The sequence below is a fragment of the Streptomyces sp. NPDC050085 genome, assembly GCF_044460595.1.
Classification (GTDB): Bacteria; Actinomycetota; Actinomycetes; order Streptomycetales; family Streptomycetaceae; genus Streptomyces.
Genome location: NZ_JBITJZ010000021.1, coordinates 1 through 98,204 on the forward strand (window position 1 = coordinate 1; position 98,204 = coordinate 98,204).

The window sequence follows — 98,204 nt, forward strand, 5'->3', positions numbered from 1 at the left end:
CACCCGCTACGACAAGACCGCCACCTCGTACCAAGCCGTGATCACCCTCGCCGCCACACTGCTCTGGCTGCAACCACTTTGAAGACACGCCCTAGAGACGAGTAGTTCCGAATGTGTTCAGTGATCGAATGCGGTCAGCGACCGCAGGACCGGGGCTCCGGTCTTGTGGTTGTGCCAGATGGCCGAGGCCATGGCGAGGATGCGCTGGGCGACGCGGACGGCGACGCCCTCGAAGGTGCGGCCGCCGTGCTGTTCCAGGTCGAGCTGGCCCTTCAACGTGTCGTTGACCGACTCGATCAGTTGCCGCATCGACTTCAGCAGCGACTCGCCTCTGCGGCGCTTCTCCCGCTTGAACGACGGGCGGAGCAGCTCCGCGCCCTGGAAGGCGAGATCGGCCTCGAACTCCTTGGAAGCGAAGCCCTTGTCGGCGATCAGGAGCAGGCCTGGTCTGTCGGTCGTCAGATCGGGTTCGCGGTCCAGCATGGCTGCCAGTACCTCCCGCTCGTCGATCTTCGGACTGGCCAGGGCCCAGGTGATCGGCATCCCGTTCGGGGTGCAGACCAGGATCAGGCGCAGTACCGGTATCCGGCCCAGCCGGCCATGTCCGACCGCTTCACGGTGGGCCGCGACATGCCGCACGGCACCGGTGTGGAGTCGATGATCCAGTGGTTGTCGAACCAGAAGTCCGTATCCGTCGTAAGGAGACGTATCGCCCTCTTGACCAGCGGCAGCGCGGCCCGCAGCCGCTTGTTGTATCCGGGCCGTTTGGGCAGGTACGGGAACATCGCAGCCAGGTCGCTGCGGGCAAAGCGCAGCCAGCGGGCCTCGGAGGCGAAGCCCAGCAGAGCCTGCGCGACAGCCAGACACACGAGTTCGGAGTCGCTCAACTTCGGTGGCCTGCCCAGCCATCGGGTTCCTCCGATCTCGTCGTCGATCTTCACGTACAGTCCGGTGATGAGGGTGTCCAGGTCTTCGTTCTTCACAAAACGATCTTGGATGCCCTCTCTGTGTCTCCAGGCGAACCGCTGGGCCCCTATGTCGCCGAAACGCCTTGAATGCGGATCGGCTGCGCCGGAAATCTGCTGGTCCCGACGTGAGCGATAGCCGGTCATGCCGTGACGTAATGTGTCCAGCATGTCCGTTATTGCCATGGTTGCGGTTGTCGCGCTCGCCCTCCTGCACGCCTACATCCTGGTTCTGGAGATGTTCCTGTGGACCAGTTCCCGCGCCCGGGCCGCTTTCGGGACAACAGAGGAGTTCGCGGTCTCGACCAAGGCGATGGCCGCCAACCAGGGCCTGTACAACGGATTCCTGGCAGCCGGACTTCTGTGGGGTGCTTTCGCCTCCGATCCGATCGGCTTCCAAGTGCGAGTCTTCTTCCTGGCCTGCGTCGCCGTCGCCGGGCTGTACGGCGCCGCGACAGCGTCCCGCAAGATCCTCTTCGTGCAGACCGTCCCCGCCCTCGCCGTACTCACGCTGGTACTCCTGGCCCGCTGAAACCGGCGGGGGCCGTCACGGCATAGGACGATCACATTCGGAACTACTCGTCTAGTGGCCGATCAGGAGGATGTCGTAGTCCTCCTTGGCGTACCGGATGGCCTCCTTGTGGACCTTGGTCACCAGGGGGCAGGTCGCGTCGATCGTCGCGAGGTTCCGCTGGGCGGCCTCCTCGTGCACGGTCGGGGCCACGCCGTGCGCGGAGAACATCACGATGGAGCCCTCGGGGACCTCCTCCGTCTGCTCGACGAAGATGGCGCCCTTCTTCTCCAGGGTCTGTACGACGTACTTGTTGTGCACGATCTCGTGGCGGACATAGATCGGTGCGCCGTACTGCTCAAGGGCCTTCTCCACAGCCTGGATGGCCCGGTTGACACCCGCGCACGCCCCGCGAGGGGCGGCCAGGAGGGCACGGCGGGTGGTGGGAGGGTTCATGTCCGCCTCCGGACGGCGGTGTCGGCGAGGCGATGCAGGGCATCCTTGACGGCCGGGTCGATGGGGGCGGTGTCCAGGGCGGCCTGGGCTTGCTCGTACCGTTCGGCGATCATGGTCTCGACGGTGCGGACGGCGCCACTGGCGGTGATGATGCGGCGCGCCACCTGGGCCTGCTCCTCGGTGAGGGTGGGGCAACCAAGGAAGAGGCGGAGCTGATCGGCCTGGGCGCGCCGGGCGCGGGTGAGGGCCAGGGCGATGAGGACGGTGGCTTTGCCTTCGCGGAGGTCATCGAGGGCGGGTTTGCCGGTGGTCGCCGGGTCGCCGAACACGCCGAGGAGGTCATCGCGCAGTTGGAAGGCTTCGCCGAGCGGGATCGCGTAGGCGGACAGCGCGGCGAGGAGGGTCGGGGGTGCCCCGGCAAGGGCGGCGCCGAGCTGGAGGGGCCGCTCGATGGTGTATTTGGCGGTCTTGTAGCGGATGACGGTCAGTGCGGCCTGCACGTCGGGCTGCTGGTGACGGCGCCAGTCGAGGTTGAGGTCGAGGTACTGGCCCTGGATGACCTCGGTGCGCATCTTGTTCAGCAGCGGCCGCACGGCGGCCAGTTGCTGGGGGGTCAGGTTGCCGGTGTGCAGGAGTTCGTCGGACCACATCAGCGCCAGGTCCCCGACGAGGATCGCCGCGCCGGTGCCGAACTGCTCCGCGGCAGCGGGCAGTCCAGCGTGCTGCTGGGCGAAGTGGCGGTGGACGGTGGGGTGGCCTCGGCGGGTATCGGAGCGGTCCATGACATCGTCGTGGATGAGGGCGAAGGCATGGAAGAGCTCAAGGGAGGCAGCCAGGTGGTGGGCCGCGCGCACGGTGCCGTTGCAGCCGGCGGCGTGCCAGCCCACGAGGGTGAATAGGGGGCGGATGCGTTTCCCGCCGACCGCTATGAACCGGCGCAACGACGTGGCCAGGTCGGGCAGATCGGGGGTGCGGGCGGCGGCTTTACGGACGAGGAAGCCGTCCAGGACCTCATCCGCGGATGTCTTGAGATGGCTCAGATCGAGGGTAGGAGTAGGAGGAGAGAGAGTCATGAGGGCTCCTCGCGGGTGAGGGTGGCGACCTTGCGGTCCTGGTCGAAGGGCGCAGCCAGGATCTTTGATTCGGGGACCGCCGTGATCACAGGGCCGCGGTGGTTGATCTGACCTTGCCGTTATCCCAGGAGCCGGGGTCGGCTTCGCGGAACGTAGCCGGCTTGTTGATCACATATCCCCTCACCAGGAAGAACGTGGAGGGGGCCGTCGACGACGGTCTCGGCTCACGTCTCAAGACCGGAGCTGACTGAGCAGCGTCTGGTAGAGGGAGCGTTCACCGTCATCGAGAACGGGCTGATCTGCAGAACAGGGCGTGCGGTGGTGGATTGAAGGGCGGGCAGCGAGGTGCTCCACTGCGTGACGTGGGCGGTTGCCTTGCCGACCGGGCCGCGTAGTCGGCCGCTGAAGTAGGTGAGGTCGCCTTTCAGGTTCCCGAAGCCGGTTGCCAGCAAGGGGATGCGTGGGCCGGTGGGGGTACGCCCGCCGAGGCGGATGGCGGCGATGGTGTTGTGGGAGTCGCTGATGTGGACGCCGTCTGGTGACCAGTTGAAGGTGGCAAGCTCTTTCGGGACGCCCCAGATCTCCCGGCCTCCCGACAGTGATTGCGGGTCGTTCACCCAGATGGCGTGTACCCAGAGGGCGGCGTGTCGGCCGTGCCTGGCGAGGGCACCCACCATGAACTCGTCGTAGCAGAGTGTGCCGGTGAGGTATCGGATCAGCATGAAGGCCATCCGGCGGGCGGGGAGGAGCCGGGTGAGTTCGGGTGGCTGCGGAACCGCTTCGCGGGTCCGCAGCAGGCCGAGCCACAGGGTGCCGGTCGAGTGCCAGGGCGGGGGTGGGTAGGTGCTCGTCATGGCCTGGTCCTGGTGTAGTCGTGGCGGGCCTGGCCGCCGAGCGTGGTGAGGTAGCGGAACAGTGCCGGGCTCAAGCAGTAGATGCGGTACATCGCGGGCAGGTAGCCGGGGATGTCCACCACGGTCTTGCGTTTGCGTACCCCGTCGACGACGGCTCCGGCGACTTGGTCGGGGGTGGCGGGTGGGAGGAAGTCGACCAGGCGCGGCATCCGGTCGGAGCGGACGTGGGTCTTGAAAAAGTCGGTGCCCGTGACCACGCCGGGCCGGATCAGGGTCACCGCGACCGGGGTGCTGGCGAGTTCGATCCGCAGGATCTCGGTGTATGCCTCGATCGCTGCCTTGGCTGCCGCGTAGGCAGCGGACGGCCCGACCACGAGCAGCCTGCCGGCCGAGGAGCCCATCGCCACGATGTGGCCGCCGCCTGCCTCGAGCATCAGCGGGAGCACGGCCTTGACGCCGTAGACGAGGCCTTCGTAGCCGGTGCGCATCGACAGTTCGGCATCCTCGACGCTCATGTCGCGGACGTCGGACCAGCGTACGAACGCGGCGTTGTGCACGTACACGTCGGCTTTCCCGATGCCCGTGATCCACTGGTCGACGGCGGTTTTGGAGGTCACGTCCACCTGGTCGAGGACGATCTTGCGTGAGCCGTCGAGTTCGCGTTGAGCGCGGTGCAGATGGGCTGGCGAATGGTCGCAGACGTGTACCTGCGCACCTGCTGCGGCAAACGCCTGGGCCTGGGCCCAGCCGATGCCCTGGGCGCCGCCGGTGATCAGGCAGACCTGTCCGGCGAACGAGTCACCTGCCGAGGCTGGGTTGGAGCGCTTCCTCATGTCCTCTCCCAGTGGCTGTGAGGGGCTGGATCCGGTGCCCGAGGTGGCCGAGTGCGAGCAGCGTGAAGATGTCGGCGAGCGCCGGCACGGTGAACACAAACGGGCGCGGGCCGATCGAGTCGGGCGGCGCGGTGATGCCGCCGTCCTCGCGCTGATGGCCAAGGAGGAATGTCAGGGCGCGGGCTGCGGGCCGCGGGTCGTCCTGCAGGCAGAGGGCGATGAGTCCGTAGGCGGTGGTGATCGCGTCGCTGGGTGTGCCTTCTTGTGCGCCCCAGCCGCCATCGAGGTGCTGCTGCTCGCGGACCAGGCCGAGGGCGCGGCGGGTCATCGCGGCGACGGGCGCGGGCGTCTGGGCGGGGTGCCGCGAGGCGGCGAGCAGGACACGGAACACTGTGTGCAGACGGCTGGAGCTCCAGTCGGGTGGGAAGGACCCGTCGGAGTTCTGCTCCTTGGCCAGGTACTCCAGCCCTGCCGAGATGGTGACGGCGTGTTCGGCGGGGTGGGTCGAGAGTGCGTCGAGCACGGCTGCGGTCATCGACGCTTCCGACGGCGCTCCCGCCAGGTAGGTCGGGAAGCCTCCGTCGGTGCCGCGTGTCGCGAGCATCGAAGAGATGCCACGCCCGATCGTCGCCTGGTGGCTGTGCGGGTCAAGCAGGTGCAGGAACTGGACGGCCACCGAGGTGTCGTCGACGTCGGTCTGATCGGACAGATCGGTGTAGGTCCAGCCGCCGCCGGGCCGCTGCTGGCTCAGCAGGTGTGCGGCCAGCGGCCGCAGCCGCAGGTGGGACATCCCGGCGGCGGCCAGGGCGATCCCGGCGGTGGCGGTGCACCAGGTGTCGGTGTCGGACACGAACGGGAGTCCGCCATCGGCCCGCTGATGGGCCAGGACCTTGCGCACGCCGTCAGCAACGATGTGCTCGGTGCCCGGCAGCCGGGCCAGCGCATGCAGCACCCACAGCGAGATGAGGAGGTTGCCTTCCCATGCGTGTGGGAGCTTCTGGGTGTCGAGCAGGCGCCGCACGTCTTCGTCGGTGATCAGCCCGGGCCGTCCGGCGGTGTCGGCCAGCACGGTCTTGACGGCCGACACCTGAACGCGCGCCCAACTGTGCAGGCCGGTCAGTGGGACATCGCCCGTGAGCAGGGCCGGTGGGGCGCCCCACAGTGCGAACAGGGCCTCCAGTAAGGCCCGTTTCCGCTGCCCGGTGAATTCCGGGGACTGGCCGATCACGCGGTCGGCCACCGCCGCAGCTGAACCTGCGATGCCGTGCAGCGCCACATCCTTCAGCATGCGCTCGGCCGGGTCTTGGGGCGTGCTCTGGTTGAGGTAGCGGCTCAGGGCCGCCCGGCTGCCAGGGGCATGGCCGGTCAGCTCGAGGAGCCGAAGTGTCAGTGCCGACTCCAAGACACGGCTGCGGCACGGGTCGCGGACGGCGCCGTCGGTGTCGACCCGCGCAAGGACCTGGGCGCAGAGCCTGGCCGTGGCGTCCGGCAGGCCAGGGAACAGTTCGTGCGGCCACATAGCTGCACGTCCAGGGATCGGGGTTCGCATCGGTGCTCCTTTCAGCTGCGTCGCAGCGCGGCCAGCAGCCTGCGTGCGGCGTTCTCGCCGGACACCAGGCTGCTGTTGGTCGTGGACTGGGCGAGGAAGTCGCCGCCGGCGAACTGCACGCGGGTCCGCCCATTCAGTGATGCGGCGATCCGGCTGGCCTCCCGGTAGATCCCCGGACGGCGGATGACCGTGCACGGGGAGACTCGGAACACCTCGCTGAGCACGGTGTGCTCGGCGAGCTCGGGCAGGATGCCCAGGCGGGTGGTCTCGGCGAGCGCGTGGTCGACCACCTTGGAGTCGTCGAGGTCCCAGTGCTCAGCCGACCAGGTGCCACGGAAATGGGCCATCACCAGCCCCTTGCCGGCCGGTACGCGGTCGGGGGCCTGGTTGTGTTCCAGGACATAGGCGACCAGATGCGGATGCTCGATCCGGGGAACCTGGACGAGCAGCGACGTCTCACGGGTTGTCCGCTCCAGCCCGAAGGCCACATGGACGCTCCGGGAGTACTCGACCGCGGTGAGGTATGCGCGCTCCAGGTCGTTCAGCTGGCCGAACAGTGCTGCGGCGTGGGGCGGCGGCACGGCCAGGACGCAGGCGTCGCAGGACTCCTGCCGCTCGTCCTGTCCCTCCCGCGTCCAGGTGACGACGGTCTCGCCAGCGCGTTCTTCGACCGAGGTGACCTCCGCGTGGTACTCGACCGGGACCTGCCTGGCCAGCGCCTGCGGCAGGAATCCGACGCCCTGCGGCGTGGTGAACCCGCCGCGGCTGGCGATGATCGTGTTGAACGCGAAGAAGCCGCTGACGATAGAGGCATGTTCCGGCTCGGCCAGCGCGGGACCAGCGGTGAACGGCGCGAGCAGGTATTCGAAGGTGTCGGTGCGCAGGCCGCGACGCAGCGTGTAGTCGTAGACCGTTTCGAAGTCCAGTCCGGCGGTGCGGGTCATGTCGTCCCAGCCCAGGTGGGGCCGGATGCGCAGGAAATCGGCTGCGATTTTGGCCAGGTCCCGTTTGGCGAGACCGCGCAGAAACGTGCTGGTGACCGCCGAGCCGACCGAGTCGCTGCGAAAGCGCTGCACCTCACCGTCGCGGACGAGACCGTACGTGGTGCCCGCAGGCCTGATCAGGTCGGCGGCTCCCGCGTCGGCAGCCAAGGTAAGCATGGCCGTGTAGGAGGACAGGAGAAGCGTGGCGCCCACGTCGATGGGGAACCCGCCGCGCTCCACCGTGGCCATCCGGCCGCCGACCAACTCGGGGCCGGACCGCTCCAGGATCAGGACGGTGCAGCCCGCCTGCTGCAGCCGGAAGGCGGCGGCAAGCCCAGCGATCCCGGCTCCCACCACGATGACGCGGGGTCCCGGGCTCATCGGGTCTGCTCCAGTTCCGGCTGCAGATACCGGCTGGTGCCGATGCTCCAGTCCAGGCTTCCGCGCATGAGGTTCTCCATCCCAGTCGCGTACCGGTCCACAAGTGCCCGTTGCCGAACATGGCTGTCGGACACGAGCGCGCCACGGAGGTTCAGGTAGTCACGGAGTCGACCGGCGGCCCAGTTTTCGGTCCGTTCGATCGCCTCCTGCAAGGTGCACTCCTCCTCCCGCCGAACGATCAGGACCTGGTTGTGGCACTCGCCGGCCTTGATCTCCTTGCCGAGCGACAGCAGATCGTTGACCGCGCAGGCGACGTCTCCGGCGGTTACGCGGAGCTGCCGCACCATGGGGAGGTGGCGCATACTCTGCGGGAGGACGGCATCGTCGGCGAGTTCGGCCAGATCGGTCAGCAGTGTCCAGCCTGAGGTGTGCAGCCGGGCCGAGCGGTAGGCGTCCAAGCTGGGGAAGTCCTGGGCGCGGTGCTCGCGGGCGATGCTGCGGACGACCTCGACCAGATCGGCCACGCAGTTCTGCCACCAGGCGGCCGGAACTGTGGACTCGACCTCTGCACGCCAGCTGGCCAGGCACCTCACGACCGGGTCGGCGCTCCCCCCGGGTCCCGCCTCGGTCAGGGCCTGCTCGGTCGAGCGGACGAACTCGTCGTGGGCGCTGGGTGTTCCGCCGGGGTCGAGGCGATCGTCGTACAGAAAGAGCCAGACAATGATCTGGCCGATCGAACCGAGCAACGGCCAAGGCGCGGTCGGATACATGCGTGCCACGAGCTGATCGAAGCGAGCCTTGGAAGCCAGGCCCCGACGGCGCATGTGCTCCTCGAGCAGGCCGGCTCGAGGATTGAGACGTGCGGGAAACGGCAGGTCGTAGACGGGTGACGAGGTCATTGGCCCGCCTCCGGCCCGCACAGGCGCAGAGCCTCCTCCAGCAGTGTGTCGACGATCTTTGATTCGGGGACGGTCGTGACGACTTTCCCTTTGCGGAAGATCTGGCCCTTGCCGTTGCCGCAGGACACGCCAAGATCGGCTTCGCGGGATTCGCCCGGTCCGTTGACGATGCACCCCATGACGGCGATGCGTAGAGGATGAGGGAAACCGTCGAAGGCGGCCTCCACCTGGGCGGCCAGGCGGTGGATGTCGACCTGCAGCCGGCCGCAGCCGGGACAGGAGACGATCTCAAGTTTGCGGGGGCGCAGGCCCAGGGACTGCAGGATGTGGTTGCCGGCCTTGACCTGTTGCACGGGGTGGTCAGAGATGGAAACGCGGATGGTGTCACCGATGCCCTCGGCAAGGAGGATCGCGAAGGCGGCCGCGGACTTGATCGCGCCCTGCATGGCGGTGCCGGCTTCGGTGACGCCGAGGTGGAGAGGGTAGTCACAGGCTTCGGCGAGCAGACGGTTGGCGGCGATCATCGTTTGGGGGTCGTGGTGCTTGACGGCGATCTTCAGATCGGTGAAGCCGTACTCTTCGAACAGGGAGCACTCCCACAGGGCCGATTCCACCAGGGCCTCGGGCGTGGCGGATCCGTGCTTGGTCAGCAGGCGCGGGTCGAGGGAGCCGGCATTGACGCCGATCCGGATCGGTACCCCCGCCTCAGCAGCGGCCTTGGCGATGTCGCCGACACGGTCGTCGAACTTCTTGATGTTGCCGGGATTCACGCGGACTGCAGCGCAGCCGGCATCGATGGCGGCGAAGACGTAGCGAGGCTGGAAGTGAATGTCGGCGATCACTGGGATCGGTGACTTGGCGGTTATGGCGGGCAGGGCGTCGGCGTCGTCCTGGGAGGGGACGGCGATGCGGATGATGTCGCAGCCGGCGGCGGTGACTTCGGCGATCTGGCGCAGAGTGGCATCCACATCGGCGGTCAGCGTCGTGGTCATGGTCTGCACGCTGATGGGTGCACCGCCGCCGACTGGGACATCGCCGACCTTGAGTTGGCGTGTGGGGCGGCGCACCGGGGTCTTGGCGGGTGCGGTGGGCAGGCCGAGGTCGATGACCGTCATCGGGCCCTCCGGGCAGGCTGGGAGAAGGCGGGGCGTTGCGACGAGAAGGCGACGGGGGGTTGCGTGATCAGCTCTTGCACGGTGCGTGTGATGCCAGGAGCATCCAGTCCCGCCTCGGCCAACAGGTCGGTCCTTGAGCCATGGCCTACGAAGGCGCGGGGCAGGCCGAGCACAGTGACCGGGGTTCGCACTCGGGCATCACGGCACGCCTGGGCGATGGCCGAACCGACTCCTGACGTACGGGAGTTGTCCTCGATGGTGACGGCGAGGCGGTGGCGGGCTGCCAACGCGGGCAATGCTGGATTGACCGGGATGACCCAGCGCGGGTCGACGACCGTGACACCGATCCCTTGAGCCTCCAGCCAGGCGGCGGCCTCGAATGCGGCCTGGGCCATCGGGCCGACCGGAACCAGGAGCGCATCGAGGGGGCGGCCGGCGCTGCGGTGCAGGATGTCCAGGCCGTCCATGCGGGCGATTGCGTCGATGTCGTTTCCGGCGGGGGCTTTGGGCAGGCGCAGCAGGGTGGGTCCGTCCTGCATGTCCAGTGCCGCGCGCAGCAGGCTGCGCAGCCGGGCCGGATCGCGTGCGGCCGCGATCCGCAGCCCAGGCACCGCGGAGAACAGGGACAGGTCCCATATGCCGTGATGACTCGGCCCGTCGGGACCTGTGATGCCCGCCCGGTCCAGGACGAAGGTCACCGGTAGCCGGTGTAGGGCGACGTCCATCAGGACCTGGTCGATGGCCCGGTTGAGGAAGGTGGCGTAGATCGCGACGACGGGGTGGAAGCCCCCCATCGCCAGGCCGGCCGCACTGGTGACGGCGTGCTGCTCGGCGATGCCGACGTCGAAGACCCGCTCCGGAAACTTCTGAGCCATGGGGTGCAGGCCGGTGGGCCGGAGCATCGACGCCGTGATGGCGACGACGTCCTCGCGTTCGCCGGCCACCTGGGCCAGCTCCTGGCCGAACACGCTGGTCCACGACGGTGTGGATGGCTGGGGCGCTGTGCCCGTGGCGGGGTCGATGGTGCCGACCGCGTGCAGGCAGTCCGCCTCATCCGATTCGGCAGGCCGGTAGCCGCGGCCCTTGACCGTCCTCACATGCACCATGACGGGGCGCCTCATCGCCCGCGCCCGGCGCAGGACGGCTTCGATCCCGGTGGTGTCGTGCCCGTCGATCGGGCCGAAGTAGGTGAAGCCGAGGGTGGTGAACAGGTTCTGGCACGCCTGCGCACCCGCGTTCTGCTTCAGCACCTTCAGATGAGCGGCGAGGGCCCCGGTGGTGGGGGCGTAGGAGCGGCCGTTGTCGTTGAGGACCACGATCACCGGCCTCTGGGGTGCGCCGCCGATGTTGTTGAGTGCCTCCCAGGCCATGCCGCCGGTCATCGCGCCGTCGCCGATGACCGCCACCACCGCCCGGTCCGTCTCGCCGTTGAGGGCGCGGGCCTTGGCCAGCCCGTCCGCGTACGACAGCGCTGTGGAGGCGTGCGAGTTCTCCACCAGGTCGTGCACGGACTCCGCGCGGGAGGGGTAGCCGGACAGGCCGCCGGCCTGGCGCAGGGTGTCGAACTCCGCGCCCCGGCCGGTGAGGAGTTTGTGGACGTACGCCTGGTGCCCGGTGTCGAAGACCAGCGCGTCGCGGGGTGAGTCGAACACCCGGTGCAGGGCCAGGGTGAGCTCCACCACCCCCAGGTTCGGGCCCAGATGCCCGCCTGATGCACACACCTTCTCGACCAGGAACTCCCTGATCCGCCCGGCCAGCACCGGGAGTTCTCCCGCCGGGACGGCCCGCACCGCGGCCGGCCCTGTCAGACCGGCCAGATCCGCGACCGCCAAGCGGTCACGCGGGGGAGCACCCATCAGGCTCTTCCTCTCGCCGGAGCGGATGGCGGGTACGGCTGGAACCAACCCAGCGGCCCACGCCCGTCGTTGGAGGCGCATGCCCGCCGGGTACAACCAGTGCACCGCCAAGGTTCCGGGCCGCACAGGGGGCCAAGGCGGTGGATGCGATGCACCCCATGCAACATTGCGCGCTTGTGAATTCGGGCGGGGCGGGCCGGCTGACCGGAACCAAGAGGGGATGGGACGTGCCTAAATCACCCAACACCAACCTGCGGATCCTGCTTCAGGAGGCAGACTGGAGCGGTACCCAACTCGCGATAGCCGTACGGCACATGGCGGCTGAGCGCGGGCAGCAGGTCTCCTGCGGCCAGTCGACGGTGTCGCGCTGGCTGTCCGGCACCACACCCCGGCCGCCCATGCCCGCGCTGCTGCTGGGGGTGCTGTCGCGGCGGCTGCAGCGCCCCGTCACCGCGAGCGAGGCGGGCCTGAGCCGCACCCCGGTGCACGGGTCCGATGTGTTCGATCTGTCTTGGGAGGCTGACCCGTTGCGCCGACTCTCCCTGCTCACCGGATCCGACCTCGACCCCAGCCGCCGCCACTTACTGGGTGCCGGAATGTTCAGCCTGGCCGCCCTTGCCGTGCCCGACGCCTGGCCGACGCCCGAGAAATCGCCCGCCGGGCCGCCTCCGCGGACGGCCCGTGCGCGGGGCCGGGCGGGCGGGGCGGAGGTGGCGCAGATGCAGACCATGGCCCGCATGTTCGCGGAGGCCGCCGAGGCCCACGGGCCCGGCCATGTCCGCACCGCGCTGGCGGCCTACCTCCACCACGACGTGACCGGCTACCTGCACGCCCCCGCCGGCGAGGAGGCCCACCGGCGTCTACTGTCCGGGGCCGCCCAACTGAGCCTGCTGCTGGGCACCATGTGCGCCGGCAGCGGCGCGGACGCCCTCGCCCAGCGCTACCACCACACCGCCGCCCACCTCGCCACCGAAGCCGACGACACCACCACGTTCGCCATCGCGCTGCGCACCATGTCCGCCCACGCACACGACCTGGGCCACCACACCCCCGCCGTCCTGAACCTCGCCCAACGCGCCACGGACGCCACCCGCCATGCCGCACCGATCATCTGCGCCTACGCCCAGGCCCACCTCGCGGTCATGCAGGCCCACCACGACAAACACGCCGCCCTCACCGCCCTGACCGCCTCCGAACACCTCTACGAGCAAGAACGCGCCGCCCCGGGCCCCTTCAGCCACTATCCGGCCGGCGCCCTGCACTACCAGCGCGCCCAGACCCTCGCCGCCCTCGGCGACCGCACCGGCGCCAGTCGTGCGCTGACGACTTCCCTGCGCCTACGCGCCCCCGGCGAACGCCAGGCCCGCACCCTCACCCGCGCCCGGCTCGCCGAAACCCTCCTCGCTCAAGGACACCTCGAGCAAGCCCTCACCCACTGGCAGACATTCCTCGACGACTACCCCACCCTTCACTCCACCCGCACCACCCACCGCCTCCACGCCATGCGACAACTCCTCCACCCCCACCGCCGCCACCACGCCACCGCCCACCTCCTGGCCCAAGCCGCCACCCTGCACTGAGGCGTCGGTCGAGGGGACGCTGCCAGCGTTGCGATCCGCCGACCCCACGGCGGTCTGACCAGGTGTTACAGGAGACAGCGGGCTCGAGGAGCCGCAGACGTGATCGAACGGATCTTGCATAATCGGCAATCTGCCCGCAGAGACGGCCGTGGCACGACAGGCTCGCCGGACCAGGCGGTACGTTCATGCGGAGCGCCGCATACCTGCAAAGCCGGCCCAGGGCCGGCGGCACAGGACGCGCCACGATGGAGACGCAGGCCGGTCGCTTTACCAGGCCGGTCCTCTCTGCCGGGTTGTTTCGCGGATATCCGCGTGCGCCGTACAGCAGCACCCCTACCGTCCAGCCCGAATGCTGATCACGGGGGTGACGGAAGGGGCTGTCGCGTGGGGCGGGATCTGGGTCCGGACGGGGTGGTGGAGCATTTCACCCTGTCCGGTGACGAGGTGGACTGGTTACGGAACAAAACCGGGGCCACGAGGCTGGGCTTCGCCGTCCAGCTCAAGTTTTTGACCTGGCGCGGCCGGTTTCCCAAGATGCGTCTGGAGCTGCCGCCCGACGCGGTCGAGCATGTCGCCAAGCAGGTCGGCGTCGCCGCGTCCGAGCTGGGGTTCTATGACTTCACCTCGCGCGCCGCGAAGCGGCACCGCAGCGAACTGCGGGATCTGACCGGGTGGCACGAGTGCAGCCTGACCGACCAGGTCAAGCTCATCTCGCAGCTGGTGGATGTGATCTGGCATGACGAGCGCCGCGAGGAACAGGTGCGGGCCGAGTTGGGTCGGCAGATGCGCGCGGACCTGATCGAGCCGCCGACCGTGGCCCAGGTCGACGCGATCATCCGGTCCGCGCTGCACCAGGCCGACGAGCGGGCCGTCGCCGGGGTTGCCGCACGGCTCGCCCGGAAAGAGGACTGTCCCCGCCGCCTGGACGCGCTGGTCTTCTCCGATCCGACCGGCGACAGTGCACAGGACACCGGCACCGAGAGCGTGGACGGCGATGGCGGCGGTTCGGACGATGAGGACGATGTGGAGTCGGTGCTGGCCGACGTCAAGTCCCATCCGGGAAACGTCAGCCTCAACTCACTGCTGGACGAGATCTCCAAGCTCAAGCAGGTCCGCGCCGTCGGCATCCCGGCCAAGGCGTTCACCGGCATCGGCGTACAGGTCGTGGGCGCCTGGCGGGCGAGAGCGTCGGCCGCCTCCCCGAGCCACCTGCGGCGCTTCGATGACCCCGTACGGCACGTCCTGCTCGCAGCCCTGCTCTTCCAGCGCCAGCGGGAGATCACCGACACCCTGGTGGAGCTGCTGAACTCCACCGTGCACCGCATCAACGCGCGGGCGGAGAAGAAGGTGACCGAGGCGTTCGTCGCCGAGTTCACCAAGGTCCGCGGCAAGGCCGGGCTGCTCGGGAAGATCGCGGCGGCATCGCTCGCCGCGCCGGAGGGCTCGGTCCGCTCCGTGGTGTACCCGGCGGCCGGCGGCGAGAAGACCCTCAAGGACCTGGTCGCCGAGATGAAGGCGACGAACGCGGAGTTCGCCCGCTCCAAGCGGGGGGTGTTCAAGTCCTCCTACAGCAACCACTACCGCAGCGGCCTGATGAAGCTCCTCGAAGTGCTGGACTTCCGCTCCTCCAACGACCAGCACAAGCCTGTCATGGACGCGCTGAAGTTCATCGAACGACACAAGGTCTCATCTACCACCTACCTGCCGCTCGGCGAGACCATCCCGCTCGACGGCGTCGTACGCAAGGACTGGATGGAATTCGCGATCTTCACCCCCGACAAGGGGCCCAAGCGCATCATGCGCACGGTGTACGAGGCGTGCGTCTTCCAGGCCCTGCGCGACCGGCTGCGCTGCAAGGAGATCTGGGTCGTCGGCGCCGACAAGTGGCGCAGCCCCGACGACGACCTGCCCGACGACTTCGAGATGAGGCGCGCGGAGTACTACGAGAAGCTGAACAAGCCGCGCGACGCGAAGCTGTTCACCGCCCAGCTCCAGTCCGAGATGCGCGCCGAGCTCGGCGCCCCGGACACCAAGCTCCCCAAGCTGCCCTGGGTCACCATCAGCGCCAAGCACCGAGGCGGAGCGATCAAGTTCACCGAGCCCGAGCCGCAGAAGGAACCCAAGAACCTGCGCAAGCTCAAGAAGGCGATCCGCAAGAAGTGGGGCACCGTCGCCCTCATCGACATCCTCAAGGAAGCCGCCCTGCGCACCGGGATGCTCAAGGCCCTCGCACCCGTGGGCACCCGGGGGGGCGATCGACGAGGCCAAGCTCCTGGAACGCCTACTCCTGATCGCCTACGCATACGGCACCAACTCCGGGATCAGCTCCGTCGCCTCCGGCGAGCACAAGCACACCGAAGAGGAACTTCGCTGCACCGCACGGCGCTGCCTGACCGCCGTCGGCCTAAAAGCCGCCGGCGTTGAGATCGCCAACGCCACCTTCGCCGCCCGCTCCGAAGCCGTGTGGGGGCAGGGCACCACCACCGTGGCCTCGGACTCCACGCACTTCAAAGCCTGGGTCCGCAACATCTTCACCGAGTGGCACTTCCGGTATGGGGGCCGCGGAGTTCTGGTGTACTGGCACATCGAGAAAGGTTCGATGGCCATTCACAGCCAGCTTCTGAACTGCACCGCCTCGGAGGTCGCCGCCGCGATCGAGGGCATGATGCGGCACGCCACGACCATGCAGGCCGAGGGCAACTACGTGGACTCGCACGGCCAGTCGGAAATCGGGTTCGGACTGACCAGGCTCCTGGGCTACGATCTGCTGCCGCGCATCAAGCAGATCAACAAGGTCAAGCTGTACCGGCCCGGCCGTGAGGATGAGGACAGCTACGAGCGCCTGGCCGATGCGATGACCCGCCCGATCCGCTGGGACGTCATCGAGAACAACTACGACCAGCTCATCAAGTACGCCACCGCGATCCGGGTCGGCACCGCCTCCACCGAGGCCATCCTGCGGCGCTTCACCCGCACCGCCTCCCACCCCGTCTACCAGGCCATGCTCGAAGTCGGCCGCGCGCAGAAGACCATCTTCGTCGCCCGCCACCTGCGCGACCGCGACCTCCAGCGCGAGATCCAGGAAGGGCTGAACGTCGTCGAGGGCTGGAACGGCGCCAACGACATCATCTTCTTCGGCAAGAGCGGCGAACTCTCTTCCAACCGCCGTGACCAGCAAGAACTGTCCGTCCTCGCGCTCTATCTCCTGCAAACAGCGCTCGTCTTCGTCAATGCACTGATGATCCAGGAAATGCTCGCCGATCCGGAGTGGGCGAACCTCCTGACCGACGAGGACAAACGGGCGCTGACTCCGCTCTTCTGGATGCACATCCAGCCGTATGGCGAGGTACGGCTCAACATGGGCCGACGGCTCCAACTCACCCAGCCCGCACCCCAGGAACCGGACCCCGAGCCGGCCGCCGCGTAATCCGACACCCTTGAACATCAGAGGACCCCGGCCACGGCCGGGGTCCTCTTCCGCGCTGCGCCTTCGATCCGAATGCTACCGGCCGGTTACTTGTCACCTGGTTCGCCGTTCGTTAACGGCACCCCAGCTACCGCGCACCCCCACCGGAAAACTCGCCAAGGGCAGGCTGCGGTCAGACGCCCAGGGCGCGCCCTAGGTACGGCGCCGTGCGGCTCCCGGCGGCGGCCGCGACCTCGCGGGGCGGGCCCGCGGCCACCACGCGCCCGCCCTCGTCGCCGCCGCCGGGACCCATGTCCACGACCCAGTCGGCACCGGCCACCACCGTCATGTCGTGCTCGACGACCACCACCGAGTGGCCCGCGTCGACGAGGCCGTGCAGCTGGCGCAGCAGCACCTCCACGTCGGCCGGGTGCAGTCCCGTCGTCGGCTCGTCGAGGAGGTACAGGGTGTGTCCGCGGCGCAGCCGCTGCAACTCGCTGGCCAGCTTGATGCGTTGGGCCTCGCCGCCGGACAGCTCGGTGGCGGGCTGGCCGAGCCGGAGATAGCCGAGACCGACGTCGAGGAGGGTGTGCAGGCTGCGCAGCACCGGGCGGGCCGTGTCGTCGTCCGCCGCGGCCTCGGTGAAGAAGGCGGCCGCCGCCTCCACGGTCAGCCCGAGCACCTCGGCGATGTTCCGCCCCTGGTACGTCACTTCGAGCGTCTCGGGGTTGTAGCGCGCGCCCGCACAGTCCGGGCACGGCGCGTACGTGCTCGGCAGGAAGAGCAGCTCGACGCTGACGAACCCCTCGCCCTGGCAGGTCTCGCAGCGCCCGCCCGCCACGTTGAACGAGAACCGGCCGACACCGTAGCCGCGCGCCTTCGCCTCGTCCGTGCGCGCGAACACCTTCCGCACGACGTCGAACAGGCCCGTGTACGTCGCCAGGTTGGAGCGCGGAGTGCGCCCGATCGGCTTCTGGTCCACCACCACGAGCCGGCCGACACCGTCGAGCTCCTCGGTGATCTCCCCGATCAGCGTCGACTTGCCGGACCCGGAGACGCCGGTGACGGCCGTGAAGGCGCCGAGCGGGAACTCCGCGCCGACGTCCCGCAGGTTGTGCCGCGTGACCGGACCGACCTTCAACCAGCCCTTCGGCGTACGTACTTCACGTGTGGCGGGCGGGGTGCCGTCGAGGTCGGGGAAGAGGAACCGGGCCGTCGCCGAGTCCTCGATGGCGCGCAGTCCCGCCACCGGGCCGCTGTAGAGCACCTGCCCGCCGTGCTCACCGGCCAACGGCCCGACGTCGACCAGCCAGTCCGCACGCCGCACCACGTCCAGGTGGTGCTCCACCACGAACACCGAGTTGCCCGCGCCGCGCAACCGGTCGAGTACCGCCAGGAGGGACTCGGTGTCGGCCGGATGCAGCCCGGCGGAGGGCTCGTCGAGCACGTACACGACACCGAACAGACCGGACCTCAACTGCGTGGCCAGCCGCAGGCGTTGGAGCTCGCCCGCGGAGAGCGTCGGTGTCGCCCGATCGAGGCTGAGATAGCCGAGACCGAGCTCGGTGACCGTCGCGATCCGGGCCCGCAGGTCGTCCGTGAGGACCCGCGCCGTCTCGGAGGCCGAGCCGTCGAGGAGCCCCGCGAGCTCGGCCAGCGGCAGCCGCGCCAGGTCGGCGATCGTCCGCCCCGCGAACGTCACGGAGAGGGCCTCGGCCCGCAGCCGCGCGCCCCCGCACACCGGACACGGGGCGCTCTCCAGGAACTTCTCCGCCTTGGCGCGCAGCGTCGCGCTCTTGGAGTCGGCGAACGTCTTGAGCACGTACCGGTTCGCGCTCATGTACGTGCCCTGGTAAGGGCGTTGGATCCGGTCCGCGTCCCGCACCGGATGCACCGTCACCACCGGCTGCTCGGCCGTGAACAGGATCCAGTCCCGGTCCTCCTGCCTCAACTCCCGCCAGGGCCGGTCCACTTCGTAGCCGAGCGTGTCGAGGATGTCCCGCAGGTTCTTGCCCTGCCACGCGCCCGGCCAGGCCGCGATCGCGCCGTCGCGCACCGTGAGTGACGGGTCGGGGACGAGCAGCTCCTCGGTCGTGCGGTGCACCCGGCCGAGCCCGTGGCAGCCGGGGCAGGCGCCCGCCGCGGTGTTCGGCGAGAACGCGTCCGAATCGAGCCGCTCCGCGCCCGGCGGATAGTCGCCCGCCCGCGAGAACAGCATCCGCAGCGAGTTCGACAGCGTCGTCACCGTGCCGACCGAGGAACGCGACGTCGGCGCCGACCGGCTCTGCTGCAGCGACACCGCGGGCGGCAGCCCACTGATCCCGCCGACCTTCGGCGCGCCCACCTGGTGAATGAGCCGCCGCGCGTACGGCGCGACCGACTCGAAGTACCGGCGCTGCGCCTCCGCGTAGATCGTCCCGAAGGCGAGCGACGACTTGCCCGAGCCCGACACCCCGGTGAACACGGCCAGCACATCGCGCGGAACGTCGACGTCGACGCCCCGCAGGTTGTGCTCGCGGGCGCCCCGGACCCGGACGAACCCGTCGTGACGGGGATCCTGCGCGGAGAGGGCGGGGCCGGGGGCGTCGGGCATCGGGCGGACTCCAGGTCGTACGGGGGGCAAACCCCACCATCCTAGGCCGGGCTCAGCCGCGCGACCCGGGCCAGCCTGCGCAGCGACTCCAGGAGCCCCTCACGGTCGTACGTACTGGTCGTGACCAGCACCTCCTGCGCACCGCTCTCCTTGATCACGGTCTCCAGCTCGTCCGCGACCTGCTGCTCCGTGCCCACGATGTGGCCGCGCAGCCCGCCCTCGTACAGCTCGCGCTCCTTCGCGCTCATCTCCAGCGCGGCGACGCGCTCGGCGGGCGGCAGCGGCGGGAACGTGCCGTGCGTGCGTGAGTACGCCATCGACCAGGCCTCGGGGACGAGCAGCCGCCGCGCCTCGGGCTCGCTGCCCGCCACGGCGACCGTCCCGGAGACCACGACGTACGGCTCCGCGGCCCAGACCGACGGGCGGAACTCGGCGCGGTAGCGGTCGATGCCGCGCAGCATCTTTTCCCGGGACCGGAAGTCACCGATCACCATCGGCAGGCCCGCACGGGCCGCGATCGACGCGCCCTCGCCCATCGCCAGGACGAACGGCGGCACGCTCAGGCCCTCGCTCGGCCGGGCGTGCACGCGGGTCGGCGACGTGCCCGTGAAGAACGCGAGCAGCTCCGCCAGCTGGCCCGCGAAGTCGTCGGCGACGTCCTTGTCGCGGCCCAGCGCCCTGCGGACCCCGTCGGTGAACCCGACGGACCGGCCGAGGCCCATGTCGATGCGGCCGGGGAACAGGGACTCCAGGACCCCGAACTGCTCGGCCACGACCAGCGGTTGGTGGTTCGGCAGCATGACGCCGCCGGTGCCGACGCGGATCGTGCGGGTCGCCGCCGCGACGGCCGCCGCGAGGACGGTCGGCGCGGACCCCGCGACGCCGGGCACGCCGTGGTGCTCGGACACCCACACGCGGTGGTAGCCGAGGCGCTCCAGGTCCTGGGCGAGGGAGACGGTGTCGCGCAGCGCGTCCGGCGCGGACCGGCCCTCACGGGTGCGGGAGCGGTCCAGGACGGAGAAGCGGGTCGTTTCGATCACGGTGCTCACGTTCCTGTTCAACGCGCGGGAGGCCGCAGGATTCCCGAAGCGGCCCGCCCGGTCCCTCCGACGGTCCCTCGGCGCGGTCTTCCGTAAGCTGGCGCCATGACCCGGGACACCCGCCCACTGGCCGTCTTCGACCTCGACGGAACGCTCGCCGACACCGCGCACCGCCAGCGGTTCCTGGAGGGCAGGCCCCGGGACTGGGACGCGTTCTTCGCCGCGGCCCCCGCCGATCCGCCGCTCCCCGAGGGCGTCGCGCTCGCCCGGGAGGCCGCGCCGGAGTGCGAGGTCGTGTACCTGACCGGGCGGCCCGAGCGCTGCCGGGCGGACACGACGGCGTGGCTCGCCGCGCAGGGCCTGCCGGACGGGCGGCTGCACATGCGGCGCAACGACGACCGCAGGCCCGCACGCCGTACGAAACTGGAGGTCCTGCGGCGCATTGCGCGCGGCCGCGAGGTGCGCATGCTCGTCGACGACGACGAACTGGTCTGCGACGAGGCGGAGCGCGCCGGGTTCACCGTCGTACGTGCCCGCTGGGCGAGCACGTCGACGGCGCTCAAGGACGCGCAGGAGCGCGAAGGCCGTACCTGAGGCCGGTATCAGTGGCCTTCGTTGCCTTCAGCCTTCATTGCCTTCGTCATCGAGCCGGAAGCCCACCTTGAGGCCCACCTGGTAGTGCTCGACCTGCCCGTCGACGATCTGACCACGGACTTGGGTCACTTCGAACCAGTCCAGGTTGCGCAGGGTCTGTGAAGCGCGCTCGATCCCGTTGCGGATCGCCTGGTCGACGCCTTCGTGGGAGGTGCCGACGATCTCGGTGACGCGATACGTGTGATTCGACATGGTTCCACCGTGCCCCAGAGGCCCGCGGTCCGCGAGGGGGCGGACGTCGGGAACGGGACGGAAGCGGGTGTGCGGGTTCCGCAGGCCGGAATTACCGCCTGGTAACTCTTGACCCCTCCGATTGGTACATACCAAAATCCAGCCACACCCGTATGAGCCGAGCGCTCTTCCCCCACGCCGGGCCGAACCTCCCTGTCCGCAGGCAGAAAGTGACCCTCGTGAGATCCCGCCGTGCCGTGCTGTCCCTCGGTTCCCTCGTCGTCGTGACCGGCACGCTGATCAGCGCCTGTGGTGTCCTGCCGGGGGACGGACCGGATCGGCGCACCGTCACGGTGTGGCTGATGCGCAACAGTGCGTCCGACGCGTTCCTCAAGCGCTTCACCAAGGACTTCGAGGCCGAACACACCGACGTACGCCTGGACATACGCATCCAGGAGTGGACCGGGATCGGCGAGAAGGTCTCCACGGCGCTCAAGGGGGCCAAGGGTGCCGAGGGCGCCCCCGACGTGATCGAGGTCGGCAACACCCAGGTGCCGCAGTACGTCGACGAGGGCGGCCTGATGGACCTGTCCCTGGAGTCGGCGCGGGACCTCGGCATGCAGGACTGGCTGCCCGGTCTCGCCGAGCCCGGAGTCGACAACTCCCGCCAGTACGGCATCCCTTGGTACGCCGCCAACCGCGTCGTCATCTACAACAAGGACCTCTTTGAGAAGGCCGGCGTCAAGAACCCGCCGAAGACGCGGGACGAGTGGCTCGACATGACGCGCCGTCTCGACACCGGGGGCACGCAGGGCATCTATCTCGCCGGGCAGGACTGGTACTCGCTGTCCGGGTTCATCTGGGACGAGGGCGGCGAGCTGGCGCACGACTCGGGCAGCACCTGGACCGGGGCGCTCGACACCCCGGCCGCGCTGCGCGGCATGGAGTTCTACCAGAAGCTGCAGGCGCTGGGCTCGGGCCCCAAGGGCGCGGACGAGGAACACCCCTCCCAGGCCGACCAGTTCGCGAAGGGCGACATCGCCCAGATCATCTCGGTGCCCGGAGCGGCCACGCAGATCATCCAGAAGAACCCTTCCCTGAAGGGCAAGTTGGGCTACTTCCCGATCCCCGGCAAGACGGCGGCCCGCGCGGGCTCGGTCTTCACCGGCGGCTCGGACCTCGTGGTCGCGAGCAACACGGACGACCGTACGGGCGCGGTGGCCGTGGTCAAGGCGTTGGCCGGCGAGAAGTGGAACGTGGAGCTGGCCAAGGACATGAACTACGTCCCCAACAAGACGACCCTCGCGTCCGCGGTGGCGGGCGAGCCCGGCGTCGCGGCGATGGCGGTGGGCGCGGCCCACGGCAAGGCGACCCCCGCGTCCCCGCTCTGGGCAACGGTGGAGGCCGCCGACAACCCCATCAAGGCCTACATGACCCAGGTCCTCACAGGCGCCCCGGCCCCCGCCCAGGCAAAGAAGGCCTCCCAGGAGATCACTCGCCGCCTGGACGAGAGCAACGAGTGACACGACCCGGCCGGGGCGGCGCGTCGGCCGCTGCTGACCGGGCATGCTCCGTCGTGCGCCGTGCGCAGTTCGGTCTCGAACGGCGGAGTGAGGCTCCTTCACCGCGGGAAGATCCACTGCGGCGACACCGGGTCGTCCGAGAGGAGGCGCACAGCCATGACCGACAAGGCCCCGCAGAGTGACGCACCGGACGGGGAGAGGCTTTCCCTGGACCAGCCGGCGATGCTCACCTGCACGAATGCCGACGGCGTGGTCGCCTTGACCTGCGGTCCGGGGAACCTGATCCCAGGAACGATCCCCGTGGTGGACGACGAGGGGCGTGTGCTTGCTGTCTACAACGCAGGCCCGGTCGTCACGCCGAAGACGGCCACCTCGGACAACGTGGGTGGTATCGGCGCCCTCGAGGTCATCGCCGAAGGTGGCAGCGGCGGCGGGTCGTTCACCCCGCCCGACTTCGAACAGGGCCCGACGGGCGGCGCATTCCGCATCCGGTGATGCCGCAAGCGTCAGAGCGGCTGCGAGCGAAGCGCGGGAGCGAAGGGCTTGGCGTACGCGGTCTGCACTGCATTCGACCGGGGGGTCGCCCCTCCCCGCTGCACTCGCTCACCGTGCGCCCTCGCACATCGCGCGGCCTGCTCGGCCCCCGGGGGGGCGCGGGGAACTGCGTAGAACGGTCGGCGCAGCCGCACCCGTTCACGGACCCGCAGTCACCCGCGCCCGCACGCCTAGCCCTCCATCGACACCGAGCTCAACGACACCGCGAACCTCCCCGCCGCATCCGTCCACCACCGCTCCAACTCCAGCCCGGCCGCACGCAGTTCACCCCGCACCCCGTCCTGCCGAAACTTGGCCGACACCTCAGTGCGCAGCTCCTCACCCGGCCCGAACTCCACCGCGAGATCAAGCGCCGGCACCTTCACCACCTGCTCCCCGGCGGAGCGCAACCGCATCTCGATCCACTCCCGCTCCCCGTCCCACACCGCGACGTGCTCGAACGCCCCGAGGTCGAAGTCGGCGCCGAGCTCCCGGTTCACCACGGCCAGGACGTTCTTGTTGAACGCGGCCGTGACGCCCGCCGCGTCGTCGTACGCCGCGACCAGAGTCGCCTCGTCCTTGACCAGGTCCGTGCCGAGCAGGAAGAAGTCGCCGGGGGAGAGCATCCCCCGCACGGCCCGCAGGAAATCGGCCCGTTCCGCGGGCAGCAGATTGCCGATCGTGCCCCCGAGGAACGCCACGAGCCGCGGCCCGGGCGTCTCGGGCAGCGCGAGCGGCCGCGTGAAGTCGGCGACGAGGGCGTGGACGGACAGCGCGGGGTGCTCGGCGAGGAGCGTGTCGGCGGCGCCCCGCAGCGCACTCTCGCTCACGTCCACGGGCACGTACGTCGTCAACTCCGTGAAGGCGTCCAGGAGATGACGGGTCTTGTCCGACGACCCCGAGCCCAGCTCGACCAGGGTCCGCACCCCGGTGACGTCGGCGATCTCGGCGGCACGCGCCACGAGGACCTCCCGCTCGGCGCGCGTCGGGTAGTACTCGGGCAGCATCGTGATCTCGTCGAAGAGCACGCTGCCGTGGGCGTCGTAGAACCACTTGGGCGGCAGCGTCTTCGGCGTGGAGGTCAGACCGTGCAGGACGTCGGAGCGCAGCGCGGCGTCCGTCGCGTCCTCGGGCAGGGCGCGGGTCAGCTGGAAAGGGGGGAGGGGGGAGTACGGGCTCACGCGGAAGGCTCCTTGAGCGGGGTCAGCAGGACGTCGGTGCGGCTCGCCGCGAGCAGCGTGCGGTCGGGCACCTCGACCCAGTGCGGATCGTCGTCGTACGGCTCGGAGGCGACGACGGTGCGGCGGCCGGGCTCGGCGAGGTACCAGAGGGTGTCGCCCCAGGCGGTCGCGGCGATCGTCTCGCCGTTGGTCAGAAGGAAGTTGAGGCGGGCGCCGGGTGCCGCCTCGGCGACCTCGACGACGGTGTCGGCCAGCGCCTGCGCCTCGCCGTCGCCCGCCCGCAGCCGCTGCAGCACCAGCGCCCACAGGAACGCGGCGTCACAGCGCGCCTCCAGGGACAGCAGCTCCGCCGCGGGCACCGTGCCCGCCAGGGGCGCGAGCGAGCGCGGCCAGCCCGGCACCGCGCCGTTGTGGCTGAACAGCCAGGGCCCCGACGCGTACGGCGCCGCCGCGGCCTCGCCGTCGGCCCCGGCGAGGGTCGCGTCCCGTACGGCGGCGAGCACGGCGCCCGAGCGCACGACCCGAGCCAGATCGGCATAGGCCTGATCGCCCCAGATGGGCACGGCGCGGCGGTAGCGGGCGGGCACCGGGTCCCCGTCCGCGTACCAACCCACCCCGAAACCATCGGCGTTGACCGTCCCGTGCCGCTGTCTGCGCGGCGCCCACGACTGCCGGAACAGGCTGTGCGGCGGCGCGTCCACCACCTCGCCGAGCGGTACGGGCGGCCCCAGATAGGCCAGGTGACGGCACATCAGGACACCTCCTGCGGCGCGGCGTCACGGGCCGTGCGGAAGCCGGAGAAGATCTGCCGGCGCACCGGGTAGTCCCAGTTGCGGAAGGTGCCCCGGCAGGCCACCGCGTCCACGGCGAACGAACCGCCGCGCAGCACCTTGTGGTCCGGGCCGAAGAACACCTCGGAGTACTCGCGGTACGGGTACGCGACGAACCCGGGATAGGGCAGGAAGTCGCTTGCCGTCCACTCCCACACGTCGCCGATCAACTGCCGTACGCCGAGCGGCGATTCGCCGAGCGCGTACGAGCCCGCGGGGGCCGGGCGCAGATGCCGCTGGCCCAGGTTCGCCCGCTGCGGCGTCGGGTCGGAATCGCCCCACGGGTAGCGCAGCGAGCGGCCGGACGCCGGGTCGAAGCGGGCGGCCTTCTCCCACTCCTCCTCCGTCGGCAGCCTGCGCCCCGCCCACCGGGCATAGGCGTCGGCCTCGTACCAACTCACGTGCAGCACGGGCTCGTCGGGCGGGACGACCTCCGTCACGCCGAAGCGGCGGCGCAGCCACTGACCCGCCTCCCGCCGCCAGAACAGCGGCGCCTCGAGTCCGGCGTCCTGGACCAGGGCCCAGCCCGCGGGCGCCCACCAGCGTGCCTCGCGGTATCCGCCGTCGGCGATGAACTCCATGTACGCGGCGTTCGTCACCGGTGTCGTGTCGATGTGGAAGGGCGGCACGAGCCGGGCGTGCGCCGGACGTTCGTTGTCCAGCGCCCAGGGTTCGGCCGTGGTGCCCATCGTGAACGGCCCGCCGGGGACGAGGACTTCGGCCGGACCGTCGAAGGGCCGCTCCGGCCGGTCGGGGTCGGGCGCGGTGAGCGCGGCCGACCCCTGCCGCAGCTGATGGGTGATCAGCATCGTCTCGTCGTGCTGCTGTTCGTGCTGCGCGATCATGCCGAAGGCGAATCCGGCACGGGTCAGGCGCGCCGCCCCGGCCGCGCCCTCCGTGTCGAACGACGCCTTCTCCAGGACGTCGAGCGCCCGGCCGCGCACCTCGGCCGCATAGCCGCGTGCCTCCTGCGGGGCGAGCAGCGGCAGCCGCGGACGCTCCGCACGCGGATGTTCGAACGCGTCGTAGAGCGGGTCGATCTCCGGCCGCATCGCCTCGCGGCCCGCGACCGCGCGCAGCAGCCACTGCTCCTCCTGGTTGCCGATGTGGGCCAGGTCCCAGACGAGCGGCGACATCAACGGCGAGTGCTGCGCGGTGAGTTCGGGCTCCTCGACGCAGGTCGTCAGGAGGGTCGTACGGCGGCGTGCGGTCTCGAGGGCGTCCGCCGCACGAGCACGCAGCGCCTCCGGGTCCGTGGTGACGTTCTCCTCGATGGTCATGAGCGGACGGTCCTCCCCTGTGCGGGACTTCCCTGTGCCGAGGCGGGAAGCAGGTCGAGTACGTCGTCGGCGGGGCAGCGGCCGCGTACGACGTAACGGTGCGTGAAGTCCGCGACCGCCTGCCGTACGTCCCGGTCCGCGCCGATCCTGGGCAGCGCGTCGAGAGCCGCCGTGAAACAGGCCGTCGCGGCCTCGCGCAGCTCCGGGTCGGTGAGGCCGAGCCGGGCCGCGTCCCGCCACAGCGGGTTGTGCGGAGCGGGCATCGAACCGGCGCGCTCCGCAAGGGGTTTGACGGCCCGGTAGGCGGTCTCCGAGGCCTCCGGATCGTCGAAGAGCGCGGTCGTCACGGCGAGCGGCACGAGCCAGCCGTCGTCGCCCGGCTGCGCGTCGATCATCCGCAGTTCGAGGTGGCCGCGCGGCCGCACCGGCGGGAACAGCGTCGTGAGGTGGTAGTCGAGGTCGGAGCGGGTCGGCGGCCGCGGCGCACCGCCTCGCACCCACTCCCGGAAGGTCAGGTCCTCGGGCACCTGCCACGGACCGCTGTCCGTGCGTACGCACATCACCGGCGCGTCAAGCACGTGCCGCACCCAGGTCTCGCGCGGCTCGCCGTCCAGCGGCGGTGCGCCCGAGCGGCCCACGTCGATGCGCTCCCACAGCAACTGCCGGGTGGACCGCCAGCCGGTCGAACGGCCGTACAGGAGCGGTGAGTTGGCGAACGCGGCGACCAGGACGGCGCCCAGCAGATGAGCCAGGCGCCAGCGCCGCCCGTGCCCCAGCGGACCCGGCTCCTCGTACCCGGCGTCCAGGCACACCTGCACCGAGGCGGAGGAGCACATCATGGACCGGCCGGCGGGTCCCGCACGGTCGAGCGACGCCTCCAGGGCGTCGTACCGGGGCTGGTGGAGGACGCGTCGCGGGGGCCGCCACGGATCGGTGCCGTGGCCGGACAGGACGAATCCGTGGCCGCGGAGCGCGGTGCGGACGGCGGTCAGATCGGCCCGCATGGCCGAGACACAGTCCGTCAGCGTGGCGGCGGGGAGCGAACTGAGCTCCAGCTGGCCGCCGGGTTCCACGGTGAGCGCCGAGCGCAGCGGCAGGGCGCGCAGTGCGGCATAGGCCGCATCGAGTCGTTCGGGGGGTAACGGGACCCGGGGCCGGTGCGGCTCGTGGACGATCCACTCCAGCTCCACACCCACCGCGCGGGGCGGTCCCGTCTTGAAGCAGATGCCCCGTACCAGGGCCTCCACCTCCGGCTCGGTGACCAGGTCACCGAGGGTCGTACAGTCTCCCTCGCTCATCCCGGGATCCTCCTGGTCCTCACGGGTTCCATGGTCCCCGGTGGGGACCACGGCGTCGATTCGGCCGCGCGCAGACCACTGCCGCGGCCCGTTTCGGGCAACGCTCGTCCCACCCAAGACGTTCCCGGCCATTCGCACAAGAGTGCCCCACGCATCGCGTCCGGAGGCGAAAACCTGTTGCCGGGGCGGTCACCGGGCGCACACGATCTGTTCATGAGCACGACGGGGGAGCGGGCGTGAGCGCCCGCCTGCGCGAGATCGCGCAGAGCACGGAGAAGATCGTGGCCGCGGGGCGGTACGTGACGGGGGACGGCCGCGCTGTCACGATCGGCGACGCGGTGGCGCGGGCCAGGGCGGGCACGCGGATGTACGGGCCGGAGCCGGTCGGGACACCGGACGCGCCTGGCGGCGGACCGGCGCACGTCCAGGTCACGGGGGAGAGCAGCCTGGACGCGGCCCGGCGTCTGACGGGGGAGGGGCCGCAGCCGGTGGCCGTGCTGAACTTCGCGTCGGCACGCAACCCCGGCGGCGGCTACCTGAACGGGGCGCAGGCCCAGGAGGAGGCCGTGTGCCGCTCCTCCGCGCTGTACACGTGCCTGATCGAGGCCCCGGAGTTCTATGCGCACCACCGCGCCGACCGCGACGTCTTCTACAGCGACCGCGTCATCCACGCCCCCGGTGTCCCGGTGTTCCGCGACGACCGGGGCCGCCTGCTCGACGAGCCGTACACGGTGGGCTTCTTGACGTCACCGGCGCCGAACGCGGGCGTGATCGCCCGGCACACCCCCGAGCGCGTGCCCGAGATACCCGGTGCCCTGGCGTCCCGCGCCGAGAGAGTCCTGGAAGTGGCCGCCGCGCACGGCTACCGACGGCTGGTGCTCGGGGCGTGGGGCTGCGGCGTGTTCCGCAACGACCCGGCGCAAGTCGCCGAGGCGTTCCGGGCCGCGCTCGACGGCCGCTTCGCCGGGTACTTCGAGCAGGTCGTCTTCGCCGTACTGGACCGGACGAAGGAGGCGACGACCCGCTCGGCATTCACCCGGGTCCTGGGCGCCGCTCAGCTCCAGCCGTAGCGCTCCCGCAGCCGCAGCACCACCGTGTTGAACCGGCCGCGGTCCAGGGCGCACGCCTCGCGCCGCATCCCGCGCTCGTGCACGCGCAGCACCCGGTCCAGGTCCACCCACGAGTCACGGCCGCTGCTGTCCCAGGGCCCCGTGCCGAGCGCGACCCACTCGCGGTCGTGGTCGTGCCGCTTGCTGGACAACTGGACGGCGAGCAGCGTGCCCGCGCTCTCCCGCGCGACGACGAGCACCGGCCGGTCCTTGCCCCGCCCGTCGTTCTCCTCGAAGGGCACCCACGTCCAGACGATCTCGCCCGGATCGGGGTCGCCGTCGTGCGCGGGCGCGTACTCGGTGCGCACGCTTCCCACGTGGTGCGGCTCGGCCTCCACCGTGGCCGTCGCGCCGCTGCGGCCCGGGTACTCGTACGCGTGGTCATCCGTAAAGGCAGTCACGCGGGTCACGTTAGAGCCTGGACGGCCCAATCCGCGCGGCGGGTGCGCCGGATGACCCACAGGCTCGGCACATGCCCCGTCACACGCGCCGAATACGCCGAAGCGTCCTGTCCGTCCTCGCCGTCACGCTGACCCTGAGCGCCGCCGCACCCCTGCGCACCGAGGCGGCGCCGCCGCGCACCGTCTCCGCCTGGCTCCCGTACTGGGACCAGGAGAACGCCTACCGCGACGCCCTCGCGCACGCCGCACAGATCCGCACCATCAGCCCCTTCTGGTACGAGACCAAGTCCGCGACCCGCGTCGACGGACACCCGGGCGCCGGTGACCGCCGCATCATCGACGGCCTGCACGCCAAGGGGATCCAGGTCGTCCCGACCGTCATGGAGCAGATGAAGCCCGGCGGCCTCGCGGGGATCATGACGAGCCCGGCGCAGCGTGCCGCCCACGCCAAGGCCCTCCTCGCGGTCGTCCGCAGCCGCGCCTACGACGGCCTCGACCTCGACTACGAGACCATCGCGCCGACGCCCGAGTCCAAGTACCGCGCCGTGCGCGCCGGTTACGCGGCCTTCGTCACCGACCTGTGCGCGCGCCTGCACGCCCTGCGCAAGCAGTGCTTCGTCACCGTCAGCCCCAAGACCCGTACCACGGGCCGCATTTGGGACTACCGGGCAATCGGCGCCGCCGCCGACCGGATGCGCGTCATGGCGTACAACATGCACCACGCCGAAGGCCCGCCCGGAGCATTGTCGACGCCTCAGTGGTACGACGAGATCCTGGCCCGCGCCACCGCCGAAGTCCCGCGCGCCAAGCTGGAGATGGGCCTGCCCGCCTACGGCTGGGACTGGGCCGTCGACGGCAAGGCCCGCGCGCGGCACGTGACGTCGAACGAGGCCGAGGCGCTGCGCCGCCAGGTCAAGGCGCCCTACGCCCTCGACCCGGACTCCCGCACCCCGCACTTCACGTACCGGGACGGAAAGAAGCGCCGCACCGTCTGGTACCAGGACGCCCGCGGCACCGCCGCCCACCTGCCGGTCCTGCGCAAGTACGGGGTGCCGCACACCGTGCTGTGGGCCTTAGGCTTCGAGCAGCCCGAGCTGTGGCGCACGCTGGCGACGGGTCAGCGCGACCGGATGGCGCACCCGGCTAGACAGTAGGCCACTGCTCGAACCACCTTTGATCCGCCTCCAGTTGGGCCGCGAGCGAGATCAGCAGCGGTTCGCTGTGGGCGGGGCCGAGGAGTTGGGCGCCGACCGGCAGGCCGCCCGCGACGCGGCCCGCGGGCACGTTCACCCCGGGCCAGCCGAGCACGTTCCACGGCCAGGCGTACGGGCACGCGGCGATCATCGCGCGGTCCGTGCGCCAGCCGTTCAGCCGCGCCATGTCCCCGATCCTCGGCGGGGGAGTCGCCGTGGTCGGCGCGAGCAGCACGTCGTACCGGTCGAAGAGCGCGCCGACCCGGTGCTGCAGCGCGGACTCCGCCCGCCTGGCGAGCCGCAGCGGCGCGCCGCCCAACACGCGTCCCATCCGCGCCGCTTCGCGCGTCCGCGGGTCGAGCCGGTCCGGGTCGGGCACCCGGCCGACCCAGTCCGCGACCCCTGCGGTCGCCCGCGGCACGAACGCGAGCCCGATCTGCCCATAGCGCGGATCGGCCTCCTCCACGTCGTGCCCGAGCGCGGCGAGCCGCTCCGCGAGGGCCACCACGCGTGCCCGCACAACAGGGCTGAGCCGCTTGGGAGTTGCCGTGAACGGCATCCGCAGCGACAGCGCGATCCGCAGACGCCCCGGCTCACGACGCGCCGCATCGGCGGCCCGCACGGGCGGCGGCCGGTGCAGATCCCCGCTGTGGCTGCCGCTCGCCGCGTCGAGGAGCAGCGCGGCGTCCTCCACGGTGCGGGCCAGCGTGCCGTTCACCGTGATGCCGTGGAACGCCTCCGCCCACGGCCACGTCGATATCCGGCCCCGCTGCGGCTTGATCCCCACCAGATGCGTCCACGCCGCGGGAATGCGCACGCTGCCCGCTCCGTCCGAACCGAGCGCGGCCGGGACGAGCCCCGCCGCGACGGCCGCCGCCGAGCCGCCGGACGAGCCGCCCGGGGTGTGCGCGGGCGCCCACGGATTGCGCGTGTCGCCGAACGCGGGCCCCTCCGTGAACGGCCACTGCCCCAGCTCGCACGTATTGGTCTTCCCCACGACGATCGCACCCGCCGCGCGCAGCCGCCGCACCGCCTCCGCGTCCTCGCCGCTCACCGGAAAGTCGCCCGCGCACCCGAACGCCGTCACCTCGCCCGCGACATCCATGTCGTCCTTGACCGCGACCGGCACCCCGAGCAGGGGCAGCCGCGTGCCGGCCGCCAACTCCCGGTCCGCCGCGTCCGCCTCCGCCAGGGCCGCCTCGGCCCGCACCCGGCGGAACGCGTTCAGGACCGGCTGCGACCGCTCGATCCGGTCCAGCGCCTGCTCGACGAGGTCGCGCGAGGACACGGTCCCGGCGGCGAGGGCCCGGGCAGCGGCGCCGAGACCGAGCTGTGTGCCCGTGGTCATGGACACCTCCAATTCCCCTGGGGTGAACGCACGTTAGCGCCCCCGCCGGGAGCGGGGTACGCCCGGGGGGCACCGGGCCGAAGCCGTCTGGAAAGATGCCCTACGCCATGGGTCAGACACCTCAGACACCCCAGAATCCTCTGAGCGCTCAAAGCACTCCGAGCGCTCAAAGCACTCCGAGCGCTCAAAGCACTCCGAGCACTCAGAGTCCTCAGGTACCGAAGCAGCAGCCCGCCCGGGGCGCCGTGCCGACGAGCGCGGACGTCGCCCGCCTGGCCGGGGTCTCCCGCGCCACGGTCAGCTACGTCCTGAACAACACCAGCGCCGTCCGGATCAGCGAACCCACCCGGCGCCGTGTCCAGGAGGCCGCGCGGCAACTCGGCTACGTGCCGCACGCCGCCGCCCGCAGCCTGCGCGCCGGACACACGCGCATCGTCCTGATGCCGACCCCCGAAGTCCCCGCGGGCCCGCTCTACAGCGCCCTCCTCAACGAACTCCAGTGGGCACTGAGCCGCCTCGACTACACCGTCGTGCAGTACGGCAGCGTCGGCCTCGCGGGTGACGACGCGGCCCGCGCCTGGGCCGAGCTGCGCCCCGTCGCCGTGCTCGCGCCCATGGGCATGGGCCCCGACGGCATCGCGGTCCTCAAGCGCTCCGGCGCCAAGGCCGTGATCACCCTGGGCCAGGACCCCGTCGACGGCGCGCACGCCCTGCTCATGGACCACCGCGAGGTCGGCCGCGCCGCGGGCCGCCACCTCGTGGAGCGCGGCCACCGCGTCCTCGGCGTCGTCATGCCCCGCGAACCGGGCCTCGAGGTCTTCTCCGTGCCCCGGCTGGAAGGCGTACAGGAGACGCCGGGGACGGAGGTCGTGCGGCTCCCGCTCGCGTACGAGGAGGAGTACGCGGCCCAGGTCGCCGAGCAGGTGCAGGAGCTGGGCCTGGACGCCGTGTTCGCGTACAACGACGAGTACGCGATGCTGCTGATGCGGGCCCTGCAGGACGCGGGCGTCGACATCCCCGGCGAGGTCGCCGTGATCGGCGCCGACGACCTGATGCTCGGCCGGCTGCTGCGGCCCCGTCTCAGCACCGTCCGCATCGACCTGCCCTCGGGCGAGGAGCTCGCCGAACTCGTCGACCGGCTGGTGCGCGACCCTGCGGGACGGTGCGAGGCGCGGGACGTGATGGGCGCGAGCGTGGTGGCACGCGAGTCCACCTGAACGCGCAGGAGGAGGCGGCTGCCCCGGGCAGCCGCCTCCTCTTCACTTGCCTTTGCCGGAGCTCTCTTGCCTCTGCCGGAGCTCGGACCTCGGCCCTCGGTCAGGCCTCGTCGGACTGCTGAGCCTGCGCCTGCTGCTCCGCCACGGACTTGCGGACCTCGTCCATGTCGAGCTTGCGGGCCTGGCCGATCACGTCGTCCAGGGCCTCCTGCGGCAGCGCGCCGGGCTGCGCGAACACGGCCACCTGGTCACGGACGATCATCAGCGTCGGGATCGACTGGATGCCGAACGCGGCGGCCAGCTCCGGCTGCGCCTCCGTGTCGACCTTGCCGAACACCAGGTCCGGGTTGGCCTCTGCGGCCTTCTCGTAGACCGGCGCGAACTGCCGGCACGGCCCGCACCAGGACGCCCAGAAGTCGATCAGGACGAACTCGTTCTCCGAGACCGTCGAGTCGAAGTTCTCCTTGGTCAGCTCCACAGTGGTGCTGCTCATGGTGTGTTCCCTCTTCCTGCTTCCTGGGTTCGGGGCGAAGCCGCAGGGGGCGATGCCGCTGTGCACAACCGTCCGTACACCGGACGTATTCCGCGCACGTACCCATGTGGCTCACGGGCACACCTACGACCACACTGGGCGTCATGACGGATGCCTTGGAGTACGACGTTGTCGTGGTGGGAGCGGGGCCGGTCGGCGAGAACGTCGCGGACCGGGTACGGGCCGGCGGGCTGAGCGCCGCGATCGTGGAGAGCGAGCTCGTCGGCGGCGAATGCTCGTACTGGGCGTGCATGCCGAGCAAGGCGCTGCTGCGCCCGGTGATCGCCCGTGCCGACGCCCGCCGCGTGCCGGGCCTGCGCCAGCTGGTGCAGGGCCCGCTCGACGCCCCCGCCGTGCTCGCCCACCGCGACTACTACACCTCCCACTGGAAGGACGACGGCCAGGTCGGCTGGATCGAGTCCATCGGCGCGGACCTGTACCGCGGCCACGGTCGCCTCGACGGCCCGCGCCGCGTCACCGTCACCGCCGACGACGGCACGCTCACCACGCTCACCGCCCGGCACGCCGTAGCCGTGTGCACGGGTACCCGCGCCGCTCTGCCGGATCTTCCCGGCCTCGCCGACGCCAAGCCCTGGACCAGCCGCGAGGCGACCAGCTCCGACCACGTGCCGGGCCGGCTCGTCGTGGTGGGCGGCGGAGTCGTGGCGACCGAGATGGCCACGGCCTGGCAGGCCCTCGGCTCGCAGGTCACCGTGCTCGTCCGCGGCGACGGACTGCTGAACCGCATGGAACCGTTCGCCGGGGAACTGGTCGCCGACGCCCTGCGCGAGGCGGGAGCGGACGTGCGTACGGGAGTGTCCGTGAAGGCCGTCGAGCGCAACGGCGCCACGGTCACGGTCACCCTCGGCGACGGCTCCGCGATCGAGGCCGACGAGATCCTCATCGCGACCGGGCGCGCCCCGCGCACCGACGACATCGGCCTGGAGACGGTGGGCCTGGAACCCGGGTCCTGGCTGACGGTCGACGACTCGCTGCGCGTCGAGGACAGCGACTGGCTCTACGCGGTCGGCGACGCCAACCACCGTGCCCTCCTTACCCACCAGGGCAAGTACCAGGCCCGTATCGCGGGCGCCGCGATCACCGCGCGGGCCTCGGGGACCCCGCTCCTGGAGACCGACCCCTGGGGCGCCCACGCGGCGACCGCCGACCGCGCGGCCGTCCCCCAGGTCGTCTTCACCGACCCGGAGGCGGCGAGCGCCGGTCTGACCCTGGCCGAGGCCGAGGCGGCGGGCCACCGTGTCCGCGCCGTCGACTACGACATGGCGAACGTGGCCGGATCCGGCCTCTACGCCGACGGCTACACCGGCCGTGCCCGCATGATCGTCGACCTGGACCGGGAGGTCCTGCTCGGCGTCACCTTCGTCGGCCCCGGCGTCGGCGAACTGATCCACTCGGCCACGATCGCGATCGCCGGTGAGGTGCCGATCGACCGGCTCTGGCACGCGGTACCGGCGTACCCCACGGTCAGCGAGGTGTGGCTGCGGCTGCTCGAGACGTATCGCGGCTAGATGCTGAGGGGGCGGTCAACCGGCGCCCTGCCGAGGCCTGTTGGGCTCGGGTCCGTGCAACGCGTTCAACACATGCGAACGGCCGCACCTGCCCAGCGCCTCGGCCGGGGGAAAGAAATCGCCTTGTGATTTCTTTCCCCCGGCCGAGAGGTTCTTCATGGCGATCCGACTCGCGGTACTCGATCTGGACGGCACCCTGCTCGACGGGTTCGTGGCCGCCGCGATGGCCACGACGCTGACCCGGAGCCATTCCCGCGTCCCGGCCGCCGCCCGCGAGGCGCTCGCGGCCATCGACGCGTACAAGAGCGGAACCATCGACCACGACGCGTGCGCCACACGCTTCTATCCCGCCTACGGGCGGGCCGTGCGCGGGCTGCCCACGGCGGTCCTCACCCAGGTCGGGCACCAGGCGTGGCAGCAGGTCTGTGCGCGGCTCTTCCCGTACGCGGCCGAACTGGTCACCCTCCTGAAGCGTCGCGGCTTCGTGACGTGCCTGCTCTCCGGGAGCCCGGAGGAGGCCGTGCTGTGCGCGGCCGACGAACTGGACATGGATCACGCCTGGGGCCTGAAGTTCGCCTTCGACGAGGGCCTGTGCACCGGCCGGCCCCTGCGTGCGCCCGCCCTCCGCGGCGCCAAACGCCCCGTTCTGCTGCACGCGACCTCCCTCCTGGAGGCCGACTCCGGTACGTCCGTGGACTGGGCGGGATCCTTCGCCATGGGCGACTCCTCGGCGGACATCGACGTCCTGGACATGGTCGGGACGCCGCTGGCCTTCGAACCCGACCCGGGTCTGCTGTCGGCGGCGACCAGCCACGACTGGCAGGTGACGGACCGCCGTCGCGTCCTGGAGCACTGCCGTGCGGTCCTGGACGCCGGACCGGTCCCGCGTGCGTGAGCGGGACCGACCGTGCCCGCGACGGATCGCGGCACACGCGACCAGGGGTGATGCTGGGACGAGGAGGGGGCCCGCGAAGGAGTGTGATCCCGGTGGCACGGACCCGCCGTCTCATCCTGTCCCCGCCGTCCGCGGTGTGGGCCCTGCTGGCCGACGGCTACCGCTTCGGGGAGTGGGTGACGGGCACCCGGCAGGTGCTGCACGCGGACCCGGAGTGGCCGCAGGTCGGCGCCGCCCTCAAGGTGCGCGTCGGCCTCGGCCCGCTGACCCTCGACGACACCAGCGTCGTGCGGATCTGCGAGCCGGAACACCGCCTGGAACTGGAGGCGAAGGCCGACCCCTTCGGCGCCGCCCGCATCGCCATGAACCTGATCCCCTGGGCCGAGAACACCCTCTTCGTCCTCGACTGGCACCCCCTGCGGGGGCCCGGCACGCGGATGCACGGGCTCCCGGTGGACTATCTGGTCAAGGTCCGCAACGGCATGATGCTGACCAAACTGGCGCGGATCGCGGTGAACGAACGCGACTGACCAGTGCTGCGTGCCCTTGCCTGTGGGGCTAGTGCTGCTGCGGCTTCTGCGGAGTCGCCTCACTGGGACGTACGACGACGAAGCCCTCGCCCTCCAGCATCAACTGCACCGCCTCGCCCGAACCGCCCCGGATCATCGAGCCGATGGACTGCGAACGGTGCAACGACGTGCGCAGGTCGGCGGTCCAGCCGACCACGGCGTCCGTGTCCACGTACACGGGCTGCTGCGGCGACACGGGCAGCACCAGCGGATTGCCCTCGCAGACGAGCCCGAGCTTCCCGTGCCCGGTGAACACGCTGTTGAACAGGCCGCCCCCCGAAATCCCTGCGCCCTTCACGGTCTTGATGTCGTACGACAGGGTCGCGTCGAAGCACAGCACGTTGCGGCCGTTGACCGTGAAGGCGTCGCCGGGCTCGATGTCGACCACGAACACGTTCTGCGCCTCCTGCGCGAACCAGGCCTCGCCCTGCCCGCGCACCTTCATCAAAGCCAGTCCCTCCCCGGTGACGGCACGCTTCAGCATGCCGCCGACCCCCTGGCCCTTCCGCTCGAACTGCAGATTCCCCCGGTAGGCGATCATCGCCCCCTGCCGAGCCAGCATCTCGCCGTTGACCACGTAGCGGATCGACTTGGCGTTCTGCACGGTCATGCCCGGCGCGACAGCGGCCTGCACCATGTACTCACTTGCGAAAAGATCACCCTTCATGCGGGCATCGTGGCCCGGAGGGAATGGTTCCGACAAGGGGCTGCTCAGGCCCATGTGGGGCGGGAGGAGCCGAGAGGGAGGAGGACGTGGCGGTAGGCGCCCGGGGTCCGGGAGAGGTGGATCTGGTCGGTGACGCCCTGGTAGTCGCCGAGCGGGGTGTGCGCGGTGAAGGTCTCGGGGTCGAGGTAGGCGTGCTCGTCGCCGGTGCCGGCGACGGTGTGGGCATAGGACTGGTCGAAGATGCCCAGCGAGAGGATCCACAGCGCGACCCGGGTGAGCGAGACGTGGACGCGGTAGGAGCCGCCGTCCCGCGCGCGGCGGCGCAGGGCTTCGACGATGCCGGCGGCGAGGAACCAGGCGACCAGGTAGTCGTTGACCACGGTGATCGGGGGGAGGGCGGGGCGGTCGCCGTCGCCTTCGAGATGGAGCAGGCCGGCGACGGAGCCCGCGGTCTGGTCGAAGCCGATCCGGTGCGCCCCGGGGCCGGTGGTGCCGTGCAGCGACACCGTCGCGTACACCAGTCCGGGGCGCAGGGCGGTGGCCTCCTGCTCGGACAGGCCGATGCCGTTGAGGAAGCCGGGGCGCCGGTTGGCGTAGAAGACGTCGGCGTCGACGAGCAGGCTGCGGATGGCGGCCGCGCCCTCGGGAGTGCGGGGCTCGACGGTGGCTGAACGGACGCCCACCTGGGTCGAGTTGTACGTCATGGGGTGTTCCAGCTCGCCCGGCCGCCACAGGTTGAGCACGTCCGCGCCGTGCAGGGCGAGCGCCCGCCCGGCCCCGGCGATGATGTGGCCCATGCCCAGAGCCCGTACGCCGTCCAGTGGAGCGGTGGCCCCGGCGGACAGGGTGGGCAGCGGTTCGGCCTCGCTGTCGCCGACCCGGGTGATCTCCACGAGTGGCATCCCGGCGAGTACGTCGGTGAACTGGGGTTCCTTCAGGAACTCCTGCGGGGTGCGGATCATCGGCAGGACGGCGCCCGCCTGCTGGGCCGACCGCTCCAGTTCCAGCGCCTCGCGACGGGCGATGGCGGCCGCCACCGCCTGAGGGTCCTCGGGGACGCCGAGCAGGCGTTCGGCGGCGATGCGCAGGTTGGGGTAGGGGTTGAGCGGCATCACCCAGCGGTCGTCGGCGGTGCGGTAGAAGCCGTTGACGAAGGCCATGGTGGGGACGGACGGTGCGCCGCCCGGGTAGCCGCCCAGCAGTTCCCACTTCTGGTCGTAGAAGGGGCACAGCCGGTGCGGGGCGACCCGCAGGTCCATCGAGATGTCCTGGCCGGGCCCGCCGCGCTGCCGCCACAGGGCGGCGATCGCGGCGGACTTGGCGGAGAGGGCGAGCGAGGTGGCGGCGCCGAGCCGCAGGGTGCTGGGCACGATCGGGTCCGCGCCGCGGAAGGTGAAGGTGCCGCCGGTGTCCGCGGGGCTCAGGCCGATTCCGCCCAGTACGTCGGCGAGGGCGGCGTGGATGTCGAAGGTGTCGTCGGTGGCGGGGGCCGCGATGGCGGCGGCGATGGAGTCGTGCAGGTTCACGGTGTCCTCTGTTGTCGGAAGGTGGTGCAGCTGTTGTCAGAAGGCGGTGCAGCGCCAGGGGGGAAGCGGTCGGGTTCAGGAGGCTTCGTCGAGCGTGCGCAGCAGCGCGATCTGGCGGCGGTCGCGCTCGGCGGCCAGCTCGCTCACGCTGCCCTCCGCCAGGAACTCCTTGGCCTGCTCGGTGAGTACGGCGAGGGTGGGTTCGTCGAAGGCCGGCGTGCCGAGGGCCGGCCAGGCCTTCTCCATCTCCGGGCCGAGGTGGGCGAGGAAGCCCGGCAGTCCTGCCGGTCCGCCGCCCAGGTCGCCCTGCGTGAGGCGGGCCGCCTCGCCACGCCCGGCCCGTTCGCCGAGACCGTACTCGGGCACCTCGAACTCACGCTCCCCGAAGCCCCGTTGACGGTCGCGCTCGCCGACGGTCTCACCCTCGCGTACGCCCGTCCCGCCCTCACCCGGGTCGGCCCGGTCGGCACCTCGGGCGAGGACGCCGCCCTGCGCGTCTCGGGCACCCTGCCCCGGGTGCCGTACGGCGCCACGTCCACGGTCCTCGTACTGGCACAGGGTCCGGGCGGGCCCGTCCTGTTCCCGGTCGAGACGGCCCGCACCGCCGTCACCGTCGTCTCCGGCACCAACCTCGCCGGTGAGCCCCGCGACACCCTCCACCTGCACGACTACGCGGTGGCCGCCGCCGACGTCCACCCCCTCTCCGAGGCCGAGCTCGCCGAGGCCGAACTCCGCGCCGCTCTCGCCCGCGCCGCGCTCATCGCGGGAGCCGCCGAGCGCTGCGTCGAGCTGACCGTCCAACACACCACCACCCGCGTCCAGTTCGGCCGCCCGCTCAGCCGCTTCCAGGCCGTCAAACAGGAGGAGGCCCGCCTGATCGAGGAGTGTGCGCTGGTCCGTGCCGCGGTGGACGCGGCCGCCCGCGACCTGTCGCCGGTCGGCGTGGCCGCCGCCAAGGCGCAGGCCTCCGCGTCGGTCGCCGAGATCGCCCGCATCGCCCACCAGCTGCACGGCGCGATCGGCTTCACCGAACTCAGCGAGCTGCGCCTCGCCACCACCCGGTTGTGGTCCTGGCGCGACGAGGACGGCGACGAGTCGTACTGGGCCGCACGGCTGGGCCGCGAGGCGCTCGCCGCGGACGACGTCTGGGCGCTGCTCGCCGGGTGACCGGCGCGTCATCCGGGCCCCCGGCCGGCCGGGGGCCCGCGCATCCGCCCCCTACCGCCCACCACTCGATCCAGGCTCACCGCATGGATCTCACGCCGCGCCTGCTGGAACAGTTCACCGTACTGGCCGAGGAGAAGCATTTCGGCCGCGCGGCAAGCCGTCTGATGATGAGTCAGCCCCCGCTCAGCCAGGCCGTCCAGCGCCTGGAGCGGATCATCGGCACTCGCCTGCTCGACCGGAGCAGTCAGGGCGTCAGCCTCACCCCCGCCGGTGAGGCCTTCGCGGCGGACGCCCGGCGGATACTGGAGGCGCAGGAGTCCGCCCTCGCCCGCGCGCGCCGGATCGCCTCCGGCAAGGAGGGCGAAGTGCATGTCGGCTTCGTCACCAGCCTCGGCCACTGGCACCTGCCGCGCGTGCTCGCCGACGCCGCCGAGCAACTGCCGGGCCTGCGTGTGCACTTGCGGCAGGGAACCAGCGGAACGCTGACCGAGCTCGTCCGCAGCGGCACCGTGGACCTCGCGCTGGTACGCCAGCCCGAACTCGACGAGGACGACCTGACCGTCCACCTACTCACCGAAGAACGCCTCGTCGTCGCCGTGCCCGCAACGGACCCCCACGCCAAGGCCGAGCGCCTCGCGCTCGCCGACCTGCGCGGCCGCCACTTCGCCCGCCTCAGCCACGGGCCACTGCAGCAACTGGCACGGCGCGTGCTGGGGGCCTGCGACCGCGCGGGATTCGTCCCCACCTTCCAGGCCCACGTCGACGACCTGCCGGGCCTGCTCAGCTACGTCGCCTCCGGCCTGTGCGTCGCCCTGGTCCCCGAGCACACCGCCGCGCTCTCCTTCCCCGGCGTCCGCTTCCTCCCGCTCACCGACGAGACTCCCGAACTCACCACCACCATCGCGGCCCTGCACCGGCCCCATGCCGACCCGGCCGTACGCTCACTGCTCGCCCTCGCAGCCGCCTCGCTCTCGGGCCAGGGGCCCTCTTAGGGATCACGGGCGGCGGGATCTGATCGCGGGGCCTGCTGGTGTTGACGGACTGAGGCGTACGTGGACGGCATCGCCGACCGTGGCTGACGTGCCCGGTGCGAGGTGAGGAATGCCGGGGATCCGGCCCGCTCGGATGCAGAGACTCGGATGCAGAGACTCGGATGCAAAGAGAGGATTCGCCCGGCCTCGTCCCCGACGCTCAGATGTAGCTCAATCCGCTTCTCTTCGGACCGCTGTGGCGGCCATGATCATGTGGTGACTCGTTCACGACGCGCGATCAGGAGGGAGGGGCTGTGGCCAAAGCGGTGCGGGCTTCGCTCGGGGAGATGTGGATCACCTGCCAGGTCTGCAAGGGGGATCTCTTCCGCGAGCGGGGTGTGAAGCTGAACAGTACGGGCGGGGAGTTCTTCAACCTGGCCTGGGCTGATGAGACGGCGACCGGGCTGATCTGCTGGCGGTGCGGGTTCGTGCACCTCTTCGTCAACCGGGAGATCCAGCTGCACAGCGCGTAGGAGTAGGAGTAGGAGTAGGAGTAGGAGTAGGCGTTTTGCCGGATCGGCAACAAGAGTGGCGTGACCGGGGTGCGACGGGCGACGGTGGGCTCGTGACCGAGAACATCGCAACAGGAACCCCCGCCCCTGCCCCCGCCCCCGAGGCCGCCGACCGTCCCGCGCCCGTCGGCGCGTACGTCGGGGACCCGGCCGTGCGCGCCGAGTGGGACGATCGGTACGCCGATCGGCAGCAGCTGTGGAGCGGGCAGCCGAACGGTGCGCTCGTGGCCGAGACCGACGGGCTCACGCCCGGGCGGGTGCTCGACGTGGGCTGCGGCGAGGGCGCGGACGCCGTCTGGCTCGCGCGCGGCGGCTGGGACGTCACCGCGCTCGAGGTCTCGGGCATCGCGCTGGAGCGCGCGGCCGGGCACGCGCGGGACGCGGACGTCGCCGTGCGCTGGGTGCACGCCACGCTCACCGAGGCCGCGCTCCCGCCGGCCTCCTTCGACCTGGTGACCGCGCAGTACCCCGCCCTGCTGCGCACCCCGGACTCGGCGGCCGAGCGGGCGCTTCTCGCCGCTGTCGCGCCCGGCGGCGTACTGCTGGTCGTCCACCACGCGGGCATGGACACCCAGCACGTGGACGAGGGCGGCTTCGACCCGGCCGACTACGTCTGGCCGTCGATGGTCGCCGAACTCCTCGACGACGACTGGCGGATCGAGGTCGACGAGCAGCGCCCGCGCGTCGCCCCCGACGGCGGTGCCGGCGCCCACCACACCGACGACGTGGTGCTGCGGGTACGCCGACTGCGCTGACGCCGACCGCGCCGAGGCCCGGTGGGCGCTACCCCGTGAACTGGTCGCCGGTGACCGTCACTTGGCGCCCTGCCGACGTGTCGGTCGACGTGCTGCTCAGGCAGCTGCCCGACGCCGGGTCGGTGACCGTGGGCAGGCCTCCTGTGTACGTCGTGCCTGCCTCGGCGCCGCTCGGCCTGCCGTACGTCACCGTGACCCGCTGGGCGCACCCCGCCGTGAGGTACGGCTCGACGAAGCCCGAGTCCGACGCCTTGAAGCGGCCGGACGCCACCGGGAGCCGGAAGCTGCCGATGTGGGCGACGGTGGTGCCGGTGGACGTCTCGACCACGTCGCCGGTCATCAGCTGCGTGGAGCCGTCGTCGCCCGCCCGCTGCAGCACGATGCCGTACATCGTGTTCTTCGTGTAGGTGAAACGGACCGCGCAGCTCACGCCGGCGCCACCGTCCGCACCGTACGAGCAGTGGCTGTCGGTGGTCGTGGCGTTGGCGTTGAACGAGCTGAAGACCGCCTGGAGTTGGGGGTGTCCGTCGCTGCCGACGGGCTTGGGCTGGAAGCCCGCGTACGGGCGCGTGCCGCTCTCCAGCGTCGTGTAGTACGCGAAGTAGATCCCGGAGGCGTCGGGCGCCGCCCCGAACGCCATGGGCAGCGTCAGCTTGGTGACGGGTGTCGGGGCCCCGGCCGACCAGCGGACGGTGGGCGTCGATGCCCAGCTCTGTCCGGTCGCGCCGAGGGTGAGCAGGGCGGTGGCGCCGAGCGTGGTGAGGACGCGGCGGACTCGTGTGGAGGGAAGTCTCATGGGCGGCAGGATGTAAGCGGTTGCCATCAACTCGCAAGAGGTGGCGGGGAGTTACTGCTTTTTACTATGGCGGGAGTGGTGGGGCCCGTAGTAATCGGTTGCCCGGTGCGCTGTTGTCGCTCTCATTGCGAAGAAGTCTTCCCGAAGAACTCTTCCCGAACGAGTCTTCTGGTTCTAGGGTCGCGGGATGACCGACGCCCGCGACTTCCCCCTGGACACCGCCGCCCTGCGCGTCCTCGCCCACCCCGTCCGTCTGGCCCTGCTGAACCGGCTGCGGCAGCAAGGACCCGCCACCGCGCGGCAGTTGGCGCGCCACTTCGACCTGGACTCCGGGGCCGCGAGCTACCACCTGCGGCGGCTCGCGGCGGGCGGGCTCATCGAAGAGGACGCGGCGCGCGGCAACCGGCGCGACCGCTGGTGGCGGGCCCTGCACGACGGTTCGCAGCACGACCCGGGGGAGCAGGGCGGCCCCGACGGACGGGCCTACACGCAGGCCGTCGCCCTCGCCGCCGCGGAGACGCTGCGCCGGGCGGCCGTACAGGCCGTGCCGGGGATGCCCGAGGAGTGGTTCGCCGTGTCGGCGTTCAGTGACTTCACCGTGCACGTCACCCCGGCTGAACTGGCAGCGCTGAAAGGGGAGTTGTACGAGGTCGTGGCGCGCTATCGCGGCAAGGAGGCAGCGGCGGGCGCCGCGGTCGCCACCGTGCAGTTCCAGGCGTTCCCGGTGATTCCGGTGATTCCGGTGGTTCCGGTGGTTCCGGCGCCGGTGATTCCGGCGTCGCCTGCCGAGGGTGCGGAGGGTGCGGAGACGTCGTGACGGTGACGGTGCCCGCCCGGGCCGCCGCGCACCGCGACCCGAACGTCGTGCGCTGGCTCGGCGCCTACACCGCGTCCGTCACCGGCGACGTCGTCTACTTCACCGCGCTGACCTGGGCCGTCGCCGCAGCGGCAGGACCGGCCGCGGCCGGGCTCGTGCTCGCCGCGGGGGCCGTGCCCCGGGCCGTGCTGATGCTCGGCGGCGGTGTGCTCGCGGACCGGTTCGGGCCGCGCCGGGTGCTCATCGGCAGCGATCTCGTGCGCTGTCTGACGGTGCTGGCCGCGGCGGCGGTGACGTACGCGAACGGTCCCGGCATCGCGGTCCTGTGCGTGCTCGCGGTGTGCTTCGGCGTTGCCGACGCGCTGTTCCTGCCCGCCGTCGGCGCGCTGCCCCCGCTGTTGACCGCGCCGGGGCAGCTGACGCGCGTACAAGGTCTGCGTTCGCTCGCGGTGCGCCTCGCCAACACCGCCGGGCCGTTCGCCGCGGGCGCGGCGCTGGCCGCCGGCGGTGCGGCGACGGCGTTCACCGGAGTCGGCGTGCTGTTCGCCGTCTCGCTCGTGCTGCTCGTCGCGCTGCGGGTGCCGGCCGCGCCCACGGCGCGGACCGAGGGGAGCGCGCGGTCCGAACTCCAAGACGGGCTGCGGTACTTGAGGGGCAGGCCCCGGCTGGTCCGGCTCGTCGCCGTGATCGGCCTGGGGGAGATGTGCTTCAGCGGGCCGGTCGGCAGCGCGCTCGTCCTGCTGACCGGCGAACGCGGCTGGGGCCCCGGCACGCTGTCGCTTCTGCTGGGCGCGTTCAGCGTCGCGGGCGCCGCCGTGGGCATCGCCCTCACCGCGCTGCCCCGCGTCCCGAGGGCGGGCACGCTGCTCGCCGCCTGTCTGCTCGTCACCGCCGTCCTCGTCACCGCGCTCGGGCTCACCCGTCCCGCCCCCGGCGTCGCCGTGGCCCTGTGCGCCCTGCTCGGCGCGGCGAGCGGCATCCCGATGATCCTCGGGCACGCCCTGCTCCAGCAGTGGACCGAGCCCGGCTACGTCGGCCGGGTCACCTCCGTCACCTCGCTGTGCACGCTCGGCCTCGGCCCGTTCCTGTTCCCGCTGCTCGGTCTCGTCGCCGACGCGTGGGGGACCGGGGCGTTCCTCGCGGGCTGCGGCGCGGTGTGCCTGCTGGCCGCCGCGCTCGCCGCGTCACCGCTGCTGCGCGCCACGCCCCCGTGACCGCGGCTCCCGCTTCACGGCCTTGAGGACCACGAACTTCGGGTCGGCGGCGACGAGTTCACTCGACCCGAACAGCCGGCGCAGCTTCACGTGGTAGCCGAGGTGCCGGTTGCCGACGACCCACAGCTCGCCACCCGGCCGCAGCGCGGCGTGCGCCTGCGTGAACATCCGCCAGGCCGTGGCGTCCGTCGTCGCCTGGTGCGTGTGGAACGGCGGGTTGTTGAGGACCAGGTCGACACTCCCGTCGGGCACGCCGGCGAGGCCGTCACCGACCCGGAAGACGGCCTTGCCCGGCCGGTCGCCGCAGTTCTGCGCGTACGTGTGCGCGGCCGACGCCACCGCCTGGTGCGACTCGTCGGTGAACAGGACCTCCGCGTCCGGCTCCGCGAGCGCGGCACTCGTCCCCACGACGCCGTTGCCGCACCCCAGGTCCACGATGCGGGCGGCCCCCGTGCTGCGCGGCAGATGCTCCAGGAAGAAACGGGTCCCGATGTCGAGGCGCTCGGCGCAGAACACACCCGCGTGATTGACGACCGTACGGCCCGCCAACAGGCCGATGTCGTCGGGGAGCTGATAGCGGTGCGGCCAGGGGTTCGGGCCGGGTTCCAGGGCCGGGTCCGGCGTGCTGAGGATCAGTCGCGCCTTCTTCTCGGCGAGCGAGGTGCGGGTCGGCCCGATGATCCGCTCGAACAGCTTCAGCGTAGAAGTGTGGATCTCCTTCACCATGCCGGTGCCGACGACCACGGTCCCCTCGTGCACCGCGGGCCGCAGCCGGTGCAGCTGGTCCTCGAGCAGTGCCAGGCTCTTGGGGACGCGCACGAGCAGCACGTCGACCCGGTCAGGCGGGGTGTCCTGCGTGGTGAGCAGCGGCACCGCGCTGCGTCCGGCGCGCGCCAGGTTCTCCTCGGTGGCCCGCTGTCCGAGGTACGAGTCCGAGATCAGCGTCGGCACGCAGCCGTCGACGCCGGTCAGCGCCGTGCCGAGTGCTCCCCACCGGTCGCCCACCACCGCGACGGCGCCGGACAGGTCGGTACCGGACTCCGCGAGATGGTTGAGCAGGTACGTGTCCGCCGCGTCCCAGGCGCGCAGCTGGTCGCGGGGGTCCGCCGGGAAGCGGGTGAGGTCGACATCGCCCCAGGGCGTGTTCATACGGCGGTCCCGGGCGGGCTGGTCGGCCGGCTGGGCGGTGGGCTGATCGGTGCGGTTCATCGTCCGCCAAGGCTAGCGGAGCCCCAGCTCACAGGGTCGGCCACGCCGTACGCAGCCGTACGCAGTCGTCAGCAGCCGTATGCAGTCGTTCGCGGCTCTACGCGCGGCCGCTGTGCGCCCGTGCACGGCGGTGCGGCCGGGTGTCGCGCACCCGGCCGCACCATTGCTTCTCGCGCGGTTCAGCTCTCCGGGAACTCGCCGGAGAGCGCGGCCGCCATCCGCAGGTGCGGCGCCGCCTCCGCGTCCCTGCCCTGCCGCTCCAGGGTCCGCCCGAGCATCAGACGGGCGTAGTGCTCGACCGGGTCGCGCTCGACGATGATGCGCAACTCGCTCTCCGCGCGCCGCAGTTGAGCCGAGTGGTAGTAGGAGCGAGCGAGCAGCAGCCGCGGACCCACCTGCTCCGGGACCTCCTCGACGAGGCCGTTCAGGATGCCGGCGGCGGTCGTGAACTCCTTCGCGTCGAAGAACATCCGCGCCCGCTCCCAGCGCTCCGCGGCCGTCCCGTGCGTGTAGTACTCCTGCTGTGCGAACTCCTGCTCCGCGTACGTCTGCTCCACGTGCTTCTGCTCCACGGTGACCTCCTTGTGCGCCGTCAACGGACGCGGCACCCGGCATATTCCCGGGGCCGTGTGCCGCAGGTCAGCGCAGCTGGGCCCGGAGTGCCGCCTCCAGTTCGAAACGGGCGTCCGGGTCGCCGAGGGCGGGCCCGAACAGGCGCTGCAGATGGTGCAGGCGGCGGCGGGCCGTCTGGGGGTGGATCGCCAGACGCTCGGCCAGCTCGGGCGCGCTGCCGTGCGGGCTCTGCAGATGGGCGAGCAGCGTACGGGCGAGCCGGTCGCGCTGTTTCGGGGTGAGCGCGGACAGCGGGGCGAGCCTGCGCGCGGCCATCAGACGCACCAACGCGGGGTCCGCGAGCAGCAGCAGATCGGCGAGCCGCGGTGTGGCGCCGCCCGGCCCGCGTTCGCGCAGTGTCCGGGCCCAGCGCAGCGAGTCCGCGGCCTGCGCCAGCGGCACCTCGGGCCCGGCGACCCCGGCCCGCTCGTGCAGCAGCCGCCGTACCCGGGGGTCGTCGAGGAGCACGGCAGGATCCGGCACGAGGAGACACGGCGCGGGCCCGTCCAGATCGACGAGCACGACGGAGGGCAGCCGCCGGTGGCCTCCGGCGGACGGGTCGGATGCGCTGCGGGGTGCGCTGCGGCCCGGCCCGCCTGGCGCGTCACCCGGGCGCACGCCCCTGCCCCGAAGTCCGGCCCGGCCACCGCCGGGCCCGACGTCACCCGGCGCTGTGCCGGGGGCGGCGGCTAGGCCCGGTCCAAGCGGGGCCTGCGCCGGGCCGTGCGCGGGGTCCGTGCCGTCTGTGCCGTGCGTGCGGTCCGTCCCGTCAGTCCTGTCCGTCTGGCCCGCGCCGCCCGTGCCGCCCGTGCCGCCCGCGCCGCCCGTGCTGCGCGCGCCGCCCGTGCTGCGCGTGCTGTGCGTCCCGTCCGTGCGGTCCGCCTTGTCCGTGCGGCCCGTCCTGTCCGTGCCGCGCGTCCCGCGCGACCTGTCCGTGCCGTCCGAGCGGCCCGTGCCGTCCGTGCCGTCCGTGCTGTGCGTCCCGTGCGTGGGGTCCGTCTTGTCCGTGCGGTGAGTCTCGTCTGTGCGGCCTGTCCTGTCCGTGCCGCGCGCCCCGTCCGTGCCGCCCGTGCCGCCCGTGCTGTGCGTCCCGTGCGTGCGGTCCGTCTCGTCCGTGCGGCCTGTCCTGTCCGTGCCGCCCGTGCCGCCCGTGCCGCCCGTGCCGCCCGTGCCGCCCGTGCCGTCCGTGCCGCCCGCGCCGTGCGTCCTGTCCGTGCCGTACATCCCGTGCGTCCCGTGCGTGTCGTCCGTCCGGCCCGTGCCGCCCCGGATGCCGTCGACCGCGCCGATCATCACCCCCGCACTCGGGCTCGGATCCGCCCCCGCACTCGGACTTGACCTCGGGCCCGCCGCCGCATGCGCCCTCGGGCCCGCACTGAAACCTGCCCCCAGGCCCGCACTCGGCCCTTGCCCCGCGCTGGGACCCGCCCCCAGATCCGGACTCGGCCCTTGCCCCGCGCTGGGACCCGCCCCCAGATCCGGACTCGGCCCTTGCCCCGCGCTGGGACCCGCCCCCAGATCCGGACTCGGCGGCCCCTGACCCGCCCCCGGGCTCGTACTAGGACCCGCCCCAGCCCTGGGCGCCGACGCAACCCCCCGAGGCGCGAGCGCCACCGCAGCAACCGTCTGCGGCAACCGCCACTCCGCCTCCCCGGCGGCCGCCCGCAGCACGTCCTGAGGAGGCGGTTCCTCGGCGATCAGCAGCGTCAGCAGATGGTGGCGGCGGCGTCCGAGCGTGCCCGCGGCGTCCGCCTGGGCGCGGGCGTACGCGGCGACCGAGGCCGCCGCGATCTCGTCGATGTGGGTGAAGACGGTCTCCGCGAGCCGGGCCACCGCGTCACGGCCGAGCGACAGACGCCGGGCCACGCGGACGTACCGCCGCCACGCCACCCGCGCCCCGAGCCGGTACGCCGCCTGCAGCGCGTCCAGGCTGCGGCCCTCCGCCAATTCGCCCCGGCCGAGCGCCCGATAGACCGGAAGGCGCTCCGCGTCGAGTTCACCGCCGCCTTCCTCGACGCGTTCGACGAATTCGGCCAGTGCCGTTTCCACCCCGTGCTGGATGGATGCCCCGAACTGCCCGGACAACGGCCGGGAGAATTCCGGCACTTGGCCGCGGATCTCATGAATGATCTCGGCAGCGAGCGTGCGGTTCTCCTTGCGCAGCTCGGCCGCGAGACGGGGCGGAAAGACCGCCCACGCGCCTGCGAAACCCGGTGCGCCGGACGTGCCGGAAGCGCTCATCCCGCCACTCCTAGGACCGTCGGTGCCGCCGAGTATGAGCGGAGGTTACTCGCGGGTCAAGATGTTGACGGCAAGTCAACTACCAGTGCTAGTCAGTCTCCACCAGCGCTGATGCCGGGCAAGGAGAGCGGCCTGCCCGCAAAGCGCTCACCTCCGTGACACTTTCGGACTCGCCGCGCCCGCATTCCTGGCACGGGCCTGCGCGCCTCGCACACCGCGCCGCGCACCTTCTTGCCGCGCCCCCGAACCGCCTTCTAGCTTCGCGCCGTTCGAAGCCGCGAATGCCGCGGCTTTCCAGGAATTTCCAGAACAAGGGACGGTACTGGAAATGAGACACAGGATTGTCGGCGCGATCGCCGCAGGCGCCATCGGAATCACCGGACTGGTCGCGGTCGGCGCCCCGAACGCGGGCGCGACGGAAACGCAGCGGCCCGTCGAGTACAACTTCACCGCCGGATTCCTGAAGGGGTTCTTCAAGGCGGGCGAGGCGCCTCCCGGGGCGAACGACTGGAACTGCCGGCCGAGCGCCGAGCACCCCCACCCGGTCGTCCTGATCCACGGCACGCTCGAGAACATGAACGACAACTGGCGTGGGGCCGCGCCCCTGTTGGCCAACAACGGCTACTGCGTCTTCGCCTTCAACTACGGCGCCGACAGCGAGACCGCGCCCGTCCAGGGCACCGCCCGCATCGAGGACGGAGCCGCGAAACTGGGTACGTTCGTCGACAAGGTGCGCGGCGCCACCGGAGCCGCCGAGGTCGACCTGGTCGGCCACTCCCAGGGCGGCGGCCCGATGCCCCGCGCGTACTTGAAGAACGACCCGAGCGCCGCGGGCAAGGTCGACAAGCTCATCGGCATCACCCCGTCGAACCACGGCACCACCCTCGACGGCATCACCGAACTCGGCCGCGCCCTCTACCTGTTGCAGCCCGCGAACGCACTCCTCGACAAGACCGCCCCCGCCCTCGTCGAGCAGGAGATCGGCTCCGACTTCAACAAGGCGCTCGACGCGGGCGGCGACACCGTGCCCGGCGTCGACTACACCGTCATCGCCACCAAGTACGACGAGGTCGTCACGCCGTACTCGAACGGCTTCCTGACCGCGGGCCCGGGCGCCACCGTCAAGAACATCCTGCTCCAGGACTCCTGCGCCAAGGACTTCGCCGACCACCTCGAGGCACCGTACGACCCGATCACCCTCACCCACGTCCTGAACGCGCTCGACCCCGCGCACCCGCGCCCGGTGAAGTGCCAGACGGTCCTCCCGCTGACCGGACCCACCGCACCCGTCCAGTAAGGGAGACGGCCCGGAGGCGATCCGGAGACGGCCCCGCGCGCCGGGATCCGGGGCGGTCGGGAGACAGTAGGCACATGGACACCACGGATACTACGGACACCACGAACAGCACGGACGCCATGGCCGATACGACCGACACGGCTCCCGCTCACCGCCTCGTGCCCGGCGATCCGGCCTCGCCGGTCGTCCTCCATGTGCCGCACGGCTCCCGCACCGTCCCGCCGGACGTCCGCGCGAACCTGCTGCTCGACGACGCCGCCCTGGAACGGGAGTTGGACCTCATCACCGACGCCCGTACGCAGGACGTCGCACGCCGGGCCGCGCGCTCCGCCCCCGTGACACCGTGGCGCTTCGTCAACGAACGCTCCCGGCTCGTCGTCGACCCCGAGCGGTTCCCCGACGAGCGCGAGGAGATGCGTGCCGTCGGCATGGGCGCGGTCTACACCCGCACCACCCAGCGCTCGCCCCTGCGCCCCGAACCACCCGCCGACGAGGGGGAGTTGCTCGCCACGTACTTCCATCCGTACGCGGAGGCGATGACCCGCGCCGTCGAGGACCGCCTCGCGGCGACGGGCCGAGCCGTGATCATCGACGTCCACTCGTACCCGAGCCGCGCCCTGCCCTACGAACTGCACGGCGAGGACCCGCGCCCGCCCGTCTGCCTGGGCACGGACCCCTTCCACACACCGGACGACCTCCTGGCGCTGGCCCGCGAGGCGTTCGCGCCGCTCGGCGAGATCGGCCTGAACACCCCGTTCGCCGGGACGTACGTACCACTGCGGCACTACGGCAAGGACGCCCGGGTCACCGCCCTCATGCTGGAACTGCGCCGGGACGTCTACCTCGACGAACCCGTCACCCCGCACGACGGCCTGGCCGAGGCCGCGGCCTGCCTCGCGCACCTCGTCGAGGCGGTGCACGGTGCCTGACACGATGCCCGAGACGACGCAACCCTTCCTGTACGTCGTGGTGTGCGCGGCCGGAGTCGCCGACGGCGTCGGCACGTTGATCGGCGGCGCACAGGGCGCCGGATGGGACGTCGGCGTGATCGCGACGCCGACCGCGCTCGGCGGCTTCTTCGACCTGGCGGCGGTCGAGGCGCAGACCGGGCGTCCGGTGCGCGCGGCGTGGCGCACGCCCGCGACGCCGCGCCCGTTCCCGCCGGCGGACGCGATCGTCGTCGCGCCCGCCACCTTCAACACCGTCAACAAGTGGGCGGCCGGGATCGCCGACACCCTCGCCGTGGCGACGCTCTGCGAGGCGTACGGCGCGGGCGTCCCGGTCGTCGCCGTGCCCTGCGTCAACGACCAACTCGCCCTGCATCCCGCCTATCAGGACAGCGTGCGGCGCCTGCGCGGGATGGGCGTGCGGTTCGCCGAGGGCCCGTTCCGCTGGGCGGCGGCGACGGAACTCCTGGCCGATCCGCATCCGGCCGGCTAGCCGGCCCGTCGGACAGCCCCTAGCCGCGTACGACAGCCAGCGCCTCCGGCGTCAGATCCGCGAGCGTCGGATACCCGTCCACCGCCATGGTCAGATCCGCCTCGGCGAGCAGCGTGCGCAGGACGTGCACCAGGCCGTCCTCGCCGCCGACCGCGAGCCCGTACGCGTACGGCCGCCCCACGCCCACGGCGGTCGCGCCCAGGGCCAGGGCCTTGACGACGTCGGCGCCCGACCGGATCCCGGAGTCGAAGAGCACGGGCAGGCCGTCGGCCGCCTCGACGACGCCGGGCAGCGCGTCGAGCGCGGGCAGACCGCCGTTGGCCTGGCGGCCGCCGTGGTTGGAGCAGTAGATGCCGTCGACGCCGCCGTCGCGGGCCCGGCGTACGTCCTCCGGGTGGCAGATGCCCTTCAGGATCAGCGGCAGATCGGTGAGCGAGCGCAGCCACGGCAGGTCGTCCCAGGTGAGCGGATTGCCGAAGACGCCGACCCAGGTGGAGACGGTGTCCATCGGGTCACCGCTCGCCGCCAGTTCCTGGAAGCGCGGGTCCGAGGTGTAGTTGCTGAGGCAATGGCCGCGCAGCTGCGGGAAGTTGGAGGTCGACAGGTCGCGCGGGCGCCAGCCCGTCACCCAGGTGTCGAGCGTGACCACGATGCCCCTGAAGCCCGCCGCCTCGGCCCGCTTGACGAGGCTCTCGGCCAGCGCCCGGTCGGTCGGCGTGTACAGCTGGAAGAAGCCGGGGGTCTGTCCGAACGCGGCGGCCACGTCCTCCATCGGGTCGACCGACAGCGTCGAGGCGACCATCGGCACGCCCGTCCGCGCCGCGGCCCGCGCCGTCGCCAGATCCCCGTGCCCGTCCTGCGCGCACAGCCCGATCACGCCGACCGGAGCCATGAACAGGGGCGAGGCGAGGCGATGCCCGAACAGGTCCACGGACAGGTCCCGTTGGGCCGCGCCGACCATCATGCGCGGCACGAGCCCGTACCCCTCGAAGGCCCGCACGTTGGCGCGCTGCGTGTGCTCGTCACCGGCGCCTCCCGCGACGTACGACCACAGCGAGGCGGGCAGCGCGGCCCGCGCCCGCTCCTCCAGTGCGGAGAACTCCATCGGAAGCGTCGGCACCACACCGCGCAGCCCGTCGAGGTAGATCTCGTACTGGTAGTCGCCGAACTGCGGGCTCATCGCACACCTCGTCCTGGGAACGTCCTGGAAACAATGAAGTTGACGCCGGATCCGGATTCCGGCCCGGCGCCCCCAATCTGCCAGCACTTCCGCACCGGGCAAAGAGCCCGGCCCCCGTCGTTCGCGGGTGGCCGTCCGGTGACGGGAACGGTGTCCTGCGGTCCGCGTCGCCGGATGTGCTGGGCCGGCCGCCAGATGTGCGAACAGCGCTCCGGTGAGCACGCGCGCCTCGGTCGTGGTGGAGCACCGGGTGCCGGGCGCCCAGGTCCGACACCGACGTGGACGCGGGTGGCGGACGGCTGCCCTCCGCGCCCGGCGCTCCATCGTGGGGTCTACACGCATCGTCCACGTCTCCTCCCCGGGTAGGACATGCGCCGCTTTCGACTACCACGGGCGCGGGCGGGGAGTCCGGCTCAGAGGCTGACCTGGACGCCCGGGGGACAGGCGAGGATAGAGGAACGATCCTGCCGACCATCCTGACGTGCAACGACGCATGGCGGGCGGTCGCTCCTGCCCACTTCCCCGACGGGAGTCCCTTTCGCCGTGGCTACGTTCCTGTACAAACTCGGGCGGCTGTCCTTCAGGCGCCGCCGTTATGTGGCCCTGCTGTGGGTGCTGCTGCTCGGCGGGATCGGCTTCGCGTCGTCGGCCGCTCCGAGCCCGCCCGCCGACTCGTTCTCGATGCCGGGCACCGAGTCGCAGAAGGCCTTCGACCTGCTCGACCAGAAGTTCCCCGCCGCCAGCGCCGAGGGCGCGACGGCCCGTGTCGTGATCCGCGCGCCCGAGGGCGACAAGCTCACGGACGCGGACCGCAAGGCCGATGTCGAGAAGCTGGTGTCCGCGCTCGGCAAGGGCCCGCAGGTCTCCTCGGTCGCCGACCCGTACAAGGCGAACGCCGTCAGCAAGGACGGCACCACCGCGTACGCCTCCGTCACCTACAAGGTGGCCGGCACCGAGCTGACCAAGGAAGCGCACGAGGCGCAGACCAAGGCCACCGACGACGCCCGCGCCGACGGCTTCACCGTCGAGATGGGCGGCGACGCCGTCGAGGCCGAGCAGGAGATGGGCGGCAGTGCCGAGATGATCGGCATCGCGATCTCCGCGGTCGTCCTGCTCATCACCTTCGGCTCGCTGGTCGCCGCGGGCATGCCGCTGCTCACCGCGATCATCGGCGTCGGCATCGGTGTCTCCGGCATCGCCGCGCTCGGCAGCGTCCTGAACCTCTCCAGCACCACGTCCACGCTGGCCACGATGATCGGCCTCGCGGTCGGCATCGACTACGCCCTGTTCATCGTCTCCCGCTTCCGTGCGGAGATAGCGGAGGGCCGTGAGGGCGAGGAGGCGGCGGGCCGCGCGGTCGGCACGGCCGGTTCCGCGGTCGTCTTCGCCGGTCTGACCGTGGTCGTCGCCCTCTCGGGCCTGGCCGTCGTGAACATCCCGATCCTGACGAAGATGGGTCTGGCCGCCGCGGCGACCGTCGCCATCGCCGTCCTGATCGCGCTCACCATGATCCCGGCGCTGCTCGGCTTCGCCGGCAAGAAGGTGCTGCGCCGCAAGGACCGCAAGGCCGCCGCCTCGGGACAGCCCGCGGTCGCGGGCAAGCCCAACCTCGGTACGCGCTGGTCCCGCTTCGTCCTGCGCCGCCCGGCCGCCGTCCTGCTGGTCGGTGTCCTCGGCCTCGGTGCGATCGCCGTCCCGGCCACCAGCCTCGAGCTGGGTCTGCCCGACGAGGGCACCTCGGCGCCGGACACGACGCAGCGCAAGGCGTACGACATGCTGTCCGAGTCGTTCGGCGCGGGCTTCAACGGACCGCTGATGGTCACCGTCTCCGGCGACGACGCGGCCGGTGCGGCCAAGTCGGTCGGCGACTCGCTCGCCAAGGTCGCGGGTGTCGCGAAGGTCGCCCCCGCGTCGGTCAACAAGGCCGGTGACACCGCCATCATGTCGGTCGTGCCGAGCACGGGCCCGAGCGACCACAAGACCGAGGAACTGGTCAAGACGATCCGTTCCGACGCCAAGCAGTGGGCGGCGGACACCGACTCGGACGTCCTCGTCACCGGTCAGACGGCCATGACGATCGACTTCTCGCAGACCCTGAACGACGCGCTCGTGCCGTACCTCCTGCTGGTCGTCGGCCTGGCGTTCCTGCTCCTGATGCTGGTCTTCCGCTCGATCCTGGTCCCGCTCAAGGCGGCGCTCGGCTTCCTCCTGTCCGTCGCGGCGGCGCTCGGCGCCGTGGTCGCGGTCTTCCAGTGGGGCTGGCTCGCCGACATCGTGGGCGTCGACCAGCCGGGCCCGATCATGTCGATGATGCCGATCTTCATGATCGGCGTGGTCTTCGGTCTGGCCATGGACTACGAGGTCTTCCTCGTGACGCGGATGCGTGAGGCGTACGTCCACGGGGCCCGCCCCGGCGAGGCCATCGTGACCGGGTTCCGGCACGGCGGCCGGGTCGTCGGTGCTGCCGCGATCATCATGATGAGCGTCTTCTCCGGCTTCATCCTGGAGAACAACGACATGATCAAGATGATGGGCTTCGGCCTGGCCGTCGCCGTCCTCTTCGACGCCTTCGTGGTCCGCATGGCGATCGTGCCCGCGGTCATGGCGCTGCTCGGCAAGGCGGCCTGGTGGCTGCCGCGCTGGCTCGACAAGCTGCTGCCGAACGTCGACGTCGAGGGTGAGAAGCTGCAGAAGAACCTGTCGGCCCCGCGCCCTGCCGAGGACGACGAGCGGGAGCTGGAGCCCGTGAGCGGCTGAGTGCCGCACCACTCCACGCAGGCGGGCCCGCTCCGATTCCCGGAGCGGGCCCGCCGCTGTTTCCGTCGCCCCCCGTGATGGCGGCGGTCACGTCGAACACACCCGCACAGTGACGTGACCGCCGCCCGGACGCGCACGCGCAGTCGGTCGCCGGGGCGCATCCACGGACCCCAACTGCCGCCATCCGCCCCGGGTGACGGGCGCCGCGCCCTTCCCCCTCAAACGGTTGTCCGGTCGATCGCGTGTGCCCAGGGCGCCGTTCTCGGCACACGCCCTAGCGGGAGCCGGGCTCCACCAGGGCGCCGCCGAGGACCGACGACACGACCTTGCGCACCTCCGCCCGCTCGGGCCGGCCGTCGAACCGGCCCGCGTACAGCAGGTGTCCGGTGCCGAGCAGGGTCAGGGCGAGCGTGTCGACGTCGGTGCCGGGCGCGAGACGGCCCGCGTCACGCTCGGCGCGAAGGCGGGCGGAGATCGCCGCGCCGCCCTGCGTGAGGATCGGGATGCCGGGCTGTCCGGCGGCGCGCAGCCGCGCCCGCAGCCCGTCCCGGAACGTGATGAGTCCGACCATGGCCACGGCGACCGGCGTGAACAGGCCGACCAGGGCGTCCGTGAGCAGGTCGACGACCGCGCCGGAGTCCCGGGTGGCGAGCAGGGTGTCGGTCCGGGCGACGCGGTCCAGGACGAGTTCCGCCAGGAAGGCGTCGAAGTCGGTGAAGTGCCGGTGCAGCACGCCCTTCGCGCAGCCCGCCTCGGTGGTGACGGCCCGGCTGGTCAGTGCGGCCGCGCCGTCCCGCAGCAGTACGCGCTCGGCGGCGTCGAACAGCTGGGTGCGCACGTCGCGTAGGGCCACACCTGTGGGCACTGCATCGCTCCTCGGAGTCGTCGGGACGAGGCAACCGTAGACGAGTGGGCATGTGCCCACTAGAGTGGGCGCATGCCCACTAAGCCTCTGGAAGAGCCGCGCGGCAACCCCGAGAACGCACCGCACAAGGCCCGGCGGATGGCCGAGTCCTTCGGCGTCGACCCCGAGCGCTACGACCGCACGCGCCCCCGCTACCCCGAGGCCCTGGTCCGGTGGATCGCCGCGTCGGCCCCCGGGTCCGAGGTCCTCGACGTCGGCTGCGGCACCGGAATCGCCGCCCGGCAGCTGCGCGATGCGGGCTGCACGGTCCTCGGCGTCGACGTCGACGCGCGCATGGCCGCGTTCGCACGCACCCGGGGCCTCGACGTCGAGGTGGCGGCGTTCGAGACGTGGGACGCCGCGGGCCGCAGGTTCGACGCGGTCGTCGCCGGGCAGACCTGGCACTGGATCGACCCCGTCGCAGGCGCCGGCAAGGCTGCCGAAGTGCTGCGCCCCGGCGGCCGGATCACCCTGTTCTGGAACGTGTTCCGCCCCGCACCCGAGGTGGCGGAGGCCTTCACCGAGGCCCATGCCCGCGCCCTGCCCGACGCGCCCCGCAACCCCTGGGCGCGGCCCGTCCTCGACGCGTACGGCGGCATCGTCGCCAAGGTCGCCGACGGCCTGCGCGCCACTGGTCGCTTCGACGAGCCCGAGGAGCGGCGCTTCGACTGGGAGTGCACCTACACCCGCGACGTCTGGCTCGAGCAGCTGCGCACGAGCGGCGAGGCCGTCCACTACTCGCCCGAGCAGACCGAGGACCTCCTGGCCCGCACGGGCGCCGCGATCGACGCCCTCGGTGGCTCCTTCACGATGGCGTACGCCGCGACGGCCGTGACCGCGACCAGGACCGAGAACTGACGAAGCGTCAGTCGATGGGTGCCTTGGCCCGCGGGTCGATGGCGTCGAGCTTCGGGTACGGGCGCGGATAGCGGGCGCCCAGCCCGTAGGTGTCGGCCAGCAGATCGGCGAACGCCGCGGCGATGCGCACCTCTCCGTCGGGATTGGGGTGCGTGCCGTCCCAGGTGTGCTCCGGCGCCCGGAACTCCCGTGCCGTCTCGGCGACTTGGGCCTCCTGCTCGGCGGCCACCCGCCGGATCTGTTCGTTGGTCGCCGCGACCTTGGCCGCGAACTCCGGCTCGTCCAGGGCCTTCCGGGTCTCCAGGACGGTGCCGAGCACGATCCGCAGGTCGGGCGCGGGCCTGCGTGCGTTCGCGATGAACTCGCGCAGGTTGTCCGCGAACGCGGGCGGCTCGACGCCGTACCAGAACAGGTCGTTGATGCCGAGCAGGACGAGCAGGTACTCCGGCTCGTACTCGGCGACCTTGGCCTCGATCACGTCCTTCTCGGTGAGATAGGGGCGGCCCCACTGGGCGTCGTGATCGCGGTCGAACTCCGCGTCGGCGTACGTCGCGTCGTCGTCGCCGACCTCGGCGGTGCGGATGTTGTCGAGCGTGGCCTTGGGGCCGACGAGATCCACGCTGACGTCGTGGTTCTTCAGGTGCTTCCAGAAGAAGTAGCGCCAGGTCCAGTCACCGCTGCTGCCGTGGCTGATCGAATCGCCGACGATCATGATGGGGATGTCACCCTCGGGTGGCTTCTTCACGACTCCTCCTTCGTTGTCCTGCTGGTGGACCGCCAGCCCTGTCCGGGCACGTACCGGCGGACGACGCGGGCGGGGACGCCCGCGATGACGCAGTGGTCGGGGAACTCGCCGCGCACGACCGCCCCGCCGGCCACCGCCACGTTCCGGCCGAGCCGGGTGCCCGGCAGCACGATCACACCGGTGCCGAGCCAGCAGCCGTCGCCGATCACCACGGGGTCGTTCGTCGGTATCTGGCGGCCGATGGGCTGTGCCAGGGCGTCGTAGGAATGGTTCTGATCGGTGACGTACACGTACGGCGCGATGAACACGTCGTCGCCCACGACGATCCGCCGGTGGCCGACGATGTGGCTGCCCCGGCCGATCGAGCAGCGGCTGCCGATCGTGACGACGGTGCCGGGGCCGAGGTCCTGGCCCGGCAGGAATCCGGCGGAGATGCTGACCTGCGCCGCCACGAGCGTCCCCGCGCCGATCTCGATGTGCCGCTCACCGAAGATCGCCCCCGGCGGGAAGGCGATGCACACCCCCTCGCCGATCCGGGCGAACCGCAGCCGCCCGGGGCGGTCGGCCGAGACCCGCCCGTACTCCTCGGCCAGGGACCACAGGCGCCGCACCACGTCGCACGCCAGCCGGTGAAACCACTCCGCAGAGCTCGTCGCCATGGCCGCGCCTTTCCTCGACAGAACCCTTCAGCACCTGGAGTCTCCGCAACCCCGCCCGTCGATGCCTGCGGTCGGGGCCATGTGGGGGACGCGCACGGATGTGCTCGGGGCTCGGCGGCGCACGACGGCGCACCGCATGGCCGTCGCGGTTGCGCCTCGCACAGAAATGCGGATCACCGCTCGTTCCGGTCGACAAAGCACAGCGACGGGTGTGACGCCTGCTCAGGAAGGACAGTCGGTTGTCGAATGACCGAGATCATCTTCGGGAAAGGGCAGTTGAGGAGAAGAATGAGTAGCGACACCCCTCAAGAGACGAAGCGTTTCGCCGTGCCGGCGCGGCGGGCCCGCGAGCTGACCGAGTCACGCGGCTTCGGGGTCGCCGTCATGTCCGCCATCCTGGGCAACGCCGTCCTGCTCGGCCTGGAGACCTACGCGGGATTCGCTGCCCGGCAGCACGTGTTCCTGGGCCGCCTGGAGAACGGATTCCTCGCGTTCTTCACCTTCGAAGTCGCCCTGAGGGTGGTGGCGCACCTCGACCGCCCCAAGGAGTTCTTCCGCAACCCGTGGAACCTCTTCGACGCGCTCGTCGTCATCGGCGCGTTCCTGCCGGTCCTCGGCGACAACACCACGCTGCTGCGCCTCCTGCGCCTGTTCCGGGTGCTGCGCACCGCCCGCTACCTGCCCCAACTGCGTGTCATCGTGGTCGCGTTGGGCAAGAGCGCACCGGGCACCGTGAGCTTCCTGATGGTCGGCACCCTGATGCTGTACGTGTACGCGATGATCGGCTGGCTCTGCTTCGGGACCACCGACCCGGAGCACTACGGATCCCTCGGCAGGGCCGCCGTCACCCTGTTCATCCTCATGAGCCTCGACGGCCTCGGCGACGCCATCCACGCGGGCCTCGCGATCTCCCCCTGGTCCCTCACCTTCTACGCCTCCTACGTCCTGCTGAGCTCCTTCATCCTGGTCAACATGCTGATCGGCGTCGTCATCAACTCCATGGAGGAGGCCCGCGAGAGCGAGGGCGACGAGGGCAGCGGCGACCGGCCGGACACGCGTGCCGCGCCTCCGGCCGCCCCCGGCGCGCACGCCGCCCACACCGCCGACGTCCGCGACCGGATCGGCGCGGCACGCCAGGCCCTGGAGGCGGCGGAACGCATCCTGCTCGAGGTCCCGGTCCAGCCCAGGCCCGAGTCAACGGCCGGGCGGACACTCGCTCCCTAGTCGGTGTACACCTCGGCCCGGTCGATGCCGGGTGCCGGGAGCCCAGTCGGCCTCTGGCCTTGTTTGTCGTGAATGCGCGCCTTTGCTGTTACGCGGCTTATGTCTGACCTTGATGTGAAGTGCGTAGCTTCGTGGTCGTGGCCGCCGCGGCACGAGGCGGCCGCCTTCCGACCGACCGCGCCACGGAAAGGCCCTCCCATGCGTCCGATCTCACGCGTCCTGCGCACCGGCATCGTCACGACCACGGCCGCCGTCGCCCTCGCCACGGGGGCGGCTTCGGGGGCGCTGGCCGCGGGGCACCCCGCGGGCGGGCAGGTGCGGACCGTCGCGCTGGCGGCCGAGGGATACAGCGCGACGGTCTCGCGGCTCGGCCCGCACGCCTACCGGGCCGAGATCACTGATCACGGGAAGAAGGCCGCGACGCTGCTCGCCCGCGGCAAGCGCGCCGCGACCGACGTGCACGGGCTGCGGGTCGAGCTGTCACCGGACGGGGCCGTCACCAGTCGGCCGACCGCGTCCAGGCATGGGCATGGGCATGGACATGGACATGGGCAGGGGCACGGGCACTCGCCGGACGCGAAGGCCTCCCCGAGCACGGGATCCGCCGCGGAACCCACCCCGTCCCCGGGCGACACCACGGCCCCGGACGGTCAGGGTTTCGACGACGGCGACATCGTCGGTATCGGCGTCGCACCGTCGGTGCCTTTCGTGCCTCTCGTGCCTTCTGTGCCTTCCGCCTCGTCCGCCGCGCTGCCCGGCGCCTGAGTCGTGGCCGCGCACCACGCCCGGCTGCGGGCCCTGCTGATCGTCGTCGGAGCCCTCGCCGCCACCACCATGCCGACCGTGGCCGCCTTCGCCGAGCCCCCGCCCGTGCCGGTCACCGAGTCGCACACCACGCCCCGCGAGGAGATACAGCCCGCGGCGCACATCGTCGGGGAACTCGCACGCAAGACCGTCCACCGGTTCACCGGCAAACCGCTCGGACTCGTACCGGAGAAGTCCGTGCCGCAGGTGCGCCTGAAGGCACCGCAGCGCACCGGCCCCGATCAGTCGGTGCCGGTGAAGGTGAAGGTGCCGTCGAAGGTGCAGGTCACTGCGCGAGCGGCTGGTTGAAGCGCAGCAGGTTCCCCGCCGGGTCGCGGAAGGAGCAGTCGCGGACGCCGTAGAACTGGTCCATCGGCTCCTGCACCACCTCGGCGCCCGCCTCGCTGAGCCGCTTGAACGTGGCGTCGCAGTCGTCCGTCGTGAAGAGCGCGGCGCGCAGCAGCCCCTTGGCGAGCAGTTCGGCCATGACCTGCCGGTCGGCCTCCGACGCGTTCGGATCGGCCAGCGGCGGCTCGAGGACGATGCTGACGTCCGGCTGCGCGGGCGAGCCGACCGTCACCCAGCGCATCCCCTCGTACCCGACGTCGTTGCGCACCTCGAGGCCCAGAACGTCGCGGTAGAAGGCGATCGCCCTGTCGTGGTCGTCGACGGCGATGAAGCACGTGGAAAGCTTGATGTCGTCCATGTGCAGCAGCCTACGACCGGGCGGCGGGGCCCGCTTCTCCGTTTCTGACGGGCCTCGTGCGGATCTTCACGATGCAGGCGGGGATGGCCGCCGCCTCGTCGTGGTTGCGGGCCCGGTAGGCGCTCGGGGTCTCGCCGACGAGCTCGGTGAAGCGCGAGCTGAACGAGCCGAGCGACGTACACCCCACCGCGAAGCAGACCTCGGTCACCGTCTGGTCGCCGCGCCGCAGCAGCGCCTTGGCGCGCTCGATGCGCCGGGTCATCAGATAGCTGTACGGGGTCTCGCCGTACGCGGCGCGGAAGCTGCGGGAGAAGTGGCCGGGGGACATCAGCGCCTGCTGGGCGAGCGCCGTCACGTCGAGCGGTTCGGCGTAGTCGCGGTCCATGCGGTCGCGCACCCGCCGCAGGCGGACGAGATCGTCGAGATCCTGCCGTTTCACCCCAGGAGTCTCCCACAGCGTCCGATCCGCGGCTCAGCAATCGGCGACCCAGCTGCCGTGGAAGCCGAGCGGCACCCGACCCGGCAGCTGGACGCGGGCCAGCGGGTGGCCCGTGAAGTCCTGCGCGGACAGGATCAGCAGGTCCGTCGCGCCCCGGTCGGGGTCGTGCACGTAGGACAGGACGTAGCCGTCGTCCTCGTCGCGCGCTCCGCGCCTGGGGACGAACACGGGCTCGCTCGCCGCCGCGCCGCGCGCGAAGCGGTGCACCTGTCGGCTGCCGCGCAACAGGTCGTGCTTGACGAGGCAGTTGGTGAACTTGTCGTCCGGCGGGACCCCGTCCACGGTCTCGTACGCGCGCCACATCTCGGCGGCGCTCGCCGCGTACCCGTAGCGGTGCCGCCGCGAGACGAGGGACTCGTTCACGCGGGGGAACTCCTGTGGCAGGCCGTCCAGTCGGGTGCGCGTGACCCGGCCGGCGCGCAGGTCGACGACCCAGCGGTCGAGCGTCGGCGTACCGAGCGTGGAGGGGCCGCCGTTGCCGCGTCCTGCGACGTAGAACGGTGCGGGCATGGACGTGTGGTCGAGGACGACGGTGTCGCCCTGGTCGTAGGCGTTGAGGGTGTGCGAGTAGAAGACCGGGTCGATCTCGAACCAGCGGGTCGCGCCGCCGCCGCGCGGCGTCACGCCGATCCGCATCGGACGGCGGTCGTTCCACGCGTACGGCACCGGGGCGCCCGCCTCGGCCGCCGCCGCGTCGAACGTGACGGGCACGTCCACGAGGACCACGTACTTCTCGGTGAGCGCGAAGTCGTGCATCATCGGGGCGCCCGCGAGCGGGATGCGGTGCACGGCGGCCACCCGGCCGGTCCGGTCGATCACGATGTGCCGGACGTGGTCCCACGTCGGGTAGTAGGCCACCGCGTGCAGCTCGTCCGCCGCCGCGTCGTACTTGGTGTGCGCGGTGAACGCGCCCTCGAGCGTGGAGCGGAAGTCGTAGGGGCGCACCGTGTTCAGCTCGCCGTCCAGTTCGTAGGGGAGCGGTCCGCTCTCCTGGAGCGCGAGGACGCGCCCCTTGTACGGGATCACGTGCGTGTTGCACGCGAAGTCGTCCGGCGGGACCTCGCCCCGGTACGGCTCGCCCAGCTTCTTCGCGACCTGGGACGAGCGCACCCACCGGTTGCGGTACCACTCGGCGCGGCCGCCCCGCAGCCGGACGCCGTGCACCATCCCGTCGCCCAGCATCCAGTGGTGCGCCCGCGGGTCCTCCAGGCCCAGGACGTTGGGGCCCGTCCGCAGATAGCGCCCGTCGAGGTCGCGCGGCACGCGCCCGCTCACCTTCAGGTCGAACGCGGTCAACTCCTCGGTGACCGGCGCGAAGGCCCCCTCCAGGAAGGGCAACGCGTCCTTGCCCCCGGCCGTCGGCCGCCCGGCGGCCACGGCCTGACCTGCGGGTCCGAACCCGCCGACCACGCTGCCCGCCGCCGCGAGCGCCGCACCCTGCAGAACCCTGCGTCGCGTAGGTCCGCTCATCGTCTGTCTCCCTGTAGTTGCGTCCGTCACCTGCCGAGGTCTCAAATCCTGCTCCGGCAAAGGCAGTTGGACAGGAGGCCTGGGACCCGGACCGGGGGTGTCGCCGGCACCACCCCGGGGGTGTGGCAGAGTTCGGGGACGATCGGCGTACGGGGGAGCAGTGACGGACGATACGACCAGGTTCACCTGGGGCCTGATGATGTCGTGTCTGGGCGGCGGGCTCGGCGGGGTGCGGATGACGACCCGCCCGGTCGGACACGTCACCGGGACGCGCGCCGAGGCAAGGGAAGCGCTGCACCGGCACGTGCTCGGCTTCGAACCGCGCCACCCGCTCAATCTGGAGCGACGCACGGTGTACGAGAGCGGCGAGGGGTACCTCGTGATCGCCGAGGGTCTCACCCAGACCTTCGAGTACGAGTTCAAGCTCGCCCGCGTCGTGCACGACACCCGGCCCGCCGCGCCCGTGGTGCCCCCGCAGCCGCTCGCACCCCCGCCTCCCGTCGGGCCGCCTGCACTGGGGTGAGGGGCGACGCGTGGGACGCCAGAGGTCCCGTCGGCCGCGTCGTGCGCCGCTTCGTGCCTCAATCTCCGACCCGGGCGCCGTCGCCCCTCTCTCTGCGCGTGCTGTGCGCCCCCGCCCGGAGGTTCGCGCCGGGCGGGCCCCGGTGATAACGCTGGAGGCACAGGCTCAGCGGACGGGGTGATGAAGGGAATCGGCATGGCACCTCAGGCAGTTCTGGAGTCCGGGCGGCTGTCCGCCATCGCGAAGATCCTCGACCGGGCGGGCGGTCACCTCAGCGCCGCCGTCCACGACGACGCGGAGACGTCGGGGATCCGCTCCCTGCTCGAACTCTCGCGCAGCGCCTCGTACGAGGTGACCTGCGCCGTGCGGCACGCGGGAACCGGCGATCTGCGCCAGGCCCACGCCCATCTGGAGGCGGCGCGCACCGCACCCGACAAACTCGCCGTGCCGACCGCCGGCATGCCGCGCCCGCTGCCCGCGGGGGTGCGCACCGCGCTCCAACTCCTGCGCGGCATCACGGGGTTCTTCAGCGCGGAGACGGAGGACGCGTTCGTGCGCGCGCTGAGCATCGACGTCGGGACGGGGAGCGCGGTGGGCGCGTAGGGGCGGCAGCCCGGGCGGGGTAGCGGCGTCACTCTGCGCATCGCAGGTCGCCGGTGAGCGTCCCGCTGTGATGGGATCGGTCCTCATGGACGCGCCGTACGACCCTTCCGCCGACCCTGCGGGAATTGCCGACCCCACCGACCTTGCCGACCTGATGGCCCGGACGGAGCGGAACCTGGCGGAGCACGCCTGCCACCTCCATCGCCGCCTCGACGGTGCGCGCGTCACCGAGAGCGCCGACCTGCTGATCGCCGACAGCGGCCTGGACGACGACACGTTCAACATCGTCGCCGCGGCCCGCTTCACCGAGGCGACCGCGCCGACCCGGATCGACGCGACCCTGCGGACCCTGACCGCCGCGGGCCGGCCCTTCTCCTGGTGGGTGGGGCCGAGTTCGGCGCCCGCGGACCTCTCGGCCCGACTCGCCCGGGCCGGTGCGCCGCGCGCCGAGACCGAGGCCGCCATGTGGGTCGAGCAGACGGACGCGGTGGCGGCGCCCGCCGCCGACGGACTCGACATCCGGCCCGTCACCACGCCCGGGCAGCTCGCCCACTACGCGGCCGTCCTCGCCGCCAACTGGTCCCCGCCCGCCGCGACCGTCGCCACGTTCTTCGAGCGGGCCGCCCCGCAGGCGCTCGCCGCCGACTGCCCGGCGCGCTACCTGGTCGGATACGCCGAAGGGCGCCCGGTCGCCACGGCCGAGGTCTTCCTGCACGCGGGCGTCGCCGGGATCTACAACATCAGCACCCTGGCCGCGCAGCGCCGCCGCGGATTCGGCGGCGCCCTCACCCGTGCCGCGCTGCTCACGGCCCTGCGCCACGGCCACCGCATCGCCGTCCTGCAGGCCTCGGCCGACGGCGAACCCGTCTACCGGCGCCTCGGGTTCCGGCCCTGCGGCCGCTTCACCGAACACGCCGTCGGCCGTACGTGACCAGGGCCCCGGCCGAGGTCGTGCGTCATCCCGACGGCTGCCACCAGGACACCGAGACCACCGTCGGCTCCATGCTGATCCGGGCCACCGCCGACTCGACGGTGGTGCTGCTCGCCCCGTTCGTCGTGATCTGCGCGCGCAGCCGCACCTGGGCGTCGCCGTCGGCGCGGGTGGACGACACCGCGTGCAGGCGGCTGTCGGGGGTGGTGAGCGACTGGACGAGCAGCGTACGGACATGGGGCTCGTCGGCCCGGCCGACCACCGCCTCCACCTGGTACGGCGTCGGCACCTCGTCGCCGGAACCCGGCTGCCGGTCCATGCGGCCCGCGAGGCCCCGCACCGCCGTGTTCACGACGACTACCGCCCCGGCCCCCGCCAGCGCGTACCCGCCGAGACCGGCCCCTGCCAGGGAGCCCACGGCGGCCGAACACCACAGCGTGGCCGCGGTGTTGATGCCGGTGATGTTGAGCCCGTCGCGCATGATGACGCCCGCGCCGAGGAAGCCGATCCCGGACACGACCTGCGCCGCGACCCGGCTGGGGTCGCCCGAGCCGAACGAACTGGACAGCAGCACGAACAGGGCGGACCCCGTGGCCACCAGCGTGTGCGTGCGCAGCCCGGCCATGCGCTGGCGCCACTGCCGCTCGACGCCGATCAGCGCCCCGCTCAGCAGACCGGCGCCCAGGCCGGTCACGAAGTGTGTCGTCTGCACGGCCTACTCCTCCAGCTGCGCGTCGGTGCCGGTCAGCAGGCGGTACTCCGCGCGGTCCGCGTCGTAGCCGAACAGCTCGGCGTAGCGGCCCCAGTCGGTGGCCGTGTCGAGCTGCCGCTGCACCTGCTCGCTGGTGAAGTGGTGCGCCAGGACGTCGCGGAAGAACCCGGCGCGCTGCCTGCCCCTGGGGTTCTGCCGCAGGCTGCCCGCGATCAGCTTCACCAGCGGCGCGTGCCAGACCGCCGTGCCGAAGATCCGCTTCGACTCCTGCACGTCGGCGCTCGCGAACGCGGTGCCGGCCGGGGTCAACTCCAGCTCCCCGTCGGAGAGTCGGGCGAACCCGAGCAGGTCGAGGGCGTCGACCTGCGGCACCACGTCGTCCACCGCCAGGCCGAGGCCGTCGGCGAGATCGGCCAGGTCGCAGCGTCCGCCGCGGTGCAGCACCAGCTCGGCGAGCCCGGACAGGCCGTCCACGCCGGCCGGCGGGAGCGGGGTGTTGGCGGGGGTGCGCCGTTCGAGCGCCGGGGAACCGCCGGGGGCCCGGGTCTCCTTCTCGCGGCCCGTCATGGTCCGGTAGACGTGGTCGACGATCTGCTCGAACGCGGGGGTCCTGCGGTCCCGGGGCCGGTCGAGATCCACCTCGACGATCTCGCGGACGGTGCCGTAGGGGCGCGAGCCGAGCACGACGATGCGGTCGGCCAGCAGCACCGCCTCCTCGATGTTGTGCGTGACCAGCACGATGGCGCGGGTGGGGAACTGCCCCGACTCCCACAGCTCCATCAGCTCACCGCGCAGGTTTTCCGCGGTGAGCACGTCGAGCGCGGAGAACGGCTCGTCCATCATCAGCACGTCGGGCTCCACGACCAGGGCCCGCGCGAAGCCGACGCGCTGGCGCATCCCGCCGGACAGCTCCTTCGGATACGCCGACTCGAAGCCGTCCAGGCCGATCAGATCGATGGCGCGCCGGGCCGCGTCGGCGCGCTCGGCGGGCCCCAACCCCTTGGCCTCAAGGCCGAGTTCGACGTTCTGGCGGACCGTCAGCCAGGGCAGCAGGGCGAAGGTCTGGAACACCATCGCGGTCCCCGGGTTCGCGCCCTTCAGCGGCTCGCCGCGGTAGCTGACGGTGCCGGAGCTGGCGGGCAGCAGCCCGGCCAGGCAGCGCAGCAGCGTCGACTTGCCGCACCCCGACTTGCCGAGCAGGGCGACGACCTCGCCGTCCCGGATCCGCAGGTCGATGCCGGACAGCACGGGCAGTTCACCGTCGGCGCCCGCATAGCTCTTCGTGAGCCCTTTGGTCCACAACAGGACGCGGTCGGCGGGGCTTTGGGGGACGGGCCGGGGGAGGGGGCGGGGGTGGCGCAGGGCGTAGGGGCCGCGCAGTCCGCGCAGGCTCGCGGTCAGCATCATGGCGTACTCCAAGTGGGGAGAAGGGAAGGGAAGTTCACGGGGGCGCGCGGCTGTGCGTGCCGGTTCACAGGGCGTAGCGGGTCTCGGCGAGCCGGTACAGGCGTCGCCACACCAGCCGGTTGAGCGCCACGACGTACAGGCTCATCACCGCGACACCGGCGAGGAGTTGAGGCGTCTCGCCGCGCTCGGTGGCGTGCGCGATGTACGCGCCGAGGCCGGTCGCGGTGAGCGTGGTGCCGCCGAACGCGACGACCTCGGAGACGATGGAGGCGTTCCAGGCGCCGCCCGACGCGGTGATGCCTCCGGTGACGTACGAGGGGAAGATCCCCGGGAGGATGAGGCGACGCCAGCGCTGCAGGCCGCGCACTCCGAGGTCGTCCATGGCTTCCCGGAGGTCGGACGGGATGGCCATGGCGCCCGCGATCGTGTTGAAGAGGATGTACCACTGCGCGCCGAGCGCCATGAGCAGCGTGCCGCCCACGTCCAGGCTCAGGCCGGTCTTGAGGAAGAACCAGACGGCCAGCGGGAAGAGGAAGTTGGCGGGGAACGAGGCGAGCACCTGCACCACCGGCTGGGCGATGCGCGTGAGCCGCGGCGAGAAGCCGATCCACACCCCGACCGGCACCCAGACCAGCGTCGCGACGACCAGCAGGACGAGGACGCGGACGAGCGTGACGAGCCCGAGCAGCAGGGGCTCGCCGAACACGCCGAGGCCGGTGCGGTCGTCGAGGTAGCGCGCCAGGTCGACCAGACCCCAGCAGATCAGAGCGGCCGCGACGACGCCGAACACGATGTCGCCGGTGCGGCGCGCACGCGCGTTCACGGTCAACTGCCGGTCGTCCGTGCCGAATACGCGGCCCGCCCGGTTCAGTGCGCGGCCGGTGGGGCGCAGGGCGCGGCCGAGCAGCGACGGCCAGCGCGAGCGCCGCACGAAGTCGAGGACCCAGGAGCGCTGGGCGCGGCCGGCCTCCGACTGCTCGTACTTGAAGCGTTCGGCCCAGGCCGTCAGCGGGCGCCAGAACAGGAAGTTCACGCCGATCACGAGCACGGCCATGGTGAGGATCGCCCAGCCGACCTTGCCGAGGTCGCCGTCGGTGATGGCGGCGCCCGCGTACGAGCCGACGCCGGGCAGCGCGTACTCCTGGTGGTTGACGCTGATCGCCTCGGACGCCACGAGGAAGAACCAGCCGCCGCCGAAGCTCATCATCCCGTTCCAGACGAGCCCGATCATGCCCGCGGGCACCTCGACCTTCCAGAACCGCATCCAGCGGGTGAAGCCGAACGACCGTGACAGCTCGTCGAGTTCACGCGGCAGCGTGGTCAGCGAGGAGTAGAAGGCGAACGTCATGTTCCACGCCTGCGACGTGAAGATGGCGAAGATCGCGGCCAGTTCGAGGCCCAGCAGCGATCCCGGGAACAGGGCGATGAATCCGGTGACGGCGACGGTCAGGAAGCCGAGCACCGGGACGGACTGCAGGATGTCGAGCGCGGGCAGCAGCACGCGCTCCAGGCGGCGGCTCTTGGCGGCCGCGTACGCGTAGACGAACGTGAACACGATCGACGCGGCGAGCGCGGCGAACATGCGCAGGAGCGAGCGCGCCGCGTCGTACGGCAGGCGCGCCGGGTCGGTGTCGACCTTGAGCGTCTCGTGCGAGTCGAAGGCGACGGTGGTGCCCTGGCCGACGCGCAGCACGACGAAGAGCAGCACGAGGACGGCGGCGGCGACCGCGGCGTCGATCCAGGAGAAGCGGGCGGACGGGCGGGCAAGGGCGTGCTTGCGGAAAGTCATCGCGAAAACCTCCGGCCACGGCCACGCCGAGGGCAGCCGTCGGCGCGACAGGCGCGCGGGCGCGGCTCAGCCCGGAGGCGTGGGGCGAGGCAGGGAGCGGCCGCCCGGGAAGGGGGCGACGGAAACGATCAGAGAGAAGATCGGAGGGTGCCCGGGAGGCAGTGCGGACTGGGGGGCTCGGAGCGCATGACTGCCTCCTTTCGCGATGGTGCGGCACACGTTCGGTACCGAGTGTGCAGGTAATTGCACTTATGGGCAAATATGGGACAGGGGTGTCACGGCCTCAGGTGGTCAACTGGCCTTCCCCGCAAAGACGTTCCTGAGTTCGTCCAGGGATTCCCGGAAGAAGTCCGCCATGGGGTGCTCCTCCTCGGTATCGGCCCAGCGCTCGAAGCCGACCTTGAAGACGGCCATCGCCGCCTCCGCGGCGAGGCTCGCGGCGTGGGCCGGTACGCCGCGGTCGCGCAGGGTGGTCTCGAGCGCGGCGGACAGCGAGGCGATCTTGATCAGCTCGCGCTCGCGCAGCCCCGGGTGCGCGTTGATGACGTCACGGCGCCGGCGCGCGTAATCGTGGCGGTCGGTGAAGTAGGAGGCGACCGTCTCCAGCGTGGTGGCGATCGCGTCGACCGGCGCGACCGACGCGGGGATCGCGGCCATGGAGTCCACGAACGCCTTCTCCAGCAGTTCCGAGCCGCCGAAGAGCACCTCGCGCTTGTCGGCGTAGTGCCGGAAGAACGTCCGCTCGGTCAGTCCCGCGCGCTCCGCGATCTGTGCGGCGGTCGTCTGCTCGAAGCCGCGCTCGCTGTAGAGGTCCAGCGCTGCCTGCGCGAGGCGGTCGCGTGCGTTCGGTTCCCATCGGCCCATGGCTCGATCCTATGTGATGACGGTGACTGACATCAGTGCTACTGTCGATGTCAGTCACTGACATCGATGGATGCGCGCCCATGCCGAACGCTGCATCCGTCGCATGCATCGCAACCGGAGGTCTTCCCATGCGTGTGTTTCTCACCGGCGCGTCCGGCTGGATCGGTTCGGCCGTCGTCCCGGAGCTCATCGGCGCAGGTCACGAGGTCGTCGGGCTCGCCCGCTCCGACGCCTCGGCCGCCGCTCTCACCGCGGCGGGCGCCCAGGTGCTGCGCGGCACCCTCGACGACCTCGAGACGCTGCGCGGCGCGGCCGCCGCGTCCGACGGCGTGATCCACCTCGCCTTCAAGCACGACCTCGCCTTCACCGGCAGCTTCGACGCGGCCGCCGACGCCGACCGCAGCGCCATCGACGCGATCGGTGAGGCGCTGGCCGGCACCGACAAGCCGTTCGTCATCGCCTCCGGACTCCTCGGCGTGGCGCCCGGGCGGCTCGCCACCGAGCAGGACGGGCAGGCGGGCGGCCCGGCAGGAGCGGTGCCCGGCGGCCCCGCCAAGCGGCAGGCCAACGCGCACGCGGTGACCGCCCTCGCGGAGCGCGGCGTGCGCTCGTCCGTCCTGCGGCTGCCCCCGACCGTGCACGGCGACGGCGACCAGGGCTTCATCCCCACCGTGATCTCCGCCGCGCGGACCAACGGGGTGTCCGCGTACATCGGTGACGGCGCCAACCGGTGGCCCGCCGTGCACCGGGACGACGCCGCGCACTTGTTCCGCCTCGCTCTCGAAAGCGCCCCCGCGGGGTCCACGCTGCACGCCGTCGGGGACGAGGGCGTGCCGATCAAGGCCGTCGCCGAGGTCATCGGGCGCCACCTGGACCTGCCGGTGGTCTCGCTCTCGCCCGAGCAGGCGCCCGCGCACTTCACGTGGATGGCCGGATTCATCGGGCTCGACGGCCCCGCCTCCGGCGCGTACACCCGCGAACTGCTGGGGTGGCAGCCGACGCGGCCCGGACTCCTGGCGGACCTGGAGAAGGGGCACTACTTCAACTAGCTGTTCATGTACGGGAGTTCACGGCCGCCGTTCATACGTGCCGGCGCACCGCCCCCGTGAACCCCACGACGAACAGCGTCGCGAACGCCCACGCCGTGATCTGCAGCGGCCAGCCCAGCGCGACGAGGGCCTGGCCCCACTCGGTGGGCGCCGCCTTGCAGGCCGCGGTCTGGCTCGCCCGCACCAGCGGCAGGCCCATGTCGAGGCCCACGCCGACCTGCTCGACGACCGAGCACCGGGCACCCGGCGTCCCGGACTGCGAGGTGCGGATCAGGGCTCCGTGGGCGCCGAGCGCGAGCGCGGCGGTGACGGACACGACCAGGATGCACAGCAGCCACACCAGGGCCCGCCACGCCTGGTAGCCGTAGCCGATCAGCAGCCCCGACGTCCGGACCCAGGCCCGCTGGGCCACGCCCGCCAGGGCATCGCCCCGCACCTGGTCGCGCCGCTGCGCCATCAGGATCCTGCGGACCTCGCGGTCGTGCCCCGCCGCCCGGTACACGGCCGCCAACTGCTGGTAGGGCTGCGCCGCGTACACCGAGGAGCCGTCCCGGATCAGGGCCAGCATCGCCTGGACGTCCATGCCGCCGGGGATGCCCGAATAGGTCATGCCGTCGAGGCTCACGCGGCCCCGGACGCGGCCGGTGTCCTGGATCCCGCGGACGTCCCACACGAGGTCGCCGTCCACCCGGAAGTTCCCGAAGTCGACCGTGCAGTCACCGTCCTCCTCCGTACGACCGATCGCGCGGAAGTCCCGTGACATGCGCAGGGAGTCGCGGGCCCGCATGTTGAAACAGGACAGTGCGGGCCCGCGGTCGTTCCTGAGCACGGCCTCGCCGAGCAGCAGGCGGGCCTGGATGCGTGCCCCGTAGAGACGGACGGTCGATCGGCGGGAGGAGGACGACAGGATCGAATGGTGCTCGATCCGCACGTTGACCGCGGTCAGGTCGTACGCGGACAGGGCCCCGCCGCGCAGGTTCTCGATGCGGACGCCCTGCAGGTTCAGGTCGCCGCCGAGCTGGGCGCGCTTGAGCTTGACGGCGTCGTCGTCGCTGGAGCAGGTGACGGTCACCTCGTCACCGAGCAGGAAGTCGTTGCCCAGCTGCGCGTTGGCGGCGGAGATCGCGGTGCTGCGCTGCGCCTCGAACGTGGCGCGCTCGAACCGGACGTTGCCGCCGACGCTGATCCCGTCCAGGCGCAGCAGCGGATCGTCGCCCGCGTTGCGCAGGTGCACCTCGCCGAAGACGGAGAGCGAGGCGCCGATCGACGCCTGCAGCAGCGACAGGCAGGTGCCGCCCGTGCTGGACATGGTGACGTGCTCCAGTTGGACGTTGCCCACCACCTGCGAACGGTCCATGTCGATCGACGCGAGCGTGCCCCCGCTGCGCACCTCGGTCCGCGGCCCGATCTTGACGCTGCCGCCCACCTGCGCGTGCGACATCCACACGGCCGAGCCGCCCGGGTTGTTGATCTCCGCGTCGTCCAGGTAGAACCAGCCGCCGACATGGACGCCCGAGAGGTTGACCGCCGCCCGGTCGGTCCTGCCGCTCGCCACGAGCCCGGAGTTGAGGAGCAGCCGCCCCTCGACGTGCATGCCCCGCGCGTGCAGACAGGGCCCCTCCTTGTTCTCGACGGTGGCGGACCGCAGCGACACGTCGATGCCGATGTGCGCGCCCGCCAGGTCGACCAGGGCGCGGGGATCGGCGCCGACCGCCCGGAACCGGCCCTCCATCACGAGGTCCCCACCCACGTCCAGCCCCTGCGCGAACAGCGCCCTCGCCCGCGGACAGGACAGGTACATGTCGCTCAGATTGACGCTGCCCGCGACCTTGGCCGCGGGCATGAAGACCGCCGTGCCCGAACCCGCGAACTTCACCGAGGCATCGGTCAGATCGATCCAGTCCGCGGTGAGCCCGGGAGCGAACAGCGGCGACATGTCCCGGCCCTCGATGCGACAGCCGCGCAGGGTCACGCCGGGGATCGACGCCCCGCGCGCCGACAGGCCGTGCGGGAGATAGCAGTGGTCGAGGTTGAGGGGGTGGGTGGCGCTGATGGAGTCGAGGTTGAGCCGCCCCTCGACGACGGCGCCGCGCACCCGCACGCCGATCGGGTCGACGCTCTGGTCGAGCCGGCCCCGCAGCAGCTCGCGCACGACCTCCGCCCTGATGCGCCGCTGCGGGCCCCACCCGCGCATGGTGGCGACGGTCGCCTCGCCGCCGTCGAGCAGATCGAGGGCCTCGCCGCGGACGGCGCACGTGACGAGCCGCCGTTCGAGGGGCCGCAGCGACCGGAGGCTGCGCAGGTTCACCGGCATGTCTGGAATGTAGGGTGAGGCCCCTGATCCGTCCATAGGGGCCAACCCTCCCGACATCAGGGCGAGTTGGCCCCTATGTGCCCTGGCGGCGCACCAGCTCGGCGATCCAGACGGGCGCGTACGGAGACGTGCAGCCCGGCGACGTCGGGTAGTCCTTGAGCACCCCCAGGCGCTCGCCGATCCCGATCGCCCGCGCGCGGTGCTCGGGATGCTCGATGCCGATCTGCGCGAGGCAGTGGTTCATCGCCCACTGCAGCCGGCCGGGGGCGTCCTTCATCCGCGCCTCGATGACGTCGAGGAGGCCCGTGAGGTCGAGCCCCGCGGGCTTCTTGGCGACCCGCTCGGTGGTCAGGGCCCAGCCGGCGCTCGCGACCACCGGATCGGCGTCGGCGAACCAGGCCGCGCGCAGCTCCTCGGCGTGCGGGCTCTTCTTCACCACGTAGTTCACGAGCCAGTCGTGCACCTTGGGCGTACGTGCCTCGCGCACCATGGCGTCCAACTCGTCCCGCTGGTACGCCTTCGGGCGGCAGATCAGCAGGGCGAGGAGCCGCGCCGCGGAGTCGCCCGTCTCCCACAGGCCGCGCGCCAGGTCCTGCTGCGTCTTCAGCCGCTTCGCGAGCGCGCGCAGCTTGGTGAGGTTCACGCCGTGATCGTCACCGTGCCGCTCGTTCACGGCACGCGCCTTCGGGTCCTCGAGCGCGGCCAGCTCGGCCATCACCTCGGCCACGGTCGTCCCGGCCACCTCTGCCACCTTGGTCTCCTGTTCCGCTGCTCGTCCACGTCTTCGTACGTTCTCGTCTTCGCCGGGTTCGGGAGTCGGCGCTCGGCCGTCAGCCTACGAACGCCCGCTCAGCTCTCCGTGACGGCCGCGCCCGCCGGCCCGTCGGCCTCCGGAGCGGGGTCCGCGGGACCGAGCGGGGCGCCTTCCCACAGCAGGGCCTGCCAGCTTTCGGCGGGAGAGCCGGTGAGCACGACGATGCCGGTGTTGCCCAGGGCGTGGGACGAGGCGTAGGCGACGTCCACGTTGTCGGCCCGCGCCGCGACCCACGTACGGATGGCGGCGCCGTGGCTGACCATGACCACGGTCCCCGCCCCCGACGCCGCGGCCTCGGCGACGACGCCGTCGAAGCGGGCGAGGAACTCGTCGCCGGTCTCACCGCCCGGCATCCGGCGTCCGGTGTCGCCCGCCGACCAGGCGAAGGAGGTCGTGAGGTAGACGGCGACCGCCTCCTCGTCGCCGCGCATCTCCACGTCCCCGGCGGCCACCTCGCGCAGTCCGTCCCTGATCTGTACGTCCAGACCCGTGGCGGCGGCCAGGGGTGCGGCGGTGAGCTGGGTGCGCGTGAGCGTGGACGCGTACAGGGCGTCGATCGTCTCCCGCGCGAGCGCCTGCGGCAGCGCGGCGGCCTGTTCGAGGCCGAGCGGCGTGAGCCCCGGGCCCGGTGCCGCCGTGTCCAGGAGGTGCTTGAGGTTGGACGGGGTCTGGCCGTGACGGACGAGGAGCAGGCGCATGTGCGGAAGCCTTCCGGTGCGGAGTGATCCTTTCCATTGTGCGTTCGGCGAGGACCTGTGCGGCCGAGGGGGTTGTGCCGCTGGGGAGGGGTTGTGCGGCCAAGGGGTCCGTGCGAGCGGGGAGGGGCTGTGCGGCCGAGGGGGCCGTGCGACTGGGGAGGGTCCGTGCGATCGGGGAGGGGTCGTGTGGTCGAGGGGTCTGTGCGATCGGGGAGGGGCCTTGTGGTCGAGGGGGTCGTGCGGCCGGGGACGGGTCCTGTGGTCGAGGGGGCCGTGCGACCGGCGAGGACCCGTGCGGGCGAGGGCTCCGTGCGACTGGGGAGGGGGCGTGTGGTCGAGGGGTCTGTGCGATCGGGGAGGGGCGTTGTGGTCGAGGGGGTCGTGCGGCCGGGGACGAGTCGTGCGGGCAAGCGGGCCGTACGGCCGGGGAGGGGTCGTGTGGTCGAGGGGGCCGTGCGACCGGCGAGGACCCGTGCGGGCGAGGGCTCCGTACGACTGGGGAGGGGTCGTGTGGTCGAGGGGTCTGTGCGGCCGGGGACGAGTCTGCGGGCAAGCGGGCCGTGCGGCCGGGGACGGGCCCTGTGGTCGAGGGGGCCGTGCGACCGGCGAGGACCCGTGCGGCCGAGGGGGCCGTGCGACCGGCGAGGACCCGTGCGGCCGAGGGGTCCGCGCGACCGGGGACGGGCCGTGCGGTCGAGGGCCTGTGCGCCCCGAGCCGGTCCGCGGGCCCGTGCGTAGAGTCCCGGTATGGATCTCACTGTGCTCCGCGGGGCAGTCGACGAGGCGTTCACCGTCACCGGGGCCGACACCCCGCCCTGGCCGGATCCGCACCCCGACGGCGATGTCCGCGACGAGGAGTACTCGCGGTGCCTGGATCCCGCGAAGTACCGCATCATCGCCGCCCGCGCCCAGGCGTGGACGCGGGCGTTGTGCACGCTCGGCCTCGCCGAGGAGGAGCCCGCCGCCGATCCCGTGGGGCTGTGGCGGCGCGCGACCGACGTCACCGTCGAGAGTGCCGTCCGGCTGCGCCCGGTGCGGGCGGACGCGGTGCCGCTGGTGTTCGGGTTCGCGGCCATGGACGGGGTGCCCCGCACGGTCGTCGTGGTGGGGGCGGGCGAGCCGGCCTCGGTGCTCGGGGTGCTCCCGGACTGCGGCTGCGACGCCTGTGACGACGGCTCCGCCAATCTCCTGGAAGCGGTCGACGAGCTCGTGGAAGCCGTGGCCACCGGCACCTTCGTGCACGTCGACGCCGGGCGGGGCCGCGAGATCATCGCCACGGAGGAGGGCTGGTCGGCGAGCAACTGGGACGAGGCGCGCACGCCGGTCGAGGAGGCGGTGGCCGAGGCGCGGGCCGGGCGGTCGCCGCACGGTGTCGTGTCCGGGCCGGCCTGGGAGTGACGCGGGCGGCCCGGGTGCGATCCGGGCGGCCCGCGCAGGGGCGGCGCCGGGAGTGGCCGGATCAGGCCGTTCCCGGCGCCAGCCGCTGCGCCAGGATCCGGGCCCGTGCCTGCTGCACCGCACCCGCCTGGGACGCGGCGAAGCGGAGCAGGCCCGGGGGAGTACGCAGGTGCAGCGCGTCGGTGACGACGCTGCCGGACGGGTCCCGCTCGATGGTGAAGCGGTAGTCCATCCGGACCCGGCCGGGGCTGCGGACCTCGCCGGAGATCTCGGCGGACCGGGGCAGCCCGTCCGCCGCGGCCAGGAGCGTGACCTCGATGAGGTTGTCGTGCCGCAGCACCTTGAGGAACCGGAACCGCTCGACTGCCGTGTAGCGCACGGCCGTTCCCGTCGTACGGACGTCACGCACCGCCACGAGCAACGGTGACAGACCCACGTAGTGGGACGGCTCCGACAGATGGGCGAAGACCTGTTCCGGAGGCGCGGCGACGCGGAACGTGTGCTGCAGGTCGGTCGACGGCACGCGAAGTCCCCTTCTGAACCATGGAATTGAGCCATGGAGAGCGGCCTCCACAGTGACGGACACCCGGCCCTGCCGTCAGCACCCCGTCAGCGCTCAGGAAGCGACAGAATCTGACGTCGATATTGTCTCGGTTGTGTTCTCTTTCTAGGGTGGGCGCGGCTCAACAGGCGTTCCTGGCCTCACCAGTTGCATGTCCGCACTTGAGGAAGGGCACAGTCATGCCGCACCCGCACAGCATGTACGTCAGCCGTCGTCGCCTTCTGGGAGCAGGTGCAGCCGTGCTCGGCGCGCTCGCCCTGCCCGGTGTGCTGCCCGGATCCCGGGCCTTCGCCGCCGCGGATGCCGGGGGAGCCGGGGAGGGCGTCACCGCCACCGGTGACGAGTGGAACGGGCACATCGACGTCTTCCGCCTCGGCACCGAGCCCGCGCACACCACCCTGATGCCGTACGAGAGCGTCCAGCGGGCCCTCGCCGCGGACCGCACCAGATCCGCGTACCGGCAGAGCCTCGACGGCGACTGGAAGTTCGCGTACGTCGAGCGCCCCGCCGACAAGCTCGACGACTTCTACCGCACCGACCTCGACGACTCCGGCTGGGAGACCACCCCGGTCCCGTCGGCCTGGCAGCTGCACGGGCACGACGCCCCCGTCTACGTCAACATCACCTATCCGTGGTGGGGCCCCAACGGGCGCGGCGAGAACGCCCAGCCGCCCGCCGCACCGACCCACCGCAACCCCGTCGGACAGTACCGGCGCAGCTTCACCCTGCCGAAGGGTTGGGCGGGCCGGCGGACCTTCCTGCACTTCGAAGGCGTCAAGTCGGCCCATTACGTCTGGGTCAACGGGCAGTTGGCCGGATACCACGAGGACTCCTACACGCCCGCCGAGTACGACATCACCCCGTATCTGAAGGACGGCACGAACCAGGTGGCCGTCGAGGTCTACCGTTACTCGGACGGGGACTGGCTCGAGGACCAGGACATGATCCGCCTCAGTGGCATCTTCCGGTCGGTGTACCTGTTCTCGACGCCGACGGTCCATCTGCGGGACTTCAAGATCGAGACCCCGCTCGGCGACGGCCACACCTCGGCGGACCTGTCGGTCACGGCGCACGTGCGGGACTACGCGGGCGACGCCGCGGGGACGACGTACACCGTCGAGACGCAGCTGTACGACGCCGGTGGGCACGCCGTCTGGACGCGTCCGCTGACGCAGACCGCCGCGCTCACCGACTCCGAGGTGAGCGTCCAGGGCGCCAAGTCCGTTCCCTCACCGCGTCTTTGGTCCGCCGAGAGCCCCTACCTCTACACCGCCGTCCTCCGGCTCCGTGACCCCTCGGGCAAGGTCGTCGAGACGCTCTCGCACCGCGTCGGACTGCGTGAGTTCGCCCTGCGGGACGGGCTGATGCGGATCAACGGGCAGCCCGTCTCCCTGCGCGGCACCAACCGCCACGAGATGCACCCGGACCGCGGCACGGCCCTCACCCGCGCGGACCTCGTCGAGGACATCACGCTCATCAAGCGGATGAACATCAACTCCGTCCGTACGTCCCACTACCCGAACAACCCGCTCTGGCTCGAACTCGCCGACGAGTACGGCCTGTACCTCGTCGGCGAGACCAACCTGGAGACGCACGGCATCCGCGACAAGTACCCGACCAGCGACGCGGCGTGGACCAAGGCGTGTGTGGACCGCGCACAGAACATGGTCCACCGCGACAAGAACCACGCCAGCGCCGTCATCTGGTCGCTCGGCAACGAGGCGGGCAGCGGCTCCGCGTTCCAGGCCATGCACGACTGGATCCACGGCTACGACCCGACCCGCGTCATCCACTACGAGGGCGACGACCGGCCGGGCGTGAGCGACATCCGCTCCAAGATGTACGAGTCGCCGAGCAGCGTGGAGGCCCGGGCCAAGGACACCTCCGACACCCGGCCGTACGTGATGGTCGAGTACGCCCACTCGATGGGCAACTCGACCGGCAACCTCAAGGAGTACTGGGACGTGGTCCGCCGCCACGACGTCCTGCAGGGCGGCTGGATCTGGGACTTCGTCGACCAGGCGCTGAACTGGCCGACCCCGGCCCGCGCCCTGCTCACCGAGACGGGACCGCTGGGCCTGAAGGGCGAAGTCATCAATCCCTCGGGCTCGTTCAGCCGCGAGAAGGGAGTGGCCGGGGCGACCGTCTTCGCCCGCGACGAGCGCCTCGACCTGCGCGGCTCGCTCACCCTGGAGGCCTGGGTGACCCCGCACGTGCCCTACTCCCACCAGCCGATCCTGGCCAAGGGCGACACCCACTACGCGCTGAAGCAGTCCGGGAACAGCCTGGAGTTCTTCTTCCACTCGGACGGCCAGTGGGTCACCGCGTCCTGGACCACCCCGGACGACGGCTGGACGGGGACCGAGCACCACGTCGCGGGCGTCTTCGACGCGGAAGCGGGGACGCTCACCCTCTACGTGGACGGCGCGGCCAAGGCCACGAAGACGACCACCCGCACGCCGACCCCGAACACCGCGCCCCTGTCGCTCGGCGGCGAAGTCGACAACCAGACAAGGGAGTTCAGCGGCACGATCCGCCGGGCCCGGGTCCACGCCCGCGCGCTGAGCGCCGCCGAACTCGCCGACGAAGGGCGGGGCCCGAAGGACGACGGCGTGCGCTTCTGGTTCGACGCGGAAACGGTCGCCCACGAGGTGAAGAAGCCGGAAGCCAAGACCTTCGAGGCGTACGGAGGTGACTGGGGGGACAACCCCAACGACGGCGCCTTCTGTGCCGACGGCATCATCCTGCCCGACCGTCGTCTCACCGGGAAGGCCGCCGAGGTCAAGCGGATCTACCAGGCGATCGGCGTGACCGCGAAGGACGGCGGCGCTCCCGGCGAGATCACCCTCACCAACGAGAACCTCTTCACCAACCTCCGTGCCTGGGACGGCAGGTGGGAACTCGCCCGGGACGGCAAGGTGGTCGGGCGCGGCAAGCTCGGCCGGGACCAGCTCGACGTGGCACCGCTGAGCAGCAAGGACATCACCGTGCCGGTGCGCCTGCCGGCCGATCCTGCCCCCGGCGCCGAGTACTTCCTCCAGCTCTCCTTCACGACCAGGGAACGCACCCCGTGGGCGGACGCCGGTTTCGAGGTGGCTCGCGTCCAACTGCCCCTCGACGCAGGGAGTCCGGACGTCGTCCCCGTACCGCTGGCGGACGTACCCGTCGTGTCGTACGAGGACGGATCCGCCGCGGTCACCGTCACCGGGAAGGGACTCAAGGCCGTCGTCGACAAGGCGACCGGACTCCTCACCACCTTCGAGTCGGACGGCACCGCGCTGCTCCTGTCGGGCGCCGTCCCCAACTTCTGGCGCGCCCCGACCGACAACGACCGCGGCAACGGCCAGCACACCCGCAACCAGACCTGGCGGGACGCGGGCGCACGGCGCAAGGTCACCGGCGTGACGGTCCGCGCCCTCGGTGACCGCGCCGTCGAGATCACGGTCAAGGGCACCTTGCCGACGGCCACCGAGTCGTCGTACAGCACGGTCTACACCGTCTTCGGCAACGGCGAGATCAAGGTCGACAACACCCTCCACCCGGGCGCCCCGAACCTCCCCTACATCCCGGAGGTCGGCACGATCCTGCACCTCCCGGGGGACTTCGAGCAGCTGCACTACTACGGCCGCGGGCCCGAGGAGAACCACTGGGACCGCAACGACGGTACGGACGTGGGGAGTTGGACCTCCACGGTGCGCGACCAGTGGACCCCGTACCTGCGGCCGCAGGAGAACGGCAACAAGACGGACGTGCGCTGGGCCGCGCTCACCGACCGGCGCGGGCGCGGACTGCTCGTGTGGGGCGACGGCCTCCTGGAGGTCAACGCCTCGCACGTCACGCCGGAGGACCTCTCCGTCGGCGCGCGCCACGACTACCAGCTCACACCGCGCGACGAGGTGGTCCTGCGCGTCAACCACCGGCAGATGGGCATCGGCGGCGACAACAGCTGGGGCGCGCACACCCACGACGCGTACAAGCTGTTCGCCGACCGGGACTACGCGTACACGTACCGGCTGCGGCTGATCACGGACGTGGACCGGGCGACGTGGATGTCCCGGAGGCCGACAGCGGTGCGGTGACCGGAGCGGAGCCGCGTGGTCGGCGGGGCAGGCCGAGCTGTGCGGACAGCAGGCCCGCCACGCCGACCACGGCCCACAGCGCCCACGGGCCGACCGCGTACACGGCGCCGCCGACGAGCGGTCCCGCGCCCGTGCCCGTCGTGTACGCGACGCCGTGCAGCCCCTGATAGCGCCCGACCATCCCGGGCGGGGCCAGACGTCCCAGGTAAGCCTGGGAGAGGGAGCTGGTCAGCATCTCGCCGAGCGTCCAGGCGAGCACGGTCGCGGCGAGTGCCGGCATGCCGGTCGCCCATCCGGTCAGCGCCAGGCCCGCCCCGGTGATCAGATTGCCGACGGCCAGGACGTACTCGGGCCTGAACCGGGCGACCGCGCCGGTGAGGGGCAGTTCCAGGGCCAGGACCAGCAGTCCGTTGAGCCCGATGAGCAGACCGAAGTCGCGCTCGCTCAGCCCCACGTCGGCCACGTGCAGCGGCAGCCCGACGGTGGACTGGACGTAGACGAATTCGGCGAGCACCGTCATCAGCAGGAACCGCGTCAGCGTGCGGTCGGCGAGCGCCTGCCGGTACCCGGCCGCACGCGCCTTCGGGGCGTCCTCGTCGGTCCCCGGCCGAGGCGGCGCGTCCCGCAGCAGCACCCCCACGACCCCGCCGAACAACAGGCACGCGGCGGCGTTGCCGAGGAAGAGGCCCACGTACGACGTGCCGGCCAGGACGCCGCCGACGACCCCGCCCAGGGCCGCGCCCACGTTCATCGCGAACCTGAACACCCCGAAGGCGGCGAGCCGTTGGCGGTCGGTGGCCGCCACGGAGTCCAGCAGCACCGCGGCCGCGGCCGGACGGTAGACCTGCGACGTCACGCCGATCAGCCCGACCACCGTGACGATGAGCGGCAGCGGCCCGAGGAACGGCACGAGCGCCGTCAGGGCGGAGGTGCTCACCGCGGACAGCACGATGGTCCGGCGCCGGCCGATCCGGTCGGCGAGCTGCCCGCCGACCGCGTTGCCGAGCACCTTGCCGACGCCGGTCGCGCCGAGGACGAGCCCCGCGGCACCGGCCGACCAGCCGCGTTCGGTCAGGTAGAGCACGAGGAAGACGGGCAGGAAGTTGCCGACCTGGTTGACCAGGATGCCGAGACTGATGATCCAGACCCGGCCGGGCAGAGCGCGCAACGCGTCACGGAACCGCTGCTCGCCGCCGCCCGGCCGGGCCCGCGCCCCGGTGCTCATCCGGCGGGCTCGGTGTGGATGCGGACCGACGCGGCCAGGCGCCTGCTGTGGGCGACCGCCTCGGCGGCGGTGGCGCCACGCGCGACGACATGACCGACCTTGTCCTCGTTCCACGTCAGCGGCGGCACCTCGCAACCCGGCCCGACCGACAGGCGGAGGTCGACGCACGCCGGGTCCGCGCGCACGGCGTCGACCCCGGTCACCGCCACGACCCTGCCGGGCTCCGGCGTGAGGAACCGGACGGCCGCTCCGCCCCGCGGCAGCGGCGATGCGGCGAGCGGCTCCGGCACACCGAGGGCCGCACCCAGCGCGTACCGTTCCATGTCGACGCCGTACGCGATCTCGGTCAGGTCGTTGATGCGGTCGCCGCCGATGCGGTTGTGCGACTCGATGATGCGCGGGCCGCGCGAGGTCAGCTTGACCTCGGTGTGCCCGGGCCCGCTGCGCAGCCCCACCGCGTCGAGGAAGTCCACCACCAACTGCCGTGCCCCGGCCAGCGTTTCGGGGGAGTGGGCGCTGGGCTGCGCATGCCCGAGCTCGACGAATCCGGAACCGCCCGTCTCCTTGTCGGTGACCGCGACGACGACATGCCGTCCGTCGAAGGTCAGGGTCTCCACGCTGATCTCGGGGCCGTCCAGGAACTCCTCCATGAGGAACGCGTCGAACGAGTCGGCGAAGGCCACGTCACCGAGGGACCAGTCCTGGTCGTGGAGGGAGCGGTACCGTGCGGCGACGGCCTCGACGTCGGCCGGGTCCTGGATGCGGAACACCCCCAGGCTGCCCGACTCGCGGACCGGTTTGACGATGACGGGCAGCCCGTGCGCGGCGACGAACTCCCGTACGTCCTCGGCGGACCGGCCGACCGCGGACGTCACGGGGCTGATGCCCTTCGCGTCCAGGTGCTGCCGCATCCGCCACTTGTCCATCAGCAGCTCGACCGTCCCGACGGACTCGCCGCGCAGCCCGAGCGCCTCGTTGACCCGCGCCGCGGACAGCAGCCCGAGCTCGTACAGCGATACGGCCGCCAGGAAGGGATGGGCCTCGTGCAACACCCGTACAAGAGGCAGGAGTTGGTCCAGATCGCCGTAGTCGAGCAGTAGGGCCTGATCGACGCAGGGCCCGTGCTCGCGGTCGTACGCGTCCGGGTACTGGACGAGCACCACGTCCAGGCCGTGCTCCGTGGCCTTGCGCACGTGCTGGGGAGTGCCGCCGATGAGCAGGATGCGGGGTGCGGTCGTGGTGTTCATGTCCCAACGGTGCGCATGATCGGGTGTGTTGGCCTCCCGATTGGCCAACTCTGCTAATCGGGACGGCGGGTGGCGGCGGCCGCGTGCACCATGGAGGCCATGGGCGTACAGATCGACATCACCGGGCTGCCGCAGGAACGCATCGTCTTCGGACCGTCCCCGCTGGCCGAGCTGTCCGCCGCGCTGCACGTACTCTCGGAACCCGCCCACCACCCGGGCGCGCACGGCTGGGTGACGACGACGGCCGCGGCGCTCAAGCCGGACCTGCAGTCCCGGCTGGTGGAGGCGGAGTTCCTGTGGCGGTCGACGCGCTCCGACATCCTGCTGCCGCGGCGCCCGATGCCGTCGGCCACGCTGGCGCAGGAACTGGACGAGCTGGACCAGCTCGACGACCAGACCTTCGTCGACGCCGCACTGGAGATCAACACCGCCGGGTGCGAGCTGCGCACCGCCGGCGGGCGTTCCCCGCTGGTGGACGCGGCGGCACGGGACGCCGCCCTGGAGCGAGCGTCCGCACGTGGACCACGGCAACGCGACTTCGCCCACCACCTGCTGACGGACCCGGGCGGGGTCCGTGCCTGGATCCGTCGCCTCCTGGAGGACTGCGAGCAGGCGTTCTTCGCCGACGCCTGGGAGCGCGTGCGTCCCCAACTGGCCGCCGACGCACGGGAGAAGACGGATCTGCTGCGCCACAGGAGCCTGGGCGACGCGCTGCGCGCGGTGTCGCCGGCCGTCGCCCTGGAGGAGGACCCGCGGGGCAGGCGCATCACCGTCGACACGCTGGCCCACGCGCGCACGGACGCCGTGCAGCCGGGCGTCGAGCCCGGCCTCACGTTCGTCCCGACCGCGTTCGGCCGGCCCCACCTGATCGTTCGGCACGCGCCGGGCTGGCGACCCGTCGTCGAATACCCGGTCGCCACCGCGGAGTTGAGACCGGGGCCCGGCACGTCGGAGCTGATGGAGAAGCGCCTGACGGCACTCGCCCACCCGGCCCGGATACGCCTGTGCTGGGCCCTGGCCCGCGCCCCGTACACGACGACCGAACTGGCGAAGGGCTTCGGCATGACGGCGGCCGAGGTGTCCCGCCATCTGAAAGCCCTGCGCCAGGCCGAGATGCTCACCACGCGGCGGCACGGGCGGTACGTCCAGTACCAGTTGGACGTCACCGTGGTCGCGCGCCTCGGCAGTGACTTCCTCGAGTCGATCCTGCGGTGACAGGCCCCCGGGAGGGGTGACTCAGCCGCCCGTCGTCGAGGTGAAGCCCGTCGAGCCGATGGAGTAGGACGCCTTCGCCTTGCACGCGCCGAGCGTGACCGCGCTGGTGGTCGTGCCCGAGTACGTGCTGCCGTTGCCCTGCGGATCGGAGAAGTACGCCGAGGCGGGAGCGATGGAGTCGCAGTCCGCGACCGGCAGGAAGTGCTCGACGAACGCCACGCCGGTCGGCTTCAGCAGTCCGGCCGCCGTACTCACCGTCCAGGTCCCGATGTGCTGCGTCGCACCGGTCACCGTGTCGTACACGATGCCCTCCCAGACCCGGGCCGACAACTGCTGGATCTTCAGCCGGTACTGACGTCCCGTCACGTAGTCGTAGGCGATGTTGCAACTCGTGCCCTCGCCGCCGTCGGCGCCCGGATTGCAGTTGGCGTCGCTGTCCGTCGTACCGGCACCGAACACGCTGAAGAACGCCCGGTTGGGCTCGGTGGCGTTGACCCGCGGCTGGAGACCTATGTAGCCGACCTGGCCGTTCTTGAAGTAGAAGGCCTGGGCGAAGAAGTACCCCTTGGCGTCGGGCTGCTTGTTGATCGTGATGTGGTAACTGATGCTGGTCAGGCCGTCGGCGGGGGCCCCGTCGACCCGGGTGTACGCGTTGATCATGTGCCCCGGCGTCACGGCTGCCGCCGCCGGAGCCGGGTTCTGCAGCGTGAGCACGAGCGCGGCGGCCGCCACCCCCGCCAACTGGCCCATCCGCTTGAGTCGTTGAAGACGTACCGTCCGTCCGGCCACGAGGAGGCCTCCCGTCGTGATGACTGGTGTCCTGTCGAGTTGACTGGTGTTCCGTCGCGGTGACTGGTGAATCACCCGAACTGCGGGGCACAGACTGGCAGTAAACGCTTGCTGTGACCAGAGCACGTTCTCGGTGTCCCGTGCATGTGACGTCGAGAGAGGCATGAAAGCGATTACTGGATCGGCGCTTCGCGACCAAGGCCAGAATTGATCGCACCATGTCAAGTCGGGTGGCCGTGTGCCTTGCTGTCTCGGGGCGGGAGTGCCTCAATGGCCGGGCGATCGCTTCTGACTGAACGTCAGAACTGCAGCACCCGCACGGCGTTGGGCGGCCGCACCCGCACCCATCGGAGCGCCCGCCGCAACGCCCGCCAGGGAACGACCTCCCCCCACCTGAAGGGCAACCCCCATGAGACATGGAACGCGTCCCCGTGGCACGACCCGAATCGGCCTGTGCACCGCCATCGGCGCCGGTCTGGCCGCCGTCGGCGTACTCGCGCTCGCCCCCACCGCGGGCGCAGTCACCCCCACCACCGCCACCATCGACTTCGACTGCGGCAGCTTCGGATCCGGCAACGCGACGCTCACTGCCTCGCAGAGCGGCACCTCCGCCACGATCGAACTGTCCACGTCCGCCATCACCGCGCCCGTCAACGTCGGTGCGGGCTCCGTCAATTCGACGCTCAGCCTCACCAACCACGGCACGGGCGAGGTGAAGTTCACCGGCAACTCCAACCCGGCCATCCCCGCCGGGAGCCCGGTGTCGACCGGACCGCTCACCGGGACCGTCGCCCCGGGCGACAGCCTGGAGGCCACGTCGCTCACCGTCGTGGTCTTCGGGATCACCGCCACCTGCACCGCGACCTCCCCCCAGGCGCCGGGCCCCTTCGTTTTCGACTGACCGAGGGTGTTCGGCGCGGGTGACCGCGCGGTACGGACGGGCCGGGCACGCCGACTCCACGGCGTGCCCGGCCTGTTGCGCGTCCGGGGGTCGACCCCGGTCTGATCCTGCAACTCCCTTGTCGTGTACGTAAATTGAGTGCTGCAGTAGATATTTTGCGCTCACCCACCTTGAAACCTTCGCCATGCCCTCGCAAAGTTGTCATGCCCCCGCCCCCCATGGAAGGCGAGAACCCCCATGACCCTGTCGAGGCGCTCCGTCATCAAGTCCGCACTGGCCGGCGGTGTGGCCGTCGCGGGCCTCTCCGCCGCGGGCCGCGCGGTGGCCGCGTCCCCGCCCGGGGACGTCGTCGGGCGGATCACCGTCGGCTACCAGGGCTGGTTCGCCTGCAAGGGCGACGGAGCGCCGATCGACGGCTGGTGGCACTGGGCGGGCAACTGGGGCCAGTCGCCCTCCCCGGCCAACAAGGCCATCCGTGCCTGGCCCGACATGCGCGACTACACCCGCGGATACCCCACGTCGTTCGCGAACCTGGGCAACGGCGCCCCCGCGACCCTCTTCTCCTCGTACGACCAGCAGACGGTCGACACCCACTTCCGGTGGCTGCAGGAGAACGGCATCGACACCGCCGCGCTCCAGCGCTTCAACCCGAACAGCTCCGAGGGCGCGACCCGCGACGCCATGGCCGCCAAGGTGCGCAGCGCGGCCGAGAGCCACGGCCGGAAGTTCTACATCATGTACGACGCCACCGGCTGGGCGAACATGCGCAGCGAGTTGCCGGCCGACTGGACGAACAAGATGCGCGCCCACACCGCGTCCCCCGCCTACGCCGTCCAGAACGGCAGGCCCGTCGTCGGCATCTGGGGCTTCGGCTTCAACGAACCCGACAAGACGTGGCCGGCCGCCGACTGCCTCGAAGTCGTCAACTGGTTCAAGTCCCAGGGCTGTTACGTGATGGGCGGCGTGCCCACCCACTGGCGCACCGGCACCGAGGACTCCCGCGTCGGCTACCAGGACGTCTACCACGCGTTCGACATGCTCTCGCCGTGGATGGTGGGCCGGATCGGGAACATCGCCGACACCGATCGCTTCTACGCGAACGTCAACACCCCGGACCAGGCCGAGTGCAACGCCCACGGCATCGACTACCAGCCGTGCGTGCTGCCCGGCGACGTCCAGTCGCGCCAGCGTGTCCACGGCGACTTCATGTGGCGGCAGTTCTACAACATGGTCCGCGTCGGCGCCCAGGGCATCTACATCTCGATGTTCGACGAGTACAACGAGGGCAACCAGATCGCCAAGACCGCGGAGAGCACGGCCCACGTGCCGACCGACTCGGGCTTCCTCGGCCTGGACGAGGACGGCACCGCGTGCTCCGCGGACTACTACCTGCGGCTCACCGGCGACGGCGGCCGCATGCTGAAGGGCCAACTCCCGCTCACCGAGGTGCGCCCGACGCTCCCCGTACTCGGCGGGACCACGCCGCCGCCGGGCGACCTCGCCCTGCACAGACCGGCGACCGCCTCCAGCACCACCCAGGCCTATGGGCCGGGCAACGCGGTGGACGGTGACCCGCGGACGTACTGGGAGAGCGCCAACAACGCCTTCCCGCAGTGGCTCCAGGTCGACCTCGGCGCCACGACGACGATCCGCCGCCTCGTCCTGTCCCTGCCGCCGGACCCGGCGTGGGCCACGCGGACCCAGACCCTGGCGGTGCTCGGCAGCACCAACGGCAGCGACTTCACCACGCTGCTCGCCTCCGCGGGCCACACCTTCGACCCGGCGAAGGGCAACACGGTGACCCTGGCCCTGCCCGCCCCGACCACCCGCCACCTACGACTGCAGTTCACCGCCAACACGGGCTGGCCCGCAGGCCAGTTGTCCGCCCTGGAGGTTCACTCCGACGCGTGACCGGCGCCCCCGGATGACCCCGGAGGCCGATGTCGGGGTCGCTTCGGGGTCATCCCCGATGTGCCGTCACGCGTGTCGCGCCACCGTGGATCTCGTAGGCAAGCGACGACAAGAGGCCCCACATGACGGGATCCGGCACCTCCCACGACACGGCGCGGACGACCTCACCCCCGACGGGCGACCGGAGCGGGGGACTGCCCGGGCCACGGCAACTCATCGCCACCTGGCCGTGGTTCACGGCGCTGGGCGCCGCCGCGCTCGTCAATCTCGCGGTCGGCGCCGGGCGCCACTTCGACTACCACGGCATCAACGGATTCAGTACGACGAACTACGGCTGGCTCGCCTTCGCCCTCGTGGGCGGGGCCGTGTTCGCCTGGCGACTGGCAGGGCGCCCGCTGTCGCCGACCGGCGTCCTGCGCCCGGTCGTCGCGGCGGGCACGTCGTACGTGCTCTGCTTCGTCGCGGTCACGCTGACGGCTCTGGCGTTCCTCCCCGGCCAGAGCCTGGCCGAGACGCTCCGCACCGACGCGTCGGGCCGCTCGCTTCCGGTCGCCGAGGCGGTCCTCGTCCTCGGGTTCCTCGCGGAGCTGGTCCGGGCCTGTGCCCGGCGCCTGTCGTCCGGCCGCTGAACCCTGGACCGGCCCGGGTTCAAGGGGCCCGGTGGCTCTCCGCCGTCTCCACGTGCGCATGGAGATCGACCACGGCGTGCAGCGCACTCCCGGCCGAGACGGCCAGGCAGCACAGCAGCGCGGCGGCGACCGCCCGCCAGGCGCGCCCGGCGACCAGCCCGCGCGCATCGGCCGCGGGTGACAGCAGGGCGAGGACGCGCTGGGGCACGGGGCCCGAGGTCGCTCCCAGGGCCGGGCCCGGCTGCCTCGGCCGCGTACGGGAGTCGTGCGCGGCGAGGGCGGCTCGGCTGATGGCCCGGGCGGTGAGCACGCGGTCCCCGACGGTCGTCGCCGCCGACTCGTCCGCCCAGCGCTCGAGGTGGAACGCGATCGGGCGGCGCAGCGCACCGAGCACCGGATGCGCGGCCGCCGTCAGTTGCGCCGCGCTCAGGTGGAGGTGGTGCCGCCCGCGCAGGTGCGCGCGTTCGTGGGCGAACAGGGCCTCCTGCTCGGCGGGGGAGAGCGCGCGAAGCATCGCCGAACTCACGACGACGGTCCCGCGACGGCCGAAGCGCCCCGGCAGCGCGTAGGCGTAGGGATGGTCGTGCGCGGCCACGCTCAGATCACCGGCCGCCGGCCCGCTGGATGCCCGGGCCTCGCGCAGCTCACGCCACTGCCGCAGCAGCCGCCGGGCCACGATCCCCGTGCTCGCCGCCAGCGCACCGCCCGCCGCGATCGCGGCGGGCACGGTCCACCAGGACTCGGCTCCCAGCCAGTGCGGCTGAATGTCCTCCAGCGCGGCGACCGAGGCCAGGCGCAGAGCGCCGGCGAGCAGCAACGTGCCGAGCGCCAGCGTGCTGCAGACGGCCAGCGCCGCGGCCGTCAGCGTCAGGGTCCACACCGCGGCCCGCGGCGAGAGCCGTGCCGTGACGCGCTGGGCGACGGGCACGGCCAGCAGCGGCACGACCAGCGGCAACCACACGGCAAAAATCACGCCGGAGATCCTCCCATGCCGGAGAGGAGTGCCCGAAGTGTCTCCTCGTCCTGCTCGTTGAGGTCGGAGACGAAACGGGCCAGGACGCTGCTCCTGTCCTCGCCGCGGTCGAGTTCGGCGTGCATGCGGCGTGCCGTCAGCCCCGGGGCGTCGGACGCGGGCGCGTAGGCGAAACCGCGCCCCGCGGGGGAGCGGACCACGACGCCCTTCTCGTACATGCGGCTCAGGATCGTCGTGACGGTGGTGCGGGCCAGTGCGCCCCCGAGCTGCATGCGCAGCTCTCCCGGAGTCAGCGGACGGCCCGCTCCCCACAGGCACGCCAAAGCCTTTGCTTCCAGCTCGCCGGACGGGCGGCGGCTCGCGGTCTCCTCAGCCATGGAACTCAGTGTGGCAGAAGAACGTCTACAGTGACGTAGACCGACTACTCGGGTGTAGACGTCGAGGTGCTCCGGTGCCTGGCGCGCATCCCCTACGGAAGGACTCGGCGTGCCCATGTGCCTGGATGCGTGCGTCACCGCCGCAGTGCACCCGCTCGCGGTCAATGTCCTGGACGCCCGTTCCCTGCTGTCCGCCTTCGGTGCGGTGGGAGTCGCGGTCGTCCTCTTCGCCGAGACCGGCCTGTTGATCGGCTTCTTCCTGCCGGGCGACTCCCTGCTCTTCACCGCGGGGCTCCTGTGCGTCTCCGGAACCGGCGACATTCACCTCTCCCTGCCGCAGGTGCTGATCGCCTCGGTCGTGGGTGCCCTGGCCGGTGCGCAGGCCGGGTACGGGATCGGGCGGCGCGGCGGCCGTGCCCTGCTGGCCCGCAGCCGGTCCCGGCGGCTCCAGGAAGGAGCGCAGCGCGCGGAAGAACTCCTGACCCGGTACGGGCACGCGAAGGCCGTCGTCCTCGCCCGCTTCGTGCCCGTCGTGCGCACCGTGCTCAACCCGCTGGCGGGCGCCCTGGACGTGCCGGCCCGCACCTTCGCGCTCTGGCAGGTCGTCGGCGGCACCGTGTGGACGGTCGGCCTGGTGCTCGCCGGATACGCACTCGGCTCCTCCGTCCCGAACGTCGACCGCTACCTGCTGCCCCTCGTCGCCGTCATCGTGATCGTCTCCCTGATCCCCCTCGCCCTGGAGATCCTCCGCGGCCGCAAGAACCGGCAGCGCACGATCACGCCGCACGCACCGAACGCAGGAGAGCACCTGTGACCGCCCGCACCGCCACCGCGGCCTTCTTCGACGACTCCCTCTACAGCGGGATCGCCCACCTGACCGATCACACGCCGGACGCCGTGAACACGCTCATCACGCTCTGGTCGGACTGGGGCCTTGTCCTGTTCGCCGCCCTGCTGATCTGGGCCTGGCTGCGTGCGCGCGCCGAGGGGAGGTCCCAACTGCCGTCCCTGGCCGCCCCCTTGGCCGTCGTCGTGGCCTTCGGGGTCAACGATGTCGTCAAGAGCGTCCTGCGTGAGGCACGCCCCTGCCAGGTCCTGCACGTCACGCCGCTGCAGGCGTGCCCGGGCGCCGGCGACTGGTCCTTCCCCAGCAACCACGCGGCGATCGCGGCCGCGGCCGCCGCCGCCCTGTGGTGCGTCGACCGCAGGCTCGCTCTCCTCGCCGTGCCCGCCGCACTGCTCATGGCGTTCTCCCGCGTCTGGGTGGGCGCGCACTATCCGCACGACGCGCTGGCCGGACTCGTCGTCGGCGCGGTCGTCGCCCTCGTCCTGATGCGCGTACTCCTCCACTTCGTCAGCCGCCGCCATGCGAGTGCCACGACCCCCTCCGAGGTCCTGACCCCATGAGTGCGCGGGCCGCTGAGCCATCCGCGCACGGCGTGGGCCATCGCGCGCGGCAGCCGGCGTTCCTGTGGTGGACCGGCGGCATCGCCACCCTCCTTGCGACGGCGGTGACCGCAGCGGTCCTCGTCTCCGGCGACGGACTCATGGCGGGCGACAGCGCGCTGCACACATGGTCACTCACCCACCGCCCGCAGGCGGCGGTGAGCGTGGCGCGCGCCGTCACCGACAGCGGCACGTCGGTGTGGCCCTGCCTGATCTGCTTCGCCGCCGGGTTCTTCACCGGCACCGCACTCCGCCCCCGGCTGATCCGCGGTCTTGCCGCCGTGGCCCTGCTGCTGGCGGGGCAGGGCGTTCGCCTCGCCGCGATGAGCCTCATCGGCAGACCCCGGCCCCCGCGCTCCGACTGGGCCACGCACGCCTCGGGCTTCTCGATGCCCTCCGGACACACCACAACTGCCGCGCTCACCGCGGGACTTGTGTGCTGGGCGGTGACCGCGACGGCGCACCGAACCGTGGCCTGCTGCGTACGCGTCGTCGCCGTGGTCTGGGCTGTCTGCGTCGCACTGACCCGGATCTACCTCGGCGTGCACTGGGCGAGCGACGTCCTCGCCGGGTGGCTGCTGGCGGTCGCCTGTCTCGCGTTCCTCGTCGCGCTGGTGGGCCCGCTCGAGCGGAGATGACCCACGACGACGCCGAGCCGAACGGATCCTCCGCGTGTTCGACCCGTCTGCCAGAATGCGAGCCATGACGGAGCAGCAGGGCGACCGCCGGCCGGCCGGGGAACTCGAAGCAAGTATCCTGGCCGCACTGTGGGCGGTCGACCGGCCCCTGACGCCCGGCGAGGTGCGCGAAGCCCTGGACGCCGACCTCGCGCGGACCACCGTCACCACGATCCTGACGCGCCTGCTCGAAAAGGGGACGGTGCGTCGCGCCCGGCAGGGACGCGGATACGCCTACGCCCCCGTCACCGACGACTCGGGACTCCACGCCCTGCGCATGCACGCGGAGCTCGACCGGGGCGACGACCGGGGCAGCGTGCTCGCCCGGTTCGTCTCCGACCTCAGTCCCCAGGACGAGGACATGCTGCGCGCCCTGCTGGAGGGCGACGAGGGAACCCGGACGTGATCTACGCGGTCTGGCTCCCGCTGCTCGCCCCGCTGTTCGCCGTTCCCGCCCTGCGGCACGTCACCGCTGGGGGCGCCCCGGTCCGCGCAGCCCGGATCCTGGTCGTCGGCACCGTGCTGCTCGCCTGCTGCAGCACCGTCTCCGTGAGCGCCCTCGCGGTACTCGGCGTCCTCCAGCTGGGGCCGGTCGCCGCCGCCTTCGCCCTCGACCCGCGGCACCTGCCCGGACACACCTCGCCCGCCCTGTGGGCCGCACCCGTGGCCCTCGCACTGCTGCTCACCGGCATCGCCCAGGTCGCCCGGACCATGAGTCGCCACCATCGCGAGGTGCGTGCCGACCAGCGAACCGTCCGCCCGACCGGCACCGAACTGTCCGTCCGCCCGGACGAGTTCCCGTACGCCTACGCGCTTCCCGGCCGCCGCGGGAAACCCGGCCACATCGTCGTCAGCTCCGCGATGCTGCGCTCGCTGCCGCCCGGCGAGCGCGAGGCACTGTTCGCCCACGAACGGGCCCACCTCGCGGGCCAGCACCACCGGTTCCTCGCGGCGGGCCAACTCGCCGCCCGCCTGCACCCGGCACTCCTCGGCCTGCGGGAACCGCTCGCGTACGCGCTGGAACGCTGGGCCGACGAGGACGCCGCACGCGCGGTCGGCGACCGGGGGCTCGCGGCCCGGGCCATCGGCCGGGCCGCCCTCGCGGCGCACGACGCCAAGAGCCCCGCGGCTCGCCGCGGGGCCATCCTGGCCACCGCGGGCGGCGCGGTGCCGCGCCGCGTCAGGGCCCTCATCGAGGTCGGCCACCCGGCTCCGTCCGTGCGGCGACGCGTGTGGCGGGCGACCGTCGCCGCCGGCCTGGTGTGCTGCTTCGCCCTCACGGCGGCGACAGCGGCGGATTCCGTGGAGGACCTGCATCTGAACGTCCGCCGGGCGCAAGCGATTGCGGACTCGCGGTGACGGGTGACGGGTGACGGGCCAAGGGCCAAGGGCGAAGGGTGAACGGTGAGGCCGGACCGGAGCGGCCCCTGCGTCTCCTCGGGAACGGGTCGATCGCCGGCTCGCCGACCACCTCACGGATCAGCGGCAGCCGGTCGCCCGGCACCGGATAGCCGAGCAGGAGTCCGCCCCGCACTTGATGGACGAGCAGCAGGTACGGCGGCACACCGGACGACGAACTCAGATGGAAGACGAACCCGGGCCACCCCCGGATTCGTTCCTCTTTGCCGGCTCGTCGACGCGACTCAGGACGGAGCGGCACAGGGCCCGCCCCGAACACGCGCCCGTACCACCCGGTTCGCGGCCGTCTTCTGCAGCAGCCCGTACGCCAGGACCGGCAGCAGCAGATGTGGCTTGTCCGGCAGTGCCGTGGTCAGCAGGACGGCGCTCGCGCTGCTGTTGTTCATCCCGCACGCGAGCGTGAGCGACGAGGCGACCGGCGCGTCCAGGTGCAGGACCCGGGCGGTGAACCGCCCCAGGGCGAAGGAGAGCGCGCACACGAGAGCGGCCACGGTGACGGCCGCCGCGCACAGCAGCGGGCGCGGATGGGCGACGAACGAGCCCAGCGCCCCGCTCGCGTTCACGTACGTCAGCAGCAGCGAGCCGACCAAGGCGGCGGGGGCGACCCGGACGGCGAGGCCTTCGGCCCACCGGCCGGGCAGCAGGCAGCGGCACAACAGGCCAGCGGCGCACGGCAGTACGACCGCGGTGAGCGCGAAGCCGCCGTGCAGGGTGCGTCCGGCCGCGGCCAGGGTGTCCGCGTACCCGCCGCCGAGGAGCGGCGCGAGCACCCGTACCGTCAGCGGGATGGTGAGCGGGCTGACCAGGGTGGAGGCCAGGACCAGGCCCACTGTCGTCGGCTGGTCGCCCTGTCCCTTGCCGGTCCACACCGTCGCCCCGGCCGCGACGGGCATCGCGACGATCAGGATCATCGCGGTGACCAGACCGCTGCCGCCGTCGGCGTCGGGCGTGCCGCGCATCAGGAACACGAGCGGCGGGATGATCAGCAGCGGGGCGGCCAGGTGCAGGGCGACGCCGGTCAGGACGACGCCCGGCCGGCGCAGCAGCCGGGCCAGCGACCGCACCGGCACCTGGAGTCCGGCCGAGAACAGTACGAGCGACAGCAGCGACGCGGCCGTGTGCAGGGACAGGTGGCGGCCGGGGCCGAGCGGCACGAGGTGCGGGTGGCGCAGCCACACACCGGGACCGGGCAACAGCAGCGCGGTGAGATAGGCGAGGCACACGGCCCACCCCAGGTGACGGCGCAGCAGGTGGGTGGCCCCGTCGGTACGGGAGTTCATGACCATCATGCTGCGGGCGCGGGCCGCGGAGCGCAGGCCGGGCCACGCGGTGGTCAGGATGCGTTCAGGTTCGCGATGACAGCGTCGGGTCCCATGACATCCGAAATCTCCGAGTCCTCCGAGACCTCCGAGACCTCCGAAATCTCTGAGACCTCCGAGACCTCTGGCACCTCTTCCGTACGAACGCCTACCGTGCGGGCGTCTACTGGACGGCGGTGGCCCTGATCAGCGTCGTCGGCACGCTCGTCAGCGACAACCTCACCGACAACATGGGCGTGCCGCTGGGCACGGCCGCCGGTGACCTGGTCGCCGAGCGGATGGCGGTGGGGTACTGGTTGTCCGCGGTCCTGTTCGCCCTGGCGATCGGCGCCGTCGCGGCGGCGCACTTCGCGCTCGGCCTGAACGCGGTGTGGAGCTTCTGGATCGCGTACGTGCTGACGCGCCCCCTGGGTGCCTCGACGGGCGACCACCTCTCGCAGCCCACCGGGGACGGCGGGCTCGGCCTCGGCACGGTCGTGACGAGCGTGCTGTTCCTGGCGGTTATCTCCGCCCTGGTCGTCTTCCGGGCGAGGACACGCAGGGACGTCACCGAGGCGGCGCGACGGGACCGCCAGGCCGCCTGGTCGCTTCACTCCACGTGCGGTCAGGCGAGCGGCAGTGTCACTGTGAACCGAGCCCCGGGGGCGTGCTGTTCGTCGTGGCGCACGTCCCCGCCGACGGAGCGGGCCAGGCGCCGCGCCAGCGGAAGGCCGAGGCCCGCTCCGTCGTGCCCGTCGGCGGGGTCGGCGCGGCGGCCGGGCAGGAAGAGGTGCTCGACGAAGCACGGCGGCACGCCGGAACCGTCGTCGGTGACGTCGATGCGCACGCCGTCCGCGTCGTGGCCGGCGTGCACGAGCACCCGGGTGCGGGCGTGCCGCAGGGCGTTGGCGAGCAGGGGGCTGACCGTACGTTCCAGGAGGGCGGCGGGGACACCGGCGGCCGGCATGGTGTCCGGGCCGGTGACGGTGAGCGTCAAGTGGCCCGGAACATCGAGGTGTTGGGCCATCTCGTGCAGGGTGGGCAGCGCGTGGGCGGATCCGGGAGCGGGGGAGGTGCCGGCGCGGGCGTCGCTCAGGAGCGTGTCGCAGATGCTGAGCATGGACGCGGCCGACTGCGCGATGACGTCGTGCGCGGCCCTGGTCTCGGCGGCCGTCCGGGGACGGGACCGCCACCAGTCGAGCTCGGCGACGATCCGGCTCAGCGGCGTGCGCAGCTCGTGGGAGAGCTCCGCGGTGAGCTGCTGCTCGTGCCGCAGCAGGGTGCCCATGCGGTTGAGGAGGGCGTCCAACGACGAGCCGAGACGGGCCAGTTCGGCGGGTCGGCCCACGGAGCCGAAGCGCTCGCCGGAGGCGACGGCGCTCCACTGGGCGGCCTGGTCGGTCATCGTGCCCACCGGGCGCAGCGCACGGCCCACGGCGAGACGGGTCAGGGTGTAGGTACAGGCGAGCATGACGACGTCGAGGGCGAGGGAGCCGAACAGCAGGGTGTCCGCCGAGCCGGTGTAGGGGGACAGGTCGAGGGCGGTGACGATCGTGGCGTCGGCGGTCCGGCCGGTGAGGCGCTGGGAGCAGAGCCGGGTCGCCCCGTGCGTGTCCACGGTGACGCAGGCGGGGCTGTCGCGCGCCATGAGCCCGTGGGCGGCGGTGCCGAGCGGGCTCCCGGCGGTGGTGTTCGGCGGCTGCTCCACCAGGCGTGCGCCGTCGTAGATCCAGACGTTGCTGTCGAGGAGGTCGTCGTGGGCGCCCTCGTGGACGCGTACGGCCGGGCCGCTGGTGTCGACCGTGGTGGCGACCGCCGCGGACCGGGCGTGCAGTTCGTCGTCCGCCTGGTGGTGCAGGCGCTGGCGGACCACCGCGTTGAACGCGACGGTGAGCACCGTGATCAGGAGCGTGGCCGTCGTCAGCGCCACCAGGGAGAGCCGGCCGCGCAGGGTGCGGGGCAGGAGGCGGTGCGGCACGGCGGTCATGACAGGCGGTGGCCGATCCCGCGGGCGGTGGCGACGGTACGCGTGCTGCCCGCGTCCCGGAGCTTGCGGCGCAGCCGGGTCAGATACTGGTCGAGGGTGTTGTCGCTGACCCGGGCGCCCTCCGGCCAGCCCGCTCTGACCAGGTCGCGCCGCCGCACCACGCCCCCGTCCGTCGCCATCAGGGCGGCGAGGAGCCGGAACTCCGTCGGTGCCAGGGCGAGTTCGGTGTCGCCGACGCGGCAGCGGTGGCGGACGGCGTCCAGCGTCAGGTCTCCCGCCCGGCTGGGCGGCGCGGGGGCCCGCCGCAGGGCCGCGCGCAGCCGGGCGGCGAGTTCCGCCAGGTGGAACGGCTTGGGCAGATAGTCGTCGCCGCCCGCCGAGAACCCGGACAGCCGGTCGGACAGCCGGTGATGGGCCGTCAGAAACAGGACGGGAAAGGTGAGTCCGTTCGCCCGCATGGCGTGGCACACGTCGCGCCCGTCGGCGTCCGGCAGCCCCACGTCGAGCACGGCGGCCGCGAGGTCGCCGGTCGCCAGCCGCAGCGCGGTGGCGCCGTCCGCGGCGGGCAGCGGATCGAACTCCTCCTCGCGCAGCCCCCGCAGCAGGACGTCACGCAGGGCGTGATCGTCCTCGACGACCAGGATCTTGTGGCGCATGGTTCTCCGTCGGGTCGCGTGCGGACCGCCCAGCAGGCCGTCTACATGTGTGTAGACGATAACGGGGCCCGGAACGTTCCGTCACGGGGCCAGGAGCACCTTCGCCCTAGGGCGTGTCTTCAAACTCCCTCCCCCAGCTAACGCTGGGAGGTGCCCCCAGCCTCACGGCGTCTGGCACGCGCCCCCAAGCTCTCGAACAACCTCGAGCAGGGAGGTGCCCCCTTCGCCGCACCGGGCGCAGACCCAAGTACATCCAGTACGAG

At 71.8% G+C, this 98,204-nt stretch carries 91 protein-coding genes and 3 pseudogenes; 44 read left to right on the plus strand and 50 right to left on the minus strand.

Translation table 11 applies throughout. From position 1 onward, the window contains the following. Window positions 1-117: 117 nt before the first annotated feature. Window positions 118-983: pseudogene (locus tag ACIBUY_RS39575) on the minus strand (IS982 family transposase). 151 nt (window positions 984-1,134) lie between these two features. On the opposite strand from ACIBUY_RS39575, the gene ACIBUY_RS39580 reads away from it, so the two are divergent. Next, window positions 1,135-1,497, plus strand: a complete 363-nt coding sequence (locus tag ACIBUY_RS39580) for a DUF1304 domain-containing protein (protein WP_365569460.1) — start codon at window positions 1,135-1,137, stop codon at window positions 1,495-1,497. A gap of 54 nt (window positions 1,498-1,551) precedes the next feature. Here ACIBUY_RS39580 and ACIBUY_RS39585 read toward each other — a convergent pair. The 9 genes and pseudogenes from ACIBUY_RS39585 to ACIBUY_RS39625 form a co-directional block, all read right to left on the minus strand. Further along, window positions 1,552-1,932: pseudogene (locus ACIBUY_RS39585) on the minus strand (4-hydroxy-3-methylbut-2-enyl diphosphate reductase); the annotation flags it as partial. After that, entirely contained in the window at window positions 1,929-3,005 is a 1,077-nt protein-coding gene (locus ACIBUY_RS39590) for a polyprenyl synthetase family protein (protein WP_399155249.1), read from the minus strand. The pseudogene ACIBUY_RS39585 and the gene ACIBUY_RS39590, both read right to left, overlap by 4 nt. A gap of 224 nt (window positions 3,006-3,229) precedes the next feature. Continuing rightward, entirely contained in the window at window positions 3,230-3,859 is a 630-nt protein-coding gene (locus tag ACIBUY_RS39595) for an acetoacetate decarboxylase family protein (protein WP_399155250.1), read from the minus strand. Next, the gene (locus tag ACIBUY_RS39600) at window positions 3,856-4,692 is read right to left on the minus strand and encodes an SDR family NAD(P)-dependent oxidoreductase (RefSeq protein WP_399155251.1); all 837 of its coding nucleotides are present in this window, start codon (window positions 4,690-4,692) and stop codon (window positions 3,856-3,858) included. Before ACIBUY_RS39600 ends, ACIBUY_RS39595 begins: the two co-directional genes overlap by 4 nt. Continuing rightward, on the minus strand, window positions 4,658-6,241 hold the full coding sequence (locus tag ACIBUY_RS39605; protein ID WP_399155252.1) for a prenyltransferase/squalene oxidase repeat-containing protein: 1,584 nt from the start codon (window positions 6,239-6,241) through the stop codon (window positions 4,658-4,660). The genes ACIBUY_RS39600 and ACIBUY_RS39605 overlap by 35 nt, the downstream gene beginning before the upstream one ends. An 11-nt stretch (window positions 6,242-6,252) precedes the next feature. After that, window positions 6,253-7,605, minus strand: a complete 1,353-nt coding sequence (locus ACIBUY_RS39610; protein ID WP_399155253.1) for an FAD-dependent oxidoreductase — start codon at window positions 7,603-7,605, stop codon at window positions 6,253-6,255. Then, window positions 7,602-8,504: a hypothetical protein gene (locus ACIBUY_RS39615; RefSeq protein WP_399155254.1), complete on the minus strand. Its 903-nt coding sequence runs from the start codon at window positions 8,502-8,504 to the stop codon at window positions 7,602-7,604. Before ACIBUY_RS39615 ends, ACIBUY_RS39610 begins: the two co-directional genes overlap by 4 nt. Continuing rightward, window positions 8,501-9,619 (minus strand): flavodoxin-dependent (E)-4-hydroxy-3-methylbut-2-enyl-diphosphate synthase, encoded by a 1,119-nt coding sequence (ispG, locus tag ACIBUY_RS39620; protein ID WP_399155255.1) that lies wholly within the window; start codon window positions 9,617-9,619, stop codon window positions 8,501-8,503. Before ispG ends, ACIBUY_RS39615 begins: the two co-directional genes overlap by 4 nt. Further along, window positions 9,616-11,475 (minus strand): 1-deoxy-D-xylulose-5-phosphate synthase, encoded by a 1,860-nt coding sequence (locus ACIBUY_RS39625; protein ID WP_399155256.1) that lies wholly within the window; start codon window positions 11,473-11,475, stop codon window positions 9,616-9,618. The genes ispG and ACIBUY_RS39625 overlap by 4 nt, the downstream gene beginning before the upstream one ends. A 227-nt stretch (window positions 11,476-11,702) precedes the next feature. Between ACIBUY_RS39625 and ACIBUY_RS39630 the strand changes: the two genes are divergently transcribed. The 3 genes from ACIBUY_RS39630 (at window position 11,703) to ACIBUY_RS39640 (ending at window position 16,482) form a co-directional block, all read left to right on the plus strand. Further along, window positions 11,703-13,055: a tol-pal system YbgF family protein gene (locus tag ACIBUY_RS39630; RefSeq protein ID WP_399155257.1), complete on the plus strand. Its 1,353-nt coding sequence runs from the start codon at window positions 11,703-11,705 to the stop codon at window positions 13,053-13,055. A 384-nt stretch (window positions 13,056-13,439) separates the two neighbouring features. Continuing rightward, a complete protein-coding gene (locus ACIBUY_RS39635; protein ID WP_399155258.1) occupies window positions 13,440-15,479 on the plus strand; it encodes a DUF4158 domain-containing protein in 2,040 nt (679 codons plus the stop codon). Further along, window positions 15,376-16,482 (plus strand): transposase, encoded by a 1,107-nt coding sequence (locus ACIBUY_RS39640; protein ID WP_399155298.1) that lies wholly within the window; start codon window positions 15,376-15,378, stop codon window positions 16,480-16,482. The genes ACIBUY_RS39635 and ACIBUY_RS39640 overlap by 104 nt, the downstream gene beginning before the upstream one ends. 172 nt (window positions 16,483-16,654) lie before the next feature. Here the strand turns inward: ACIBUY_RS39640 and ACIBUY_RS39645 are convergent, their stop codons facing one another. Together ACIBUY_RS39645 and ACIBUY_RS39650 are read right to left on the minus strand one after the other, a co-directional pair. Further along, window positions 16,655-19,054, minus strand: a complete 2,400-nt coding sequence (locus ACIBUY_RS39645) for an ATP-binding cassette domain-containing protein (RefSeq protein ID WP_399155259.1) — start codon at window positions 19,052-19,054, stop codon at window positions 16,655-16,657. A 41-nt stretch (window positions 19,055-19,095) separates the two neighbouring features. Next, window positions 19,096-20,103, minus strand: coding sequence for an LLM class flavin-dependent oxidoreductase (locus ACIBUY_RS39650; RefSeq protein ID WP_365574406.1), 1,008 nt, complete (start codon window positions 20,101-20,103; stop codon window positions 19,096-19,098). A 96-nt stretch (window positions 20,104-20,199) separates the two neighbouring features. Between ACIBUY_RS39650 and ACIBUY_RS39655 the strand changes: the two genes are divergently transcribed. Then, on the plus strand, window positions 20,200-20,688 hold the full coding sequence (locus tag ACIBUY_RS39655) for a hypothetical protein (RefSeq protein WP_399155260.1): 489 nt from the start codon (window positions 20,200-20,202) through the stop codon (window positions 20,686-20,688). Window positions 20,689-20,715: 27 nt separating this feature from the next. Here the strand turns inward: ACIBUY_RS39655 and ACIBUY_RS39660 are convergent, their stop codons facing one another. Then, on the minus strand, window positions 20,716-20,940 hold the full coding sequence (locus ACIBUY_RS39660) for a dodecin (protein WP_365574412.1): 225 nt from the start codon (window positions 20,938-20,940) through the stop codon (window positions 20,716-20,718). A gap of 209 nt (window positions 20,941-21,149) precedes the next feature. Here ACIBUY_RS39660 and ACIBUY_RS39665 point away from each other — a divergent pair, with 209 nt between their 5' ends. Further along, on the plus strand, window positions 21,150-22,442 hold the full coding sequence (locus ACIBUY_RS39665; protein WP_399155261.1) for an extracellular solute-binding protein: 1,293 nt from the start codon (window positions 21,150-21,152) through the stop codon (window positions 22,440-22,442). Between the two features lie 156 nt (window positions 22,443-22,598). Next, window positions 22,599-22,937: a hypothetical protein gene (locus tag ACIBUY_RS39670; protein WP_365574418.1), complete on the plus strand. Its 339-nt coding sequence runs from the start codon at window positions 22,599-22,601 to the stop codon at window positions 22,935-22,937. A gap of 230 nt (window positions 22,938-23,167) precedes the next feature. Here the strand turns inward: ACIBUY_RS39670 and egtD are convergent, their stop codons facing one another. The 4 genes from egtD to egtA are packed head-to-tail and all read right to left on the minus strand — an operon-like array spanning window position 23,168 to window position 27,565. Continuing rightward, entirely contained in the window at window positions 23,168-24,157 is a 990-nt protein-coding gene (gene egtD / locus ACIBUY_RS39675; protein WP_399155262.1) for an L-histidine N(alpha)-methyltransferase, read from the minus strand. Then, a complete protein-coding gene (gene egtC, locus ACIBUY_RS39680) occupies window positions 24,154-24,909 on the minus strand; it encodes an ergothioneine biosynthesis protein EgtC (protein ID WP_365574424.1) in 756 nt (251 codons plus the stop codon). Before egtC ends, egtD begins: the two co-directional genes overlap by 4 nt. After that, window positions 24,909-26,267 carry an ergothioneine biosynthesis protein EgtB gene (egtB, locus tag ACIBUY_RS39685; protein ID WP_365574427.1) on the minus strand — a complete coding sequence of 453 codons (1,359 nt, stop codon included), beginning with the start codon at window positions 26,265-26,267 and terminating at the stop codon, window positions 24,909-24,911. The genes egtC and egtB overlap by 1 nt, the downstream gene beginning before the upstream one ends. Next, on the minus strand, window positions 26,264-27,565 hold the full coding sequence (gene egtA / locus ACIBUY_RS39690; RefSeq protein ID WP_399155263.1) for an ergothioneine biosynthesis glutamate--cysteine ligase EgtA: 1,302 nt from the start codon (window positions 27,563-27,565) through the stop codon (window positions 26,264-26,266). The genes egtB and egtA overlap by 4 nt, the downstream gene beginning before the upstream one ends. A 236-nt stretch (window positions 27,566-27,801) precedes the next feature. Here egtA and ACIBUY_RS39695 point away from each other — a divergent pair, with 236 nt between their 5' ends. Next, complete coding sequence (locus ACIBUY_RS39695; protein WP_399155264.1) at window positions 27,802-28,635, plus strand: TIGR02452 family protein; 834 nt, start codon at window positions 27,802-27,804, stop codon at window positions 28,633-28,635. Here the strand turns inward: ACIBUY_RS39695 and ACIBUY_RS39700 are convergent. Further along, on the minus strand, window positions 28,620-29,075 hold the full coding sequence (locus ACIBUY_RS39700; protein WP_365574436.1) for a type II toxin-antitoxin system PemK/MazF family toxin: 456 nt from the start codon (window positions 29,073-29,075) through the stop codon (window positions 28,620-28,622). The two genes, ACIBUY_RS39695 and ACIBUY_RS39700, sit on opposite strands and share 16 nt — an antisense overlap. Before the next feature lie 71 nt (window positions 29,076-29,146). Between ACIBUY_RS39700 and ACIBUY_RS39705 the strand changes: the two genes are divergently transcribed. Continuing rightward, window positions 29,147-30,229 (plus strand): glycosyl hydrolase family 18 protein, encoded by a 1,083-nt coding sequence (locus tag ACIBUY_RS39705; RefSeq protein WP_399155265.1) that lies wholly within the window; start codon window positions 29,147-29,149, stop codon window positions 30,227-30,229. On the opposite strand, the gene ACIBUY_RS39710 is transcribed toward ACIBUY_RS39705, so the two are convergent. After that, window positions 30,219-31,616 (minus strand): amidase, encoded by a 1,398-nt coding sequence (locus tag ACIBUY_RS39710; protein WP_365574442.1) that lies wholly within the window; start codon window positions 31,614-31,616, stop codon window positions 30,219-30,221. The genes ACIBUY_RS39705 and ACIBUY_RS39710 overlap by 11 nt on opposite strands. Window positions 31,617-31,861: 245 nt before the next feature. On the opposite strand from ACIBUY_RS39710, the gene ACIBUY_RS39715 reads away from it, so the two are divergent. Further along, window positions 31,862-32,833, plus strand: coding sequence for a LacI family DNA-binding transcriptional regulator (locus ACIBUY_RS39715; protein WP_365574445.1), 972 nt, complete (start codon window positions 31,862-31,864; stop codon window positions 32,831-32,833). A gap of 100 nt (window positions 32,834-32,933) precedes the next feature. Here the strand turns inward: ACIBUY_RS39715 and trxA are convergent, their stop codons facing one another. Beyond that, window positions 32,934-33,326: a thioredoxin gene (trxA, locus tag ACIBUY_RS39720; RefSeq protein WP_365576362.1), complete on the minus strand. Its 393-nt coding sequence runs from the start codon at window positions 33,324-33,326 to the stop codon at window positions 32,934-32,936. 143 nt (window positions 33,327-33,469) lie between these two features. Here trxA and ACIBUY_RS39725 point away from each other — a divergent pair, with 143 nt between their 5' ends. The 3 genes from ACIBUY_RS39725 (at window position 33,470) to ACIBUY_RS39735 (ending at window position 36,319) form a co-directional block, all read left to right on the plus strand. Next, window positions 33,470-34,894, plus strand: coding sequence for a dihydrolipoyl dehydrogenase family protein (locus ACIBUY_RS39725; RefSeq protein ID WP_399155266.1), 1,425 nt, complete (start codon window positions 33,470-33,472; stop codon window positions 34,892-34,894). A gap of 157 nt (window positions 34,895-35,051) precedes the next feature. Beyond that, complete coding sequence (locus ACIBUY_RS39730; RefSeq protein WP_365576366.1) at window positions 35,052-35,789, plus strand: haloacid dehalogenase-like hydrolase; 738 nt, start codon at window positions 35,052-35,054, stop codon at window positions 35,787-35,789. A gap of 92 nt (window positions 35,790-35,881) precedes the next feature. Further along, window positions 35,882-36,319 carry an SRPBCC family protein gene (locus tag ACIBUY_RS39735; RefSeq protein WP_365576368.1) on the plus strand — a complete coding sequence of 146 codons (438 nt, stop codon included), beginning with the start codon at window positions 35,882-35,884 and terminating at the stop codon, window positions 36,317-36,319. Window positions 36,320-36,347: 28 nt separating this feature from the next. On the opposite strand, the gene ACIBUY_RS39740 is transcribed toward ACIBUY_RS39735, so the two are convergent. The 3 genes from ACIBUY_RS39740 to ACIBUY_RS39750 all read right to left on the minus strand — a co-directional run bounded on the left by ACIBUY_RS39740 (window position 36,348) and on the right by ACIBUY_RS39750 (window position 38,917). Beyond that, window positions 36,348-37,025 (minus strand): AIM24 family protein, encoded by a 678-nt coding sequence (locus ACIBUY_RS39740; protein ID WP_365576370.1) that lies wholly within the window; start codon window positions 37,023-37,025, stop codon window positions 36,348-36,350. A 44-nt stretch (window positions 37,026-37,069) separates the two neighbouring features. Continuing rightward, window positions 37,070-38,551, minus strand: a complete 1,482-nt coding sequence (locus tag ACIBUY_RS39745; protein WP_399155267.1) for a CoA transferase — start codon at window positions 38,549-38,551, stop codon at window positions 37,070-37,072. Between the two features lie 75 nt (window positions 38,552-38,626). Further along, window positions 38,627-38,917: a hypothetical protein gene (locus ACIBUY_RS39750; RefSeq protein ID WP_399155268.1), complete on the minus strand. Its 291-nt coding sequence runs from the start codon at window positions 38,915-38,917 to the stop codon at window positions 38,627-38,629. Window positions 38,918-38,944: 27 nt separating this feature from the next. Between ACIBUY_RS39750 and ACIBUY_RS39755 the strand changes: the two genes are divergently transcribed. The 4 genes from ACIBUY_RS39755 (at window position 38,945) to ACIBUY_RS39770 (ending at window position 42,016) form a co-directional block, all read left to right on the plus strand. Continuing rightward, complete coding sequence (locus tag ACIBUY_RS39755) at window positions 38,945-39,718, plus strand: acyl-CoA dehydrogenase family protein (RefSeq protein ID WP_399155269.1); 774 nt, start codon at window positions 38,945-38,947, stop codon at window positions 39,716-39,718. Window positions 39,719-39,801: 83 nt separating this feature from the next. Further along, window positions 39,802-40,710 (plus strand): LysR substrate-binding domain-containing protein, encoded by a 909-nt coding sequence (locus tag ACIBUY_RS39760; protein ID WP_365576377.1) that lies wholly within the window; start codon window positions 39,802-39,804, stop codon window positions 40,708-40,710. Window positions 40,711-41,003: 293 nt separating this feature from the next. Then, the gene (locus ACIBUY_RS39765; protein WP_365576379.1) at window positions 41,004-41,222 is read left to right on the plus strand and encodes a hypothetical protein; all 219 of its coding nucleotides are present in this window, start codon (window positions 41,004-41,006) and stop codon (window positions 41,220-41,222) included. Window positions 41,223-41,314: 92 nt separating this feature from the next. Beyond that, window positions 41,315-42,016 carry a class I SAM-dependent methyltransferase gene (locus ACIBUY_RS39770; RefSeq protein ID WP_365576381.1) on the plus strand — a complete coding sequence of 234 codons (702 nt, stop codon included), beginning with the start codon at window positions 41,315-41,317 and terminating at the stop codon, window positions 42,014-42,016. Window positions 42,017-42,044: 28 nt separating this feature from the next. On the opposite strand, the gene ACIBUY_RS39775 is transcribed toward ACIBUY_RS39770, so the two are convergent. After that, window positions 42,045-42,812: a hypothetical protein gene (locus ACIBUY_RS39775; RefSeq protein WP_399155270.1), complete on the minus strand. Its 768-nt coding sequence runs from the start codon at window positions 42,810-42,812 to the stop codon at window positions 42,045-42,047. A gap of 187 nt (window positions 42,813-42,999) precedes the next feature. Between ACIBUY_RS39775 and ACIBUY_RS39780 the strand changes: the two genes are divergently transcribed. Then, a complete protein-coding gene (locus tag ACIBUY_RS39780; protein ID WP_399155271.1) occupies window positions 43,000-43,629 on the plus strand; it encodes an ArsR/SmtB family transcription factor in 630 nt (209 codons plus the stop codon). Then, on the plus strand, window positions 43,626-44,843 hold the full coding sequence (locus ACIBUY_RS39785; protein WP_399155272.1) for an MFS transporter: 1,218 nt from the start codon (window positions 43,626-43,628) through the stop codon (window positions 44,841-44,843). The genes ACIBUY_RS39780 and ACIBUY_RS39785 overlap by 4 nt, the downstream gene beginning before the upstream one ends. Here the strand turns inward: ACIBUY_RS39785 and ACIBUY_RS39790 are convergent. From ACIBUY_RS39790 to ACIBUY_RS39800, 3 genes are all read right to left on the minus strand, one after another. Next, entirely contained in the window at window positions 44,814-45,992 is a 1,179-nt protein-coding gene (locus ACIBUY_RS39790) for a methyltransferase (RefSeq protein WP_399155299.1), read from the minus strand. The two genes, ACIBUY_RS39785 and ACIBUY_RS39790, sit on opposite strands and share 30 nt — an antisense overlap. Before the next feature lie 239 nt (window positions 45,993-46,231). Next, a complete protein-coding gene (locus ACIBUY_RS39795) occupies window positions 46,232-46,522 on the minus strand; it encodes a tetratricopeptide repeat protein (protein ID WP_365576473.1) in 291 nt (96 codons plus the stop codon). A 169-nt stretch (window positions 46,523-46,691) separates the two neighbouring features. Beyond that, complete coding sequence (locus ACIBUY_RS39800; protein ID WP_365576475.1) at window positions 46,692-46,940, minus strand: helix-turn-helix domain-containing protein; 249 nt, start codon at window positions 46,938-46,940, stop codon at window positions 46,692-46,694. A gap of 474 nt (window positions 46,941-47,414) precedes the next feature. On the opposite strand from ACIBUY_RS39800, the gene ACIBUY_RS39805 reads away from it, so the two are divergent. From ACIBUY_RS39805 to ACIBUY_RS39820, 4 genes are all read left to right on the plus strand, one after another. Next, window positions 47,415-48,002, plus strand: coding sequence for a hypothetical protein (locus ACIBUY_RS39805; protein WP_399155300.1), 588 nt, complete (start codon window positions 47,415-47,417; stop codon window positions 48,000-48,002). A gap of 1,231 nt (window positions 48,003-49,233) precedes the next feature. Next, window positions 49,234-50,202 (plus strand): lipase family alpha/beta hydrolase, encoded by a 969-nt coding sequence (locus tag ACIBUY_RS39810; RefSeq protein ID WP_399155273.1) that lies wholly within the window; start codon window positions 49,234-49,236, stop codon window positions 50,200-50,202. Window positions 50,203-50,276: 74 nt separating this feature from the next. After that, the gene (locus tag ACIBUY_RS39815) at window positions 50,277-51,131 is read left to right on the plus strand and encodes an N-formylglutamate amidohydrolase (RefSeq protein ID WP_399155274.1); all 855 of its coding nucleotides are present in this window, start codon (window positions 50,277-50,279) and stop codon (window positions 51,129-51,131) included. A 4-nt stretch (window positions 51,132-51,135) separates the two neighbouring features. Further along, window positions 51,136-51,642 (plus strand): flavoprotein, encoded by a 507-nt coding sequence (locus ACIBUY_RS39820; RefSeq protein ID WP_365576390.1) that lies wholly within the window; start codon window positions 51,136-51,138, stop codon window positions 51,640-51,642. Window positions 51,643-51,661: 19 nt separating this feature from the next. Here ACIBUY_RS39820 and ACIBUY_RS39825 read toward each other — a convergent pair whose 3' ends face one another. Then, a complete protein-coding gene (locus tag ACIBUY_RS39825; RefSeq protein WP_399155275.1) occupies window positions 51,662-52,822 on the minus strand; it encodes an alpha-hydroxy-acid oxidizing protein in 1,161 nt (386 codons plus the stop codon). Between the two features lie 543 nt (window positions 52,823-53,365). Between ACIBUY_RS39825 and ACIBUY_RS39830 the strand changes: the two genes are divergently transcribed. Beyond that, entirely contained in the window at window positions 53,366-55,579 is a 2,214-nt protein-coding gene (locus tag ACIBUY_RS39830; protein ID WP_365576394.1) for an MMPL family transporter, read from the plus strand. A gap of 274 nt (window positions 55,580-55,853) precedes the next feature. On the opposite strand, the gene ACIBUY_RS39835 is transcribed toward ACIBUY_RS39830, so the two are convergent. After that, window positions 55,854-56,444 carry a TetR family transcriptional regulator gene (locus ACIBUY_RS39835; RefSeq protein WP_399155276.1) on the minus strand — a complete coding sequence of 197 codons (591 nt, stop codon included), beginning with the start codon at window positions 56,442-56,444 and terminating at the stop codon, window positions 55,854-55,856. A 72-nt stretch (window positions 56,445-56,516) separates the two neighbouring features. On the opposite strand from ACIBUY_RS39835, the gene ACIBUY_RS39840 reads away from it, so the two are divergent. Beyond that, window positions 56,517-57,341 carry a class I SAM-dependent methyltransferase gene (locus ACIBUY_RS39840; RefSeq protein WP_399155277.1) on the plus strand — a complete coding sequence of 275 codons (825 nt, stop codon included), beginning with the start codon at window positions 56,517-56,519 and terminating at the stop codon, window positions 57,339-57,341. 7 nt (window positions 57,342-57,348) lie between these two features. Here the strand turns inward: ACIBUY_RS39840 and ACIBUY_RS39845 are convergent, their stop codons facing one another. Next, entirely contained in the window at window positions 57,349-58,086 is a 738-nt protein-coding gene (locus ACIBUY_RS39845) for a GDSL-type esterase/lipase family protein (RefSeq protein ID WP_365576398.1), read from the minus strand. Continuing rightward, window positions 58,083-58,745, minus strand: a complete 663-nt coding sequence (locus ACIBUY_RS39850) for an acyltransferase (RefSeq protein ID WP_365576400.1) — start codon at window positions 58,743-58,745, stop codon at window positions 58,083-58,085. The genes ACIBUY_RS39845 and ACIBUY_RS39850 overlap by 4 nt, the downstream gene beginning before the upstream one ends. A 288-nt stretch (window positions 58,746-59,033) precedes the next feature. Here ACIBUY_RS39850 and ACIBUY_RS39855 point away from each other — a divergent pair, with 288 nt between their 5' ends. From ACIBUY_RS39855 to ACIBUY_RS39865, 3 genes are all read left to right on the plus strand, one after another. After that, complete coding sequence (locus ACIBUY_RS39855) at window positions 59,034-59,969, plus strand: ion transporter (RefSeq protein ID WP_365576402.1); 936 nt, start codon at window positions 59,034-59,036, stop codon at window positions 59,967-59,969. Window positions 59,970-60,167: 198 nt separating this feature from the next. Next, window positions 60,168-60,734, plus strand: coding sequence for a hypothetical protein (locus ACIBUY_RS39860; protein WP_399155278.1), 567 nt, complete (start codon window positions 60,168-60,170; stop codon window positions 60,732-60,734). A gap of 3 nt (window positions 60,735-60,737) precedes the next feature. Continuing rightward, on the plus strand, window positions 60,738-61,082 hold the full coding sequence (locus tag ACIBUY_RS39865; RefSeq protein ID WP_399155279.1) for a hypothetical protein: 345 nt from the start codon (window positions 60,738-60,740) through the stop codon (window positions 61,080-61,082). Here ACIBUY_RS39865 and ACIBUY_RS39870 read toward each other — a convergent pair. The 3 genes from ACIBUY_RS39870 to ACIBUY_RS39880 are packed head-to-tail and all read right to left on the minus strand — an operon-like array spanning window position 61,060 to window position 63,448. After that, complete coding sequence (locus ACIBUY_RS39870; RefSeq protein WP_399155280.1) at window positions 61,060-61,479, minus strand: VOC family protein; 420 nt, start codon at window positions 61,477-61,479, stop codon at window positions 61,060-61,062. The two genes, ACIBUY_RS39865 and ACIBUY_RS39870, sit on opposite strands and share 23 nt — an antisense overlap. 10 nt (window positions 61,480-61,489) lie before the next feature. After that, on the minus strand, window positions 61,490-61,918 hold the full coding sequence (locus tag ACIBUY_RS39875; protein ID WP_365576410.1) for a helix-turn-helix transcriptional regulator: 429 nt from the start codon (window positions 61,916-61,918) through the stop codon (window positions 61,490-61,492). A gap of 33 nt (window positions 61,919-61,951) precedes the next feature. Beyond that, the gene (locus ACIBUY_RS39880) at window positions 61,952-63,448 is read right to left on the minus strand and encodes a carotenoid oxygenase family protein (protein ID WP_365576412.1); all 1,497 of its coding nucleotides are present in this window, start codon (window positions 63,446-63,448) and stop codon (window positions 61,952-61,954) included. Between the two features lie 160 nt (window positions 63,449-63,608). On the opposite strand from ACIBUY_RS39880, the gene ACIBUY_RS39885 reads away from it, so the two are divergent. From ACIBUY_RS39885 to ACIBUY_RS39895, 3 genes are all read left to right on the plus strand, one after another. Further along, window positions 63,609-63,971 (plus strand): hypothetical protein, encoded by a 363-nt coding sequence (locus tag ACIBUY_RS39885; protein WP_365576414.1) that lies wholly within the window; start codon window positions 63,609-63,611, stop codon window positions 63,969-63,971. A 195-nt stretch (window positions 63,972-64,166) separates the two neighbouring features. After that, window positions 64,167-64,574, plus strand: coding sequence for a hypothetical protein (locus ACIBUY_RS39890; RefSeq protein ID WP_365576416.1), 408 nt, complete (start codon window positions 64,167-64,169; stop codon window positions 64,572-64,574). 154 nt (window positions 64,575-64,728) lie between these two features. Continuing rightward, complete coding sequence (locus ACIBUY_RS39895; protein ID WP_365576481.1) at window positions 64,729-65,505, plus strand: GNAT family N-acetyltransferase; 777 nt, start codon at window positions 64,729-64,731, stop codon at window positions 65,503-65,505. 25 nt (window positions 65,506-65,530) lie between these two features. Here the strand turns inward: ACIBUY_RS39895 and ACIBUY_RS39900 are convergent, their stop codons facing one another. The 4 genes from ACIBUY_RS39900 to ACIBUY_RS39915 all read right to left on the minus strand — a co-directional run bounded on the left by ACIBUY_RS39900 (window position 65,531) and on the right by ACIBUY_RS39915 (window position 70,277). After that, the gene (locus ACIBUY_RS39900) at window positions 65,531-66,217 is read right to left on the minus strand and encodes an MgtC/SapB family protein (RefSeq protein ID WP_365576418.1); all 687 of its coding nucleotides are present in this window, start codon (window positions 66,215-66,217) and stop codon (window positions 65,531-65,533) included. Window positions 66,218-66,220: 3 nt separating this feature from the next. Further along, the gene (locus tag ACIBUY_RS39905) at window positions 66,221-67,621 is read right to left on the minus strand and encodes a nitrate/sulfonate/bicarbonate ABC transporter ATP-binding protein (RefSeq protein WP_399155301.1); all 1,401 of its coding nucleotides are present in this window, start codon (window positions 67,619-67,621) and stop codon (window positions 66,221-66,223) included. Between the two features lie 67 nt (window positions 67,622-67,688). Then, the gene (locus ACIBUY_RS39910) at window positions 67,689-69,413 is read right to left on the minus strand and encodes an ABC transporter permease (RefSeq protein WP_399155281.1); all 1,725 of its coding nucleotides are present in this window, start codon (window positions 69,411-69,413) and stop codon (window positions 67,689-67,691) included. A gap of 291 nt (window positions 69,414-69,704) precedes the next feature. Then, entirely contained in the window at window positions 69,705-70,277 is a 573-nt protein-coding gene (locus tag ACIBUY_RS39915) for a TetR family transcriptional regulator (RefSeq protein ID WP_399155282.1), read from the minus strand. Window positions 70,278-70,405: 128 nt separating this feature from the next. Between ACIBUY_RS39915 and ACIBUY_RS39920 the strand changes: the two genes are divergently transcribed. Further along, window positions 70,406-71,326, plus strand: coding sequence for an SDR family oxidoreductase (locus ACIBUY_RS39920; protein ID WP_399155283.1), 921 nt, complete (start codon window positions 70,406-70,408; stop codon window positions 71,324-71,326). A gap of 31 nt (window positions 71,327-71,357) precedes the next feature. On the opposite strand, the gene ACIBUY_RS39925 is transcribed toward ACIBUY_RS39920, so the two are convergent. The 3 genes from ACIBUY_RS39925 to ACIBUY_RS39935 form a co-directional block, all read right to left on the minus strand. Further along, on the minus strand, window positions 71,358-73,640 hold the full coding sequence (locus ACIBUY_RS39925) for a hypothetical protein (RefSeq protein ID WP_399155284.1): 2,283 nt from the start codon (window positions 73,638-73,640) through the stop codon (window positions 71,358-71,360). 73 nt (window positions 73,641-73,713) lie between these two features. Continuing rightward, window positions 73,714-74,382: a DNA alkylation repair protein gene (locus ACIBUY_RS39930; protein WP_399155302.1), complete on the minus strand. Its 669-nt coding sequence runs from the start codon at window positions 74,380-74,382 to the stop codon at window positions 73,714-73,716. Window positions 74,383-74,489: 107 nt separating this feature from the next. Continuing rightward, window positions 74,490-75,152 carry a histidine phosphatase family protein gene (locus ACIBUY_RS39935; RefSeq protein WP_365576430.1) on the minus strand — a complete coding sequence of 221 codons (663 nt, stop codon included), beginning with the start codon at window positions 75,150-75,152 and terminating at the stop codon, window positions 74,490-74,492. Between the two features lie 747 nt (window positions 75,153-75,899). On the opposite strand from ACIBUY_RS39935, the gene ACIBUY_RS39940 reads away from it, so the two are divergent. Continuing rightward, entirely contained in the window at window positions 75,900-76,550 is a 651-nt protein-coding gene (locus tag ACIBUY_RS39940; RefSeq protein WP_399155285.1) for a DUF6226 family protein, read from the plus strand. A gap of 61 nt (window positions 76,551-76,611) precedes the next feature. Here the strand turns inward: ACIBUY_RS39940 and ACIBUY_RS39945 are convergent, their stop codons facing one another. After that, window positions 76,612-77,073, minus strand: a complete 462-nt coding sequence (locus ACIBUY_RS39945; protein ID WP_399155286.1) for an SRPBCC family protein — start codon at window positions 77,071-77,073, stop codon at window positions 76,612-76,614. 218 nt (window positions 77,074-77,291) lie between these two features. On the opposite strand from ACIBUY_RS39945, the gene ACIBUY_RS39950 reads away from it, so the two are divergent. After that, the gene (locus ACIBUY_RS39950) at window positions 77,292-81,191 is read left to right on the plus strand and encodes a glycoside hydrolase family 2 TIM barrel-domain containing protein (RefSeq protein WP_399155287.1); all 3,900 of its coding nucleotides are present in this window, start codon (window positions 77,292-77,294) and stop codon (window positions 81,189-81,191) included. Here the strand turns inward: ACIBUY_RS39950 and ACIBUY_RS39955 are convergent. Beyond that, on the minus strand, window positions 81,136-82,416 hold the full coding sequence (locus ACIBUY_RS39955) for an MFS transporter (protein WP_399155288.1): 1,281 nt from the start codon (window positions 82,414-82,416) through the stop codon (window positions 81,136-81,138). The genes ACIBUY_RS39950 and ACIBUY_RS39955 overlap by 56 nt on opposite strands. Beyond that, entirely contained in the window at window positions 82,413-83,663 is a 1,251-nt protein-coding gene (locus tag ACIBUY_RS39960) for an ATP-grasp domain-containing protein (RefSeq protein WP_399155289.1), read from the minus strand. Before ACIBUY_RS39960 ends, ACIBUY_RS39955 begins: the two co-directional genes overlap by 4 nt. Before the next feature lie 99 nt (window positions 83,664-83,762). Here ACIBUY_RS39960 and ACIBUY_RS39965 point away from each other — a divergent pair, with 99 nt between their 5' ends. Beyond that, the gene (locus tag ACIBUY_RS39965) at window positions 83,763-84,878 is read left to right on the plus strand and encodes a DUF5937 family protein (RefSeq protein WP_399155290.1); all 1,116 of its coding nucleotides are present in this window, start codon (window positions 83,763-83,765) and stop codon (window positions 84,876-84,878) included. A 21-nt stretch (window positions 84,879-84,899) separates the two neighbouring features. On the opposite strand, the gene ACIBUY_RS39970 is transcribed toward ACIBUY_RS39965, so the two are convergent. Then, the gene (locus ACIBUY_RS39970; RefSeq protein WP_399155291.1) at window positions 84,900-85,667 is read right to left on the minus strand and encodes a DUF3472 domain-containing protein; all 768 of its coding nucleotides are present in this window, start codon (window positions 85,665-85,667) and stop codon (window positions 84,900-84,902) included. Between the two features lie 409 nt (window positions 85,668-86,076). On the opposite strand from ACIBUY_RS39970, the gene ACIBUY_RS39975 reads away from it, so the two are divergent. The 3 genes from ACIBUY_RS39975 (at window position 86,077) to ACIBUY_RS39985 (ending at window position 89,108) form a co-directional block, all read left to right on the plus strand. Beyond that, a complete protein-coding gene (locus tag ACIBUY_RS39975; RefSeq protein ID WP_399155292.1) occupies window positions 86,077-86,568 on the plus strand; it encodes a hypothetical protein in 492 nt (163 codons plus the stop codon). A 237-nt stretch (window positions 86,569-86,805) separates the two neighbouring features. Next, entirely contained in the window at window positions 86,806-88,479 is a 1,674-nt protein-coding gene (locus ACIBUY_RS39980; protein WP_365576448.1) for a discoidin domain-containing protein, read from the plus strand. Window positions 88,480-88,601: 122 nt separating this feature from the next. Beyond that, window positions 88,602-89,108 carry a hypothetical protein gene (locus ACIBUY_RS39985; protein ID WP_399155293.1) on the plus strand — a complete coding sequence of 169 codons (507 nt, stop codon included), beginning with the start codon at window positions 88,602-88,604 and terminating at the stop codon, window positions 89,106-89,108. 19 nt (window positions 89,109-89,127) lie between these two features. On the opposite strand, the gene ACIBUY_RS39990 is transcribed toward ACIBUY_RS39985, so the two are convergent. Both ACIBUY_RS39990 and ACIBUY_RS39995 read right to left on the minus strand, forming a co-directional pair. Beyond that, on the minus strand, window positions 89,128-90,081 hold the full coding sequence (locus tag ACIBUY_RS39990; RefSeq protein WP_399155294.1) for a M56 family metallopeptidase: 954 nt from the start codon (window positions 90,079-90,081) through the stop codon (window positions 89,128-89,130). Then, a complete protein-coding gene (locus ACIBUY_RS39995) occupies window positions 90,078-90,458 on the minus strand; it encodes a BlaI/MecI/CopY family transcriptional regulator (RefSeq protein WP_365576454.1) in 381 nt (126 codons plus the stop codon). Before ACIBUY_RS39995 ends, ACIBUY_RS39990 begins: the two co-directional genes overlap by 4 nt. 115 nt (window positions 90,459-90,573) lie before the next feature. Between ACIBUY_RS39995 and ACIBUY_RS40000 the strand changes: the two genes are divergently transcribed. The 5 genes from ACIBUY_RS40000 (at window position 90,574) to ACIBUY_RS40020 (ending at window position 93,940) form a co-directional block, all read left to right on the plus strand. Then, window positions 90,574-91,272 (plus strand): DedA family protein, encoded by a 699-nt coding sequence (locus ACIBUY_RS40000; RefSeq protein WP_365576456.1) that lies wholly within the window; start codon window positions 90,574-90,576, stop codon window positions 91,270-91,272. Then, entirely contained in the window at window positions 91,269-91,865 is a 597-nt protein-coding gene (locus ACIBUY_RS40005; RefSeq protein ID WP_365576458.1) for a phosphatase PAP2 family protein, read from the plus strand. Before ACIBUY_RS40000 ends, ACIBUY_RS40005 begins: the two co-directional genes overlap by 4 nt. After that, complete coding sequence (locus ACIBUY_RS40010; protein ID WP_365576460.1) at window positions 91,862-92,542, plus strand: phosphatase PAP2 family protein; 681 nt, start codon at window positions 91,862-91,864, stop codon at window positions 92,540-92,542. Before ACIBUY_RS40005 ends, ACIBUY_RS40010 begins: the two co-directional genes overlap by 4 nt. Before the next feature lie 64 nt (window positions 92,543-92,606). Next, window positions 92,607-92,987, plus strand: a complete 381-nt coding sequence (locus tag ACIBUY_RS40015) for a BlaI/MecI/CopY family transcriptional regulator (protein ID WP_365576462.1) — start codon at window positions 92,607-92,609, stop codon at window positions 92,985-92,987. Further along, window positions 92,984-93,940, plus strand: coding sequence for a M56 family metallopeptidase (locus ACIBUY_RS40020; RefSeq protein WP_399155295.1), 957 nt, complete (start codon window positions 92,984-92,986; stop codon window positions 93,938-93,940). Before ACIBUY_RS40015 ends, ACIBUY_RS40020 begins: the two co-directional genes overlap by 4 nt. 284 nt (window positions 93,941-94,224) lie before the next feature. On the opposite strand, the gene ACIBUY_RS40025 is transcribed toward ACIBUY_RS40020, so the two are convergent. Next, complete coding sequence (locus ACIBUY_RS40025) at window positions 94,225-95,280, minus strand: sodium-dependent transporter (RefSeq protein ID WP_365576466.1); 1,056 nt, start codon at window positions 95,278-95,280, stop codon at window positions 94,225-94,227. A 173-nt stretch (window positions 95,281-95,453) separates the two neighbouring features. On the opposite strand from ACIBUY_RS40025, the pseudogene ACIBUY_RS40030 reads away from it, so the two are divergent. Beyond that, window positions 95,454-95,897: pseudogene (locus tag ACIBUY_RS40030) on the plus strand (hypothetical protein); the annotation flags it as partial. Window positions 95,898-95,923: 26 nt separating this feature from the next. Here the strand turns inward: ACIBUY_RS40030 and ACIBUY_RS40035 are convergent. Both ACIBUY_RS40035 and ACIBUY_RS40040 read right to left on the minus strand, forming a co-directional pair. Further along, on the minus strand, window positions 95,924-97,285 hold the full coding sequence (locus tag ACIBUY_RS40035; RefSeq protein WP_399155296.1) for a sensor histidine kinase: 1,362 nt from the start codon (window positions 97,283-97,285) through the stop codon (window positions 95,924-95,926). Further along, window positions 97,282-97,941 (minus strand): response regulator transcription factor, encoded by a 660-nt coding sequence (locus ACIBUY_RS40040; protein ID WP_399155297.1) that lies wholly within the window; start codon window positions 97,939-97,941, stop codon window positions 97,282-97,284. The genes ACIBUY_RS40035 and ACIBUY_RS40040 overlap by 4 nt, the downstream gene beginning before the upstream one ends. Window positions 97,942-98,204 lie beyond the last annotated feature (263 nt).

Bases quoted from the DNA above. Each gene is read 5' to 3' on its own strand.
- ACIBUY_RS39890 (WP_365576416.1), top strand. From the start codon at position 64,167: ATGGCACCTCAGGCAGTTCTGGAGTCCGGGCGGCTGTCCGCCATCGCG.
- ACIBUY_RS39660 (WP_365574412.1), bottom strand. From the start codon at position 20,940: ATGTCGAATCACACGTATCGCGTCACCGAGATCGTCGGCACCTCCCAC.
- ACIBUY_RS40035 (WP_399155296.1), bottom strand. From the start codon at position 97,285: ATGACCGCCGTGCCGCACCGCCTCCTGCCCCGCACCCTGCGCGGCCGG.
- ACIBUY_RS39810 (WP_399155273.1), top strand. From the start codon at position 49,234: ATGAGACACAGGATTGTCGGCGCGATCGCCGCAGGCGCCATCGGAATC.
- ACIBUY_RS39895 (WP_365576481.1), top strand. From the start codon at position 64,729: ATGGCCCGGACGGAGCGGAACCTGGCGGAGCACGCCTGCCACCTCCAT.
- ACIBUY_RS39950 (WP_399155287.1), top strand. From the start codon at position 77,292: ATGCCGCACCCGCACAGCATGTACGTCAGCCGTCGTCGCCTTCTGGGA.
- ACIBUY_RS39800 (WP_365576475.1), bottom strand. From the start codon at position 46,940: ATGGCCGCGCGCAGGCTCGCCCCGCTGTCCGCGCTCACCCCGAAACAG.
- ACIBUY_RS40025 (WP_365576466.1), bottom strand. From the start codon at position 95,280: ATGAACTCCCGTACCGACGGGGCCACCCACCTGCTGCGCCGTCACCTG.
- ACIBUY_RS39965 (WP_399155290.1), top strand. From the start codon at position 83,763: ATGGGCGTACAGATCGACATCACCGGGCTGCCGCAGGAACGCATCGTC.
- ACIBUY_RS39600 (WP_399155251.1), bottom strand. From the start codon at position 4,692: ATGAGGAAGCGCTCCAACCCAGCCTCGGCAGGTGACTCGTTCGCCGGA.
- ACIBUY_RS39790 (WP_399155299.1), bottom strand. From the start codon at position 45,992: ATGAACACGCCCTGGGGCGATGTCGACCTCACCCGCTTCCCGGCGGAC.
- ACIBUY_RS40040 (WP_399155297.1), bottom strand. From the start codon at position 97,941: ATGCGCCACAAGATCCTGGTCGTCGAGGACGATCACGCCCTGCGTGAC.
- ACIBUY_RS39910 (WP_399155281.1), bottom strand. From the start codon at position 69,413: ATGACTTTCCGCAAGCACGCCCTTGCCCGCCCGTCCGCCCGCTTCTCC.
- ACIBUY_RS39590 (WP_399155249.1), bottom strand. From the start codon at position 3,005: ATGACTCTCTCTCCTCCTACTCCTACCCTCGATCTGAGCCATCTCAAG.
- ACIBUY_RS39775 (WP_399155270.1), bottom strand. From the start codon at position 42,812: ATGAGACTTCCCTCCACACGAGTCCGCCGCGTCCTCACCACGCTCGGC.
- ACIBUY_RS39855 (WP_365576402.1), top strand. From the start codon at position 59,034: ATGAGTAGCGACACCCCTCAAGAGACGAAGCGTTTCGCCGTGCCGGCG.
- ACIBUY_RS39725 (WP_399155266.1), top strand. From the start codon at position 33,470: ATGACGGATGCCTTGGAGTACGACGTTGTCGTGGTGGGAGCGGGGCCG.
- ACIBUY_RS40000 (WP_365576456.1), top strand. From the start codon at position 90,574: ATGTGCCTGGATGCGTGCGTCACCGCCGCAGTGCACCCGCTCGCGGTC.
- ACIBUY_RS39840 (WP_399155277.1), top strand. From the start codon at position 56,517: ATGCCCACTAAGCCTCTGGAAGAGCCGCGCGGCAACCCCGAGAACGCA.
- egtB (WP_365574427.1), bottom strand. From the start codon at position 26,267: ATGACCATCGAGGAGAACGTCACCACGGACCCGGAGGCGCTGCGTGCT.
- ACIBUY_RS39940 (WP_399155285.1), top strand. From the start codon at position 75,900: ATGGATCTCACTGTGCTCCGCGGGGCAGTCGACGAGGCGTTCACCGTC.
- ACIBUY_RS39670 (WP_365574418.1), top strand. From the start codon at position 22,599: ATGACCGACAAGGCCCCGCAGAGTGACGCACCGGACGGGGAGAGGCTT.
- ACIBUY_RS39655 (WP_399155260.1), top strand. From the start codon at position 20,200: ATGACCCGGGACACCCGCCCACTGGCCGTCTTCGACCTCGACGGAACG.
- ACIBUY_RS39595 (WP_399155250.1), bottom strand. From the start codon at position 3,859: ATGACGAGCACCTACCCACCCCCGCCCTGGCACTCGACCGGCACCCTG.
- ACIBUY_RS39730 (WP_365576366.1), top strand. From the start codon at position 35,052: ATGGCGATCCGACTCGCGGTACTCGATCTGGACGGCACCCTGCTCGAC.
- ACIBUY_RS40010 (WP_365576460.1), top strand. From the start codon at position 91,862: ATGAGTGCGCGGGCCGCTGAGCCATCCGCGCACGGCGTGGGCCATCGC.
- ACIBUY_RS39705 (WP_399155265.1), top strand. From the start codon at position 29,147: ATGCCCCGTCACACGCGCCGAATACGCCGAAGCGTCCTGTCCGTCCTC.
- ACIBUY_RS39905 (WP_399155301.1), bottom strand. From the start codon at position 67,621: ATGCTGACCGCGAGCCTGCGCGGACTGCGCGGCCCCTACGCCCTGCGC.
- egtA (WP_399155263.1), bottom strand. From the start codon at position 27,565: ATGAGCGAGGGAGACTGTACGACCCTCGGTGACCTGGTCACCGAGCCG.
- ACIBUY_RS39580 (WP_365569460.1), top strand. From the start codon at position 1,135: ATGTCCGTTATTGCCATGGTTGCGGTTGTCGCGCTCGCCCTCCTGCAC.
- ACIBUY_RS39780 (WP_399155271.1), top strand. From the start codon at position 43,000: ATGACCGACGCCCGCGACTTCCCCCTGGACACCGCCGCCCTGCGCGTC.
- ACIBUY_RS39625 (WP_399155256.1), bottom strand. From the start codon at position 11,475: ATGGGTGCTCCCCCGCGTGACCGCTTGGCGGTCGCGGATCTGGCCGGT.
- ACIBUY_RS39925 (WP_399155284.1), bottom strand. From the start codon at position 73,640: ATGCCGGTGAACCTGCGCAGCCTCCGGTCGCTGCGGCCCCTCGAACGG.
- ACIBUY_RS39880 (WP_365576412.1), bottom strand. From the start codon at position 63,448: ATGAGCGGACCTACGCGACGCAGGGTTCTGCAGGGTGCGGCGCTCGCG.
- ACIBUY_RS39825 (WP_399155275.1), bottom strand. From the start codon at position 52,822: ATGAGCCCGCAGTTCGGCGACTACCAGTACGAGATCTACCTCGACGGG.
- ACIBUY_RS39870 (WP_399155280.1), bottom strand. From the start codon at position 61,479: ATGGACGACATCAAGCTTTCCACGTGCTTCATCGCCGTCGACGACCAC.
- ACIBUY_RS39850 (WP_365576400.1), bottom strand. From the start codon at position 58,745: ATGGCGACGAGCTCTGCGGAGTGGTTTCACCGGCTGGCGTGCGACGTG.
- ACIBUY_RS39985 (WP_399155293.1), top strand. From the start codon at position 88,602: ATGACGGGATCCGGCACCTCCCACGACACGGCGCGGACGACCTCACCC.
- ACIBUY_RS39610 (WP_399155253.1), bottom strand. From the start codon at position 7,605: ATGAGCCCGGGACCCCGCGTCATCGTGGTGGGAGCCGGGATCGCTGGG.
- ACIBUY_RS39975 (WP_399155292.1), top strand. From the start codon at position 86,077: ATGAGACATGGAACGCGTCCCCGTGGCACGACCCGAATCGGCCTGTGC.
- trxA (WP_365576362.1), bottom strand. From the start codon at position 33,326: ATGAGCAGCACCACTGTGGAGCTGACCAAGGAGAACTTCGACTCGACG.
- ACIBUY_RS40015 (WP_365576462.1), top strand. From the start codon at position 92,607: ATGACGGAGCAGCAGGGCGACCGCCGGCCGGCCGGGGAACTCGAAGCA.
- ispG (WP_399155255.1), bottom strand. From the start codon at position 9,619: ATGACGGTCATCGACCTCGGCCTGCCCACCGCACCCGCCAAGACCCCG.
- ACIBUY_RS39820 (WP_365576390.1), top strand. From the start codon at position 51,136: ATGCCCGAGACGACGCAACCCTTCCTGTACGTCGTGGTGTGCGCGGCC.
- ACIBUY_RS39760 (WP_365576377.1), top strand. From the start codon at position 39,802: ATGGATCTCACGCCGCGCCTGCTGGAACAGTTCACCGTACTGGCCGAG.
- ACIBUY_RS39920 (WP_399155283.1), top strand. From the start codon at position 70,406: ATGCGTGTGTTTCTCACCGGCGCGTCCGGCTGGATCGGTTCGGCCGTC.
- ACIBUY_RS39915 (WP_399155282.1), bottom strand. From the start codon at position 70,277: ATGGGCCGATGGGAACCGAACGCACGCGACCGCCTCGCGCAGGCAGCG.
- ACIBUY_RS39955 (WP_399155288.1), bottom strand. From the start codon at position 82,416: ATGAGCACCGGGGCGCGGGCCCGGCCGGGCGGCGGCGAGCAGCGGTTC.
- ACIBUY_RS39980 (WP_365576448.1), top strand. From the start codon at position 86,806: ATGACCCTGTCGAGGCGCTCCGTCATCAAGTCCGCACTGGCCGGCGGT.
- ACIBUY_RS39995 (WP_365576454.1), bottom strand. From the start codon at position 90,458: ATGGCTGAGGAGACCGCGAGCCGCCGCCCGTCCGGCGAGCTGGAAGCA.
- ACIBUY_RS39935 (WP_365576430.1), bottom strand. From the start codon at position 75,152: ATGCGCCTGCTCCTCGTCCGTCACGGCCAGACCCCGTCCAACCTCAAG.
- ACIBUY_RS39740 (WP_365576370.1), bottom strand. From the start codon at position 37,025: ATGAAGGGTGATCTTTTCGCAAGTGAGTACATGGTGCAGGCCGCTGTC.
- ACIBUY_RS39960 (WP_399155289.1), bottom strand. From the start codon at position 83,663: ATGAACACCACGACCGCACCCCGCATCCTGCTCATCGGCGGCACTCCC.
- egtC (WP_365574424.1), bottom strand. From the start codon at position 24,909: ATGTGCCGTCACCTGGCCTATCTGGGGCCGCCCGTACCGCTCGGCGAG.
- ACIBUY_RS39645 (WP_399155259.1), bottom strand. From the start codon at position 19,054: ATGCCCGACGCCCCCGGCCCCGCCCTCTCCGCGCAGGATCCCCGTCAC.
- ACIBUY_RS39605 (WP_399155252.1), bottom strand. From the start codon at position 6,241: ATGCGAACCCCGATCCCTGGACGTGCAGCTATGTGGCCGCACGAACTG.
- ACIBUY_RS39860 (WP_399155278.1), top strand. From the start codon at position 60,168: ATGCGTCCGATCTCACGCGTCCTGCGCACCGGCATCGTCACGACCACG.
- ACIBUY_RS39710 (WP_365574442.1), bottom strand. From the start codon at position 31,616: ATGACCACGGGCACACAGCTCGGTCTCGGCGCCGCTGCCCGGGCCCTC.
- ACIBUY_RS39615 (WP_399155254.1), bottom strand. From the start codon at position 8,504: ATGACCTCGTCACCCGTCTACGACCTGCCGTTTCCCGCACGTCTCAAT.
- ACIBUY_RS39795 (WP_365576473.1), bottom strand. From the start codon at position 46,522: ATGTTCTTCGACGCGAAGGAGTTCACGACCGCCGCCGGCATCCTGAAC.
- ACIBUY_RS39815 (WP_399155274.1), top strand. From the start codon at position 50,277: ATGGACACCACGGATACTACGGACACCACGAACAGCACGGACGCCATG.